Source organism: Pseudomonas sp. GNP012, from assembly GCF_054343835.1.
In genome coordinates this window covers 115,343-230,685 of the sequence record NZ_JBTGUU010000001.1, presented here as the reverse complement: position 1 = coordinate 230,685, position 115,343 = coordinate 115,343, and the positions used below count along the sequence as shown (strand labels likewise).

At 59.2% G+C, this 115,343-nt stretch carries 98 protein-coding genes and 3 tRNA genes (2 of these 101 running past the window's edge); 41 read left to right on the top strand and 60 right to left on the bottom strand.

Annotation, left to right across the window (positions count from 1 at the left end; all coding sequences use genetic code 11):
* On the bottom strand, nucleotides 1-415 hold the 5' portion of the coding sequence (locus ACXX83_RS00960; RefSeq protein WP_116580973.1) for a Nif3-like dinuclear metal center hexameric protein. 344 nt of this gene lie to the left of the window's left edge; the window shows 415 of its 759 coding nt (coding positions 1-415); the start codon lies at nucleotides 413-415; its stop codon lies beyond the left edge, outside the window.
* A gap of 103 nt (nucleotides 416-518) precedes the next feature.
* On the opposite strand from ACXX83_RS00960, the gene algW reads away from it, so the two are divergent.
* Nucleotides 519-1,679: a Do family serine endopeptidase AlgW gene (gene algW, locus ACXX83_RS00955; RefSeq protein ID WP_217837201.1), complete on the top strand. Its 1,161-nt coding sequence runs from the start codon at nucleotides 519-521 to the stop codon at nucleotides 1,677-1,679.
* A 121-nt stretch (nucleotides 1,680-1,800) separates the two neighbouring features.
* On the opposite strand, the gene hisC is transcribed toward algW, so the two are convergent.
* The 10 genes from hisC to ACXX83_RS00905 all read right to left on the bottom strand — a co-directional run bounded on the left by hisC (nucleotide 1,801) and on the right by ACXX83_RS00905 (nucleotide 9,749).
* A complete protein-coding gene (gene hisC / locus ACXX83_RS00950; RefSeq protein ID WP_015093507.1) occupies nucleotides 1,801-2,853 on the bottom strand; it encodes a histidinol-phosphate transaminase in 1,053 nt (350 codons plus the stop codon).
* 2 nt (nucleotides 2,854-2,855) lie between these two features.
* Nucleotides 2,856-4,181, bottom strand: a complete 1,326-nt coding sequence (gene hisD / locus ACXX83_RS00945; RefSeq protein WP_015093506.1) for a histidinol dehydrogenase — start codon at nucleotides 4,179-4,181, stop codon at nucleotides 2,856-2,858.
* A 125-nt stretch (nucleotides 4,182-4,306) separates the two neighbouring features.
* Complete coding sequence (gene hisG, locus ACXX83_RS00940; protein WP_007970278.1) at nucleotides 4,307-4,942, bottom strand: ATP phosphoribosyltransferase; 636 nt, start codon at nucleotides 4,940-4,942, stop codon at nucleotides 4,307-4,309.
* 124 nt (nucleotides 4,943-5,066) lie between these two features.
* Nucleotides 5,067-6,332 (bottom strand): UDP-N-acetylglucosamine 1-carboxyvinyltransferase, encoded by a 1,266-nt coding sequence (gene murA, locus ACXX83_RS00935; protein ID WP_015093505.1) that lies wholly within the window; start codon nucleotides 6,330-6,332, stop codon nucleotides 5,067-5,069.
* Between the two features lie 22 nt (nucleotides 6,333-6,354).
* Nucleotides 6,355-6,594 (bottom strand): BolA family protein, encoded by a 240-nt coding sequence (locus ACXX83_RS00930; RefSeq protein ID WP_015093504.1) that lies wholly within the window; start codon nucleotides 6,592-6,594, stop codon nucleotides 6,355-6,357.
* 114 nt (nucleotides 6,595-6,708) lie between these two features.
* On the bottom strand, nucleotides 6,709-7,014 hold the full coding sequence (locus ACXX83_RS00925) for an STAS domain-containing protein (protein WP_217837199.1): 306 nt from the start codon (nucleotides 7,012-7,014) through the stop codon (nucleotides 6,709-6,711).
* Entirely contained in the window at nucleotides 7,011-7,664 is a 654-nt protein-coding gene (locus tag ACXX83_RS00920; RefSeq protein WP_458547357.1) for an MlaC/ttg2D family ABC transporter substrate-binding protein, read from the bottom strand. The genes ACXX83_RS00925 and ACXX83_RS00920 overlap by 4 nt, the downstream gene beginning before the upstream one ends.
* A gap of 11 nt (nucleotides 7,665-7,675) precedes the next feature.
* Nucleotides 7,676-8,143 (bottom strand): outer membrane lipid asymmetry maintenance protein MlaD, encoded by a 468-nt coding sequence (mlaD, locus tag ACXX83_RS00915; RefSeq protein ID WP_007970271.1) that lies wholly within the window; start codon nucleotides 8,141-8,143, stop codon nucleotides 7,676-7,678.
* The gene (gene mlaE, locus ACXX83_RS00910) at nucleotides 8,143-8,940 is read right to left on the bottom strand and encodes a lipid asymmetry maintenance ABC transporter permease subunit MlaE (protein WP_015093502.1); all 798 of its coding nucleotides are present in this window, start codon (nucleotides 8,938-8,940) and stop codon (nucleotides 8,143-8,145) included. The genes mlaD and mlaE overlap by 1 nt, the downstream gene beginning before the upstream one ends.
* Entirely contained in the window at nucleotides 8,940-9,749 is an 810-nt protein-coding gene (locus ACXX83_RS00905) for an ATP-binding cassette domain-containing protein (protein WP_102702537.1), read from the bottom strand. The genes mlaE and ACXX83_RS00905 overlap by 1 nt, the downstream gene beginning before the upstream one ends.
* A gap of 276 nt (nucleotides 9,750-10,025) precedes the next feature.
* On the opposite strand from ACXX83_RS00905, the gene ACXX83_RS00900 reads away from it, so the two are divergent.
* The 10 genes from ACXX83_RS00900 to ACXX83_RS00855 all read left to right on the top strand — a co-directional run bounded on the left by ACXX83_RS00900 (nucleotide 10,026) and on the right by ACXX83_RS00855 (nucleotide 17,111).
* Entirely contained in the window at nucleotides 10,026-11,000 is a 975-nt protein-coding gene (locus ACXX83_RS00900) for a KpsF/GutQ family sugar-phosphate isomerase (RefSeq protein WP_429394040.1), read from the top strand.
* Nucleotides 11,000-11,524, top strand: coding sequence for a KdsC family phosphatase (locus ACXX83_RS00895; RefSeq protein WP_008018712.1), 525 nt, complete (start codon nucleotides 11,000-11,002; stop codon nucleotides 11,522-11,524). The genes ACXX83_RS00900 and ACXX83_RS00895 overlap by 1 nt, the downstream gene beginning before the upstream one ends.
* A gap of 7 nt (nucleotides 11,525-11,531) precedes the next feature.
* A complete protein-coding gene (lptC, locus tag ACXX83_RS00890; protein WP_217837197.1) occupies nucleotides 11,532-12,104 on the top strand; it encodes an LPS export ABC transporter periplasmic protein LptC in 573 nt (190 codons plus the stop codon).
* The gene (gene lptA, locus ACXX83_RS00885) at nucleotides 12,091-12,639 is read left to right on the top strand and encodes a lipopolysaccharide transport periplasmic protein LptA (RefSeq protein WP_104450946.1); all 549 of its coding nucleotides are present in this window, start codon (nucleotides 12,091-12,093) and stop codon (nucleotides 12,637-12,639) included. The genes lptC and lptA overlap by 14 nt, the downstream gene beginning before the upstream one ends.
* Nucleotides 12,639-13,364: an LPS export ABC transporter ATP-binding protein gene (gene lptB / locus ACXX83_RS00880; RefSeq protein ID WP_007970262.1), complete on the top strand. Its 726-nt coding sequence runs from the start codon at nucleotides 12,639-12,641 to the stop codon at nucleotides 13,362-13,364. Before lptA ends, lptB begins: the two co-directional genes overlap by 1 nt.
* 245 nt (nucleotides 13,365-13,609) lie before the next feature.
* Nucleotides 13,610-15,103, top strand: coding sequence for an RNA polymerase factor sigma-54 (locus ACXX83_RS00875; protein ID WP_015093497.1), 1,494 nt, complete (start codon nucleotides 13,610-13,612; stop codon nucleotides 15,101-15,103).
* A gap of 74 nt (nucleotides 15,104-15,177) precedes the next feature.
* Entirely contained in the window at nucleotides 15,178-15,486 is a 309-nt protein-coding gene (gene hpf / locus ACXX83_RS00870; protein ID WP_007941242.1) for a ribosome hibernation-promoting factor, HPF/YfiA family, read from the top strand.
* 12 nt (nucleotides 15,487-15,498) lie between these two features.
* Nucleotides 15,499-15,963, top strand: a complete 465-nt coding sequence (gene ptsN / locus ACXX83_RS00865) for a PTS IIA-like nitrogen regulatory protein PtsN (RefSeq protein WP_116580967.1) — start codon at nucleotides 15,499-15,501, stop codon at nucleotides 15,961-15,963.
* A 2-nt stretch (nucleotides 15,964-15,965) separates the two neighbouring features.
* Nucleotides 15,966-16,823 (top strand): RNase adapter RapZ, encoded by an 858-nt coding sequence (rapZ, locus tag ACXX83_RS00860; RefSeq protein ID WP_150718656.1) that lies wholly within the window; start codon nucleotides 15,966-15,968, stop codon nucleotides 16,821-16,823.
* Nucleotides 16,824-16,838: 15 nt separating this feature from the next.
* Entirely contained in the window at nucleotides 16,839-17,111 is a 273-nt protein-coding gene (locus ACXX83_RS00855) for an HPr family phosphocarrier protein (protein WP_015093494.1), read from the top strand.
* Between the two features lie 66 nt (nucleotides 17,112-17,177).
* Here the strand turns inward: ACXX83_RS00855 and pmbA are convergent, their stop codons facing one another.
* On the bottom strand, nucleotides 17,178-18,524 hold the full coding sequence (gene pmbA, locus ACXX83_RS00850; protein WP_217837196.1) for a metalloprotease PmbA: 1,347 nt from the start codon (nucleotides 18,522-18,524) through the stop codon (nucleotides 17,178-17,180).
* A gap of 108 nt (nucleotides 18,525-18,632) precedes the next feature.
* Between pmbA and yjgA the strand changes: the two genes are divergently transcribed.
* Nucleotides 18,633-19,157, top strand: a complete 525-nt coding sequence (yjgA, locus tag ACXX83_RS00845; RefSeq protein WP_007970253.1) for a ribosome biogenesis factor YjgA — start codon at nucleotides 18,633-18,635, stop codon at nucleotides 19,155-19,157.
* Between the two features lie 110 nt (nucleotides 19,158-19,267).
* On the opposite strand, the gene tldD is transcribed toward yjgA, so the two are convergent.
* From tldD to mreB, 8 genes are all read right to left on the bottom strand, one after another.
* On the bottom strand, nucleotides 19,268-20,710 hold the full coding sequence (tldD, locus tag ACXX83_RS00840; protein WP_458547356.1) for a metalloprotease TldD: 1,443 nt from the start codon (nucleotides 20,708-20,710) through the stop codon (nucleotides 19,268-19,270).
* A 12-nt stretch (nucleotides 20,711-20,722) separates the two neighbouring features.
* Entirely contained in the window at nucleotides 20,723-21,577 is an 855-nt protein-coding gene (locus ACXX83_RS00835; RefSeq protein ID WP_458547355.1) for a carbon-nitrogen hydrolase family protein, read from the bottom strand.
* A 198-nt stretch (nucleotides 21,578-21,775) separates the two neighbouring features.
* Complete coding sequence (locus ACXX83_RS00830) at nucleotides 21,776-25,579, bottom strand: YhdP family protein (protein ID WP_458547354.1); 3,804 nt, start codon at nucleotides 25,577-25,579, stop codon at nucleotides 21,776-21,778.
* 75 nt (nucleotides 25,580-25,654) lie between these two features.
* Entirely contained in the window at nucleotides 25,655-27,112 is a 1,458-nt protein-coding gene (gene rng / locus ACXX83_RS00825) for a ribonuclease G (RefSeq protein WP_007970246.1), read from the bottom strand.
* Between the two features lie 57 nt (nucleotides 27,113-27,169).
* Nucleotides 27,170-27,766 carry a Maf family protein gene (locus ACXX83_RS00820; protein WP_217837193.1) on the bottom strand — a complete coding sequence of 199 codons (597 nt, stop codon included), beginning with the start codon at nucleotides 27,764-27,766 and terminating at the stop codon, nucleotides 27,170-27,172.
* Between the two features lie 32 nt (nucleotides 27,767-27,798).
* The gene (gene mreD / locus ACXX83_RS00815) at nucleotides 27,799-28,290 is read right to left on the bottom strand and encodes a rod shape-determining protein MreD (RefSeq protein ID WP_007970244.1); all 492 of its coding nucleotides are present in this window, start codon (nucleotides 28,288-28,290) and stop codon (nucleotides 27,799-27,801) included.
* Nucleotides 28,290-29,426 (bottom strand): rod shape-determining protein MreC, encoded by a 1,137-nt coding sequence (mreC, locus tag ACXX83_RS00810; protein ID WP_126049266.1) that lies wholly within the window; start codon nucleotides 29,424-29,426, stop codon nucleotides 28,290-28,292. The genes mreD and mreC overlap by 1 nt, the downstream gene beginning before the upstream one ends.
* A 143-nt stretch (nucleotides 29,427-29,569) precedes the next feature.
* Nucleotides 29,570-30,607, bottom strand: a complete 1,038-nt coding sequence (mreB, locus tag ACXX83_RS00805; protein WP_015093487.1) for a rod shape-determining protein MreB — start codon at nucleotides 30,605-30,607, stop codon at nucleotides 29,570-29,572.
* 211 nt (nucleotides 30,608-30,818) lie between these two features.
* Here mreB and gatC point away from each other — a divergent pair, with 211 nt between their 5' ends.
* From gatC to ACXX83_RS00775, 6 genes are all read left to right on the top strand, one after another.
* Complete coding sequence (gene gatC, locus ACXX83_RS00800; RefSeq protein ID WP_007976465.1) at nucleotides 30,819-31,106, top strand: Asp-tRNA(Asn)/Glu-tRNA(Gln) amidotransferase subunit GatC; 288 nt, start codon at nucleotides 30,819-30,821, stop codon at nucleotides 31,104-31,106.
* Nucleotides 31,107-31,122: 16 nt separating this feature from the next.
* The gene (gene gatA, locus ACXX83_RS00795; protein ID WP_007976467.1) at nucleotides 31,123-32,574 is read left to right on the top strand and encodes an Asp-tRNA(Asn)/Glu-tRNA(Gln) amidotransferase subunit GatA; all 1,452 of its coding nucleotides are present in this window, start codon (nucleotides 31,123-31,125) and stop codon (nucleotides 32,572-32,574) included.
* 10 nt (nucleotides 32,575-32,584) lie between these two features.
* Nucleotides 32,585-34,030, top strand: a complete 1,446-nt coding sequence (gatB, locus tag ACXX83_RS00790) for an Asp-tRNA(Asn)/Glu-tRNA(Gln) amidotransferase subunit GatB (protein ID WP_015093486.1) — start codon at nucleotides 32,585-32,587, stop codon at nucleotides 34,028-34,030.
* Between the two features lie 148 nt (nucleotides 34,031-34,178).
* On the top strand, nucleotides 34,179-34,553 hold the full coding sequence (locus ACXX83_RS00785; RefSeq protein WP_008051680.1) for a septal ring lytic transglycosylase RlpA family protein: 375 nt from the start codon (nucleotides 34,179-34,181) through the stop codon (nucleotides 34,551-34,553).
* A 50-nt stretch (nucleotides 34,554-34,603) separates the two neighbouring features.
* Nucleotides 34,604-35,665, top strand: coding sequence for a calcium/sodium antiporter (locus ACXX83_RS00780; RefSeq protein ID WP_458547353.1), 1,062 nt, complete (start codon nucleotides 34,604-34,606; stop codon nucleotides 35,663-35,665).
* A complete protein-coding gene (locus ACXX83_RS00775; RefSeq protein ID WP_458547352.1) occupies nucleotides 35,662-36,042 on the top strand; it encodes a carboxymuconolactone decarboxylase family protein in 381 nt (126 codons plus the stop codon). The genes ACXX83_RS00780 and ACXX83_RS00775 overlap by 4 nt, the downstream gene beginning before the upstream one ends.
* 156 nt (nucleotides 36,043-36,198) lie before the next feature.
* Here the strand turns inward: ACXX83_RS00775 and ACXX83_RS00770 are convergent, their stop codons facing one another.
* The 9 genes from ACXX83_RS00770 to ACXX83_RS00730 all read right to left on the bottom strand — a co-directional run bounded on the left by ACXX83_RS00770 (nucleotide 36,199) and on the right by ACXX83_RS00730 (nucleotide 47,852).
* Nucleotides 36,199-37,140 carry an AEC family transporter gene (locus tag ACXX83_RS00770; RefSeq protein WP_217837190.1) on the bottom strand — a complete coding sequence of 314 codons (942 nt, stop codon included), beginning with the start codon at nucleotides 37,138-37,140 and terminating at the stop codon, nucleotides 36,199-36,201.
* 159 nt (nucleotides 37,141-37,299) lie between these two features.
* On the bottom strand, nucleotides 37,300-38,853 hold the full coding sequence (garD, locus tag ACXX83_RS00765; protein ID WP_458547351.1) for a galactarate dehydratase: 1,554 nt from the start codon (nucleotides 38,851-38,853) through the stop codon (nucleotides 37,300-37,302).
* A gap of 11 nt (nucleotides 38,854-38,864) precedes the next feature.
* A complete protein-coding gene (locus tag ACXX83_RS00760) occupies nucleotides 38,865-40,238 on the bottom strand; it encodes an MFS transporter (RefSeq protein WP_217837188.1) in 1,374 nt (457 codons plus the stop codon).
* 188 nt (nucleotides 40,239-40,426) lie between these two features.
* On the bottom strand, nucleotides 40,427-41,872 hold the full coding sequence (locus ACXX83_RS00755; RefSeq protein ID WP_458547350.1) for an aldehyde dehydrogenase family protein: 1,446 nt from the start codon (nucleotides 41,870-41,872) through the stop codon (nucleotides 40,427-40,429).
* 59 nt (nucleotides 41,873-41,931) lie between these two features.
* On the bottom strand, nucleotides 41,932-42,843 hold the full coding sequence (kdgD, locus tag ACXX83_RS00750; protein WP_007981458.1) for a 5-dehydro-4-deoxyglucarate dehydratase: 912 nt from the start codon (nucleotides 42,841-42,843) through the stop codon (nucleotides 41,932-41,934).
* A 424-nt stretch (nucleotides 42,844-43,267) separates the two neighbouring features.
* A complete protein-coding gene (locus ACXX83_RS00745; protein ID WP_015093478.1) occupies nucleotides 43,268-44,017 on the bottom strand; it encodes a FadR/GntR family transcriptional regulator in 750 nt (249 codons plus the stop codon).
* A 194-nt stretch (nucleotides 44,018-44,211) separates the two neighbouring features.
* Entirely contained in the window at nucleotides 44,212-45,939 is a 1,728-nt protein-coding gene (locus ACXX83_RS00740) for an ABC transporter ATP-binding protein/permease (protein ID WP_458547349.1), read from the bottom strand.
* A 97-nt stretch (nucleotides 45,940-46,036) separates the two neighbouring features.
* On the bottom strand, nucleotides 46,037-46,597 hold the full coding sequence (locus tag ACXX83_RS00735) for a response regulator transcription factor (RefSeq protein WP_007973041.1): 561 nt from the start codon (nucleotides 46,595-46,597) through the stop codon (nucleotides 46,037-46,039).
* Nucleotides 46,590-47,852, bottom strand: a complete 1,263-nt coding sequence (locus tag ACXX83_RS00730; protein WP_102698840.1) for an ATP-binding protein — start codon at nucleotides 47,850-47,852, stop codon at nucleotides 46,590-46,592. The genes ACXX83_RS00735 and ACXX83_RS00730 overlap by 8 nt, the downstream gene beginning before the upstream one ends.
* A gap of 387 nt (nucleotides 47,853-48,239) precedes the next feature.
* Between ACXX83_RS00730 and ACXX83_RS00725 the strand changes: the two genes are divergently transcribed.
* The 10 genes from ACXX83_RS00725 to ACXX83_RS00680 all read left to right on the top strand — a co-directional run bounded on the left by ACXX83_RS00725 (nucleotide 48,240) and on the right by ACXX83_RS00680 (nucleotide 61,605).
* Nucleotides 48,240-48,956 (top strand): SIMPL domain-containing protein, encoded by a 717-nt coding sequence (locus tag ACXX83_RS00725; protein ID WP_015093475.1) that lies wholly within the window; start codon nucleotides 48,240-48,242, stop codon nucleotides 48,954-48,956.
* A gap of 448 nt (nucleotides 48,957-49,404) precedes the next feature.
* A complete protein-coding gene (locus tag ACXX83_RS00720; RefSeq protein WP_007973045.1) occupies nucleotides 49,405-51,030 on the top strand; it encodes an ABC transporter substrate-binding protein in 1,626 nt (541 codons plus the stop codon).
* A gap of 303 nt (nucleotides 51,031-51,333) precedes the next feature.
* Nucleotides 51,334-52,935 carry an ABC transporter substrate-binding protein gene (locus ACXX83_RS00715; protein ID WP_217837186.1) on the top strand — a complete coding sequence of 534 codons (1,602 nt, stop codon included), beginning with the start codon at nucleotides 51,334-51,336 and terminating at the stop codon, nucleotides 52,933-52,935.
* A 174-nt stretch (nucleotides 52,936-53,109) separates the two neighbouring features.
* Nucleotides 53,110-54,543, top strand: a complete 1,434-nt coding sequence (locus ACXX83_RS00710; RefSeq protein WP_015093473.1) for an OprD family porin — start codon at nucleotides 53,110-53,112, stop codon at nucleotides 54,541-54,543.
* 78 nt (nucleotides 54,544-54,621) lie between these two features.
* Nucleotides 54,622-56,217, top strand: coding sequence for an ABC transporter substrate-binding protein (locus ACXX83_RS00705; protein ID WP_458547348.1), 1,596 nt, complete (start codon nucleotides 54,622-54,624; stop codon nucleotides 56,215-56,217).
* Between the two features lie 73 nt (nucleotides 56,218-56,290).
* Nucleotides 56,291-57,301, top strand: coding sequence for an ABC transporter permease subunit (locus ACXX83_RS00700; protein WP_015093471.1), 1,011 nt, complete (start codon nucleotides 56,291-56,293; stop codon nucleotides 57,299-57,301).
* 10 nt (nucleotides 57,302-57,311) lie between these two features.
* Entirely contained in the window at nucleotides 57,312-58,223 is a 912-nt protein-coding gene (locus ACXX83_RS00695) for an ABC transporter permease subunit (RefSeq protein ID WP_095965919.1), read from the top strand.
* A 10-nt stretch (nucleotides 58,224-58,233) separates the two neighbouring features.
* Nucleotides 58,234-59,202 (top strand): ABC transporter ATP-binding protein, encoded by a 969-nt coding sequence (locus ACXX83_RS00690; protein WP_007973051.1) that lies wholly within the window; start codon nucleotides 58,234-58,236, stop codon nucleotides 59,200-59,202.
* On the top strand, nucleotides 59,202-60,182 hold the full coding sequence (locus ACXX83_RS00685; protein ID WP_458547347.1) for a peptide ABC transporter ATP-binding protein: 981 nt from the start codon (nucleotides 59,202-59,204) through the stop codon (nucleotides 60,180-60,182). The genes ACXX83_RS00690 and ACXX83_RS00685 overlap by 1 nt, the downstream gene beginning before the upstream one ends.
* Before the next feature lie 226 nt (nucleotides 60,183-60,408).
* Nucleotides 60,409-61,605, top strand: a complete 1,197-nt coding sequence (locus ACXX83_RS00680; protein ID WP_458547346.1) for a hypothetical protein — start codon at nucleotides 60,409-60,411, stop codon at nucleotides 61,603-61,605.
* Between the two features lie 185 nt (nucleotides 61,606-61,790).
* On the opposite strand, the gene ACXX83_RS00675 is transcribed toward ACXX83_RS00680, so the two are convergent.
* The 3 genes from ACXX83_RS00675 to ACXX83_RS00665 all read right to left on the bottom strand — a co-directional run bounded on the left by ACXX83_RS00675 (nucleotide 61,791) and on the right by ACXX83_RS00665 (nucleotide 65,227).
* Nucleotides 61,791-62,042, bottom strand: coding sequence for a hypothetical protein (locus ACXX83_RS00675; protein WP_095965921.1), 252 nt, complete (start codon nucleotides 62,040-62,042; stop codon nucleotides 61,791-61,793).
* Between the two features lie 146 nt (nucleotides 62,043-62,188).
* Nucleotides 62,189-63,424 (bottom strand): MFS transporter, encoded by a 1,236-nt coding sequence (locus tag ACXX83_RS00670; protein ID WP_458547345.1) that lies wholly within the window; start codon nucleotides 63,422-63,424, stop codon nucleotides 62,189-62,191.
* A 219-nt stretch (nucleotides 63,425-63,643) separates the two neighbouring features.
* A complete protein-coding gene (locus tag ACXX83_RS00665; protein ID WP_007973058.1) occupies nucleotides 63,644-65,227 on the bottom strand; it encodes a peptide chain release factor 3 in 1,584 nt (527 codons plus the stop codon).
* Nucleotides 65,228-65,782: 555 nt separating this feature from the next.
* Between ACXX83_RS00665 and ACXX83_RS00660 the strand changes: the two genes are divergently transcribed.
* The 8 genes from ACXX83_RS00660 to ACXX83_RS00625 all read left to right on the top strand — a co-directional run bounded on the left by ACXX83_RS00660 (nucleotide 65,783) and on the right by ACXX83_RS00625 (nucleotide 74,369).
* The gene (locus tag ACXX83_RS00660) at nucleotides 65,783-66,472 is read left to right on the top strand and encodes an ABC transporter permease (RefSeq protein WP_458550151.1); all 690 of its coding nucleotides are present in this window, start codon (nucleotides 65,783-65,785) and stop codon (nucleotides 66,470-66,472) included.
* 20 nt (nucleotides 66,473-66,492) lie between these two features.
* Entirely contained in the window at nucleotides 66,493-67,386 is an 894-nt protein-coding gene (locus ACXX83_RS00655) for a glycine betaine ABC transporter substrate-binding protein (RefSeq protein ID WP_458547344.1), read from the top strand.
* A gap of 12 nt (nucleotides 67,387-67,398) precedes the next feature.
* On the top strand, nucleotides 67,399-68,052 hold the full coding sequence (locus ACXX83_RS00650; protein WP_217837181.1) for an ABC transporter permease: 654 nt from the start codon (nucleotides 67,399-67,401) through the stop codon (nucleotides 68,050-68,052).
* Nucleotides 68,049-69,206 carry an osmoprotectant ABC transporter ATP-binding protein OsmV gene (locus ACXX83_RS00645; RefSeq protein WP_458547343.1) on the top strand — a complete coding sequence of 386 codons (1,158 nt, stop codon included), beginning with the start codon at nucleotides 68,049-68,051 and terminating at the stop codon, nucleotides 69,204-69,206. The genes ACXX83_RS00650 and ACXX83_RS00645 overlap by 4 nt, the downstream gene beginning before the upstream one ends.
* A 225-nt stretch (nucleotides 69,207-69,431) precedes the next feature.
* Complete coding sequence (locus tag ACXX83_RS00640) at nucleotides 69,432-69,809, top strand: hypothetical protein (protein ID WP_458547342.1); 378 nt, start codon at nucleotides 69,432-69,434, stop codon at nucleotides 69,807-69,809.
* Nucleotides 69,810-70,559: 750 nt separating this feature from the next.
* Nucleotides 70,560-71,723, top strand: a complete 1,164-nt coding sequence (locus tag ACXX83_RS00635; RefSeq protein ID WP_217837179.1) for a type III PLP-dependent enzyme — start codon at nucleotides 70,560-70,562, stop codon at nucleotides 71,721-71,723.
* A 548-nt stretch (nucleotides 71,724-72,271) separates the two neighbouring features.
* Nucleotides 72,272-73,336, top strand: a complete 1,065-nt coding sequence (locus tag ACXX83_RS00630) for an alpha-xenorhabdolysin family binary toxin subunit A (protein ID WP_458547341.1) — start codon at nucleotides 72,272-72,274, stop codon at nucleotides 73,334-73,336.
* Nucleotides 73,337-73,367: 31 nt separating this feature from the next.
* Entirely contained in the window at nucleotides 73,368-74,369 is a 1,002-nt protein-coding gene (locus ACXX83_RS00625) for an alpha-xenorhabdolysin family binary toxin subunit B (RefSeq protein ID WP_458547340.1), read from the top strand.
* Between the two features lie 17 nt (nucleotides 74,370-74,386).
* Here the strand turns inward: ACXX83_RS00625 and ACXX83_RS00620 are convergent, their stop codons facing one another.
* Both ACXX83_RS00620 and ACXX83_RS00615 read right to left on the bottom strand, forming a co-directional pair.
* Nucleotides 74,387-75,163, bottom strand: coding sequence for a tetratricopeptide repeat protein (locus tag ACXX83_RS00620; protein ID WP_458547339.1), 777 nt, complete (start codon nucleotides 75,161-75,163; stop codon nucleotides 74,387-74,389).
* Entirely contained in the window at nucleotides 75,160-75,840 is a 681-nt protein-coding gene (locus ACXX83_RS00615) for a Fe2+-dependent dioxygenase (RefSeq protein ID WP_007973074.1), read from the bottom strand. The genes ACXX83_RS00620 and ACXX83_RS00615 overlap by 4 nt, the downstream gene beginning before the upstream one ends.
* A 207-nt stretch (nucleotides 75,841-76,047) precedes the next feature.
* Here ACXX83_RS00615 and ACXX83_RS00610 point away from each other — a divergent pair, with 207 nt between their 5' ends.
* Together ACXX83_RS00610 and ACXX83_RS00605 are read left to right on the top strand one after the other, a co-directional pair.
* A complete protein-coding gene (locus tag ACXX83_RS00610) occupies nucleotides 76,048-78,372 on the top strand; it encodes a TonB-dependent receptor (RefSeq protein ID WP_458547338.1) in 2,325 nt (774 codons plus the stop codon).
* 257 nt (nucleotides 78,373-78,629) lie between these two features.
* The gene (locus ACXX83_RS00605) at nucleotides 78,630-81,158 is read left to right on the top strand and encodes a PepSY domain-containing protein (RefSeq protein ID WP_458547337.1); all 2,529 of its coding nucleotides are present in this window, start codon (nucleotides 78,630-78,632) and stop codon (nucleotides 81,156-81,158) included.
* A 38-nt stretch (nucleotides 81,159-81,196) separates the two neighbouring features.
* On the opposite strand, the gene ACXX83_RS00600 is transcribed toward ACXX83_RS00605, so the two are convergent.
* The 6 genes from ACXX83_RS00600 to ptsP all read right to left on the bottom strand — a co-directional run bounded on the left by ACXX83_RS00600 (nucleotide 81,197) and on the right by ptsP (nucleotide 91,969).
* A complete protein-coding gene (locus tag ACXX83_RS00600) occupies nucleotides 81,197-82,096 on the bottom strand; it encodes a hypothetical protein (protein WP_458547336.1) in 900 nt (299 codons plus the stop codon).
* 105 nt (nucleotides 82,097-82,201) lie between these two features.
* Nucleotides 82,202-84,448 (bottom strand): alpha-xenorhabdolysin family binary toxin subunit A, encoded by a 2,247-nt coding sequence (locus ACXX83_RS00595; protein ID WP_458547335.1) that lies wholly within the window; start codon nucleotides 84,446-84,448, stop codon nucleotides 82,202-82,204.
* Between the two features lie 283 nt (nucleotides 84,449-84,731).
* The gene (locus ACXX83_RS00590; RefSeq protein ID WP_458547334.1) at nucleotides 84,732-86,321 is read right to left on the bottom strand and encodes an alkaline phosphatase D family protein; all 1,590 of its coding nucleotides are present in this window, start codon (nucleotides 86,319-86,321) and stop codon (nucleotides 84,732-84,734) included.
* Between the two features lie 94 nt (nucleotides 86,322-86,415).
* Nucleotides 86,416-88,155: a PTS fructose-like transporter subunit IIB gene (locus ACXX83_RS00585; RefSeq protein WP_217837170.1), complete on the bottom strand. Its 1,740-nt coding sequence runs from the start codon at nucleotides 88,153-88,155 to the stop codon at nucleotides 86,416-86,418.
* 11 nt (nucleotides 88,156-88,166) lie between these two features.
* A complete protein-coding gene (gene pfkB / locus ACXX83_RS00580; RefSeq protein WP_015093451.1) occupies nucleotides 88,167-89,108 on the bottom strand; it encodes a 1-phosphofructokinase in 942 nt (313 codons plus the stop codon).
* Nucleotides 89,108-91,969: a phosphoenolpyruvate--protein phosphotransferase gene (gene ptsP, locus ACXX83_RS00575; RefSeq protein WP_458547333.1), complete on the bottom strand. Its 2,862-nt coding sequence runs from the start codon at nucleotides 91,967-91,969 to the stop codon at nucleotides 89,108-89,110. Before ptsP ends, pfkB begins: the two co-directional genes overlap by 1 nt.
* A gap of 290 nt (nucleotides 91,970-92,259) precedes the next feature.
* Here ptsP and cra point away from each other — a divergent pair, with 290 nt between their 5' ends.
* Nucleotides 92,260-93,255 carry a catabolite repressor/activator gene (gene cra, locus ACXX83_RS00570; RefSeq protein WP_217837168.1) on the top strand — a complete coding sequence of 332 codons (996 nt, stop codon included), beginning with the start codon at nucleotides 92,260-92,262 and terminating at the stop codon, nucleotides 93,253-93,255.
* Nucleotides 93,256-93,258: 3 nt separating this feature from the next.
* Entirely contained in the window at nucleotides 93,259-94,038 is a 780-nt protein-coding gene (locus ACXX83_RS00565; protein WP_217837167.1) for a TatD family hydrolase, read from the top strand.
* A 125-nt stretch (nucleotides 94,039-94,163) separates the two neighbouring features.
* Here the strand turns inward: ACXX83_RS00565 and ACXX83_RS00560 are convergent, their stop codons facing one another.
* The 4 genes from ACXX83_RS00560 to ACXX83_RS00545 all read right to left on the bottom strand — a co-directional run bounded on the left by ACXX83_RS00560 (nucleotide 94,164) and on the right by ACXX83_RS00545 (nucleotide 100,033).
* The gene (locus ACXX83_RS00560; protein WP_458547332.1) at nucleotides 94,164-96,194 is read right to left on the bottom strand and encodes a methyl-accepting chemotaxis protein; all 2,031 of its coding nucleotides are present in this window, start codon (nucleotides 96,192-96,194) and stop codon (nucleotides 94,164-94,166) included.
* A 205-nt stretch (nucleotides 96,195-96,399) separates the two neighbouring features.
* Complete coding sequence (gene ampE / locus ACXX83_RS00555; RefSeq protein WP_217837165.1) at nucleotides 96,400-97,236, bottom strand: regulatory signaling modulator protein AmpE; 837 nt, start codon at nucleotides 97,234-97,236, stop codon at nucleotides 96,400-96,402.
* Nucleotides 97,233-97,793, bottom strand: a complete 561-nt coding sequence (gene ampD, locus ACXX83_RS00550; protein ID WP_217837164.1) for a 1,6-anhydro-N-acetylmuramyl-L-alanine amidase AmpD — start codon at nucleotides 97,791-97,793, stop codon at nucleotides 97,233-97,235. The genes ampE and ampD overlap by 4 nt, the downstream gene beginning before the upstream one ends.
* A gap of 62 nt (nucleotides 97,794-97,855) precedes the next feature.
* Nucleotides 97,856-100,033: a DUF1631 domain-containing protein gene (locus ACXX83_RS00545; RefSeq protein WP_458547331.1), complete on the bottom strand. Its 2,178-nt coding sequence runs from the start codon at nucleotides 100,031-100,033 to the stop codon at nucleotides 97,856-97,858.
* A 264-nt stretch (nucleotides 100,034-100,297) separates the two neighbouring features.
* Here ACXX83_RS00545 and nadC point away from each other — a divergent pair, with 264 nt between their 5' ends.
* The gene (nadC, locus tag ACXX83_RS00540) at nucleotides 100,298-101,146 is read left to right on the top strand and encodes a carboxylating nicotinate-nucleotide diphosphorylase (RefSeq protein WP_015093443.1); all 849 of its coding nucleotides are present in this window, start codon (nucleotides 100,298-100,300) and stop codon (nucleotides 101,144-101,146) included.
* 131 nt (nucleotides 101,147-101,277) lie between these two features.
* Here the strand turns inward: nadC and ACXX83_RS00535 are convergent, their stop codons facing one another.
* From ACXX83_RS00535 to ftsH, 16 genes are all read right to left on the bottom strand, one after another.
* Entirely contained in the window at nucleotides 101,278-101,583 is a 306-nt protein-coding gene (locus ACXX83_RS00535; protein ID WP_458547330.1) for a DUF6388 family protein, read from the bottom strand.
* A gap of 361 nt (nucleotides 101,584-101,944) precedes the next feature.
* Nucleotides 101,945-102,020 (bottom strand) — tRNA-Thr (locus tag ACXX83_RS00530).
* A 139-nt stretch (nucleotides 102,021-102,159) separates the two neighbouring features.
* Nucleotides 102,160-104,265, bottom strand: coding sequence for a polyribonucleotide nucleotidyltransferase (gene pnp / locus ACXX83_RS00525; RefSeq protein ID WP_056854971.1), 2,106 nt, complete (start codon nucleotides 104,263-104,265; stop codon nucleotides 102,160-102,162).
* 206 nt (nucleotides 104,266-104,471) lie between these two features.
* Nucleotides 104,472-104,741, bottom strand: a complete 270-nt coding sequence (gene rpsO, locus ACXX83_RS00520) for a 30S ribosomal protein S15 (protein ID WP_015093441.1) — start codon at nucleotides 104,739-104,741, stop codon at nucleotides 104,472-104,474.
* A 118-nt stretch (nucleotides 104,742-104,859) separates the two neighbouring features.
* Nucleotides 104,860-105,777 carry a tRNA pseudouridine(55) synthase TruB gene (gene truB, locus ACXX83_RS00515; RefSeq protein ID WP_015093440.1) on the bottom strand — a complete coding sequence of 306 codons (918 nt, stop codon included), beginning with the start codon at nucleotides 105,775-105,777 and terminating at the stop codon, nucleotides 104,860-104,862.
* A 3-nt stretch (nucleotides 105,778-105,780) separates the two neighbouring features.
* Entirely contained in the window at nucleotides 105,781-106,182 is a 402-nt protein-coding gene (gene rbfA, locus ACXX83_RS00510; RefSeq protein WP_008047443.1) for a 30S ribosome-binding factor RbfA, read from the bottom strand.
* A 159-nt stretch (nucleotides 106,183-106,341) separates the two neighbouring features.
* Nucleotides 106,342-108,867, bottom strand: a complete 2,526-nt coding sequence (gene infB, locus ACXX83_RS00505) for a translation initiation factor IF-2 (protein WP_007973110.1) — start codon at nucleotides 108,865-108,867, stop codon at nucleotides 106,342-106,344.
* 27 nt (nucleotides 108,868-108,894) lie between these two features.
* Nucleotides 108,895-110,376, bottom strand: coding sequence for a transcription termination factor NusA (nusA, locus tag ACXX83_RS00500; protein ID WP_007973112.1), 1,482 nt, complete (start codon nucleotides 110,374-110,376; stop codon nucleotides 108,895-108,897).
* A 59-nt stretch (nucleotides 110,377-110,435) separates the two neighbouring features.
* Nucleotides 110,436-110,894: a ribosome maturation factor RimP gene (gene rimP / locus ACXX83_RS00495; RefSeq protein ID WP_007973115.1), complete on the bottom strand. Its 459-nt coding sequence runs from the start codon at nucleotides 110,892-110,894 to the stop codon at nucleotides 110,436-110,438.
* A gap of 138 nt (nucleotides 110,895-111,032) precedes the next feature.
* A tRNA-Met gene (locus ACXX83_RS00490) sits at nucleotides 111,033-111,109 on the bottom strand.
* Nucleotides 111,110-111,206: 97 nt separating this feature from the next.
* A tRNA-Leu gene (locus tag ACXX83_RS00485) sits at nucleotides 111,207-111,292 on the bottom strand.
* Between the two features lie 22 nt (nucleotides 111,293-111,314).
* Nucleotides 111,315-111,698 carry a preprotein translocase subunit SecG gene (gene secG, locus ACXX83_RS00480; RefSeq protein WP_060541200.1) on the bottom strand — a complete coding sequence of 128 codons (384 nt, stop codon included), beginning with the start codon at nucleotides 111,696-111,698 and terminating at the stop codon, nucleotides 111,315-111,317.
* Nucleotides 111,699-111,702: 4 nt separating this feature from the next.
* Complete coding sequence (tpiA, locus tag ACXX83_RS00475) at nucleotides 111,703-112,458, bottom strand: triose-phosphate isomerase (protein ID WP_095965943.1); 756 nt, start codon at nucleotides 112,456-112,458, stop codon at nucleotides 111,703-111,705.
* 66 nt (nucleotides 112,459-112,524) lie between these two features.
* Nucleotides 112,525-113,862: a phosphoglucosamine mutase gene (gene glmM / locus ACXX83_RS00470; RefSeq protein WP_217837161.1), complete on the bottom strand. Its 1,338-nt coding sequence runs from the start codon at nucleotides 113,860-113,862 to the stop codon at nucleotides 112,525-112,527.
* A 16-nt stretch (nucleotides 113,863-113,878) separates the two neighbouring features.
* Nucleotides 113,879-114,730 carry a dihydropteroate synthase gene (folP, locus tag ACXX83_RS00465; protein ID WP_458547329.1) on the bottom strand — a complete coding sequence of 284 codons (852 nt, stop codon included), beginning with the start codon at nucleotides 114,728-114,730 and terminating at the stop codon, nucleotides 113,879-113,881.
* Between the two features lie 8 nt (nucleotides 114,731-114,738).
* A protein-coding gene (ftsH, locus tag ACXX83_RS00460; RefSeq protein ID WP_015093436.1) for an ATP-dependent zinc metalloprotease FtsH crosses the window boundary here: on the bottom strand, nucleotides 114,739-115,343 show its end. It continues 1,306 nt past the right edge of the window; the window shows 605 of its 1,911 coding nt (coding positions 1,307-1,911); its start codon lies off the right edge, out of view — the gene reads right to left on this strand; the stop codon is at nucleotides 114,739-114,741.

Here is a 115,343-nt window from a genome sequence, read left to right as displayed (position 1 = left end):
AGCCGACCAGACCGACTATCTTCAGATTATCCGGGTCCAGCGGACCTTCGACGGTGATGTCGAGCTGCCGTGCGAGCTGCACGTTATTGCCGACGTCCGGGTGCAGATCCAGCGGCAGGTGATAGGCCAGGAGGCTGATATCGTGCTTGAGCAGGGTCTTCAAGCGGCGCTGCTTCATGCCGGTGATGCACGGGTTTTCGCCCTTCCAGAAATAGCCGTGATGCACCAGTACCAGATCGGCATTGGCCTCTACCGCGGCATCCAGCAACGCCTGGCTGGCAGTGACGCCACTGACAATGCGCATCACTTGCGGACGGCCTTCGACTTGCAAGCCATTGGGGCAGTAATCGGCGATTTTGGCGCTGTTGAGGTAACGGTCGGCTTCTTCGACCAGGGTGCTCAGGGCGACGGCCATGAAAGACTCCTAAATATCCCGTTCAGAGGCGCGTGCGGCCTCGTATAATGCGCGTCATTATGAGCGGTCTCTTACCGCCTGCAACTCTCTCAGGAACTGTTTAATGCTCAAGGCGCTGCGTTTTTCCGGCTGGCCGCTGTTGGCCGGCGTGCTTGTCGCTCTTTTGATAATCCAGCGTTACCCGCAGTGGGTCGGGCTCCCGAGCCTCGACGTCAATCTGCAACAAGCGCCGCAAACCACCAGCATGCAACAGGGCCCGGTGTCTTATGCCGACGCGGTCACCACCGCGGCGCCGTCGGTGGTGAACCTGTACACCACCAAAGTCATCAACAAACCCAGCCATCCGTTGTTCGAAGATCCGCAGTTCCGCCGTTTCTTCGGCGATAACTCGCCCAAACAGAAACGCATGGAATCGAGCCTCGGTTCCGGCGTGATCATGAGCCCGGAAGGCTACATCCTGACCAACAACCACGTGACCAGCGGCGCCGACCAGATCGTCGTGGCGCTCAAGGACGGCCGCGAAACCCTGGCCCGGGTGATCGGCAGCGACCCGGAGACTGACCTCGCGGTGCTGAAAATCGACCTGAAAAACCTGCCGTCGATCACCGTGGGACGCTCCGACAACCTCCGCATCGGCGACGTGGCGCTGGCCATCGGCAACCCGTTCGGCGTCGGCCAGACCGTGACCATGGGCATCATCAGTGCCACCGGGCGCAATCAACTGGGCCTGAACAACTACGAAGACTTCATCCAGACCGATGCCGCGATCAACCCCGGCAACTCTGGCGGTGCACTGGTGGACGCCATTGGCAACCTGACCGGCATCAACACGGCGATCTTCTCCAAGTCCGGCGGCTCCCAGGGCATCGGTTTCGCGATCCCGGTAAAGCTGGCGATGGAAGTGATGAAGTCGATCATCGAGCACGGCCAGGTGATTCGTGGCTGGCTGGGTATCGAAGTCCAGCCGTTGACCCAGGAACTGGCCGAATCCTTCGGTTTGTCCGGGCGTCCGGGCATTGTCGTGGCGGGGATTTTCCGTGATGGCCCGGCACAGAAGGCCGGCCTGCAACTGGGTGACGTGATTCTTGCCATCGATGGCGAACCGGCCGGTGATGGCCGTCGCTCGATGAATCAGGTGGCGCGGATCAAGCCGACCGACAAGGTCACGATCCAGGTAATGCGCAACGGCAAGGAGCTTAAGCTGACCGCGGAAATCGGTTTGCGTCCGCCGCCGGCACCGGTCAAAGAGAAACAAGAAGAGTAAGGGGCATCCAAAACCAATGTGGGAGCGGGCTTGCTCGCGAAAGCGGTGTGTCAGTCGACGCAGAAGTTAACTGACACACCGCTTTCGCGAGCAAGCCCGCTCCCACAGGGTTGGCGGTGGTTTAGAGTTCGCCCAGGCCGTCGATCAGCGCCTGGTTCTGCTCTGGCGTGCCGATGGAGATCCGCAGGAACTGGGCAATCCGCTCCTGCTTGAAGTGCCGGACGATCACGCCTTGCTCACGCAACTTCGCCGCCAACCCCGCCGCATCGTGCCGTGGGTGACGGGCGAAAATGAAGTTCGCCGCTGACGGCAGCACTTCAAATCCCTTGGCCTGCAATTGCCCGACGACCTTCTCGCGATTCTCGATCACCAACCGGCAGGTCTTGTCGAAATACTCGCGATCCTCGAACGCGGCAGCGGCGCCGACATTCGCCATGCGATCCAGCGGGTAGGAGTTGAAGCTGTTCTTGATCCGCTCCAGCGCTTCGATCAGATCCGGATGCCCTACCGCCAGGCCAACCCGCAGACCGGCCAGGGAGCGGGACTTGGACAGGGTCTGGGTCACCAGCAGGTTGGGATAACGATCGACCAGAGTGATTGCCGTCTCGCCGCCGAAATCGATGTAAGCCTCGTCCACCACGACCACCGAATCCGGGCTGGCTTTGAGAATCTGCTCCACTGCTTCCAGCGCCAGCAGGCAGCCGGTCGGCGCGTTCGGGTTGGGGAAGATGATCCCGCCGTTCGGCCTGGCGTAGTCCGCCGGGTTGATCTGGAATTGCTCGTCCAGCGGCACCGCGTCGAAGTTGATGCCATACAGTCCGCAGTAGACCGGATAGAAGCTGTAACTGATGTCCGGAAACAGCAGCGGCTGATCGTGCTGTAGCAAACCGTGGAAGATGTGCGCCAGGACTTCGTCGGAACCGTTGCCGAGGAACACCTGATTGCCTTGCACGCCGTAGTACCTGGCGACAGCGTTTTTCAGCAGGTCGCTGTTCGGGTCCGGGTACAGGCGCAGGTTGTCGTTCAGTTCGGTCTGCATCGCGGCCAGGGCCTTGGGCGATGGACCATACGGGTTTTCATTGGTATTGAGCTTCACCAGCTTTGCCAGTTTCGGCTGCTCGCCCGGCACGTAAGGCACCAGGTTCTTGACGAACGGGCTCCAGAATTTACTCATCTTCATTTCACCTGCTTGTCGTCAACGATGCGGTATTCGGCGCTACGCGCGTGCGCGGTCAGCGACTCGCCACGGGCCAGCACGGATGCGGTCTTGCCCAGTTCCGATGCGCCCTGCTCGGAACAGAAGATGATCGACGAGCGTTTCTGGAAGTCATACACACCCAGCGGCGAAGAGAATCGCGCGGTGCCGGAGGTCGGCAACACGTGGTTCGGGCCTGCGCAGTAGTCGCCCAGGGCTTCGGAGGTGTGACGGCCCATGAAGATCGCGCCGGCGTGGCGGATCTGTGGCAGCCAGGCTTGCGGATCGGCAACGGACAACTCGAGGTGCTCCGGCGCGATGCGGTTGGCCACTTCGATGGCCTGTTCCATGTCGCGAACCTTGATCAGTGCACCACGGCCATTGATCGAGGTTTCGATGATTGCGGCACGCTCCATGGTCGGCATCAATTTGGCGATGCTGGCGGCGACCTTGTCGAGGAACCCGGCGTCGGGGCTGACCAGAATGGCCTGGGCGTCTTCGTCGTGCTCGGCCTGGGAGAACAGGTCCATGGCGATCCAGTCCGGATCGGTCTGGCCGTCGCACACCACGAGGATTTCCGAAGGGCCGGCGATCATGTCGATGCCGACCTGGCCAAACACGTGGCGCTTGGCGGTAGCCACATAGATGTTGCCCGGGCCGACGACCTTGTCGACCTTCGGCACGCTTTCGGTGCCGTAAGCCAGCGCCGCAACGGCCTGGGCGCCACCGATGGTGAACACGCGGTCGACACCGGCGATGCAGGCCGCAGCCAGCACAAGCTCGTTGATTTCACCGCGCGGGGTCGGTACGACCATGACCACTTCGGTAACGCCGGCCACCTTGGCCGGAATCGCGTTCATCAACACCGACGACGGGTACGACGCCTTGCCGCCCGGCACGTACAGACCGGCACGATCCAGCGGCGTGACTTTCTGGCCCAGTACGGTGCCGTCCGCCTCGGTGTAACTCCAGGAGTCCTGCTTCTGCTTCTCGTGGTAGCTGCGCACGCGGGCTGCGGCGACTTCCAGTGCTTCGCGCTGGGCCACGGAGATGCGGGTCAGTGCCAACTCCAGACGCTCGCGCGGCAGGATCAGATCGGCCATGGACTTCACTTCCAGGCCGTCGAACTGACGGGTGAAGTCCACCAGCGCCGCGTCACCGCGTTCGCGCACGGCCTTGATGATGTCCAGCACCCGCTGATTGACCGAGTCGTCAGACACACTTTCCCAGCTCAGCAGATGATCCAGATGATGCGCGAAATCCGGGTCAGCAGCGTTGAGTCGGCGAATTGCAGTCAGTGCGGTCATAGCGAGAGCCTCATAGGAATGGCAAAAAACTCAGGCGCCCGAAGCTAACATTCGATCCGCTTGGGCACCTGAGAATTCTGGCTATGAGGCGGATAGACGGCGCGCCTTGCGGTCGCGCAGGTGAATCAGCCGCGGTGTCGAGACTCCACTGCCTTGCGCAGGGTGTCGATCAACGCCTGGATACGGGCGTGCTGCATTTTCATCGAAGCCTTGTTGACGATCAGGCGGGAGCTGATGGCCGCGATGAAATCCTGTGGCTCCAGGCCGTTGGCCCGTAGCGTGTTACCAGTGTCGACCACGTCGATGATCTTGTCCGCCAGACCGATCAGCGGCGCCAGTTCCATCGAACCGTAGAGCTTGATGATATCGACCTGACGACCCTGTTCGGCGTAGTAGCGCTTGGCAACATTGACGAACTTGGTAGCGATGCGCAGACGACCCTTGGGCTCGACTGCACCGACTTTACCGGCGGTCATCAGCTTGCACTGGGCAATTTGCAGGTCCAGCGGCTCGTACAGGCCCTGGCCGCCGTATTCCATCAGCACATCTTTACCGGCGACGCCTAGGTCGGCAGCACCATGTTCGACATAGGTCGGCACATCGGTGGCACGCACGATCAGCAGACGGACATCGTCCTGGGTCGTGGGGATGATCAGCTTGCGGCTCTTGTCCGGATTCTCGGTCGGCACGATGCCCGCTTCAGCCAGAAGCGGCAAGGTATCGTCAAGGATGCGGCCCTTGGACAGTGCGATGGTCAACATGGGAAACGTCAGTCCTTATCAAGGTACTCATGCCCGGTCGCAAATGGCGCCGGACACACATCGAGCCGAAAACGGCTCGACTTCAACAAATCAACGGGCATGTCCTTATGCCCTTGCAGCAGTACTAGCCCGGAACGCGACGGATCTTGGCGCCCAGCATCTGCAGTTTTTCCTCGATGCACTCGTAGCCACGGTCTATGTGGTAGATGCGGTCGATCAGGGTGTCGCCCTCGGCGACCAGGGCCGAGATCACCAGGCTGGCCGAAGCACGCAGGTCAGTTGCCATCACTGGCGCGCCCTTGAGCTTCTCGGTACCGGTGACGATCGCGGTGTTGCCCTCGACCTGGATCTTGGCGCCCATGCGGTGCAGTTCGTAGACGTGCATGAAGCGGTTTTCGAAGATCGTCTCGATCACAGCACCCGTGCCTTCGGCAATGGCGTTGAGGGAGATGAACTGCGCTTGCATGTCGGTCGGGAACGCCGGGTACGGAGCGGTGCGCACGTTGACGGCTTTCGGCCGCTTGCCGTGCATGTTCAGCTCGATCCAGTCTTCGCCGCAGGTGATCTCTGCACCGGACTCCCGGAGTTTTTCCAGAACGGCTTCGAGGATGGTCGGATCCGTGTCCTTGACCTTCACGCGACCACCGGTCACAGCCGCCGCCACCAGATAGGTGCCGGTTTCGATACGGTCGGGCATCACTTTGTAAGTCGTGGTATGCAGACGCTCGACGCCATCGATGGTGATGGTATCGGTGCCGGCGCCGGAAACCTTGGCGCCCATGGCGTTCAGGAAGTTCGCCAGGTCGACCACTTCAGGTTCGCGTGCGGCGTTTTGCAGGACGCTGCGGCCCTTGGCCAGCGCGGCGGCCATCATGATGTTTTCGGTACCGGTCACGCTGACGGTGTCGAAGAAGAAGTGCGCACCGCGCAGGCCACCTTCAGGCGCCTTGGCCTTGATGTAGCCGCCCTCGACGTCGATGACCGCACCCATGGCTTCCAGGCCACGGATGTGCAGGTCAACCGGACGCGAACCGATGGCGCAACCGCCAGGCAGCGCGACTTCGGCTTCGCCGAAACGGGCAACCATCGGGCCAAGCACCAGGATCGACGCACGCATGGTTTTAACCAGTTCGTACGGTGCGACCAGGGTCTTGATGGTGCGCGGGTCGATTTCGACGGCGAGTTTTTCGTCGATCACCGGCTCGATCCCCATGCGACCGAACAGTTCGATCATGGTGGTGATGTCGTGCAGGTGCGGCAGGTTGGCAACGGTCACCGGACCATCGCACAGAAGCGTGGCAGCCAGGATCGGCAGGGCAGAGTTCTTTGCCCCGGAGATGCGGATTTCGCCGTCAAGACGAGCACCGCCAGTAATAATCAATTTATCCATAAGAATCTCGACGCCCTTGGGCTCAGGTGCGCTCGGCCCAGGCCGCGCTGCTGAAAAATTTCATTGTGACCGCATGGATGCTGCCATCGGTGATCCATGGGTTCAAATGGGCATAGATCTGCTGCTGACGCTTCACCGGGCTCATCGCCGCCAGTTCATCGCTAATCACATTCAGCTGGAAATTGCAGCCTTCGCCCTCGACTTCTACCAACGTTCCGGGCAGCTTTCCTTCAAGGAAGCTCTTCACTTCTACGGCCTGCATGCTCAACCTCAATCGGCGCCCTGTGCGCGCGGGTCGGACATCATACAAAAAAGCCCCGCGCCTGCGAACCCCGCGAAGCAGGACTCTGACGGGGGGCTTCTTTATAGATGCGGGTTAGGGATGCGCCAACAGCTCGGTCAGCTCGCTGACCTGAGCGATTTCACGCATGTCTTCCGGCATTCCTCGGATGCTCAACGCCTTGCCGGCCGCCTGAGCATCGCGGATGAAACACAGCAGCAATGACAAACCGACACTGCTGGACTTGGTCACCGCCGAACAATCGAGCACCAGCGCCGCAGCCTTGCTGGCCTTGATCAGCGCCTTGCCCTGTTCACGCAGGCCAGGGCCGGTGCGGTAATCCAGCACGCCACTGAGTCGCAGCTCACCCGCTTCGTCCATCTGGACTGCCGACTCACTCATTGGGCTGACTGCTCTGGCTTCTTGTCGGTGGCTTCCTTGGCCTTGGCGACTTCCCCGGCCCATCCATTGATGGTCTTGTCCAGGTCGTTGCCATTGCGCTGCATCGCATCGGCGAACTGATCGCGGAACAGCTTGCCGATATTGATGCCGTTGATGATGACGTTACGCAGTTTCCACTCGCCGTTGATCTTTTCCAGCGTGTAGGACACCGGATAGATCGCGCCGCTGCTGCCTTTGACCGTCATGCCAACGCTGGTACGGTCGCCCGATTCGTCCTTGGCCGGTTCAACGGTGATGCCCTGGTTGTTGTACTCCAGCAAGGCATTGCCATAGAACTGGAACAGGCCCCTCTTGAAGTTTTCTTCGAAGGTCTTCATCTGCGCAGGTGTAGCTTTACGCGAGTACTTGACCGTCATGATGCTCTTGGAAATACCCTCGGCATCCACGACCGGCCCGACGATGGTGTTCAGCGCCGCATAAAAGTCTTGCGGATCCTGCTTGTACTTCTCTTTGTTTGCCGCCAGGTCCGCGAGCATACGGTTGGTTGTGTCCTGCACCAGATCGTGCGCCGAAGGTGCCGCTACGGCGTGGGACACCAACGGAAACACCGCGAGCATTACCAACAGGCCACGTCGCAAGGTAGAGATCATTTAACAGTTCCTCATTTAGCTTCTTTGCTAACGGTATTGAGCAGGAATTTACCGATCAGGTCCTCAAGCACCAGCGATGACTGCGTGTCATGGATGGTTCCACCATCCTTGAGCAGGGTGTCTTCCCCGCCCACGCTGATACCGATGTACTTCTCGCCCAACAGTCCTGCGGTCAGGATAGATGCTGTGGAGTCCGCCGGCAGATTATCGATGCGTTTTTCCAGCTGCATGGTCACCCGACCGGTAAAGCTGTCGCGATCCAGATCGATGGCCGTGACCTTGCCGATGGTCACACCGGCCATGGTCACCTTTGCTCTGACAGTCAAACCGGCGATATTGTCGAAGTAGGCGTAAAGTTTATACGTGTCGGTGCTCGGAGTCGGGGACAGGCCACTAACCCGCAACGCCAACAAGAGCAAAGCCAGGATGCCAGCCAGCAAGAAAAGGCCGACACCGATTTCCAGGGTGCGGTTTTGCATCAGAAATCTCCAAACATCAAGGCGGTCAGAATAAAGTCCAGGCCGAGCACTGCCAACGAGGCATAGACAACGGTCTTGGTAGTGGCACGACTGATCCCCTCGGAAGTGGGTTCGCAGTCATAGCCTTGGAATACGGCGATCCAGGTCACGACAAAGGCAAAGACGATACTTTTGATGATCCCGTTTAGCACATCCTCAGTGAACGTCACGCTGTTCTGCATGTTCGACCAGTAGGAACCTTCATAGACCCCCAGCCAGTCGACAGCGACCCACGAGCCGCCCCAGATGCCCACCACGCTGAAAATCATCGCCAGCACCGGCAGGGAAATGAAGCCGGCCCACAAGCGTGGCGCGATGATGTACTTGAGCGGGTCAACCCCGATCATTTCCAGGCTGGACAACTGCTCGGTGGACTTCATGTTGCCGATTTCCGCGGTCAAGGCCGAACCGGCGCGCCCGGCGAACAGCAAGGCGGTCACCACCGGCCCCAGCTCTCGCAGCAGCGTCAGCGCAACCATCTGCCCGACAGCCTGCTCCGAACCGTAGCTGGAAAGGATGTTGAAGCCCTGCAGCGCCAGCACCATGCCGATGAACACCCCGGAGACCACGATGATCACCAGGGACATCACGCCCACCGAATGCAGCTGCTTGACCAGCAACCCGAAGCTGCCACCGATACCACCGCGGCCAAGCAAGGCATGAAACAGGAACAAGGCCGAACGCCCGAACACCGCCAGCACATCGATGCCGGCCTGGCCGAAGCGGCGAACGCGTTCAATCAATGAAATTCTGCGCATCAGCGCTTCCCCAGAATATCTGCGCGGTAATCCGTCGCTGGAAAGTGGTACGGAACCGGGCCATCGGGTTCGCCGGTCATGAACTGACGAATGCGCGGCTCATCCGAGTTCATCAACTCGTCCGGGGTCCCCTGCCCCAACACCTGGCCATCGCCCACCACATAAATGTAATCGGCAATGCTCGCGGTCTCGGCCAGGTCGTGGGAAACCACGATGCTGGTGATACCCAGCGCATCGTTGAGCAAGCGAATCAGACGCACCAGAACGCCCATGGCGATGGGGTCCTGGCCGACAAAGGGTTCGTCGTACATGAGGATCTGTGGATCGAGCGCAATCGCCCGGGCCAGCGCAACACGGCGCTTCATGCCGCCGGAAAGCTCGTCGGGCATCAATTCGATGGCACCGCGCAAACCCACGGCCTGCAATTTGAGCAGGACGATGTCGCGGATCATTTCTTCCGGCAGTTGCGTGTGAACCCGTAGCGGAAACGCGACATTCTCGAAGACATCGAGGTCGGTAAACAGCGCGCCGCTCTGAAACAGCACGCCCATATGCTTGCGCGCATCGAACAGGTCGCTTCGCGACAGTTTTGGCAGGTTCTGACCGTTGACCCAGACTTCGCCCTTGGTGGGGCGCAGTTGGGCCCCCATCAGACGCAAAAGCGTAGTCTTGCCGCACCCGGAAGGCCCCATGATGCCGGTGACCTTGCCACGCGGGATACGGATATCGACATTATTGAAAATGCTGCGCGCACCGCGCTTGAAGGACAGTCCCTTCAGCTCGACCGCGTAGGCGTTATCGGCACTCATCTAAACTCCTTGCGATGCAGCCTCTCACTCGGACGCCTGACTTTCTGACGAAAGCACATACCTCCCGGGCAGGCCGAACTGGCGGCGAACTATATCACTGCAAAGGCTGCGCGCCCAAGGCCAAAGCCGAGTCATGTACAACTGCAGGAGTGGTTCAAAGCCCCGCCTAGAGGGTTTCAGGTAACAAGGAATGACAATGCGCGACGAACTTGCGTGAGGGATTCGATCATAACCGCTATAATCGCCGCCTTTTCATCAGGCTATACGATTTCTGACATGAGCCAATCCAGCGACCTGATTCAATCAGCACAACGCACCATCCGCCTCGAAGTAGAAGCCGTGCAAGGCCTGCTACCCCATATCGACGCAGATTTCGTACGCGCTTGCGAGATGATTCTGGCCAGCAAAGGCCGCGTGGTCGTGGTCGGCATGGGCAAGTCGGGGCACGTCGGCAACAAGATCGCCGCAACCCTGGCCAGCACCGGCACCACGGCGTTTTTTGTGCACCCGGCGGAAGCCAGCCATGGTGACATGGGCATGATTACCCGCGACGACATCATTCTGGCGCTCTCGAATTCCGGCTCCACCAATGAAATCGTTACCCTGCTGCCACTGATCAAGCGCCTGGGCATTCAGTTGATCAGCATGACCGGCAACCCTGATTCGCCGCTGGCCAAGGCCGCGGAGGTCAACCTGAATGTTCACGTCGAACACGAAGCCTGCCCGTTGAACCTTGCACCCACCTCGTCGACCACCGCCGCCCTGGTCATGGGCGACGCCCTGGCGGTCGCACTGCTGGAAGCCCGTGGTTTTACCGCCGAAGACTTCGCCTTTTCCCATCCCGGCGGCGCCCTCGGCCGACGCCTGCTGCTGAAAGTGGAAAATGTCATGCACGCCGGCCAGGAGTTGCCGCAGGTCCAGCGTGGCACCCTGCTCAAGGACGCCTTGATGGAAATGACCCGCAAGGGCCTGGGCATGACCGTCATCCTTGAGGCCGACGGCAAGTTGGCCGGGATTTTCACCGATGGTGATTTGCGCCGCACACTGGACCGCAGCATCGACATCCACAGCGCTGTCATCGACCAGGTCATGACGGCCCATGGCAAGACCGCCCGCGCCGAAATGCTGGCCGCCGAAGCGCTGAAAATCATGGAAGACCATAAAATCAACGCGCTGGTCGTGGTCGACAGCGAAGATCGCCCGGTCGGCGCCTTGAACATGCACGACTTGCTGCGTGCAGGAGTAATGTAATGAGTGCGGACCTGCTGCAACGCGGCAAACAGATCAAACTGGCGGTGTTCGATGTCGACGGCGTGCTGACCGATGGACGCCTGTACTTCCTCGAAGACGGCAGCGAATTCAAGACGTTCAACACGCTCGACGGCCAAGGCATCAAGATGCTGATGGCCGCTGGAGTGCAAACTGCCATTATCAGTGGCCGCAAGACCCCGGTGGTCGAGCGGCGAGCCAAAAACCTCGGCATCCCGCACCTGTATCAGGGCCGCGAAGACAAACTGGTGGTACTCGACGAACTGCTGGCCCAACTGAATTTGAGCTACGAACAGGTGGCCTACCTCGGCGACGACCTGCCCGACCTGCCGGTGATTCGCCGCGTCGGCCTGGGCATGGCGGTGGCCAACGCCGCCAGTTTCGTGCGCGAACATGCTCACGGCATCACCCTCGCCCGTGGCGGCGAAGGTGCCGCTCGCGAGTTCTGCGAATTGATCCTGCGCGCCCAGGACCGCCTCGATGCGGCCAATGCGGCGTACCTGTGAGCCCGATATGCTGAGCAAAAAGTTTCGTAACACCCTGATGTTCAGTTGCATCGCGGCGATATTCGTCGCGGTTGGCTACTGGAACATCAGCCCGGAACGCTTCCTCGACAAGCCGGTAACGCCGGTCGATGAAAGCGCGATCGACTATTACGCCATCAACGCCCACAGCGTGCAGTACCTGCCGGACGGCAAGCTGCAATATGATCTGGTGTCCGACAAGGTCGAGCACCTGAAGGCGACCGAGGTGACACTGCTGACCAACCCCGACCTGAACGTGTTCCGCGGCACTGAGTTCCCGTGGCACGTCCAGAGCCTGCGCGGCGAGGTCAACCCTGACGGCACGCAGGTCGAGTTGATCGATGATGTGCGCATCACGCGCTTCGACGAGAAAAACCGCAAGACCCTGATCACCAGCACCCGCATGACCGTGTTCCCGCAGCAGCAATATGCGCAGACCGAGCAAGACGTTAGAATCGACGGCGCTGGCGGTGTATCGACTGGCAAGGGAATGAAAGCGTATTTGAAAGAAAGCAGGATACACCTGCTATCGAACGTAAGAGGACAGTATGAGGCTCGTTAAAACCCTCCCGATTTTGCTCAGTCTGGGCGCAGCACTGGGAAGCGTGAGCGCCTGGGCTCTGCCGGAAGACCAACAGCAGCCTATCCGCATTCAGGCCGACGATGCCCAACTGGACGACAAGCAAGGTATTGCTACCTATAAGGGTGACGTGATCATCACCCAAGGCTCGATGAAGGTGACAGGCAACACCGTTACCATCACCCGCACCCCGACTGGCGACATTGACGTAGTGACCTCGGTGGGCAACCTGGCGTACTTCGAGCAATTGCAGACGGCTGGCGATACCAAGCCTGTTCAGGGTTGGGGCGTGACGATCCAGTATCACGCCACGCAAAATCGCGTCGTGTTGATCGACAAGGCCAAGGTTGTCGACAAGGACAACAACGTCACCCAAGGCGAGAAAATCGTCTACGACACCGAGAAGAAGCTGGCCAGCGCCGGGCGCGCCACCGGCAGCAAGGTGACCGAGTCGCGTCCGCGCATCGACATGGTCATCCAGCCGAAGAAGAAAACCGACGAGAAAAAGGCCCAGTAATGGCAACTCTGAAAGCTCAGCATCTGGCCAAGAGCTACAAGAGCCGCCAGGTCGTGCGTGATGTCAGCCTGTCCATCGACAGCGGTCAGATCGTCGGCCTGCTTGGCCCGAACGGCGCCGGCAAGACCACCTGCTTCTACATGATCGTCGGCCTGGTGCAAGCCGACCAGGGCCGCGTCCTGATCGATGACCTGGACGTCAGCCACCAGCCGATGCACGGCCGTGCAAAAGCCGGTATCGGCTATTTGCCGCAAGAAGCATCGATCTTCCGCAAACTGTCGGTGGCCGACAACATCATGGCCATCCTCGAGACCCGCAAGGAGCTCGACAAGGCCGGTCGCCGCAAGGAGCTGGAAAGCCTGCTGCAGGAATTCCACATCAGCCACATCCGCGACAACCTCGGCATGAGCCTGTCCGGTGGTGAGCGCCGCCGCGTGGAAATCGCACGCGCCCTGGCCACCAACCCGAAGTTCATCCTCCTCGATGAACCGTTCGCCGGCGTGGACCCGATTTCGGTCGGCGACATCAAACAGATCATTTACCACCTCAAGGCCAAAGGCATTGGCGTGCTGATCACGGACCACAACGTTCGTGAAACCCTGGATATCTGTGAAACCGCCTATATCGTCAATGACGGCCAATTGATTGCCGAAGGTGACGCAGAGACCATCCTGGCCAACGACCTGGTGAAGGAAGTGTACCTGGGCCATGAGTTCCGCCTGTAAACGCTGAGCTGTGCCCAGGCAAGGCGCCCGGGCACCGGTCTCGCGATTCATCAGGCCTGATGCGAACCTGCGCGTTCAGCCCCCAACATGGGCAGCACCGCAACACAAATTTATAGTTTTTTATTGTTACAGCGCTCTAGGCAAATCCTTCAGTTTCAGGCATATAATTTGCTTATGTTTGGCGCCCCGGCGCCCTGTAGTGGATGGCGCATGTGCGCCGGCGAATAAGGTGTTAAGCCCCTGCCATGAAACCATCGCTAGTCTTGAGAATGGGCCAGCAGCTGACGATGACACCTCAGCTGCAACAGGCCATCCGCCTGCTCCAATTGTCGACCCTGGACCTGCAACAGGAAATCCAGGAGGCCCTGGAGTCCAATCCGATGCTCGAACGCCAGGAAGAAGGCGACGACTTCGACAATTCCGACCCCTTGGCCGACAACGCCGAACAAAAGCCCAACACCGATATCCAGGAACCCTCCTACCAGGAAAGCGCCCCGACGGTTGACAACCTCGATGAGGGTGACTGGAACGAGCGTATCCCCAATGAACTCCCCGTCGACACCGCATGGGAAGACGTTTACCAGACCAGCGCCAGCAGCCTGCCCAGCAATGACGATGACGAGTGGGACTTCACCACCCGCACCTCGGCCGGTGAAAGCCTGCAAAGCCACTTGCTGTGGCAACTGAACCTGGCTCCGATGTCCGACACCGATCGCCTGATCGCGGTGACCCTGATCGACTGCATCAACAATCAGGGCTACCTGGACGAAACCCTCGAGGAAATCCTCGAAGCCTTCGACCCGGAACTGGACATCGAACTGGACGAAATCGAAGCCGTCCTGCACCGCATCCAGCAATTCGAGCCGGCCGGCATCGGCGCACGCAATCTGGGCGAATGCCTGCTGCTGCAATTGCGCCAGTTGCCCGCCAAGACCCCTTGGCTGGCCGAAGCCAAGCGCCTTGTCACCGATTACATCGACCTGCTTGGCAGCCGCGACTACAGCCAGCTCATGCGTCGCATGAAGCTCAAGGAAGATGAGCTGCGCCAGGTCATAGAGCTGGTCCAGAGCCTCAACCCGCGCCCGGGCTCGCAAATCGAGTCCACCGAAGCCGAGTACGTCGTTCCTGACGTCATCGTACGCAAGGACAACGAGCGCTGGCTGGTAGAGCTGAATCAGGAGTCGGTGCCACGGCTGCGGGTCAACGCCCAGTACGCCGGTTTTGTGCGCCGCGCCGATACCAGCGCCGACAACACGTTCATGCGCAATCAGTTGCAGGAGGCCCGCTGGTTCATCAAGAGCCTGCAGAGCCGCAATGAAACCCTGATGAAGGTTGCCACCCAGATCGTGGAGCATCAGCGCGGTTTCCTCGAATATGGCGACGAAGCCATGAAGCCGCTGGTCCTGCATGACATCGCCGAAGCGGTCGGCATGCATGAGTCGACGATTTCACGGGTAACGACCCAGAAGTTCATGCACACCCCCCGGGGTATTTATGAACTGAAATACTTTTTTTCCAGTCACGTAAGCACCTCCGAAGGCGGCGAATGCTCGTCCACGGCGATCCGGGCGATCATCAAAAAACTGGTTGCCGCGGAAAATCAGAAAAAGCCGTTGAGTGACAGCAAGATCGCTGGTTTACTGGAGGCACAAGGCATTCAGGTGGCTCGCCGCACCGTCGCCAAGTACCGCGAATCCCTCGGGATCGCGCCTTCGAGCGAACGCAAGCGGTTGATGTAGAGCCACGCCACAGCGTTCCAGTGGTAGATCATCTGATCTACCGCTTTATGCACTGGCAACGAAGGAGAAGCTGTATGCAAGTCAACATCAGTGGACACCAACTGGAAGTGACCGAACCTCTTCGCACCTACATCGGCGAAAAACTCGAACGATTGGAGCGACATTTCGACAAGATCACTAACGTGCAGGTCACGATGACCGTCGAGAAGCTGAAGCAGAAAATCGAAGCCACGCTGCATATTCCCGGGAATGAAGTGGTCGCCAATGCGGAACATACCGATATGTACGCTGCGATCGATGCACTCACCGACAAGCTGGATAAACAACTCAAAAAGCATAAGGAAAAGACCCAGAGCCTCCTTCAGGGCGCAACCGGTCGTTAACACTCCCTACCCATGATCCGACTTGAAAGTATCCTGACCCCCGGCCGTTCCCTGGTGAACGTGCCGGGCGGCAGTAAAAAGAAAGCCCTCGAACAAATTGCCAATCTGATCGCCCGCGAAGTGCCGGCTCTGGAGATGCAAGATGTCTTCGAGGCGCTGATTGCCCGTGAAAAACTCGGCTCCACCGGTTTTGGCAACGGCATCGCTATTCCACACTGCCGTCTCAAGGGGTGTGTATCGCCCATCAGTGCATTGATGCACCTGGACGCCCCAATCGATTTCGACGCCATCGACGGCGCGCCGGTTGACCTGCTGTTCGTTCTGCTGGTCCCGCAAGCCGCTACCGATGCGCACCTTGAGCTGCTGCGACAGATCGCCAGCATGCTTGACCGCAAGGACGTTCGCGAAAAACTGCGTAATGCCGCAAGCAACGAAGCCCTGTATCAGGTTGTCCTGGACGAGCAAAACGGTCAGTAATCATGCGCTTGATCATCGTCAGTGGCCGTTCCGGCTCGGGTAAAAGCACCGCCCTCAATGTTCTTGAGGACAACGGCTACTACTGCATCGACAATCTGCCTGCCGGCCTGCTGCCGGAACTGGCCGAACGAGCGTTGATTCATACCGAACTGATGCAGCCGCTGGTGGCCGTTTCCATTGACGCCCGCAACCTGCCCAGCCACCTGTCACGCTTCCCTGACCTGCTCGAAGAAGTCCGCAGCCGCCACATCCAGTGCGATGTCCTGTACCTGGATGCCGACGAAGAAACCCTGCTCAAGCGCTTCTCGGAAACCCGCCGACGTCATCCCCTGAGCAACGCCAACCGCTCGCTGGCCGAAGCCATCAACGTCGAGAGCGTCCTGCTCGGGCCGATTGCCGACCTCGCCGATCTCAAGATCAACACCACCAGCCTGAATCTCTATCAACTGCGCGACACCATCAAGCTGCGCCTGTTGAACCAGCCAGAACCCGGGACTGCGTTCCTGGTGGAATCCTTCGGATTCAAGCGCGGCATGCCGGTGGACGCCGACCTGGTGTTCGATGTGCGTTGTCTGCCCAACCCCTACTGGAAACCGGAATTGCGCGAGCAGTCCGGACTCGATCAACCGGTTGCCGAATACCTGGCGGCACAGCCGGATGTCGAAGAGATGTTCCAGGACATTTCCACATACCTGCTAAAGTGGCTGCCTCGTTTTGCCGCCAGCAACCGCGCCTACGTCACCATTGCCATTGGCTGCACTGGCGGACATCACCGCTCCGTCTACCTGACCGAGCGTCTGGGGCAGGCGCTGCAAAAAACCCTGAAGAACGTCCAGGTTCGCCACCGCGACCTCAGCTAAAGGATTCACATCGCGATGCCTGCTCTGGAAATCGAAATCATCAATAAACTGGGCCTGCACGCCCGCGCTTCTGCAAAATTCGTTGGGGTCGCGGGTCAGTTCCCGTGCCAGATCCGGGCCGGTCGCACACCAGAGTCCATGGTCGATGGCAAAAGCATCATGGCGATGATGATGCTGGCTGCTGGCAAAGGCACCACGATCCACTTGAGCACAGAAGGTGAGCGGGAACAGGAAGCCCTGGATGCGCTGGTCGCGTTGATCAACAACTTCTTCGACGAAGGCGAATAAAGATCTTTTGACTTAAAAAAAGCGCGCCACCCGATGGGTGGCGCGCTTTTTGTGTAACGGGGAGGCTTAGCTGCCTGCCACCGTCATCCGCTCGATCAGCACCGAGCCCGTACGAATGTTGCTACGCAACTCAAGATCATTCCCCACGGCGACGATCTGTTTGAACATGTCGCGCATGTTGCCGGCGATGGTCACTTCCTGGACCGCGAACTGGATTTCGCCGTTCTCGACCCAGTAACCCGCCGCGCCTCGGGAATAGTCACCGGTCACCATGTTCAGGCCCTGCCCCATCAGTTCAGTCACCAACAGCCCGCGCCCCATGCGCCGCAGCAAGGCCGCCTGGTCTTCATCGCCGTGGGTGACGAACAGGTTGTGCACGCCGCCGGCATTGGCGGTGCTCGGCATGCCGAGCTTGCGGCCTGAGTAGGTGCCGAGGATGTACGACACCAACTCGCCTTTTTCGACAAACGGTTTGGCGTAGGTTGCCAGACCATCACCATCGAACGCCGCGCTGCCCATCGCACGCATCAAGTGTGGGCGCTCGTCGATGGTCAGCCACTCCGGAAACAGCTTCTGCCCCAGCGTGCCTTCAAGGAATGACGACTTGCGATACAGGCTGCCTCCGGAAATCGCCGACAGGAAACTGCCGAACAGGCCACCAGCCAATTCTGCGGAAAACAGCACCGGAACCTCACAGGTCGGCACCGGACGCGCGCCCAGGCGGCTCGCCGCCCGTTGCGCGGCACGCTGGCCGATGCTCACCGGATCGGCCAGCAAGTTGCCCTGACGGTTCACGTCGTACCAGTAATCACGCTGCATCTGGCCGTCCGCTTCGGCGATCATCACGCAGCTGAGGCTGTGGCGAGTCGACGCATAACCACCGATAAACCCGTGACTGTTGCCATAAACGCGGCAGCCCTGATGGGTGCTGAGGGTGGTACCGTCGGCGTTCTTGATCCGGCTGTCGGCGGCGAACGCTGCGGCTTCACAGGCCAGGGCCTGCTCGATGGCTTGCTCCGGCGTGATGTCCCATTGGTGAAACAGGTCGAAATCCGGAAGATCCCGCGCCATCAACGCGGCATCGGCCAGGCCCGAGGCTTCGTCTTCCGAGGTGTGCTTGGCGATAGCCAGAGCAGCGGCCACCGTTTCGCGAATCGCTTCCGGACCGCTGGCCGACGTGCTGGCCGAGCCCTTGCGCTGGCCTACGTACAGGGTGATGCCAAAACCCTGATCGCGGTTGAATTCGACCGTTTCGACTTCACGCTGGCGCACCGACGTCGAAAGGCCCTGCTCCAGGGAGACGGCCACTTCACAGGCGCTGGCCCCCTGGCGCCTGGCTTCAGCGATGATCTGCTCGACCTGTTCCTGCAGTGCCGGCAATGCTTGTGGGCCGACGCTTTCAACTGCACTCATGCTGTTCTCCACTCAAATTCTGCTTTCGGTAACGGTCATCGAGCGACCGGGCCGGACAAGCGGCCCCCGACTGGTTATCATGGCGGCGTTTCTTTGCGGACTGCCACCATGGTTGATTCTTACGACGACTCCCTCGATACGGGAGAAAAAAGCAAATCCCAGGTCAAACGCGAGCTGCATGCTCTGGTTGACCTCGGCGAGCGCCTTACAACGCTCAAGCCTGACTTGCTCAACAAACTGCCATTGACCGACGGATTGCGCCGGGCCCTGGCCGATGCGCCCAAGCACACCGCGAACATCGCGCGTAAACGGCACCTTCAGTTCATCGGCAAACTGATGCGCGATCAGGACACTGACGCGATTCTGGTTCTGCTCGATCAACTCGATGCCTCCACCCGTCAATACAACGAACGCTTCCATAACCTGGAACGCTGGCGCGATCGTCTGATTGCCGGTGACGACGCCGTGCTGGAAAAATTCGTCGTCGAATATCCCGACGCGGATCGCCAGCAACTGCGCTCCCTGATCCGTCAGGCCCAGCATGAGGTTGCGCAAAACAAGCCTCCTGCTTCCAGCCGTAAAATCTTCAAGTACATCCGTGAGCTGGACGAGACTCAACGCGGACTGCGTTAAGTCATCGAGCCCCCTGTAGGAGCTGCCGCAGGCTGCGATCTTTTGACTTTGTTTTTTCAAGATCAAAAGATCGCAGCCTGCGGCAGCTCCTACAGGGGGTGTCCCCATCCTTATGCGCCCGTGCCACCCACGGTGATCGCATCAATCTTCAGCGTTGGCTGGCCGACACCCACCGGCACCGACTGCCCATCCTTGCCACATGTGCCCACGCCGCTGTCCAGCGACAGATCATTACCGACCATCGACACCTTGCTCATGGCTTCCGGCCCGTTGCCGATCAGGGTCGCGCCCTTGACCGGAGCGGTAATCTTGCCGTCCTCGATCAGGTACGCCTCGCTGGTGGAGAACACGAACTTGCCGCTGGTGATGTCCACCTGACCGCCGCCGAGGTTGGCGCAATAGATGCCGCGTTTCACCGAGGCGATGATTTCTTGCGGATCGCTTTCACCGGCGAGCATGTAGGTGTTGGTCATGCGCGGCATCGGCAGGTGCGCGTAAGACTCGCGACGACCGTTGCCGGTGCGGGCCACACCCATCAAGCGGGCGTTGAGCTTGTCCTGCATGTAGCCCTTGAGTACGCCGTTTTCGATCAGCGTGGTGCACTCTGTCGGCGTACCCTCGTCATCGACGCTCAACGAACCGCGACGTCCGGCCAGGGTGCCGTCATCGACGATGGTACATAGCTTGGAGGCAACCATCTCGCCCATGCGCCCGCTATAAGCCGAACTGCCCTTGCGGTTGAAGTCGCCTTCCAGACCATGACCGACGGCTTCGTGCAGCAGCACGCCCGACCAGCCGGAGCCGAGTACCACCGGCAAGGTACCGGCAGGAGCCGGAATGGCTTCAAGGTTGACCAGCGCCTGGCGCAACGCTTCACGGGCATAGCCCATGGCGCGGTCTTCAGCGAGGAAATAACGGTAATCGGTGCGGCCGCCGCCGCCATGACCGCCGCGCTCGCGGCGACCGTTCTGCTCGACGATCACGCTGACGTTGAAACGCACCAGCGGACGTACATCCGCCGCCAGGCCACCGTCGGTGGACGCCACCAGAATTCGCTCCCAGACACCGGCCATGCTCACGGTGACCTGCTGGATACGTGGGTCAAGTGCCCGGGTCGCGGCGTCGACGCGCTTGAGCAAATCGACCTTTTCGGCACGGGTCAGCACTTCCAGGGGGTTGTCCGGCGCATACAGCTGCGCGACATCCTGGCTGGTGAATGCCTGCACCGTACCGTTTTGCCCGGCCCGGGAAATCGAACGGGCGGCACGCGCCGCCGCGCCCAGGGCTTCAAGGGTGATGGCGTTGCTGTAGGCAAAACCGGTTTTCTCACCCGATTGCGCACGCACGCCGACACCCTGGTCAAGGTTGAAGCTGCCTTCCTTGACGATGCCGTCTTCCAGCGCCCAAGACTCGGAGATCTGCCCCTGGAAATACAGGTCGGCGGCATCGATGCCCGGCCCGGCCAGATCGCCGAGCACGCCTTGCAGGCTCTCGATAGTGACGCCACCGGGCGCCAGCAGGTGTTCACTGACTGAGGACAACAACTCGCTCATATGCTTTACGCCTTAAATTCGTGTTTCTGATGCAGGTCGCTGGGCGCCCTGCGAGAAAAAGCGCCGGTGACTGGACACCGGCATCCGCGCCCGGATGGACGCCTGTTCGATGCTGTCGCGTTCGGCCAGCAGCACGGCCTCGCCTTGATCCTGTTGTGCCAGCACACGCCCCCACGGGTCGACGATGGCGGCATGCCCGAAGGTTTCCCGCGGCCCCGGATGCGTGCCGCCCTGGGCAGCCGCGAGCACATAACATTGGGTCTCGATGGCCCGCGCACGAATCAGCACATCCCAATGCGCCGCGCCGGTCACCGCCGTGAAGGCCGAGGGAGCGGTAATCAGTTCCGCGCCGGCAGCGCGCAGTTCGCTGTACAGTTCGGGAAAGCGCAGGTCATAGCAGACCGTCAGGCCGACCCGGCCAACCGGTGTGTCCGCCACGACCACACCGCTGCCATAAGCATAGTCATCGGACTCACGGTAACGACCACGATTGTCCGCCACGTCCACGTCAAACAGGTGCAGCTTGTCGTAGCGCGCCACCGTTTCGCCATGTTCATCGATCAGCAACGAACAGGCGTGCGCCTTCGCCGTCGGCTGATCCACCGGCGGTAACGGCAACGTGCCGGCCACTATCCATAACTTGAGGTCGCGTGCGGTCTGTTTCAACCAGGGCAGGATCGGGCCTTCGCCCAGTGCTTCGGCGCGCCCGATGTCGGCGATGTCGCGCCGGCCCATGGCGGCGAAATTTTCCGGCAATACCGCGAGTTTCGCGCCGCCGGCAGCCGCTTGCTCGAGCAGTCGACGGGCCTGGGCCAGATTGGCCAGCACATCGCTCTGGCTGACCATTTGAATCACCGCTACAGACATGGCCTTTTCCTTATTGAAATCAACACAGACCTTGTAGGAGCGAGCTTGCTCGCGATGGACGTGAACGATGACGCAGGTTGTCTGAAAAAACGCGTCGCATTCAAACTCATCGTCGGAACGCCGCCCGGAGCAAGCTCGCTCCTACAGGGGGGCGAGCCGCAATGGCCATGCTACTCCATAGGCCCGAAGGATGGTTTTTCAAAAAGCCTTGTCGAAGGTGATTTTCGGTTCTTTCCACGGCCCTTTGACGCTGTACTTCACACTGGCGAAACGGGAGACCCGGTCACCGATCAGCTTGTCGATCAGGAACAGTGCCCCGCCGACCGCCGGCGCACCGACGATCAGCGCGGCAATCGGCAGGTTATTGGTCACCGGCAAGGTCACCATCAGTTTCGCATCGATCTGATCGGCCACCATGTTCAGCGTGCCGTCGAGTTCGATGGTGCTCGATGGGCCAGTCAGCTGGATCGGTTGACGGGTGACATACACACCATTCGTCCCGACCAGCAGCCCTTTGACCCGGTCATAACTCAGGCCTTTGCCGAACAGGTCGGAAAAGTCCAGGCGCAGCCGCCGGCCGATGGAGTTGAAGTTGAGCAAACCAAACACCCGCAGGGCCTGGGCACTGCCTTCGACTTCGACGAACTGGCCCTGATTGAGTGTCGCATCGAGCGAGCCGGAGAAACGCTTGGTCGCCACCCAGGCCGGCGAGCCGGGCCAGCGGCCATCGACATCCATATAAAAGTCCCGGCTGGTGACGCTCGGCGCAAACCCCCAGCCCTTGAGAACATCGGCCAGGTTCTTGCCGCTGATGCGGCCCTTGTACCAGCTGTTGCTGGCGCCGGGCACCCCTTCCCAGCCACCACTGCCCACCAGCAGCATGCCCTTGAGTCCCAGATCCAGCGAGTTGAACACAATGCCCCTGGGCGTTGGGCGAACGTTCAGCGACCAGCCACCGACCAGATCCTGGCCCTGGAATAACCGATTGATCGTGATGTCCATCGCGGGGATTTTCGTCGGATCCACTGACGCCAGCGGATCCGGCGAGTTTTCATCGGCCAGTACGGTCGGGTCCGGTGCCGGCAGGCGCACGGTTTGCAGATTGATCGCGATTGGCATGGCCTTCGAGTCGGGCAGGTTGGCGCTGCCCTTGATCTGCTCGCTGTCGAGCTGCAGCGCCCAGGCGGAAGGTTTGCGCGCCAGCTGGATCGAAGCCTGATCAAGCGTGGTGCCGATACCGCTGAGCTTGCCCACCTTGAAATCCGCACCGCTGAGCAATTGCTTGGCGCTGCCGCCGGGGTCCTGCCCGGCGTATTTATCGACCAGATCCTTCCACGGGCCTACGTCCAGCTCGGACAACACGCCCCGTACCCGCAGGCCTTTGGTGCCCGGCAACACAGCCTCGCCGCCACCGAGGAACAAGTCCCCGCGCCCCTCGGCAAAATTGCTGGCCGGGGCCGCAAAGGTGAAACTCGCCAGATCCCCGTAGTTGACCCAATAGCGCCGCTCGTCGCCCTGCAACGTCATGCGAAACGTCGTGTCGCGCCCGGCATCGGCGGCCATGCCGAAGGGCGCAGGCAAATCGACCGCCACGCCCTTGAGGTTGGAGTTGACCAGCAATTGGCTGTCGAGGCCATCGAGGGTCAGTTGCAGGTGATAAGGGATCACGCCACTCACCGGCAAAGGCTGGGTCACCTTCAGCCAGTCGGTCAGTTTCTTGACCTCGACCTGGCCCGACGCGGTTACCCGGGTATTGAGCTTACCCGGGCTGCCATCGGCAAAAATCTGTGCAGTGACCGGCTTGTCGAATGCCCGGGCGCTGATGTTATGCCCGCTCAGGCCTTTGGCGCTGTCGAAACGGAAGTCACCTTTGAGCTGGGTCAACTCCAGCACCGGTTCGGCCAGTTTCAAGCGTGCCTTGGCGGTCTTGAAGTCGACAAGGACCTTCGGTTCCTCGCCTTTTGCCAGCGGAATATCCAGCTTCAGCTTGCCTGTCAGATCACCCTCGCCTTCCCAGCCGGCAAAAGTCGCCCCGGTGCCTATCGGCGCTTCCTGAAGGATTTTCAGGCCATCGCCCAAACCACCGGCAAATCCGCCATCGAGGAACAAATGAACGTTCTGCCCGGCAGGCGCATGGGGAATGTTGACGTAAATATCGCTGACCTGGGTGTCGAGCAACTGGCCTTTGCTGGCCAGGATCCGCACGCCGCTGTCTTCGACAAACACATCGCCGCTGACCTTGCTGACATGGGGCCAGCCCGGCTGGAAGGCCAGCTCGGCATCGTGAACCTTGAAGTACAGGCTGATGCTGCGATCGACGTCTGCGGCACCGTGGCTGAGCGACCCTTGATACTGGAAGAAGCCTTGATCCACCGCGCCCTTGAGAATCGCCGTGCGCAGCCATTCATCCAGCGCCGGGCTGAGGACTGTGGGCAGGTATTTGGCGGTGTAGCGACCGTCACCATCGACCAGACCAACCCGCAGGTCCATGTAGTCTTCCTGGGTGTCATCGAAATGCAGGCGAATGAGGAAGTCGCCGGCAATCTTGCCCTCCTCGCCCAGCACCTTCAGATACGGCGCAATCAGGGTGAAGCCTTCTTTGTCGAGTTTCCAGGTCAACTGCGCATTGGCCTGAATGTACTGCCATGGCTTGGCGAAAATCGGGTCCAGGTGCAGCATGAAATCCTTGCTGTCCATACGCAGTTCGCCGCGCCCCAGGTCACCGCTGATGCTGCCGCTGACATTTCGTGCCGCCGGTGCACCGTGATAGGCATCGAAGCCCACCTGGTCAAGGTTGGCGGCAAAGCTGAACTTGCTGTCGTCAGTGGCATTGGGCCGCACGTCGATCAATACATTGCGCAGTCCGCCCTTCACCTTGAGCCGCTCGACAACGGTGGCAAAGCCTTTCGGAAACGGCGCCAGGGCATTTAGCAGCGGCGTGAGCGGGGTCAGGTCGACCCGGTCGGCCTGTAGATGCCAAAGCTCTTCGGTCTTGTCGGTGGCGGCGCTTTGCTTGAGCTGCAAATGCGTTTCCCAGCGGACGTCGCCGAGGTTCATTGCCAGGGAATCCAGGGTCACCTGCATGCCTTCGGCACTACGCAGGAAGTAACCATTGAGCGCCAGGTTGTTAATCTGGATCGGCTTGCGCTCGGCGTAGGCGCCCTTGAGTTGTGGCGCGTTCAAGCGCACTGCCGCGCTTTGCAAGACGCCTTTGCCCCAGGTCAGCCACAGCTCGCCGCCGGCCTTGATCTCGGAGAAATTCCATTGCTGGCTGACGCGCTCGGGCAGCCACTTCGACCAGTCGCTTTGCGGCAGGCTCAGGTAGAACTCGGCTTCACCGTCCTGCCATTGGCTGGCTCGAATGCGGGTACGCAGGCTCATGGCCACAGGCTGGCCGTCGGGCAGGGTCAGGCGGGCGTCGAGCCGCTGCCGTGACGCACCGGTTTTCAGATTCAGGCCGACATAGGTCAGGCTCAGCGGCGACTGTGCAAACGGCTGCAAGGTCACCTGGCTGTCGAGTACCGACAGTTGCTGGATCATCTGCATGCGATTGAGCAACTGTTGCGGATCGATCGGTTGATCCTGTTGCACCGGTAAACCTTCGAGCGCCCATTGACCGTCGTCGCCCTCCTTGACGCTGATCTTCAGGCCGCTGAGTTCCAGATGAGCGATGCGTACTTCACGTGCCAGCAGACTGGCCCAAAGGTCCGGCACCGCGCGCACCTGATCCAGGTGCAGGGCATTGGCGCCTTCGCCGACGGTCACGTCGTGCGCCATCAATATGGGGGCGAATCCACGCCAGTTGCCTTCCAGTTCGCCGATTTGCAGCGGCATGCCCAGGGCATCGCTGGCTTTGGTTTCGATTTCGGCACGGTACTCGGCGACTAGCGGAGTCAGCTCCCGGCCAAGGCTGACGTAGAGCGCCATCAACACCAAAACCAACGCGCACAGGCCCAGACCCCAGCGGGTCAGTGCGGCCAAAATGCGTGTCAGACGGTCCATGTCAGATGGCCCCCATGGCAAAAGTTTTGCAAAAAGCTGAGGCCAGCCATTCTCGAAAAATCACAACGAAACGCTTCAGAGCAGCACCACGTCGTATTGTTCCTGGGAATACATGGTTTCGACCTGGAAACGGATGGTGCGCCCGATAAACCCTTCCAGCTCGGCGACGTTGCCCGACTCTTCGTCGAGCAGGCGGTCGACAACTTTCTGGTTTGCCAATACACGATAGCCCTCCGCCTGATAGGCGCGAGCCTCACGCAGGATTTCGCGAAAGATTTCGTAGCACACGGTTTCCGGCGTCTTGAGTTTGCCGCGCCCCTGACAGGCGTTGCACGGCTCGCACAATACCTGCTCAAGGCTTTCGCGGGTGCGCTTGCGGGTCATCTGCACCAGGCCCAACTCGGTGATACCGATGATGTTGGTCTTGGCGTGATCGCGCTCCAGCTGCTTCTCGAGCGTGCGCAGCACCTGGCGCTGATGCTCTTCATCTTCCATGTCGATGAAGTCGATGATGATGATCCCGCCGAGGTTGCGCAGGCGCAATTGACGAGCGATGGCCGTCGCGGCTTCGAGGTTGGTCTTGAAGATGGTTTCTTCGAGGTTGCGATGGCCGACGAACGCCCCGGTATTGACGTCGATGGTGCTCATGGCTTCCGCCGGATCGACCACCAGATATCCGCCGGACTTGAGCGGGACCTTGCGTTCAAGGGCCTTCTGGATTTCGTCTTCGACGCCATACAGGTCGAAAATCGGCCGCTCGCCCGGATAATGTTCCAGACGATCGGCAATCTCCGGCATCAATTCGGCGACGAATTGCGTGGTCTTCTGGAAAGTTTCCCGGGAGTCGATGCGGATCTTCTCGATTTTCGGGCTCACCAGGTCACGCAGGGTGCGCAGCGCCAGACCGAGGTCTTCGTAGATCACGCTGGGCGCGCTGATGGTTTTGATCTGGGCGCTGATCTGATCCCAGAGCCTTCGCAGGTAGCGGATGTCCATGAGGATTTCATCGGCGCCGGCGCCTTCGGCTGCCGTACGCAGGATGAAACCGCCGGCCTCCTTGATACCTTCCTTGGCCACGCAATCGGTGACCACTTGCTTGAGACGTTCGCGCTCGGCTTCGTCTTCGATCTTCAGGGAAATCCCGACATGGGCCGTGCGCGGCATGTATACCAGGTAGCGCGAAGGGATCGACAGCTGAGTGGTCAGGCGTGCGCCTTTGGAACCGATCGGGTCCTTGGTCACTTGCACCACCAGGCTCTGGCCTTCGTGCACCAGTGCGCTGATGCTCTCGACCGCCGGGCCTTCGCGCAGGGAAATTTCCGACGCATGAATGAACGCCGCACGGTCCAGGCCGATATCGACGAATGCCGCCTGCATCCCCGGCAATACCCGCACGACTTTGCCTTTATAGATGTTGCCGACGATTCCGCGCTTTTGCGTACGCTCGACGTGGACCTCTTGCAGGACACCGTTTTCGACCACCGCCACGCGCGACTCCATCGGCGTGATGTTGATCAGGATCTCTTCACTCATGGCAGGGTCTCGTTCAGGCATGTTCACGATAATGGCCGCATCTGTTCAGAACGTTGCTTAGTGTGCGTTCCGGGTTTGCCAACAGGGTATGCCGAAATGGCCGAGCAGTTCCGCGGTTTCGCAAAGCGGCAGTCCAACCACCGCTGAATAACTTCCATTGAGCCCGGCGACAAACACCGCACCCAGTCCTTGAATGCCATAACCGCCCGCCTTGTCCTGTGGTTCACCGCTGGCCCAGTAGGCCACGGCTTCATCGCGACTGATATCCCGAAAACGCACGCGACTGGTGACAACCCGGGATTCGCAACGCTCGCCGTCCAGCACCGCAATCGCAGTCAGGACTTCATGCTCACACCCTGACAACATCATCAGCATGGCGCAGGCATCCGCTTGATCAACCGGTTTGCCGAGAATTTTTCCATCGAGCACCACGGCGGTATCGGCGCCGAGTACGCAGAACGGTTCGTCAGGCACGACGCTGCCGCGCCCGGCCTCGGCCTTGCCGCGCGCCAGACGCTCGACATAGGCCGACGGGGATTCTTGATCTATAGGAGTTTCATCGATGTCCGCACTGACAGCGCAGAACGGAACGCCGATCTGCGTGAGCAATTCACGCCGGCGTGGCGAGCCAGAGGCGAGGTACAACCGTTTCATCAAGACCTCTCCCTGTCTAATGCCTGAGCGAATTAATTGATTTTGTAACGTCGACGCAATCCGCGCAAACCGAAACTGATCCAGGGCCAGAGCAATGCACTGACCAGTGCCGGCAGCACCAGCGCCAGCGTCGGCTGACGATTGCCGGTCAAGGCACTGAGCCAGAGTTGTACAAGCTGGGCGAGGCCGAAGATCACCAGGATCACCAGACTCTGCTGCCACATCGGGAACATCCGCAAGCGTTGTTGCAGCGCCAGCACCAGATAGGTGATGAGCGTCAGGATCAAGGCGTTCTGACCCAGCAAGGTACCGTAGAGCACGTCTTCAGCCAGCCCCAGGCAGAACGCCGTCACCATCCCGACGGTCTGCGGCAGGTTCAGCGCCCAGAATGCCAGCAACAAGGCCAGCCACAGCGGGCGCAGGATTTCCATGAATTGCGGCAGAGGTGAAACGCTCAGCAGCAGACCGACGGCGAACGTCAGCCAGACTATCCAGCCGTTTCGGGATGCTTTTACACCGCCCATTATTCTCTCCCCACTGGAGTGGCCGGCGCGGAGACTGGCGGTTTGGCGGCAGGCTTCGCGGCAGCGGGTTGCGCCGCCGGCGGTTTAGCCGCCGCAGGATGCGTGGCCGCAGGCTTGGCTGGCGTGGTGGTTGGCTTGGCGGGGGCCGTCGCTGCAGGCGCCGCCGTGGCAGGTATAGCCGGTGCGGCAGCCGGTGCGGCGGGGACCGCGGGGCTGACCACTTTCGGAACCGTCGTCGGAAGGGTCGGCCCACCGCCCTGTGCATCCAGGCTTTCCTGGGCCTGGGCGGCAGCGTTGACGCGCTCTTCGGCAGTCCGGTTGTCACTGAATACCAGCAGCAGGTAGCGGCTGCGGTTCAGGGCGGCGGTTGGAACGGCTCGGACAATGGCAAACGGCTGGCCGGAATCGTGAATCACTTCCTTGACCGTCGCCACCGGGTACCCGGCCGGAAAACGTTGGCCGAGACCGGAGCTGACCAGCAAGTCGCCTTCCTTGATGTCGGCGGTATCGGCCACATGCCGCAACTCGAGGCGCTCCGGGTTGCCGGTGCCACTGGCGATCGCCCGCAAACCGTTACGGTTCACCTGCACCGGAATGCTGTGGGTGGTGTCGGTCAGCAGCAGGACGCGGGAGGTGTAGGGCATCAACTCGACCACCTGGCCCATCAGGCCACGGGCATCGAGTACCGGTTGACCGAGGACCACGCCGTCGCGCTCACCTTTATTGATGATGATGCGATGGGTGAAGGGGTTGGGGTCCATGCCGATCAACTCGGCCACTTCGACCTTCTCGTTGACCAGTGCCGAAGAGTTGAGTAACTCACGCAGCCGAACGTTCTGCTCGGTCAGGGCGGCAAGCTTCTGCATGCGCCCCTGCAACAGCAGGTTCTCGGTCTTGAGTTTCTCGTTTTCGGCGACGAGTTCGGTCCGGCTGCCAAACTGACTGGCAACGCCTTCCCAGAGTCGTCCGGGCAGGTCGGTGATCCAGTAGGCGTCCATCAGCACCAGCGACATCTGGCTGCGTGCAGGCTTGAGCAGACTGAAACGGGCATCGACCACCATCAGCGCGACCGATAGCACGACCAGCACCAACAGGCGCACGCCCAGTGAAGGGCCCTTGGTGAAAAGCGGTTTAATAAGCCGCTCCTCCCAGGCAAATGTTCTGTTTATTCATACGACAGCAATCCGGCCTGGATGCAGACTGACAGAAGATAAACGCGAACAGGCAGCACTGCAAAGTGCCGCCTGCGCGCTCAACAGCATAGAAGCGATCCGGCGACTTATTCGCTGGAAAGCAGGTCCATGGTGTGTTTATCCATCATTTCCAATGCACGGCCACCGCCGCGAGCAACGCAGGTCAGCGGGTCTTCGGCAACGATCACCGGCAGACCGGTTTCCTGGGCCAGCAATTTGTCCAGGTCACGCAGCAAGGCGCCACCACCGGTCAGTACCAGACCTCGCTCGGCGATGTCGGAAGCCAGTTCCGGAGGCGATTGCTCCAGGGCGCTTTTCACGGCCTGAACGATGGTTGCCAGGGACTCTTGCAGAGCTTCCAGCACTTCGTTGGAGTTCAGGGTGAATGCGCGTGGAACGCCTTCGGCCAGGTTACGGCCACGAACGTCGACTTCGCGAATTTCGCCGCCCGGGTAGGCCGTGCCGATTTCCTGCTTGATGCGCTCGGCGGTGGATTCACCGATCAGGCTGCCGTAGTTGCGGCGCACGTAGGTGATGATCGCTTCGTCGAAGCGGTCGCCGCCAACGCGGACGGATTCGGCGTAAACCACACCGTTCAGGGAGATCAGCGCGATTTCGGTGGTACCGCCACCGATATCCACGACCATCGAACCGCGGGCTTCTTCAACCGGCAGGCCGGCACCGATCGCAGCGGCCATTGGCTCTTCGATCAGGAACACTTCACGGGCACCGGCGCCAAGGGCCGATTCGCGGATGGCGCGACGCTCAACCTGGGTGGATTTGCATGGAACGCAGATCAACACACGCGGGCTAGGTTGCAGAAAACTGTTTTCGTGAACCTTGTTGATAAAATACTGCAGCATTTTTTCGCACACGCTGAAGTCGGCGATCACGCCGTCCTTCATCGGACGAATGGCAGCAATGTTGCCCGGAGTACGGCCGAGCATGCGCTTGGCTTCGGTGCCGACAGCAACGACACTTTTCTGGTTACCGTGTGTCCGAATGGCCACAACGGAGGGCTCATTCAGGACGATACCGCGCTCGCGCACGTAAATAAGGGTGTTGGCAGTGCCCAGGTCAATGGAAAGATCGCTGGAAAACATGCCACGCAGTTTCTTGAACATGGGAAAGGGACCCTAGGCAACGCGTGGGTAAAAAAGTGCGGCAAACTCTAACAACGACAGGGATTTTGGGCAAGGCGCCAATATGTTAAATTGGACGCTTTTCTGTGCACCAAGCCCCACAATCGCGGCCTTATGACCGTAGAAGTGCGGTAGTGTTCCGACAATCTAACACACGGACGCGGTCCGTTTTGTTTTCCACTGGAGAATCCCAATGGCGCTAGAACGCTCCGACGTGGAAAAAATCGCTCATCTGGCCTGTCTGGGCCTCAATGATGCCGATCTTCCACACATCACTTCGGCCCTCAACAGCATTCTCGGGCTGGTCGACGAAATGCAGGCGGTCAATACCGACGGTATCGAACCGCTGGCCCACCCGCTGGAAGCAAGCCAGCGCCTGCGCGCGGACGTCGTGACCGAGACCAATAACCGCGAGGCCTACCAGTCCATCGCACCAGCGGTCGAAAACGGCCTGTACCTGGTTCCGAAAGTCATCGACTAAAGGGAAAGAGCCTTCAATGCATCAATTGACTCTGGCCGAGATCGCCCGCGGACTCGCCGATAAAAAGTTTTCCTCCGAAGAGCTGACCAAAGTCCTGCTGGCGCGCATCGCCCAGCTCGACCCACAGCTCAACAGTTTCATCAGCCTTACCGAAGACCTGGCGCTGACGCAGGCGAAAGCCGCTGACGCCCGTCGGGCCAATGGTGAGAGCGGCGCCCTGCTCGGCGCGCCGATCGCCCACAAAGACCTGTTCTGCACCCAGGGCATTCGCACCAGTTGCGGCTCGAAGATGCTCGACAACTTTAAAGCACCGTACGACGCCACTGTCGTCGCCAAGCTGGCTGCCGCCGGGGCCGTGACCCTGGGCAAGACCAACATGGACGAATTCGCCATGGGTTCGGCCAACGAGTCGAGTTACTACGGCGCGGTGAAAAACCCGTGGAACCTGGAACACGTGCCGGGCGGTTCGTCCGGTGGTTCGGCGGCGGCGGTGGCCGCTCGTCTGTTGCCGGCTGCCACCGGCACCGACACCGGCGGTTCGATCCGTCAGCCGGCAGCCCTGACCAACCTCACCGGTCTGAAACCGACGTACGGTCGTGTTTCGCGCTGGGGCATGATCGCCTACGCCTCCAGTCTCGATCAGGGCGGCCCGTTGGCGCGCACGGCCGAAGACTGCGCGATTTTGTTGCAAGGTATGGCCGGGTTCGATCCGAACGACTCCACCAGCATCGATGAACCCGTGCCGGACTACAGCGCCAGCCTCAACGGCTCGCTGCAAGGCCTGCGCATCGGTGTACCGAAGGAATACTTCAGCGCCGGTCTCGACCCGCGCATTGCCGAACTGATCCACAACAGCATCAAGGAGCTGGAAAAGCTCGGCGCCGTGATCAAGGAAATCAGCCTGCCGAACATGCAGCACGCGATTCCTGCGTACTACGTGATCGCCCCGGCGGAAGCCTCTTCCAACCTGTCGCGTTTCGACGGTGTGCGCTTCGGCTATCGCTGCGAAGACCCGAAAAACCTGGAAGACCTGTACAAGCGCTCCCGTGGTGAAGGCTTCGGCGCGGAAGTGCAGCGCCGGATCATGGTCGGTGCCTACGCGCTGTCCGCCGGTTACTACGATGCCTACTACCTCAAGGCGCAGAAGATCCGTCGCCTGATCAAGAACGACTTCATGGCGGCCTTTAATGAGGTCGACATCATCCTCGGCCCTACCACGCCGAACCCGGCCTGGAAGCTCGGCGCCAAGAACAGCGACCCGGTCGCTGCGTACCTGGAAGACGTCTACACCATTACCGCCAACCTCGCCGGTCTGCCGGGCTTGTCCATGCCTGCAGGCTTCGTCGATGGCCTGCCGGTCGGCGTGCAACTGCTCGCCCCGTATTTCCAGGAAGGCCGCTTGCTCAACGTTGCGCACCAGTACCAGCTGAACACTGACTGGCACACTCGCACCCCAACCGGCTTCTGAGGAGACACACATGCAATGGGAAGTCGTGATCGGGCTGGAGATTCACACCCAGCTCACCACCCGGTCGAAAATCTTTTCCGGTAGTTCCACCACGTTCGGTTCCGAGCCGAACACCCAGGCCAGCCTGATAGACCTGGGCATGCCCGGCGTGCTGCCGGTGCTGAACCAGGAAGCGGTGCGCATGGCGGTGATGTTCGGTCTGGCGATTGACGCCGAGATCGGCCAGCACAACGTGTTCGCCCGTAAAAACTACTTCTACCCGGACCTGCCCAAGGGCTACCAGATCAGCCAGATGGAATTGCCGATCGTCGGCAAGGGCCACCTGGACATCGCCCTGGAAGACGGCACGGTCAAACGTGTCGGCATCACCCGCGCGCACCTTGAAGAAGACGCCGGCAAAAGCCTGCACGAAGAATTCAGCGGCGCCAGCGGCATCGACCTGAACCGTGCAGGCACGCCGTTGCTGGAAATCGTTTCCGAACCGGACATGCGCAGCGCCAAGGAAGCCGTGGCTTACGTCAAGGCGATCCACGCGCTGGTGCGTTACCTGGGGATTTGCGACGGCAACATGGCCGAAGGCTCGCTGCGTTGTGACTGCAACGTATCGATCCGTCCGAAAGGCCAGGCCGAGTTCGGCACCCGCTGCGAGATCAAGAACGTCAACTCGTTCCGCTTCATCGAAAAAGCGATCAACAGCGAAATCCAGCGTCAGATCGAGCTGATCGAAGACGGCGGCAAGGTGATCCAGCAGACCCGCCTGTACGATCCGAACAAGGACGAAACCCGTCCGATGCGCAGCAAAGAGGAAGCCAACGACTACCGTTACTTCCCTGATCCGGACCTGCTGCCAGTCGTGATCGAAAACACCTTCCTCGACGACGTGCGCGCCACCCTGCCGGAATTGCCACCGCAGAAGCGCGAACGTTTCCAGGCGCAGTTCGGTCTGTCGGCGTACGACGCCAACGTGCTGGCCACCAGCCGCGAGCAGGCGGACTACTTCGAGAAGGTCGCAAGCATCAGCGGCGACGCCAAGCTGGCGGCGAACTGGGTGATGGTCGAGTTGGGCAGCCTGCTCAACAAGCAAGGCCTGGACATCGAACAGTCGCCGGTTTGCGCCGAGCTTCTGGGCGGCATGCTGCTGCGCATCAAGGACAACACCATCTCCGGCAAGATCGCCAAGGTGGTGTTTGAAGCGATGGCCAACGGCGAAGGCAGCGCGGACGAGATCATCGACAAACGCGGCCTCAAGCAAGTGACCGACACTGGCGCGATCTCGGCGGTGCTGGACGAAATGCTCGCGGCCAACGCCGAGCAAGTCGAACAATACCGCGCGGCAGACGAAGCCAAGCGCGGCAAGATGTTCGGCTTCTTCGTCGGCCAGGCCATGAAAGCCTCCAAAGGCAAGGCCAACCCGCAGCAAGTCAACGAACTGCTGAAAAGCAAGCTCGAAGGCTGATGAGGATGGAGCCAGCCCTAAAATCTGGCTCCTTTCCCTTGTGGGAGCGGGCTTGCTCGCGAATGCTGTTCGGCACTCAACACAAAGTTGACTGTCAGAATGCATTCGCGAGCAAGCCCGCTCCCACATTTGTTTTTGGAAGCATTAAATGAAGCGTCTACTTGGATTATGCGCCCTCCTCTCGCTCCTGGCCGGTTGCGCCAGCACCGACACCGTCGATCCGCATGGTTACGACAAAACCGGCGTGGCTTCGTACTACGGCGCCAAACACCAAGGCAAACGCACCGCCAACGGCGAGCGTTTCAACATGAATTCCATGACCGCCGCCCATCGCCAGCTACCCTTCGGTACACGGGTGAAGGTCACCAATCTGAATAACGACAAATCCTGCGTGGTGCGCATCAATGATCGCGGGCCGCACACCCGGGGCCGCCTGATCGACCTGTCCAAGGAAGCCGCCGAGCGCCTGGGCATGCTGCGCAGCGGCACCGCGCGGGTTCGCGTGCAAGCCCTCGACGACTGAGCGATGGAGCCCCGACCATTTTCGGACTAGCCGATTTACCCCTGATCAGCGTGATCGAATTGCTCAGCGGATTGCTCCTGCTGATTGTCGGCGCCGAATTGATGGTGCGCGCCGCCGTACGCATTGCCGCGCGGTTGCACATACGCCCGTTGATCATCGGCCTGACCATCGTCGCCCTCGGCAGCAGCGCACCGCAAATGGCGGTCAGTCTGCAGGCGACCCTGGCGCACAATGCCGACATCGCCGTCGGCAGCGTGATCGGCAGCAGCATTTTCAACATCCTCGTCACCCTCGGGCTGTCCGCCCTGATCATTCCTTTGCGGGTTTCCCGGCAACTGGTACGCCTGGATATTCCACTGATGATCGGTGCCAGCCTGCTGGTGTTCGTACTCGCCTGGAATGAAGAACTGACTCGTGTCGACGGAGTGATACTGCTGACGGCACTGGCGATTTACCTGGGGTTGCTGCTACGCCAGTCGCGACACTCGGCACGCCCGGTATCGAGCCATGACCATCATGCGCAAGCGCCATGGCTGAGCAGCCTGCTGATGATCGTCGCCGGGCTGGCGATGCTGGTGTACGCCGGGCACTTGCTGCTGGGTGCCGCGGTTGTGGTCGCCACCGATCTTGGGTTGTCGGAGCGGATCATCGGCCTGACCATCGTCGCCGTCAGCACCTCACTGCCTGAGCTCGCCACTTCGTTGATCGCGGCGATGCGCGGCGAACGTGACATTGCCGTGGGCAACGTGATTGGCAGCAACCTGTTCAACCTCCTGGGCGTGCTCGGCTTTACTGCACTGGTGGCGCCATCGCCGCTGTCGGTGTCGCCCAATGCCCTGGATTTCGACCTGCCGGTGATGCTCGGCGTCGCGGCGCTTTGCCTGCCGGTGTTCTACTCCGGCTACCGGGTGACCCGCGCCGAAGGCCTGTTGTTTCTGGGTTTGTACCTGGCGTATGGGCTGCACGTGGTGTCGTTCACCACCGGCATGCCACTGGCCGGCAAGCTGGAACACCTGATGCTGTTTTTCGTCCTGCCGGCGCTGGTGGCGTTTTTGCTGTTCACGTCGCTACGCGCCTGGCATCGCCAACACCATAAGAAGGAAGCCCCATGACCGAGAATAAAAAAGCCGGCGTTGAAGTTCGTCGCCAAGTAATGGGCGACGCCTTCGTCGACCGCGCACTGGGCAACGCCACCGAGTTCACCCAGCCGCTGCAGGACTTCGTCAATGAGCACGCTTGGGGCGGCGTGTGGAATCGCGAAGGCCTGCCGCTGAAAACCCGCAGCCTGATCACCCTCGCCGCCCTGACCGCGCTCAAGTGCCCGCAGGAATTGAAAGGTCACGTGCGCGGGGCCTTGAACAACGGCTGCACCGTGGAGGAAATTCGCGAGGCGTTGCTGCATTGCGCGGTGTATGCCGGCGTGCCGGCGGCGATCGATGCGTTTCGCGCGGCGCAGGAAGTGATCGACAGCTATCAGCAACCTGAGTGAGTCATTGAAATTCAGGTTGCCTGATCTGGCGCCATCGCGAGCAAGCTCGCTCCCACAGGGGGCTTCGGTGTGAACAGAGTTTGATTAACAACAACGAAACCTGTGGGAGCGAGCTTGCTCGCGATGAGGCCCTGAAGAACGCCACAAACTCCAGGGTCAGATCCACCCACCCCACTGCAACAAAAAGATCCCGACGTTGGTGGTGACCGCCGCCATCAGCGTGGTGATCACGATAATCGCCGCCGCCAGTTCATGATTGCCCTCGGCCGCCCGCGCCATCACAAAACTGGCAGCGGCGGTCGGGCTGCCGAAGTACAGAAACAGAATCCCCAACTCCGCGCCACGAAAACCCCACAGCCACGCACCCAGCGTCGCCAGTACCGGCAAGCCGATCATCTTCACCAGGCTTGAACTCAGCGCCATGTTGCCGCTTTTGCGCAGCGCCGCCATGGACAAGGTGCCGCCGATGCAGATCAGCGCCAGCGGCAAGGTGGTTTGCGCCAGGTACTGGCCGGAGGTCTCCAGCCAGCCTGGCAAGCCGATCTTGAAATAGGCGAAGGGCGCCGCCGCCATCACGCTGAGGATCAACGGATTGCTCAACACGCTTTTGCAGATGCTCCACGGATCGGACTTGATCACCGGGCTGTACACCGCCAGGACGATGGTCGACAGCGTGTTGTAAAACAGGATCACCAGCGCCGCGAGGATCGCCCCGAGGGAAATCCCGTAGTCGCCGTACATGCTGGCCGCCAGCGCCAGGCCGATCACCCCGTTGTTACCGCGAAAGGCGCCCTGGGTGTAGATCCCCCGATCTTCCCGCGGACACTTCCAGATCGCCCAGCCCCAGGCGATGGCAAAGCCCACCAGGGTCGCGAGGGAGAAATAGATCAGCAGCGCCGGCTGTAACGCCGCGTGCAGGTCGGCATGCAGGATGCCCAGAAACAGCAGCGCCGGCATGGTGACGTTGAACACCAGGGCCGACGCCGTGTGGATGAAGTTGTCGTTGATCCAGTCGATGCGCTTGAGCAGCGCCCCCAGAAACAGCATGGCGAATACCGGCGCGGTGATGTTCAGGGTTTCGAGGAATATTGCCAGCATGCCGGAGAGGACCTTGGGGTGGGCGTCGTTAGGGGGCTAATGATAAGCCACCAAGTCCTTCGGTGTCTGGTCGACCGCCTTCGCGAGCAAGCCCGCTCCCACAGGTTCAGCGCAATCCTTGTGGGAGCGGGCTTGCTCGCGAAGAACGATAACGCGGTCTTACGTGATCGGCGCCGGGTTGAACAGGGTGATGTCGTTATGCAGCTTGTGCTGCTCCGCCCACGTCTGCTTCTTGCCGCTGGCCACGTCCAGATAGTAGTGGAACAGCTCCCAGCCCAGCTCCTCGATCGATGCGCGGCCGGTGGCAATGCGCCCTGCGTCGATGTCGATCAAATCCGGCCAGCGCTGCGCCAATTCAGTCCGGGTCGACACCTTCACCACCGGTGCCATGGCCAGTCCGTAAGGCGTACCGCGACCAGTAGTGAACACGTGCAGGTTCATCCCCGCCGCCAGTTGCAGCGTCCCGCAGACAAAATCGCTGGCCGGCGTCGCGCAGAAGATCAGGCCTTTGCGCTTGAAACGCTCGCCAGGGCCAAGCACGCCGTTGATTGCGCTGCTGCCGGACTTGACGATCGAGCCCAGGGACTTCTCGACAATGTTCGACAGCCCGCCCTTCTTGTTGCCCGGCGTGGTGTTGGCGCTGCGGTCCGCTTCGCCCTTGGCCAGGTAACGGTCGTACCAGTCCATTTCCCGCACCAGCTCCTGAGCGACTTCCTTGGTCTGCGCGCGGGACGTCAGCAGGTAGATCGCGTCGCGCACTTCGGTGACTTCGGAGAACATCACCGTCGCACCCGCACGCAGCAACAGATCCGATGCGTAACCCAGCGCCGGGTTGGCGGTGATGCCGGAGAATGCATCACTGCCGCCACACTGCATGCCGAGAATCAGCTCGGACGCCGGCACGGTTTCCCGGCGACGTTGATCGAGCTTCTTCAAACGGGTTTCGGCCAGTTCCATGATCTGCTCGATCATCTCGGTGAAGCCGTGGCTGGAGTCCTGCAAGCGGTACAGCCATGGCTCGCTCAAATCCACCGAACTGTCGTTCTCGTGCATCACCTGCCCGGCCTGCAATTTCTCGCAGCCCAGGCTGATCACCAGCGCTTCGCCGCCCAGGTTCGGATTGCGCGCCAGATTGCGCACCGTGCGAATCGGGATGTACGCGTCGGTGGCGGTGATCGCCACGCCACAGCCGTAGCTGTGGGTCAGGGCCACCACGTCATCGACGTGCGGATACTTGGGCAGCAACTCGGCCTTGATGCGCTTGACCGCATGATCCAGCACCCCTGTCACACATTGCACGGTGGTGGTGATGCCGAGGATGTTGCGCGTGCCGACGGTGCCGTCAGCGTTGCGATATCCCTCGAAGGTGAAACCTTCCAGCGGTGCTTGCGCGACGGGCACATCGGTGGACAGCGGCAGGCTGTCCAGCGGTGGCGCGGTCGGCATGCGCAGTTGATCTTCCTTGACCCAGCTGCCGCGGGGAATCGACTGCAAGGCGTAGCCAATGACCTGGCCGTAGCGAATCACCCGGCCACCCTCGGGAATGTCTTCCAGGGTGACCTTGTGGCTCTGTGGCACGAAGTCCACGGTCACCAGGCCGTCCGCAAATTCGGTACCGGCCGGTACGCCCTGATCGTTGACCACGATCACTACGTTATCCCGCTCGTGCAGGCGGATGTAGCGCGGCGAGTCGGAATGTTCAATCAACTGCATGACGCCGCTCCTCAGGAATGCGCTTGAGACAATTTGCCAGGGGCTTCAGAACCATTTGCGGGAGGCTCTTTGAGCACCACACGCTTGATCGGACCTACGATCACCAGGTAACTGAACACCGCGACCAGCGCGTTGCAACCGACGAACACCAGCGCCCACTTGAACGAACCGGTGGAGCTGATGATGTAGCCGATGACGATCGGGGTGGTGATCGAAGCCAGGTTGCCGAAGGTGTTGAACAGGCCACCGCTCAGACCGGCGATCTGCTTGGGCGAAGTATCGGACACCACGGCCCAGCCCAGTGCGCCAACGCCTTTGCCGAAGAACGCCAGGGCCATGAAGCCGACGACCATCCATTCGACATCCACGTAGTTGCAGGCCACGATGCTGCTGGAAACCAGCAGGCCCGCAATGATCGGAGCCTTGCGGGCGAAAGTCAGGGAATGGCCTTTGCGCAACAGGTAATCGGAAATCACCCCGCCTAGCACACCACCGATGAAGCCGCAGATCGCCGGCAAGGACGCGATGAAACCGGCCTTGAGGATGGTCATGCCACGCTCCTGCACCAGGTACACCGGGAACCAGGTCAGGAAGAAGTAAGTGATGCCATTGATGCAGTACTGGCCCAGATACACGCCGAGCATCATGCGGTTGGTCAGCAGTTGGCGGATGTAGTCCCACTTCGGACCGTCGGTCTTGTTGCCTTTGCCTTTGCCTTTGTCCTGGTCCATGTCGACCATGCCGCCGTTGTCGGCGATGTGCTTGAACTCGGCATCGTTGATCATCGGATGCTGGCGCGGGCTGTAGATCACCTTCAGCCAGATCCCGGAGAAGATGATGCCGATCACGCCCATGACGATGAACACATGCTGCCAGCCAAAGGCGTAGACAATCCAGCCCATCAGTGGAGCGAACAACACGGTGGCAAAGTATTGCGCCGAGTTGAAGATCGCCGAAGCAGTGCCGCGTTCAGCGGTCGGAAACCAGGCTGCGACGATGCGCGCGTTGCCGGGGAAGGATGGCGCTTCGGCCAGGCCGACCAAAAAGCGCAGCATGAACAGCGCAACCACGGCTGTGGACATGCCGAACTCGCCGACATAACCCTGCAGGACGGTGAACAGCGACCAGGTGAAGATGCTCAACGCGTAGATTTTTTTCGAACCAAAGCGGTCCAGCAACCAGCCACCGGGGATTTGCCCGGCCACGTAGGCCCAACCGAATGCGGAGAAGATGTAGCCAAGGGTAACGGCGTCGATGCCCAGGTCTTTTTGCAGGCTGGAGCCGGCGATTGCGATGGTAGCCCGGTCGGCGTAGTTGATCGTGGTCACCAGAAACAGCATGAGCAGGATCAGATAGCGGACGTGAGTCGGCTTGGTCGATTGCATGTAGATGTACTCCCACTGATTATTTTTATGCGGGTAATAACGGTGCTTTGTGGGAGCGAGCTTGCTCGCGATGGTCGTCAACGATGACGCTGGGCGTCAGGCTGAACTTCGCAATCTCGAGACCATCGCGAGCAGAGCTCGCTCCTACAGGGGGCGCGGTATCGTTGCCAATACCGCGGTGTTTCTTGTTACGAACCGATGTAGCTGGTTTTCACGACCGTGTAGAACTCTTGCGCATAGCGACCTTGCTCACGTGATCCATAGGATGAACCTTTACGCCCACCGAACGGAACGTGGTAATCCACACCGGCGGTCGGCAGGTTGACCATCACCATCCCGGCCTGGGAGTGGCGCTTGAAGTGGTTGGCGTACTTCAGCGAGGTGGTGGCAATGCCCGCCGACAGCCCGAACTCGGTGTCGTTGGCCATGGCCAGCGCGGCTTCGTAATCGGCGACGCGGACGATGTTGGCAACCGGGCCGAAGATCTCTTCGCGGCTGATGCGCATCGACGCTTCGCTATCGGCAAACAGGGTCGGCGCGAGGAAGTAGCCCTCGGTGTCGCAGGTCACCAGACCACCGCCGCTGACCAGTCGTGCACCTTCGGACTGACCGATGTCGATGTACTTCATGTCCTGTTCAAGTTGCGCTTGCGAGACCACCGGTCCGATATCGGTGCCAGCCTTCAACGCATGGCCGACCTTGATCGACTTCATGCGCTCGGCCATGGCTTCGACGAACTTGTCGTGGATGCCGGCGGTGACGATAAAGCGACTCGAAGCTGTGCAACGCTGGCCGGTGGAGTAGAACGCGCTCTGTACCGAGAGCTCGACCGCTTGCTTGAGGTCGGCATCGTCGAGAATGATCTGCGGGTTCTTGCCGCCCATTTCCAGCTGGACCTTGGCCTGACGCGACACGCAATTCACAGCGATCTGACTACCCACGCCCACCGAACCGGTGAAGCTGATGCCATCGACTTTCGGGCTGTTGACCAGCGCTTCGCCGACTACGCGACCGCTGCCCATCACCAGGTTGAACACGCCGGCCGGGAAACCGGCGCGGGAGATGATTTCCGCCAGGGCCCAGGCGCAACCCGGTACCAAATCCGCGGGTTTGAGCACGACGCAGTTGCCGTAGGCCAGCGCCGGGGCGATTTTCCACGAAGGGATCGCGATCGGGAAGTTCCACGGGGTAATCAGACCGACCACGCCCAAGGCTTCGCGAGTGACTTCAACGTTGACGCCCGGACGCACCGACGGCAGATAGTCGCCGGACAGACGCAGGCATTCACCGGCGAAGAACTTGAAGATGTTGCCGGCGCGGGTCACTTCACCGATGGCTTCGGGCAGGGTCTTGCCCTCTTCCCGGGCCAGCAGGGTGCCGAGTTCTTCGCGACGGGCAAGGATTTCAGTGCCGACTTTATCCAGGGAATCGTGGCGCGCCTGGATGCCGGAAGTGGACCACGCCGGGAACGCCGCACGGGCAGCTTCGATGGCAGCGTTGACCTGGGCCAGATCAGCCTTGGCGTAGTCGCCGATGGCGTCGCTCAGCTCGGACGGGTTGATGTTGGTCGAGTAATCGCTGGCTGCGACCCATTCGCCATTGATGTAGTTATCGAAACGCTTTGCATCTGCCACGAGATGTTCTCCTCACGCAAAAAGCCGCTGATCGCTCAGCGGCCCTGGTTTATCGGGTGTTACTGCGCGCCCTGCTTGTCGATCAGCGCGGCGAGCATTTCGTACTCTTCGCCGGTCAGATCGGTCAGCGGTGCACGCACGGGACCGGCGTCGTAGCCGGCAATTTTTGCCCCGGCCTTGACGATGCTCACGGCATAACCGGCCTTGCGGTTACGGATGTCCAGGTACGGCAGGAAGAAGTCGTCGATGATCTTGCCGACGGTGGCGTGATCTTCGCGAGCGATCGCGTGGTAGAAGTCCATCGCGGTTTTCGGGATGAAGTTGAACACCGCCGAGGAGTAGACCGGTACGCCCAGTGCCTTGTAGGCCGCGGCGTAGACTTCGGCGGTCGGCAAACCGCCCAGGTAGCTGAAGCGATCACCGAGGCGACGACGGATCGACACCATCAACTCGATATCACCCAGGCCATCCTTGTAGCCGATCAGGTTCGGGCAGCGCTCAGCCAGGCGTTCCAGCAGCGGCGCGGTCAGGCGGCAGACGTTACGGTTGTAGACCACCACGCCGATGTTGACCGATTTGCACACGGCTTCAACGTGGGCGGCAACGCCGTCCTGGCTGGCTTCAGTCAGGTAGTGCGGCAGCAGCAACAGGCCCTTGGCACCCAGGCGCTCGGCTTCCTGTGCGTATTCAATGGCCTGGCGGGTCGAACCGCCCACGCCGGCCAGGATTGGCACGCTGGTGGCGCAAGTGTCGACCGCAGTCTTGATGATTTCCGAATATTCGCTGGCCGCCAGAGAGAAGAACTCACCGGTACCGCCCGCGGCGAACAGCGCCGAGGCGCCGTATGGGGCCAGCCATTCGAGACGCTTGATATAACCCGCGCGATTGAAGTCGCCCTGAGCATTGAAATCGGTGACCGGGAAAGACAGCAGACCGGCAGAGAGGATGGACTTCAGTTCTTGTGGATTCATTATTCGAACACCCTGGATAGCGACGTTGTGTGAGAAAACCGTTCAGCCTGCGCCGAAGTTGTATGTCATCGTACAACTTAAAATACAACCGTCAACTGCATTTCATCGCTGGGGGTGAAAATTGTTCGACACGAATACGTACAACCCTTGTTTTATTGGCTTACGCGGCAGAGGACAGGGATGTTCACACCTCGAAAAACAGGTGCTCAGGAGATACGTTGTCGGAGGATTGTGGCGAGGGATAAGTACAACAGAGGCTGACTGAAGGTTTTGTGAGATGGCTTACAGCCCCTTCGCGAGCAAGCCCGCTCCCACATTTGAGTTTCTGCGAACTCACAATTTGTGCACGACACAAATCAAGTGTGGGAGCGGGCTTGCTCGCGAAGGCAATCTGTCAGTCCAACTCAGGATTGGATCAGCACACTCAGCCCCGCTGCGCCTCAGCCTCTTCATGGGCATGGCGCAATCGTTCACGACTGTTGGTCAGGTGCAGACGCATGGCGGCCCGGGCCGCATCGGAATCCTGACGGGCAATGGCGTCGTAGATTTCCTCGTGCTCACGGCTCAGACGCCCCATGTAGTGCTGCTGGTCGTCATGGGCCAGGCGCGCGGAATTCAACCGTGTGCGCGGGATAATGCTGGTGCCCAGGTGGGTCATGATGTCGGTGAAATAACGGTTGCCTGTGGACAGCGCGATTTCGAGGTGGAAGGCGAAGTCCGAAGCCACGGCGTCACTGGCGTGGGCGGCGCTTTCATTCAACGCATCGAGGGCGGCGCGCATGTTGGCCAGTTGTTCCGGACTGCGACGTTGCGCCGCCAGCCCGGCAGACTCCACTTCCAGGCTGATGCGCAGTTCCAGGATCGCCAGCACATCACGCAAGGTCACCACGGTCGCCGGGTCGATACGAAAGCCACTCGGGCTCGGCGTGTCGAGCACGAAAGTGCCGATGCCATGGCGGGTTTCCACCTGGCCGGCCGCCTGCAGACGGGATATCGCTTCGCGCACCACCGTGCGGCTGACACCATGGGCATCCATGATGGCCGACTCGGTGGGCAACTTGTCGCCACGCTTGAGATGACCGTCGCGGATCTGCTCGGACAGCACCGTCACCAGTTCCTGAGCGAGGCTGCGGCGCTTGCGTGGGAGGCGTGGTGTGTCGATCGGGTTTTCCATGGTGTACATCGGTCTCGAAAAGTTCGGCGGCTGAAAGCGCATCATAGCGCAACGCGGTTGTACGATCACCACCGCCCCATGTAGGAGCGAGCTTGCTCGCGATGGAGGCTAACGATAACGCGTGCTTTCTGAATAAACGCGGCGCTTTCAAGTCCATCGCGAGCAAGCTCGCTCCTACAAGGAATCGGGGGTATTTACGCGGTCACGGCCTGGTCCACCAGATGGCCATTCTCGATACGAACGTGCCGCGGATGGAAGCGCTTGAGGCTGCTGCGATGGCCGACGCTGACAATGCTCAGCCCCGGCAATTCATCGATCAGCGCCTGGTACAGCGTGGCCTCGTCTTCTTCGTCCATCGCCGAGGTCGCTTCGTCCATGTACAGCCATTGCGGTGCATAAAGCAGCGCACGGGCAAAGGCCAGGCGCTGCTGCTCACCCGGAGATAACATGCGCTGCCAGTGGTTGGCTTCGTCGAGACGGGCAATCAGGTGCGGCAAACGACAGGTTTCCAACACCTGCACGTAGCGCTCGTTCGGATAGGTATCGCCGGGCTGTGGATAACTGAGGACATCACACAGGGTGCCAATCGGCAGATACGGTTTTTGCGGCAGGAACAGGTAACGCGCCGATGGCAGGCGAATACTGCCATGGCCGGCCGGCCACAGATGCCCCATTGCCCGCAGCAGTGTCGACTTGCCGCTGCCGGAGCGACCGCTGAGCATCACACGCTCGCCCTTCTCCACAGTCATGTCGGCGTTGGTCAGCAGGTGACGACCGTCCGCCAGGTCAAGGCCGAGGTTGTGCACCTTCAGGACGGAGCCCGAATTCTGCACGTCGATCGCTGGCGCACGCTCTTCGTTGTCACGCATGGCCTGGTGGAAGCTCAGCAGACGATCGCAGGTGGCGCGCCAGGAAGCGAGGCTCTGGTAGGCGCTGATGAACCAGCTGAAGCTTTCCTGCACGTTGCCGAACGCCGAGCTGATCTGCATCAGCTCGCCCAGTTCGATCTTGCCGGAGAGGTAACGCGGCGAGGCAACGATGAACGGGAAGATGATGGCTGCCTGGCTGTAACCGGCGGTGAAAAACGTCAGGCGCTTGGACACCTTCATGATGTCCCAGAAGTTATGCCAGACCATCCCGAAGCGACTGCTCAACCGACGATTTTCGTTCGGCTCGCCGTTGTACAACGCGATGCTTTCGGCATTCTCGCGAATCCGCACCATGGAGAAACGCAGGTCGGCTTCGAAGCGTTGTTGTTGGTTGTTCAGACCGATCAGGCGACGACCGATCAAATGCGTCAGCCAACTGCCCACCACGGCGTAAACCAGCACGCACCAGAACATGTAGCCGGGAATCGTGATGCCGAACACTTCGATACTGCCCGACACGCCCCACAGAATGATCGAGAACGACACCAGGCTGACGATATTGCGCAGCAGCCCAATACCCAGTTCGAGGGTGTTGGAGGTGAAGTTGTTGAGGTCTTCGGAAATCCGCTGGTCCGGGTTATCGGTGTAACCGCCCTGCTCCAGCTGGTAGTAGTTTTTGTCCGCCAACCAACGGCTGAAATGCTTTTCGGTGAGCCACGCCCGCCAGCGGATCGTCAGCATCTGCGTCAGGTAAAGCCGATACACCGCGCCGACGATCGCCACCGCCGCAATCGCACAGAAATACAGGATCAGTTGCCAGAACGCTGCCTCGTCCTTCTTCTGCAGGGCGTTGTAGAAGTCCTTGTACCAGGTGTTGAACCACACCGAGATCCCCACGCTGATCAGCGACAGCGCAATCACTGCGATCAGCAGCGTCCAGGCCTTGGCCTTCTCTTCACTGCGCCAGTAAGGCGTGATCATTGCCCACACTTTGCGAAAAAACTGCCCGCGCACGGCGTCGTTGACCGCGGAATACTCAGCGTTCTGATTCATGGAAAAGGCTCGATAAAGAAAAGAACACGCACGAACCGATCATAGATGATCGGTCCGGTTTGTCGCGAGATACGGCCCGCATTCGTTCAGCAAAGGTTCAGCGGCGAACGGGACGCTTCTGCAGTTTGCGCTGCAGGGTGCGGCGGTGCATGCCCAGGGCGCGGGCAGTGGCGGAAATGTTGCCTTCGTGCTCGGTCAGCACGCGCTGGATGTGCTCCCACTGCAGGCGGTCCACCGACATCGGGTTTTCCGGCACCAGGCTGTCGAGGTCGGCGTGTTCGGATAGCAGCGCTGCCAGCACGTCGTCGGCGTCCGCCGGTTTGCACAGGTAGTTGCAGGCACCGCGCTTGATCGCCTCGACAGCGGTGGCAATGCTCGAATAACCGGTGAGGATCACCACGCGCATTTCCGGGTCCATTTCCAGCAACTTGGGCAGCAGCACCAGGCCCGAATCGCCGTCCATTTTCAGGTCCAGGGCGGCGTAATCCGGCAGATCGGCCTTGGCCAGTTCCAGGCCTTCTTCGGCGGAACCGGCAGTACTGACGCGAAAACCGCGACGGGCCATGGCGCGGGCCATGACGCGGGTGAATGTGGCGTCGTCATCGACCAGCAATAAATGCGGCAGTTCTTCGCCTTCGACTTGGATCTCTTCACTCATGTTCGTCTCCTCGGGCGACACGGGGAAGGCGCAGCTCGGTGAGTGTGCCGCCTTCCTCATGACTGTAGAGTTTCACTGAGCCGCCGGCGCGTGTCACGCTGGCCTTGCTCAAAAACAGGCCCAGGCCGAAACCTTTGCCCTTGGTGGTAAAAAACGGTTTGCCGATTTGTTCAGCGATGGCCAGCGGCACACCGGCACCATGGTCACGGATGCTGATGGTGAGATTTTCCCAATCCCAGTCCAGCGTCACCTGCAGCCCTTCGGGGCAGGCATCGGCGGCATTGTTCAGCAGATTCAGCAACGCCTGGGTCAAGTCCGGCGGCGGCGCCATACGGGGTACAGGGCCCTGGCCGAGGCGCTGGAAGCGATAGCTGGCTTCCGGGCGCATCAGGTGCCAGCGATTGAGGGCTTCATCAAGCCAGTCGGTGACGTCCTGCATCTCCACCGCCAACCGGCGATTGGCCTCTGCGGCGCGCACCAGATGTTGCAAAGTCTCTTTACACAACTTGACCTGATCCTGCAGCACGCTCAGGTCATCCTGCAACATCGGGTCAGGGTGGTCCTGACGCATTTCCTTGAGTAGCACACTCATGGTCGCAAGCGGCGTGCCCAGTTCATGGGCGGCGCCAGCGGCCTGGGTGGCGACGGCCAACAGTTGCTGATCGCGCAGGCCTTCTTCGCGACGAATGGCGCGCAGTTCTTCCTGACGACGCAGTTCTTCGGCCATGCGCGCGGCGAAAAACGTGATGACCGCAGCCGCGAGGGCAAAACTCAACCACATCCCGTACACCTGCAGGTTTTCCCGGGCGATGGGGAAGGTTTGCAACGGATAGAACTGCGCCAGCAGCAGTGTGTACATCGTCAACGCGATACCCGAGAGGATCACCGAATAACGCCATGGCAACGTCACGGCGGCAATGGTCAGCGGCACCAGGTAATAGGAGACGAAGGGGTTGGTCGAGCCACCGGAGAAATACAGCAATGCGCTGTGGATAAACAGGTCGCAAGCCAGTTGCACGGCGTATTCGAGCTCGGTCACCGGCCACGAGGTACGCAGGCGAATCGCTGTGAACACGCACAACAGCATCGAGCAAGCGAGGGTCGCAGCCAGTTGAAACCAGGGCAGAGGCAACAATTCGAGCCAGTAGGCCAGGCCCACGGAACCGGCCTGGGCGGCCAGCACCAATGTGCGGATGAATGTCAGCCGCCAGAGGTTCTGGCGAGTGGCGGAAGTGATTTGAACGGGGGCGAGCATGAGCTCTCCTGATGAGCGCTCCAGGCGGATCGCAGGGAGTATAACCAAGCGCGGGGGCTGACAGGCAAAAGTGCGGCAAACGGCCACAGTCATTGGCGTGGAACTGCGTGCAATGAACTCTGTGGCGAGGGGGCTTGCCCCCGTTGGACTGCGAAGCAGTCCTAAAACCTGCCGCCGCATTTTATCGGTTGAACCAAGTGAGGCAATCTGCGACTGCTTCGCAGCCGAACGGGGGCAAGCCCCCTCGCCACAGCAAGCTCGCACCTACAAAAGGCCGCATGCATCTGTATAGAAGTTGTAACTGTGCGAACCAGAGCATAAAAGCTAGAGTCTGATGGTTTCACGCAGGCCCGGACCATACCCCTGCGCACCTTTCAAGGAGCCTTCATGCACACATTCCGCCGCAGCGCCGCCCTCCTCGCCCTGAGTCTCGGCACCGTCGCCAGCCTCCCGGCCCTGGCCGCCGACGAACTGCATTACAACCAGATTTCCCTGCGCGCCGAAGTCAGTCAGGAAGTGGCTCGCGACCTGATGATCGTGACGCTCTACACCGAAGAACAGAACAGCGACCCGGCCAAACTCGCCGCCGACGTCAGCACCACCATGAACAAGGCGCTGGCCCAGGCCAAGCAGGTCAAGGACATCACCCTGCGCCAGGGCAGTCGCAACAGCTACCCGATCTACGACACCAAGGGCCAGAAAATCACCGGCTGGCGCGAGCGCGCCGAATTGCGCCTGGAAAGCTCGGACTTCGCCGCGCTGTCGAAGCTGACTGGCGAGCTGCTCACCGACCTGAAAATGGGCGGCATGGACTTCGCCATTGCCACCCCGACCCGCAAGACCAGTGAAGACGCCCTGCTCAAGGACGCCGTGACCGCCTTCAAGGCCCGCGCCCAACTGGCCACCGATGCCCTCGGCGGCAAAGGCTACAAAATCGTCAACCTGAACCTCAACAGCAGCGGTTATCCACAGCCTTACCTGCGCGCGCCGATGATGATGAAAGCGGCCGCCATGGACGCCGCCCCCGTGACGCCGGATGTCGAAGCCGGCACCAGTCAGGTCAGCATGACCGCCGATGGCTCGATTGAAGTGCTGATGCCTTGAATCGATAGCCCGTAGACAAAAACGGCGATCATTAAAACGATCGCCGTTTTTTTTTGGCAGTTTTCAGGCATGAGCTATAACTGGATAGGTCCACCCGAGAAATGCCGTCGATTGGCCACTATCGGTGCAACAATAACCACTCTTATTCACGCCATGCCCACCCCGCAATCCGGGGTATGAATAAGTAACACCCCCGCCCCACGCGGGAGCAACCCGAGCCGGGCGCGCACCATAAAAGTGCATCACTTGCACCGTAAAAACGCCGCGCAAACGGTCAAATGCGTCAGGAATTATACAAATGCGACATTAAGGTACGTTCGTGCCACCGTTTAAGGCTTGTAGTCACTCTGGATCTTGCATTGGGTATGGCCCCTGCATAAGTATCCGCAGGCACGACTCACGAGGTCGTCCTCTAATTCCAAAAATGACAACAAATCATGAGGCCACCATGCTTAAACAAGCGGTCATTCCGTTTTTAGTCGGCGCCAGCCTGTTGGCTAGTGCACCGTTCGCTCAAGCTGCGACTAACCTGGTGTTCTGCTCCGAAGGGAGCCCGGCCGGTTTCGATCCAGGTCAATACACCACCGGAACCGACTTCGACGCCTCTGCAGAAACCATGTTCAACCGCCTCACCCAGTTCGAGCGCGGCGGCACCGCTGTCATTCCAGGTCTGGCGACCAGCTGGGACGTCTCCGATGACGGCCTGACCTACACTTTCCACCTGCGTGAAGGTGTGAAGTTCCACACTACCCCGTACTTCAAGCCGACTCGTGAGTTCAACGCCGACGACGTGCTGTTCACCTTTAATCGCATGATTAACAAGGATGACCCGTTCCGCAAAGCATACCCGACCGAATTCCCGTACTTCACCGACATGGGGATGGACACCAACATCACCAAGATCGATAAAGTCGACGACAAAACTGTCAAGTTCACCCTCAAGGACGTTGATGCCGCGTTCATCCAGAACATGGCCATGAGCTTCGCCTCGATCCAGTCCGCCGAGTACGCTGCCCAACTGCTCAAGGAAGGCAAGGCCGCCGACATCAACCAGAAACCGGTGGGCACCGGCCCGTTCGTGTTCAAGAGCTACCAGAAAGACTCCAACATCCGCTACACCGGGAACAAGGACTACTGGAAGCCTGACGACGTGAAGATCGACAACCTGATCTTCGCCATCACCACCGACCCGTCGGTACGTATCCAGAAGCTGAAGAAGAACGAGTGCCAGGTCACCCTGTTCCCTCGTCCGGCCGACCTGAAGGCGCTGAAAGAAGACAAGGACCTGAAACTGCCTGACCAGGCCGGTTTCAACCTGGGTTACATCGCCTACAACGTGATGCCCAAGGTCAAGGGTCAAACCGATGCCAACCCGCTGGCCGAGCTGAAAGTTCGCCAGGCACTGGACATGGCGGTCAACAAGCAACAGATCATCGACTCCGTGTACCAGGGCGCCGGCCAACTGGCCGTCAACGCCATGCCACCGACCCAGTGGTCCTACGACACCACCATCAAGGATGCGCCGTACAACCCTGAGAAAGCCAAAGAGCTGCTCAAGGAAGCTGGCGTGAAAGATGGCACCGAAATCGTTCTCTGGGCGATGCCGGTACAGCGTCCATACAACCCGAACGCCAAACTGATGGCAGAAATGCTGCAGTCCGACTGGTCCAAGATCGGCCTCAAGGTCAAGATCCAGAGCTACGAGTGGGGCGAGTACATCAAGCGCTCCAAAGGTGGCGAGAACCAGGCGATGCTGATTGGCTGGAGCGGTGACAATGGTGATCCGGACAACTGGCTGAACGTGCTGTTCGGCTGCGACTCGCTGGAAGGCAACAACTTCTCCAAGTGGTGCGACAAGAAGTTCGACGACATCGTCAAGCAGGCCAAGCGCACGTCCGACCAGGCCAAGCGCACCGAGTTGTACAAGCAGGCGCAACACGTCCTCAAAGATGCAGTCCCGATGACACCTATCGCTCACTCGACGGTGTTCCAACCCATGCGCGCCAACGTGCAGGACTTCAAGATCAGCCCATTTGGCTTGAACTCCTTCTACGGCGTCAGCGTCAGCAAATAAGGTTTTGCAACGGCGACGTTTCTGACGTCGCCGTTGCTTTATCTACCGAGCAAGCAGGAATTTGCCTACATCCAAATCCGCAGCTGACTACAGCATCGGGTGAGGACGCGTCGCCATTTCCTACGAGTCTTTAGGACTCTACGCATTTACTGCCGGACCCGTGGCTCATACCGTCGGGATCCGACCAGTGCATGCGTGGGTCATCGGTTATTGCTGCGTGCATGGCTTGAAATCAGTGATGCCTCTACGTCTGCGGACGGGACGACGGCTCATTGACAACACTTTGAGAGAGAAGGGAGCGTTATGCGCCATACCTTGGTTTTATCCGCATTGCTGGGCACCGGCCTGTTGGCCGCCACTTCCGTCAGCCAGGCCGCCAACAACAGCCTGGTATTCTGCTCCGAAGGCAGCCCCGCCGGTTTCGACACGGCGCAGTACACCACCGCGACCGACAACGACGCCGCCGAACCGCTATACAACCGGCTGGCAGAGTTTGAAAAAGGTGCGACCAACGTCGTACCAGGCCTGGCCACGAGCTGGGACATCTCCGAGGACGGCCTGAAATATACCTTTCACCTGCGCGAAGGGGTGAAGTTTCATACCACCAAATACTTCACGCCAACCCGCGACTTCAACGCCGACGACGTGCTGTTCACCTTCAATCGCATGCTCGATCCGCAACAACCATTCCGTAAGGCTTATCCGACAGAGTTTCCGTACTTCAACGGCATGAGCCTGAACAAGAACATCGCCAAGGTCGAAAAGACCGGGCCACTGACCGTGGTCTTTACACTCAACAGCGTGGACGCCGCGTTCATCCAGAACATCGCCATGAGCTTCGCCGCCATCCTGTCGGCCGAATACGCCGACAAGCTGTTGGCCGAAGGCAAGCCGAGCGACATCAACCAGAAGCCGGTCGGCACCGGCCCGTTCGTGTTCAAGAGCTATCAGAAAGACTCGAACATCCGTTACACCGGCAACAAGCATTACTGGGACCCGAGCCGGGTCAAGCTCGACAACCTGATTTTCGCCATCAACACCGACGCTTCGGTGCGCGTGCAGAAACTCAAGGCTGGTGAGTGCCAGATCACCCTGCACCCGCGCCCTGCCGATGTGCCCGCACTGAAGAACGACCCGGCCCTGCAACTGATCGAGAAGCCTGGCTTCAACCTCGGCTACATCGCCTACAACGTGCGCCACAAACCGTTCGACCAACTTGAAGTGCGCCAGGCGCTGGACATGGCGGTAAACAAGCAGGGCATTCTCAATGCCGTTTACCAGGGTGCGGGGCAACTGGCGGTCAACGCCATGCCGCCGACCCAATGGTCCTACGACGACACGATCAAGGACGCCGCCTACAACCCGGAGAAAGCCAGGGAATTGCTCAAGGCTGCCGGCGTCAAGGAAGGCACTGAAATCACCCTCTGGGCCATGCCGGTCCAGCGTCCGTACAACCCCAACGCCAAGTTGATGGCCGAAATGCTCCAGGCTGACTGGGCGAAGATTGGTCTCAAGGTCAAGATCGTCAGCTATGAGTGGGGCGAGTACATCAAGCGCACCAAAAATGGCGAGCACGACATCAGCCTGATCGGCTGGACCGGTGACAACGGGGATCCGGACAACTGGCTGGGCACGCTCTACAGCTGCGACGCCATTGGCGGCAACAACTACTCGATGTGGTGTGATCCTGCCTACGACAAGCTGATCAAGCAGGCCAAGGTCGTCACCGACCGTGACCAGCGCACCCTGCTCTACAAACAGGCGCAGCAGTACCTCAAGCAGCAGGTGCCGATCACGCCAGTCGCCCACTCAACGGTCAACCAGCCGCTGAGCGCCAAAATCGAAGGGTTCAAAGTGAGCCCGTTCGGCCGCAATGTGTTCTCGGGTGTCAGCATAGAAAAATAACCGATTAGCCAGAAATGCCGGGGGGCGGATTTTCCGCCCTCACGCAGACGCTTTGCCGTCTTTTGCCAATTTGGCCAACAGCAAACGTTTGCGGTGCCGTGAATGAGTTCTAAACCAATAGCCGGATCACAAAAAAAGACCGGCATAAAAAAAAGAAAGTAAGGAGCTTTACCCATGAAACTGAGCAGCACCGCGTTATTGGCCTTGGCCATAAGCAGCGTAACCGCCACGGCTTACGCAGAAACCCAAAGCCAGGCTTTCACCCCGGTTACCGTGAACGAGAAGAATGCCCAAAGCGAAGCTACCGGCTTTGTCGAAGGCCAGTCGATCACCGGCACCACGCGTAACTGGTACGCCAATGAACAACTGAAACGTGGTGCAAAATTCAAATACAACGATCACGGCACGCTGACCGATACCGATCGTCGTATCAACTGGGTCCAGGGCACCATCGTCAAATACAACTCGGGCTTCACCGAAGGGACTGTCGGTTTCAGCACCGAAGTGGCGGCTTACAACGCCATCGCACTTGACCAGGATCGTAAAGACCTGGCATCCGGCAACGGTGGCGCACCAGGCACTCGTCCAAATGCAGGCAACAACCGGACCCTGACCAAAGAAGGCGGCGACGCTCAAGGCCAGTGGAGCAAACTGGGCCTGGCCAACGTCAAGGCCCGTGTCTCCAACACCACCCTGACCGCCGGCCGCATGAACTTCAGCAGCCCGATGGTCGACGTGATCGGTAACCGCGCACTGCCTTCGAGTTTCGAAGGTGTGGCCATCCACAGCGAAGAGCTGAACAACCTGGCCTTCGACCTGGCCACCTTCGACCGCAACTCACCGCGTACCGAAGAAAGCCAGCGCAAATTCCGCACCGAATACGCCAACGGCATCGTCGAGACCGATCACGTCTACACCGGCGGCCTGACCTACACCCCATTTGCCAGCCTGACCACCAGCCTCTGGGCGACCCAGGCGGAAGACATCTGGAACCAGTACTACTTCGGCGCTTCCCACGTTCTGGGCGACAGCCAGGTACTGAGCCTGACCACCGGCCTGAACTACTACAAAACCCAGGACACCGGTAAGGCCCTGATCGGCACTATCGACAACGACACCTATTCCCTGTCGTTCGGCCTGACCCACCAGGCCCACACCCTGACCCTCTCGTACCAGGAAGTGAACGGCAACGAGTATTTCGACTACCTGCACGAAACCAACGGTATCTACCTGGCCAACTCCCTGCTGTCGGACTTCAACGGCCCGAACGAAAAATCGTTCCAGGTTGCCTACGGTCTGAACATGGCCGAATACGGCGTGCCAGGCCTGAAGTTCAACATCTACCAGGCGCGCGGATGGGGTATCGACGGCACTCACTACACCGGCAACGGCGGCGTGCCTGGCAAGGGTTACGACGGCATCCAGTCCCAGGATGGCGAACACCACTATGAATACGGCATCGGCGCGACCTACGCCGTGCAGAGCGGCCCACTCAAGGCCACCACGATCCGCGGTACCTACACCGCTCACCGTGCCAGCGAAAACCAGGCTGACGGCAGCATCAACGAGTTCCGTCTCGTGACCACGGTTCCGTTCAATATCCTGTAATGCGCGCGCCTGACGGCTGATTCAATGACGAATCGGCCGTTGGGTTTTAGTCCTTTAACTGATTGCAGAGGGTTCTTGATGAAAATGCTTCCCCTACGTGCGGCCATCGCGGCTGCTTTGCTCAGTGTCGCTGTCGGCGTTTCGGCCAAGCCCCTGGTGGTTTGCACCGAGGCCAGCCCTGAAGGCTTCGACATGGTCCAGTACACCACTGCAGTCACCGCCGATGCCGTGGCCGAAACCATCTTCAATCGCCTGGCGGACTTCAAGCCCGGTACCACAGACGTGATTCCGGCACTGGCCGACTCCTGGGGCATCAGTGAAGACGGCCTGAGCTATACGTTTCATCTGCGCAAAGGCGTCAAGTTCCACACCACCGAATACTTCAAGCCGACCCGCGACATGAATGCCGACGACGTGGTCTGGAGCTTCCAGCGTCAGCTGGACCCGAATCATCCATGGCACAAACTGTCGAGCGTGGGCTTCCCGTACTTTGAAAGCATGGGCTTCAAAGAGCTGCTCAAAAGCGTCGAGAAAGTCGACGACAACACGGTCAAGTTCACCCTGACCCGACGCGAAGCGCCGTTCCTGGCCGACATCGCCATGGCCTTCTCGTCGATCTACTCCGCCGAGTACGCCGATCAATTGCTCAAGGCCAACAAGGCCGGCGACCTGAACAACAAACCAGTCGGCACCGGCCCGTTCGTCTTCCAGCGCTACAACAAGGACGCTCAGGTTCGCTTCAAGGCCAACCCGGATTACTTCCGTGGCAAGCCACCGGCCGATGCGCTGATCCTGGCCATCGCCACCGACAACAACGTACGCCTGCAGAAGCTCAAGGCCAACGAGTGCCAGGTTGCGCTGTATCCGAAACCGGATGACATCCCGAGCATCAAGAAAGACTCGAACCTGAAGGTCGACGAACTGAACGCGATGACCGTTTCCTACATCGCCATGAACACCACGCACAAGTACATGAGTGATGTGCGGGTGCGCAAAGCCATCGACATCGCCTTCGACAAAGAGGCGTACGTCAATGCGTTGTTCGGCAAGGGCAATGCAACGGCCGGGGTCAACCCGTACCCGGACACCCTGCTGGGCTACAACCACGACCTGAAGAACCCGGCCCGAGACCTGGACAAGGCGCGCGCCTTGCTCAAGGAAGCCGGCGTACCGGAAGGCACCACCTTCACCCTGTTCACCCGCAACGGTGGCGGTCCGACCAACCCGAACCCGATGCTCGGCGCGCAGATGATGCAAGCCGACCTGGCCAAGGTCGGGATCAAGATCGACATCCGCGTGATGGAGTGGGGTGAGATGCTCAAACGCGCCAAAAACGGCGAGCACGACATGGTTTCCGCCGGATGGGCGGGCGATAACGGCGACCCGGATAACTTCCTGACGCCTATGCTCAGTTGTGAAGCGGCCAAGAACGGAGAAAACTACGCGCGCTGGTGCAATGACAAGTTCCAGGCGCTGATTGACCAGGCCCGGGAAAAAACCGATCCGGCCGAACGTGCAGCGCTCTACGAGCAGGCCCAGGTTATTTTTAACCAGGACCAGCCATGGATCAGCATGGCGCACACTAGAATGTTTACCGCAATGCGCAACAACGTAGAGGGCTATCACATTAGCCCCCTCACCACGAACAACTTCGCCACCACCCAGGTGAAGTAGATAAGAAAACTCCCGGCATTCCTGACGCAGGGATGCCGGGCACGCCTAACCGGCTGATGAGGTACACCTTACGATGTTTAGTTTTATTGCCCGCCGACTGGGGTTACTGATCCCCACGTTTTTCGGCATCACCTTGCTGACATTCGCGTTGATTCGCATGATCCCTGGCGACCCCGTGGAAGTCATGATGGGCGAACGCAGAGTCGACCCGGAAATGCACGCTCAGGCAATGGAACGCCTAGGTCTGAACAAACCCCTGTATGCCCAGTACCTGGATTACATCGGCAAACTGGCCCACGGCGACCTCGGAGAATCCCTGCGTACCCGTGAAAGCGTCTGGAACGAATTCACTTCCCTGTTCCCCGCGACCCTGGAGCTATCCATGGCCGCCCTGTTGTTCGCCGGCATCCTGGGCCTTCTGGCCGGGGTGATCGCGGCACTCAAGCGAGGATCCCTGTTCGACCATGGGGTGATGGGTATCTCCCTGGCGGGATACTCGATGCCGATCTTCTGGTGGGGCCTGATCCTGATCATGTTCTTCTCGGTGAGCCTGGGCTGGACCCCGGTGTCCGGACGGATCGACCTGCTCTACGACATCGAGCCACGCACCGGCTTCATGCTGATCGATACGCTGCTGGCCAACGAGCCGGACGCCTTCTTCGACGCCCTGCACCACCTGATCCTGCCGGCCATCGTGCTGGGTACCATCCCGCTGGCGGTGATCGCGCGGATGACCCGCTCCTCGATGCTCGAAGTACTGCGTGAAGACTACATCCGTACCGCCAAGGCCAAGGGCCTGTCGCCGTCGCGCGTGGTGTTCGTGCACGGTCTGCGTAACGCGCTGATTCCGGTACTGACCGTGGTCGGCCTGCAAGTCGGCACCCTGCTGGCCGGTGCGGTCCTGACCGAAACCATCTTCTCGTGGCCCGGCATCGGCAAATGGCTGATCGAAGCCATTGGCGCCCGGGACTATCCCGTCGTACAGAACGGCATCCTGTTAATCGCCTGCCTGGTGATTCTGGTCAACTTCGTAGTGGACATCCTCTACGGCTTTGCCAACCCACGCATCCGTCATCAGCGCTGAGATCATGACCATGACCACTCCAATTCCATCGGTAGCAGTCGATCAAAGCCTGCTGTACCCGTCTCCGTACAAAGAATTCTGGCAAGCGTTCTCCAAGAACAAAGGCGCCGTCGCCGGCCTGATGTTCATGCTGCTGGTGATTTTCTGCGCCATCTTCGCCCCGTGGGTCGCCCCACACGATCCGAGCGAGCAGTACCGCGACTTCCTGCTGACTCCGCCTGCCTGGCTGGAAGGTGGGCAACTGCAGTTCCTGCTCGGCACCGATGAACTGGGCCGCGACCTGCTGTCGCGCCTGATCACTGGCTCGCGCCTGTCGCTGCTGATCGGTTTGTCTTCGGTGGTGATGTCGCTGATTCCAGGGATCCTGCTGGGTCTGTTCGCCGGGTTCTTCCCGCGCGTGCTCGGCCCGACCATCATGCGCCTGATGGACATCATGCTGGCCCTGCCGTCCCTGCTGCTGGCCGTGGCGATCGTCGCCATCCTCGGCCCTGGCCTGATCAACACCGTGATCGCTATCGCCGTGGTATCCCTGCCGTCCTACGTTCGCCTGACCCGCGCTGCGGTGATGGGCGAGCTGAACCGCGACTACGTGACCGCTGCGCGCCTGGCCGGTGCCGGCCTGCCACGCCTGATGTTCGTTACCGTGCTGCCCAACTGCATGGCGCCGCTGATCGTTCAGGCAACCCTGAGCTTCTCTTCGGCGATTCTCGATGCCGCCGCACTGGGCTTCCTCGGCCTTGGCGTACAACCGCCAACCCCTGAGTGGGGCACCATGCTGGCTTCGGCCCGCGACTACATCGAACGCGCCTGGTGGGTGGTGAGCCTGCCTGGTTTGACCATTTTGCTCAGCGTGCTGGCAATCAACTTGATGGGTGACGGCCTGCGCGACGCGCTGGACCCGAAACTCAAGAACGCCGCCTGAGGAGATTCCCATGTCACTGTTAGAAATCAAGAATCTCAACGTTCGCTTCGGCGACAAGAACGCCACGCCAGTGGTCGACGGCCTCGACCTGAAAGTGGACAAGGGCGAAGTGCTGGCCATCGTTGGCGAGTCCGGTTCCGGCAAGTCCGTGACCATGATGGCGCTGATGGGCCTGATCGAGCACCCCGGCATCGTTACCGCCGACTCGCTCAGCTTTGACGGCAAGGACATGCTCAAGCTGAACAATCGCCAGCGTCGACAGATTGTCGGCAAAGACCTGTCCATGGTCTTCCAGGATCCGATGACCGCGCTGAACCCGAGCTACACCGTCGGTTTCCAGATCGAAGAAGTGCTGCGCCTGCACCTGAAAATGTCCGGCAAGGCGGCCCGCAAGCGTGCCATCGAACTGCTGGAAAAAGTTGAAATCCCGGGTGCAGCCAGTCGTATGGACGCCTACCCGCATCAACTGTCCGGCGGTATGAGCCAGCGTGTCGCGATTGCCATGGCGATTGCCGGCGAACCGAAACTGCTAATCGCCGACGAACCGACCACGGCACTCGACGTGACGATTCAGGCGCAAATCATGGACCTGCTGCTGGCGCTGCAGAAAGAGCAGAACATGGGCCTGGTGCTGATCACCCACGACCTCGCGGTCGTGGCCGAAACCGCCCAGCGCGTTTGCGTGATGTACGCCGGCCAAGCGGTCGAAGTCGGTCAGGTGCCGCAACTGTTCGACATTCCGGCACACCCTTACAGCGAAGCGCTGCTCAAGGCGATTCCGGAACACAGCCTGGGTGCCTCGCGCCTGTCGACCCTGCCGGGCATCGTTCCCGGTCGCTACGACCGTCCGCAGGGTTGCCTGCTGTCGCCACGCTGCCCGTACGTGAAAGACAACTGCCGTCAACAACGTCCGGCCCTTGACCAGAAAAGCAACAGCCTCGCTCGCTGCTTCTACCCGCTGAACCAGGAGGTGGCGTAATGGCCGTCGTTCTTACCGCCCGCGACCTGACCCGTCACTACGAGGTGTCCCGAGGCCTGTTCAAGGGTCACGCCACCGTGCGCGCCCTCAACGGCGTGTCGTTCGAACTGGAAGCCGGCAAGACCCTCGCTGTCGTCGGTGAATCCGGTTGCGGCAAATCCACCCTGGCCCGTGCCCTGACCCTGATCGAAGAGCCGTCCTCGGGCTCCTTGAAAATCGCCGGCCAGGAAGTCGCCGGTGCCGACAAGGCCCAGCGCAAGCAACTGCGCAAAGACGTGCAGATGGTGTTCCAGAGCCCGTACGCCTCGTTGAACCCACGGCAGAAGGTCGGTGATCAGTTGGCCGAGCCACTGTTGATCAACACCAACCTGAGCGCAGCGGAACGTCGTGAGAAAGTCCAGGCGATGATGAAGCAGGTGGGCTTGCGTCCCGAGCACTACCAGCGTTATCCGCACATGTTTTCCGGTGGTCAGCGCCAGCGGATCGCCCTGGCTCGCGCGATGATGCTGCAACCCAAAGTGCTGGTGGCAGACGAACCGACCTCGGCGCTGGACGTGTCGATTCAGGCACAGGTGCTCAACCTGTTCATGGATCTGCAGCAAGAGTTCAACACCGCCTACGTGTTCATCTCTCACAACCTGGCGGTGGTTCGCCACGTGGCCGACCATGTGATGGTGATGTACCTGGGCCGCCCGGTGGAAATGGGCACGAAGGAGGACATCTACTCCCGTCCCCTGCACCCCTACACCCAGGCACTGTTGTCGGCGACGCCAGCCATCCACCCGGATCCGGACAAGCCGAAAATCAAGATCGTCGGCGAGTTGCCCAACCCGCTGAACCCACCACCGGGCTGCGCCTTCCACAAGCGCTGCCCGTATGCGACCGAGCGCTGCAGCACTGAAGAGCCAGCCCTGCGCCGGCTCGACAACCGCCAGGTGGCTTGCCACTACGCCGAGCAATTCCTCGACGGCGCGGCGTAAAAAAACGCCTCGGTCTTTGGGGCGCGCTTGAGTCAACCAAACCCCTTCTCATTCGATTGCGCATCAATCGATACAGGAGGGGTTTTCTTTTGCCTGTCGAGTGGTGATTGAGCGTCGCTGTTTTGCAGAAGCACACCTGTCAGTCCTGAGAGCTTCGAACGCTCAGCCGTTTTGTTTGAATCCTGTCGGTGAGTCATTCAAAAACTATTAGGACAGGTGAAGCCTCATGGGCACTCAAGCAATAGACGTAATCCTGCTGGACGCGGGTCAACTGGACCCGGAATTTGGTGTGTCTGGACAGATCAGGCCTGACTTTCTGGCGGGCTCGGTCAGGGCCGTTGTGTTATCGGCTGAAGGTGAACTGACCTACGCCACTCGGCAGGGGGAAAGTGTCACTGTGTATCGCACCGATTCTGACGGCATCAAGGACAAGGCGTTTGGCAATGACGGGAACACAGGTGAGTGGCAGTTTGTCAGCGGTAAAAAGGCAAGTCCGTCACGTTTGCTACTGCAAGAGGATCGCAAGATCCTGGTGATCGGTGATACCCGAGAACCCGACGGTATTGGGCGGGCAGCACTGAGGCGCTTTCATGCCAACGGTAGCCCTGACCTGAACTTCGGCAGTGTCGTGATTCCTGTAGCACAGCATGATTATTCCCAAGTGGCATTGATCGACGGTTGCCTGCAGGGGGATGGAAAAATACTTGTGGCGTTCAGCTATTTCATCAGTGAGTCCGAAGGGTCACTGCTGGTTCGCCTGCACAGTAACGGCGAACTCGATACTGGTTTCGGCAATAACGGTTTTGTCGAGATCGAAACCGGGGGCGACTTCATCCGGCTTTGCAGCGTTGTGATTCAAGAGGGAAAAATCGTTGTTGGCGGAACCACCACATCCGGCCAGCTCGTTCTTGCACGTTATGACCTGCAGGGGCAGGTCGATAAACAATTTGGTGTCGATGGTTTTGCGTTCCTGGCAACGACCGATGGCTCACTCAAAATGAGTCAACTCATCGCACAGGCTGATGGCAAGCTGGCATGTGCCGGCGGTATCCAGGAGAGCATGGGCATGGCGATGAGGTTTACCGCGGACGGTCACCCCGATAAGGAGTGGAATGGCGGACTTCCTGTATTCACCAACACCGGTCCTGAAACCTTCTGGCGATCCCTGGCCCAGCAGCCGGACGGCAAGATTGTCGTGGTTGGTTACAACCGGGCACTCCATATCATCGCTGGCAGGTTGTTGCCCACTGGAGACTATGACACCCACTTCGGCGGGACTGGGTCCGGGTGGGTTTCTTTTGGTCCTTCAGGAGGATTGCCGTGGGATGTGAAGATCCAGAGCGGTGCTCGCATTATCGTTGGCGGCGAGGCTTTCATCGAAATGGGGAATCGCGGCCCGGTAGTCTACGGGCTCCAGGCCTGACCCCGTTCTCGACGGCGCGGCATAAAAACAGTGGGAGCGGGCTTGCTCGCGAAAGCGGTCTGTCAGTCGACATTGATACTGACTGGCATGACACCTTCGCGAGCAAGCCCGCTCCCACAGGGTTGGAGTTGTAATCCAACCCCTTCTACCTCGATTGCCTATCAGTCATGCTCGCCATCGAGCGATTACGTCTGGCTGTCGCCTTCTTCATCGGAGTCCGGCTCGTCGGTGGTCGAGTCATCGTCGTTGTCAGCACCACCCTGCCCCAGATCTCCCGGTTCCGATTCGGATTTGGCGAGCATCAACCCCGCGTATCCCGCTTGCCCGCTCGAAGCCTGCTCCCCGTGATCGATGCACTCGGCCCACGCCGTCGACGTCCCGAGCGATAGCATCACCAACACCTTCAACAACAATAAAACGCGAAACAACCTGTTCATAGCCGATTCCTTCCTTTCGTGGAGTGCCTGTCTGGCGCTGAGTGAAATCTAGTTCCGATCAGTCGGGTTCTCCAGATTGGACGCTGACGAGCGAGCAGAAATACACTCGGCAGAAAGACTGGTTTCAAATAAACCCAATAGCCGGATCAACTAAGCGAAACAGTCCCGCGAGGTTGACCCTCAAGTTTGTCCGGAGCGCGAGGGCGGGTAGCCTGATAAATCATAGGTATGGAAAGCAGCGCCAGTGCCGCACTGACCAGCCACACACTGTGCCCGCCAAAGTGACCGTACAACTGACCGCTGAGCATCGGCGACAACAGTGCACTCGCACTCCAGCTCATGAAAAACACGCCAAAGTACTGCCCGCTTTTTCCACGTTGCGCATGCTGCATGACCAGTGCATTCAGCGGCGGCATGAACAGCGCCTCTCCCAATGTCCAGACCACCGTCGACAGGCAGGCATAGAACAGCCCGGAACCCAACGGCAACATACCGAGCCCACAGGCCAGCAACAGACTGCCCGCCACCAGTTGGCGACGCGTGCCCCAGCGTTCGCCCCAATGGGTCAACGGAATCTGTAACGACACCACCAATACGGCATTCAATGCGAACTGCCAGCCGATAGCTTCGGTGCTCAGGCGATAGTAATCACGCAGGTAGTTACCCAGCGTGCTGTAGACCGTGTCGAATGCCATCCCGAGCAAGACCGTCGTCGCCAATAACCAGAGAAAGGGTTTGTCGCGATACGGCACCCATGAGCCTGAGCCGGTATCAGGTTTCTCGTCAGGCACCAGCACCGGTCGGCGCCATGTCGTGCGGACAAACCAGAGCAAGGCCAACAGGGTCATGGCTGCGCTGGAGAAAAACACCCAGCGAAAATCGGTCTGCGCCAAAACGCCGCCCGCCACCCCGGCAGCGGCCATTCCGAGGTTCCGGGCTACCCGACTCAAGGCCTGCGCCCGGGAACGCTGCGCAACCTCGCAATACTCCATGATCAGCCGCTGATGCAGCGTACGGATCGCCCCGTCGACGGCCCCACTGAGCAACAGCAACCCGGCCAGCAGCGGCACCTGCGTGACCAGCCCGAGCAGGATCAGAACCCACATCGACACAAAGAACAGCGCCGCGGTGAGCCGTGCCGTGCGCACATGATCACTGAGCAAACCACCGAGCATCGAGCCGATCAGCAATCCAGCGCCATATGCCGATAACAGCCAGCCAACGGTTTCAATAGCCAGCCCCAGTTCCTGACGCAGGTACAGCGCCATGAACAACTTGACCATGCTGCTCAGTCGATTGATGAACAGCAGCGCCGCGAGCACCCAGGCCATAACGCCGAAATAGCCGTCCAGCCTCAGCAGATGAGTCAGCCGATGCGTCATTCCCTTGATCATCAATATGGCCGCTGTTTGCGAAATGTGTCTTGAACACTAAACGCCAATGACTGACTCGTCGCAGGCAAATCTCCCACATAGGGCAAAAGCAGAGGCGGACTACAAATGCGAAGGAAAAGACCTACGCAATCGCCTCCAGCGCAAAATCAATCCACAAAAAAAGCCCGCTGTTTTCACAGCGGGCTTTCGGGTGTCGCCATTCAGCGCTTAGTGATGCTCGCGGGTCGCGCGGAATTTCACGTCCGGCCAGCGCTCTTCCATCAGTGCCAGGTTGACCCGCGTAGGCGCGAGGTAGGTCAGGTGACCGCCGCCGTCCAGTGCCAGGTTTTCCACAGCCTTGTTGGAGAACTCCTCAAGCTTCTTCTTGTCGCTGCATTCGATCCAGCGCGCGGAATAAACAGTGATCGGCTCGTAGGAGCACTCGACCTTGTATTCCTCTTTCAAACGGCTGGCGACCACATCGAACTGCAGTACACCGACGGCGCCGAGGATGATGTCGTTACTGCGTTCCGGGAAGAACACCTGGGTCGCACCTTCTTCGGCCAGCTGCTGCAAGCCCTGGCGCAGTTGCTTGGATTTGAGCGGATCCTTCAGGCGCACGCGGCGGAACAGTTCCGGGGCGAAGTGCGGGATGCCGGTGAAGCCCAGGACTTCGCCTTCGCTGAAGGTGTCGCCGATCTGGATGGTGCCGTGGTTGTGCAGGCCGATGATGTCGCCGGCAAACGCCTCTTCCAGTTGCTCACGCTCGGAGGAGAAGAAGGTCAGCGCGTCGCCGATCCGCACGTCCTTGCCGGTGCGCACATGGCGCATCTTCATGCCTTTTTCGTACTTGCCGGAGCAGATACGCATGAAGGCGATGCGGTCGCGGTGTTTCGGGTCCATGTTCGCCTGGATCTTGAAGATGAAGCCCGAGAACTTCTCTTCCACCGGCTCCACGGTGCGCTCATTGGCCACCCGGGCCAGCGGGCGCGGAGCCCAATCAACGACGGCGTCGAGGACGTGGTCGACACCGAAGTTGCCCAGCGCCGTACCGAAGAACACCGGGGTCAACTGACCGTCGAGGAATTCCTGCTGGTTGAACTCGTGGCAGGCGCCCTGCACCAGTTCAAGCTGTTCTAGGAAACGTTCGTACTCGTCACCCAGGTGCGCACGGGCTTCATCGGAATCGAGCTTCTCGATGATCTTGGTTTCGGTGCGCTCATGGCCGTGACCGGCGGTGTACACGATGATGTAGTCGTCGGCGAGGTGATACACGCCTTTGAAGTCACGGTAGCAACCGATCGGCCAGGTGATCGGCGCAGCCTTGATCTTGAGGACGGCTTCGATTTCGTCGAGCAGTTCGATCGGGTCGCGGATGTCACGGTCGAGTTTGTTGATGAAGCTGACGATCGGCGTGTCACGCAGACGGCAGACGTCCATCAGGGCGATGGTCCGTGGCTCTACACCTTTACCGCCGTCGAGAACCATCAACGCCGAGTCCACCGCCGTCAGGGTGCGGTAGGTATCTTCGGAGAAGTCTTCGTGGCCCGGGGTGTCGAGCAGGTTGATCATGTGCTCGCGATACGGGAATTGCATGACCGACGTGGTAATGGAAATACCACGCTGCTTTTCCATTTCCATCCAGTCGGAGGTGGCATGGCGGTCGGATTTACGAGATTTCACCGTACCGGCTACCGCGATCGCCTTGCCCATCAGCAAGAGCTTCTCGGTGATGGTGGTCTTACCGGCATCGGGGTGGGAAATAATGGCGAAAGTGCGGCGTTTCGCGACTTCGGCGGCCTGTTTGGTCATGGGAAATCGCCTGGCAGGTGATTCAAAAAAGGGCGGCGAGTATAGCTTAAAAAGTGATCTACGGACCACCGTCCATACACCCCGATCCCCCTGTAGGAGCTGCCGAAGGCTGCGATCCTTTGATCTTCGGCGTCATTGAAAACGCCAAAAGATCGCAGCCTTCGGCAGCTCCTACAGGTGGCCACATGGCATTTAATGTGGGAACCTTTTAAAGCACGGAGACGTCCACTCCCCCGTAACGACCACTCGTCGGGGGCCTGAAACACCTGCAATTCGGCCTGACGAGGCTGTGCTCATGGCTCGATTGCCCTGCGCCACCCCCTGTAGGAGCGAGCCCGCTCGCGATGGACTTCAACGATAACGCTGGGTAGCGAATGTATGCGTTGCCTGGACGTTTTTCGCGAGCAAGCTCGCTCCTACAGTGGAACGCGCTCGGCATGAGCTGCTTCTCGCGATCATTTTTTCGGCAGCCAGGAATGGCGTTGCCACGCGAAAAAGTGTTCGCCGACTGAAAAAAGGAGTCCGCCTGTGGCTATCCGCTATGGCAAAGGGCTGATGGGAGGCGCGTTGGTAATCGCCCTTCTGGCCCAGCTGGTCCAATGGATCGGCATCAACACGATCGAACACTACCGCGACGATTTGTTGTTTTACCTGCAAGCTCATCTGATTCTCGTCCTCGCGTCCATGCTGGCCGCCCTTGTCATGGGCATCCCCGCCGGTATCTTGCTCAGCCGCCCGTCCATGGTCGGTCGCGCTGAACGTTTCATGCAGCTCTTCAACATCGGCAACACCGTTCCGCCTCTGGCCGTCCTGGCCCTTGCCCTGGGCATCCTCGGCATCGGCAGCGGCCCGGCCATCTTCGCCCTGTTCCTCGCCTCCTTGCTGCCCATCGTGCGCAACACTTATGAGGGCCTGAAAAACGTTCAGGGCTCGCTCAAGGAAGCCGCCGTCGGCATCGGCATGACGCCGCACCAAGTGCTGTGGAAAGTCGAGCTGCCGAACGCCGTGCCGATCATCATTGGTGGCGTGCGCGTGGCGTTGGCGATCAATGTCGGGACGGCACCGCTGGCGTTCCTGATCGGCGCCAACAGTCTTGGCAGCCTGATATTCCCCGGCATTGCCCTGAACAATCAGTCGCAGTTGCTGCTCGGTGCCGCATGCACCGCGTTGCTGGCCCTGTTGCTGGACGGCATGGTCACCCTTGGCAGTCGCCTCTGGCTCGAACGCGGCCTGCGCCCGAATTAAGCCTCGGCAAAGGAAATCTCATGAAAACAACAAGCTTTTTACTAGGCTGCGTTCTGCTGTGCGCAGGATTTGCCCAGGCCGCGGAAAAACCGTTGATCCGCATCGGCGCCCGGGTGTTCACCGAACAGACCCTGCTGGCGGAAATCACCGCGCAATACCTGCGCACCAAGGGTTACGACGTGCAAGTGACCGGCGGCCTGGGCAGCAATCTGGCCCGCAGCGCCCACGAAAGCGGTCAACTGGACATGCTCTGGGAATACACCGGTGTGTCGCTGGTGGCCTACAACCATGTAACCGAAAAACTCGACAGCGAACAGTCCTACGCGCGGGTAAGAGAACTCGACGCACAAAAAGGCCTGGTCTGGCTCACTCCGTCGAAATTCAGCAACACCTACGCCCTCGCCCTGCCGAAAAACATCGCTGACCAATACCCGCAGATCAACACCATCAGTGAGCTGAACAGGGTGCTGCACAACGAGGCCGAGACCAACAATCTGGTGGCGCTGGATACCGAGTTCGCCAACCGTTCGGACGGACTCGCAGGCATGGTGCAGCTGTACGACATGAACCTGACCCGCAAAAACATCCGGCAGATGGACGCCGGGCTGGTCTATACCGCGCTGCGCAATGGCCAGGTGTTTGCCGGCCTGGTCTACACCACTGATGGTCGCCTCAACGCCTTCAAGCTGAAATTGCTGGAAGACGACAAGCACTACTTCCCCGACTACACCGCCGCGCCCGTGGTGCGTCAGGCCTTCCTCGATGCGCATCCGCAACTGGCTGCACAGCTCAAGCCACTGGCGGGACTGTTCGACGACAACACCATGCGCGAGCTCAACGCGCGGGTGGATGTCGATCACCAGAGTCCTTCAGCCGTGGCCGCCGATTTCCTGCGCCAGCATCCATTGAACTGAGAAGGAGAAGTAATGGAATTCTTGAACGCCTTTTCCCATCTCGACTGGCAACAGGCGATGCATCTGACCGGGCAACACATCACGCTGGTCGGCATTGCCGTGACCCTGGCGATTCTGGTCGGCGTGCCTTTGGGCATCCTGATGACGCGTTTCCCGAGCCTCGCCGGGCCTTTGCAGGCCAGTGCAACAGTGCTGCTGACGGTGCCGTCGATTGCCCTGTTCGGCCTGTTGCTGCCGTTCTACTCCAGATTCGGCCAGGGCCTCGGCCCGATGCCAGCGATCACCGCAGTGTTTCTCTATTCACTGCTGCCGATCATGCGTAACACCTACCTGGCCCTGACCAGCGTCGAACCGGGAATCCGCGAAGCGGCGCGCGGCATCGGCATGACGTTCGGCCAACGCCTGCGCATGGTTGAGCTGCCCATCGCCGTGCCGGTGATCCTTGCCGGCGTACGCACCGCCGTGGTCATGAACATCGGCGTCATGACCATCGCCGCCACCATCGGTGCCGGTGGCCTCGGTGTACTCATCCTCGCTTCCATCAGCCGCAGCGACATGTCGATGCTGATCGTCGGCGCCGTGCTGGTCAGTGTGCTGGCGATCATCGCCGACCTGATCCTGCAAGTGCTGCAACGCTCGCTGACTCCAAAAGGACTGCTCAAATGATCGAACTTCAAAACCTCAGCAAGACCTTCCAAAGCAACGGCAAGGATGTGAAAGCCGTGGACTCGGTGAGTCTGACCGTCAATGAAGGCGAAATCTGCGTGTTCCTCGGGCCATCGGGTTGCGGCAAAAGCACCACGCTGAAAATGATCAACCGCCTGATCACTCCGACCTCGGGCAAGATCCTGATCAACGGCGAAGACACCACCGGCCTCGACGAAGTGACGCTGCGCCGCAACATCGGTTACGTGATCCAGCAGATCGGCCTGTTCCCGAACATGACCATCGAAGAGAACATCGTGGTCGTACCGAAACTGCTCGGTTGGGACAAACAAAAATGCCACGACCGCGCCCGCGAATTGATGAGCATGATCAAGCTCGAACCCAAGCAGTACTTGCATCGCTATCCACGGGAGTTGTCCGGTGGTCAGCAACAACGGATCGGCGTGATTCGCGCCTTGGCGGCAGATGCGCCATTGCTGTTGATGGACGAACCGTTCGGCGCGGTCGACCCGATCAACCGCGAGATGATCCAGAACGAATTCTTCGAGATGCAGCGGGCGCTGAACAAGACCGTGATCATGGTCAGCCATGACATCGACGAGGCGATCAAGCTCGGCGACAAGATCGCGATCTTCCGCGCCGGCAAGCTATTGCAGATCGATCACCCGGACACCTTGCTCGCGCACCCGGCGGATGAGTTTGTCAGCAACTTCGTCGGCCAGGACAGCACGCTCAAGCGCCTGCTGCTGGTGAAAGCCGAAGACGCGGCGGACAACGCGCCCTCCGTCAGCCCGCAAACCCCGGTGGCTGAAGCGCTGGAGTTGATGGACGAACATGACCGTCGCTACGTGGTGGTCACTTGTGCCGAGAATAAAGCCCTGGGTTATGTACGACGCCGCGACCTGCACCGTCAGACCGGTACCTGCGCGCAGTACCAGCGCGAGTTCAACGCCACGGCCGCGTACGACGAGCATTTACGCATCCTGCTATCGCGCATGTACGAGTTCAACCGGTCGTGGTTGCCGGTGATGGATGCCGAGCGGGTGTTCCTTGGCGAGGTCACTCAGGAGTCGATTGCGGCTTATCTGAGCTCGGGTCGCTCCCGCGGTGCCAAGACCAGTATTGTTTCACCAGCAGAAGTAGCACTCACTTGATTGATTATCTTCCATAGTCCATTTCGCTTGGCCCATCACCACCTCAAGAGGAAAAACGGAGATTGGGTCAAGTGCTGGCGCCATGTAAATTTGCAATCGTTAACAAACGAACATCAAAGACTGTCAAAAGTGATAGCTCCGCTATTGCCTGGAAAAAGCTCTACTCAATCGGGAGCACAGCGACACGCTCTCACAAATAAACTTACCAGGTTATAGAGGTCACCCATGAAAACCAACAATTCGACATCACCCGCCACACTGACACCAGAAGCCAGCTCCGTGGAGACAAAGGTCATGGCTGGTCCACCCACACAAATCATCATAGGAGGTCTAGCAGACCCGCAGCTTGTCAAAAAAGGGGGAAACTTCAAATTGGTGATCGCGGCAAAACTCGTCGACAAAGACGGCAGGGAGGTTACAGGCGTTACTTCCGCATGGACGACAACTACAGCCGGCGCCACTATCAATCGAGGTCCTGGAAACATGAACGGGACATTCACGTTAAACAATGTGCAACAAAACACCATTATTCAATTTACCGTTACCACGCAGCAGTACCCAGCCATTCGCAAGAGCGTAAGCCTTAGGCTTAATGTCTATTGATCGGCGACCGCTCCCATATTTCGTCGGTCAAACAGTGTCGCCCTGATCGATTTTGCTCCTGTTCGGGAGCGCAGCAGCCGTAGTTGCCTGACAGCCCATATGACTCAGTAAAAATGCAAAACCTGTGGGAGCGAGCTTGCTCGCGATGGCATTTTCACAGCCAACAACGTCGTTGACTGACATTACGCTATCGCGAGCAAGCTCGCCCCCACAGATCTCTGCGATTTTTTAGTGATTCGCAGGCCGGAAAAAAATATCAACAGCACCGCCCGAAAAAGCCATCCATAAATACCTTCTGAAATAGCCAGCCCCCCTTTAAGCTCACCTTCTGGCAGCCAACTTCGCCGATATTGACGCCATCGTAGTTATCAGGGATTTTGTGTACAAAAGCATCGAACGTGCAGGTATTTTTAACACTTCGTAATTCTTCGGGAACATCCGCCTGTCATCTGAGTCGGTTACAAAGAGTGATGCCCGCAACGCGCGTCAGAAGAGTGCAAAAACGCGACATTTTTTGTTGATCTCAAGCCCCTCACGCCCTAAAGTTCGCGCCGAACGTCCATGCTGGAAACGATCCATCCGGCTCAAGTACTGACGACGAGACAGCAAGGCCAAGGGAAAGCTGCACATCCCATGGCCTTTTTGCTTTCGGCGACATGCCTTGGGAAGTAGGCGAACCAAAGTGGGGATACGGAGGACGTTCATTTGCACCCATTGATTACTAACGTTTGCCAGTAGGAGCTCCCAGGTATGTCGATCCAGGTCGAAGACTATTTCGCGCGTGAAACCTTTCAGAAAATGAAGGCGTTCGCCGACAAACAGGAAACCCCGTTCGTGGTGATCGACACCGCGATGATCGCCCAGGCCTACGACGACCTGCGCGCCGGTTTCGAATTCGCCAAGGTCTACTACGCGGTCAAGGCCAACCCGGCCGTCGAAATCATTGACCTGCTCAAAGAGAAAGGCTCGAGCTTCGATATCGCCTCGATCTATGAGCTGGACAAAGTGCTGGGCCGCGGCGTCAGCGCCGACAACATCAGCTACGGCAACACCATCAAGAAATCCAAGGACATCCGCTACTTCTACGACAAGGGCGTGCGCCTGTTCGCCACCGACTCCGAAGCCGACCTGCGCAACATTGCCAAGGCCGCACCGGGTTCGAAAGTCTACGTGCGTATCCTGACCGAAGGCTCGACCACCGCCGACTGGCCGTTGTCGCGCAAATTCGGCTGCCAGACCGACATGGCCATGGACCTGTTGATCCTCGCTCGCGACCTGGGCCTGGTGCCTTACGGCATCTCGTTCCACGTCGGCTCGCAGCAGCGTGACATCAGCGTCTGGGACGCGGCGATCGCCAAGGTCAAAGTGATCTTCGAGCGCCTGAAAGAAGAAGACGGCATCCACCTGAAGCTGATCAACATGGGCGGCGGCTTCCCGGCCAACTACATCACCCGCACCAACAGCCTGGAGACCTACGCGGAAGAAATCATCCGCTTCCTCAAGGAAGACTTCGGTGATGACCTGCCGGAAATAATCCTGGAACCGGGCCGCTCGCTGATCGCCAACGCCGGCATCCTGGTCAGCGAAGTGGTGCTGGTCGCGCGTAAATCCCGTACCGCGGTAGAGCGTTGGGTGTACACGGACGTGGGCAAGTTCTCCGGCCTGATCGAAACCATGGACGAAGCCATCAAGTTCCCGATCTGGACCGAGAAAAAGGGCGAGATGGAAGAAGTGGTCATCGCCGGCCCTACCTGCGACAGCGCCGACATCATGTACGAAAACTACAAATACGGCCTGCCGCTGAACCTGGCCATCGGTGATCGCCTGTACTGGCTGTCGACCGGTGCGTACACCACCAGTTACAGCGCTGTCGAGTTCAATGGTTTCCCGCCGCTGAAATCGTTCTACGTGTAACCCCACGCCGCTTGAAAAAGGCCCATGTATTCATGGGCCTTTTTTATTTGCGTGTGTCCAGACCTCAAGATGGCCAAGCATCGAAACAACTTCCAGGCTGGCGATCTGGAAAGGCTGAACAACCTGAAATCCACCTGACTGACGGGTTGAACGTTGGTGCTGCCAAATTGTTTTCCTGTAAATACATCATTGCCCCACTCCGAATGGCCAGACGATTGTTCTCATACTCCTGATCCGACGCCTTATCTTCTCCGAACTTTTAATATTGACTATTCTTTTGCAGCGCCAATCCGATCATACAGAACGGAAATCAATCAGCGCCGCAAATCAACTTTTCTCGAAACACCACCACACACAAACAATCAAATATAAAAATCAAACACAACCCACTCATGCAGTGCAAAAAATCGCCATCACCGCGCCCTCAATTCAAAACTTTCAAAGAAACAACAAAAAACAACCAACAACTCGTCACACTCAATACATATACTCAAAATCAACAACAACCTTAAGCTAAGGATTCAAATCACACTTCAAGGAAGTTAAAAGTGCAACCGATTCAAAGTCCATACATCACCAAAAATGACATCAAAAAAATAAAAAATTACATTTCTGCCGCCAAAGAACTACCTCAAAGTACCGAAGACGTTGAAAAACAATTAAAAACAGACCACACCGACATTGTCGGGCTGGAGCTAATCGATATTGTCGAGCTGTATATCTCGATCACAAAAAACGCCAGCCTCTGGGCAGACATCGAGTATTCGATGAAACGTGTGGCCAGTAGCCTGGCAACCTTCTCGGAGGATCTGGAAAGTTTCGGCCAGAACATTATCGACGCCGCCGAGACCATGCCCGGCTACATAGACTACCTGGGCACCATCGACTCGCTGACCGAGGAAGAAATCAATAGCCTTCCACCCCTGGAAATCGGCAAGACAGAGAGGAACCGATTTGGCTCCATACAGGAGTCGCTGGCGTTCATTGCAAGTTCGATCGAAGAGAAAAAACTCAGCAGCCAGGACGTCAACGGGCGCCTGAAATATTTCAAGTCTGATCTTAACGATAAGGTTGCGATCAACATTGGCGAAAAACTGAAGCTGGCCAGCGACGAGCAAATCAACCGACAACTCACCGAACTGAATGCCGACATCGATCTGGCCCAGCAACGAATAGATGAAAAAACCAAAGAGACTGAACCCAACTTTTTCGAGCATATCCTCGGATTTGCCGCTGGCATCAATGGCAGCTCATCGATGTATTACCGTCTGCTCGAGGTGCAGCAGGCAGCCCACTTGCGCCCGCTGATCACTCAACGAGACTTATTGACGGAACAGGTCAAGCAAAAAAACATTCTCGCCGGCACCCTCATGGAGTTTCAGACTGGATTGAGCAGTATGTCGATTTATGTAGAGGGCGCTATCCAGAGTACCTCGCAATTGGAGACGCTGTGGATCTCCATTACCGATTACATCAACGCCTCGCAAAACAAAGTTATGGGCATGAAAGACTTCCTGACCCTCAGAGGCTTTGTATCGAGCTTCAAGGTTGTTCTTAAAAACTGGAAAACAGTTCAATCCAATTCGAACCAACTGATCAGTGCTTTCGACTAATCCCATCTAATCAATAAAGAAGAGTATTTTCATGACAAACGTTTCCTATGACCAACCCGACCTCGCCCGTATTCAAGAAAGTCGCGAGGCTATTCGTTATCAGGCGATCATTGGCTCCGCTAATCTGTACCTCAAAGCCCTGAGCGATGAGTTGCTCGGCTTGAATGCTGCCGTCAGTGAACTGGACCTGACGGTTGCCAACACCATCACTTCGGCAATTTCGGCGCTGGACACGGACGAACTGAATGAAAACCTGCAAGCACTGGTCAATCTCAAAGGTGATGATTCAAACGCTGAAGCTGAAAAAGCACGCAAGGTGTATTCGCAAAACGTCACGCAACTGATCAAGTTGTGCACCGAGCAAATGACCAAGCTGCACTCGTCACTGCACAACGGTGTGTTTGGCGTGCAGAGCATCACCATCAGCAACAACCGTTTCAGGCTCGAAGAACTCGCCGCCGCCAAAATCAATCTGGACGGCGAATACAGCGCCGAGAATATACCTCTGGCTGAATTGAAAGAGGATGAGAATGTTCTGAACCTGGCGATTACAGAGTTTGAAAAGCTGACATTCATTGATCGAATCAAGCCTTTGCTCGAACAACTGAAGGCAATGATCGGCAACAAGCCCAAACCACCTGAAGCTGCAGCGCTGGAAGCCGGACTGATTGTCGCCAACAAGTTTCTCGACGAAGCCAACGAGCTGATCAAATACAACGACCTGATCAATGCGCGACAAATCATCCACACGCGCCTTGCTCAACGTGAGGAGCGCGTGGCGTCACTGGCCAAACAATTGCGGGACAACGACGACATGACTCGCCAGTTGAACGATACACAGAAAGTCGTGCCACACCTGCAAACCTACGTCAGCGAAACCGGTAAGTTGGTGGACGCATTGTCAGCGTTTCTCGGCGCGGTCATGGCTGCGCCCGACGAAGACACCCTGCTCCGCGGCGAGCGAGTGCTTGAACACAGCCAGGCCTTGCGCAATTACCTGATCCCCCTTCAGGGACGCTGGTTGCGCGGCTGATTGATGGCGCCTGCCCTTCAACGGCGATGTAGGGCAGGAACCTCGGCGCCATGGGCCGACAGACGCTGACGGAACTCGGCACCCATGGCGCGTATCTGCGGATGCGGGGACATAAGCAGCGATTCGCTGCTGACCCGCAAGAACTTCAAGCTGCCGATCACTAGCGCCTTGCGAAGCCATTGCAGTGCCTCTTCGATTCGCCCGGTTTCGGCCAGGATCGCGGCGTGACTAAACTGCCCGCGAAAGTCCCCACCCTCGGCGGAACGTCGATACCAGTTGTGCGCCGCTGTCAGATCCATCGGGCACACCCGCCCTTCTTCCAGATAACGTCCCAGCAGGTTCATCGATTTGACGTGGCCGGCTTCAGCGGCGCGTTGATACAGAGCCAGGGCTTGAAGTTGATCCTCAGGCACTCCGCGCCCGGTGGCGAGCAGATTGGCCAGGTTGTACATCGCCCAGTCCAGCCCGGCATCGGCGGCACTTCGATAGTGCCGTGCGGCAATCGACTCATCAGCGACACAACCCCACCCGTGCTCATGGCAACGCCCGAGCATGTTGCGCGCCATCAGGTAACCTTGCCCGGCAGCGATGCCGAACCAGCGCAGGGCCAGAGGCTGATCCTGGGCGATGCCACGGCCGTCGAGCAGGATCTGCCCCAGCAGCGCCTGCGCTTCAACAATGCCCTGGCCCGCAGCGAGAAGAATCGCCTGCGCGGCACGGGCCGGACTTTCTTCAAGCATGGCGCTGAGCTGCGCACCGTCGAGCACTTCCTCACGCCGCAGTTGAAAACTCATACCTCGACCCAGCGACGCAACAGATTGTGATAGGTGCCGGTCAGGCGGATCAGCGATGGATGATCAGGGACATCGCGGGTCAGTTGCTGGATGGCCCCGTCCATCTCGAACAACAAGGCGCGCTGACTGTCTTCGCGCACCAGGCTTTGCGTCCAGAAAAACGAGGCGAGTCGCGTTCCGCGTGTCACCGCGTTGACCTTGTGCAGGCTGGTGCCCGGGTACAGCACCATGTCGCCGGCGGGCAGTTTCACTCGCTGGGTGCCGAAGGTGTCCTGAATCTCCAGCTCGCCGCCGTCGTAATCCTCAGGCTCGCTGAAGAACAGCGTGGCGGACAAATCCGTGCGCACCCGCTCGATGCTGCCTTTGGGCTGACGCACCGCGTTGTCGATATGGAAATCGAAACTGCCACCGGCGGTGTAACAGTTCACCAACGGAGGAAAGACTTTGTGCGGTAGAGCAGCCGACATGAACAGCGGATTTTTCCACAGCCGCTCCAGCATCGCCGCGCCGATCTCCTTGGCCAACGGGTGGCCTTCCGGCAGTTGCAAATTGTGCTTGGCCTTGGCCGACTGGAAGCCGGCGGTGATCTTGCCATCGGCCCAATCGGCCTGTTCCAGAGCCTCGCGAATGCGCTGCACTTCGTCTTTCTCGAACAGGCCTGGAATGTGCAGCAGCATGACAAGACACCTGAATACGAAAGGGGCGCTAATGGTATTGATTCTTATTGCCAATGTAAAACACATCCGACGAATGAGTCAGCAGAAACCGTAAGGTTAAATTGTAAAGATTGTAAATTCAGTGCGAATAGTAATGTTTCGCAATTGTTACGAATACCTATTTACCCTATATTTCGCGGCCTCAAATCCTTGGGGAGGGGAATTCAAATGTCGCGTCAACAACCACAAGTACCGGTCAGTTCACCACGTCTGCTCGCATCGGCCATCGGCATGGCGATTACTGCCGGCTCTGCGGGCCACATGGTTTTCGCGGCGGAGAAAACCGACGGAAAAGCACCGGACAATGTGATTTCGCTGGGCGCCACCGCCATCACCGGCGAAGCCCAGGACGAGACAAGCTACAACGTAGAGAAAGCCTCCTCGCCCAAGTACACCGCGCCGCTGATCGACACGCCGCGCTCGGTGACCGTTGTTCCGCAGCAAGTCTTGAAAGACACCGGTTCGCTCAACCTGCAGGACGCGTTGCGCACTGTTCCAGGCATCACCTTCGGTGCCGGTGAAGGCGGTAATCCGCAAGGCGACCGTCCGTTCATCCGCGGCTTCGACGCCCAGGGCGACACCTATCTGGACGGCGTGCGCGATACCGGCTCCCAGAGCCGCGAGATCTTCGCCGTTGAATCGATTGAAGTCAGCAAAGGCCCGAACTCCGCGATCGGCGGCCGTGGCGCAGCGGGCGGCAGCATCAACCTGGTCAGCAAGAAAGCGCACCTGGGCGATTCGCTCGACGGTGGTTTCACCTGGGGTTCCGACCAGACCCAACGCTACACCTTCGACGGCAACTACCAGTTCACCGACACCGCCGCTGGCCGTCTGAACCTGCTGAGCCACGAGAGCAACGTCGCCGGGCGTGACAGCGTCAACTACGACCGCTGGGGTGTTGCACCGTCCCTGGCCTTCGGCCTGGGTACGGACACTCGCGTCAACCTCGACTATTACCACCTCGAAAGCAACGACACGCCGGATTCGGGCATTCCGTATTCGATCCCGGCCGGTGGCGCGGCTGCGCGTACCAAAGCCAATCCGGACAAGCCGAATGACGGCGGCGACAGCAGCAACTTCTATGGCCTGAACGACCGCGACTTCCGCAAGACCCGCGTCGATACGGCGACCTTCGCCATCGAGCACGACCTGAGCGACGCGCTGACCATCAAGAACACCCTGCGTCACGGCACCAGCATGCAGGACTACATCCTGACCCAGCCGGACGACAGTAAAGGCAACGTCAACAATGGTACCGTCTGGCGCCGCGCGAACACCCGCGTGAGCAACACCGAGACCACCACCAACCAGACCGACCTGTTTGGTGATGTCTACATCGCCGGTTTCAAGAACAGCTTCTCCACCGGTGTCGAGTACACCCATGAGGAAAACCAAAAGTCCTCGTACAACGTCAACACGGACACCACCCCGGGAACAACCCCGGTAACCACCAACTGTTCGCCGGCCCTGATCGGCGCGCCAAGTGGCTACAACTGCACCTCGCTGTCCAATCCGAACCCGAATGATCCGTGGAACGGCGCCATCTCGCGTAACTACGCCGGCACCGACACCAAGGCCGACACTTACGCACTGTATGTGTTCGACACCCTGACGTTGTCCGAGCAGTGGCTGGTGAACATGGGCCTGCGCTACGACCATTTCGACACCAGCTACAAAACCTTCAACGGTTCCAGCGTGACCACGTCCAAGGGCGATGACACCAGCGAATTCGTCACCGGTCAGTTCGGCGTGGTGTACAAACCTGCGGAAAACGGCAGCATCTATGCGTCCTACGCGACGTCCGCCACGCCACCGGGCAACACCCTGGGCGAAGGTTCGGAGGGCAACCCGTTGGGTGGCACACCGGATCGCAACGGCAACCTGCTGAAAAGCGACATGGAGCCGGAAACCACCAAGAACTACGAAATTGGTACCAAGTGGGACCTGTTGAACGATCGTCTGTCCGTGACCGCCGATATCTTCCGCACCGAGAAAGACAACGCTCGGGTGCAAACCAACACCACCACTTATGAGAACGCCGGTAAAACCCGCGTTCAAGGTGTCGAACTGTCGGCCAGCGGCAAGCTCACCGACAAATGGCAGGTCTTCGCCGGTTACGCCTACATGGACAGTGAACAAATCGATGGCGGTGATATGCCGGCAAACAAAGCCAACGACGGTAACGAACTGCCGAACACGCCGAAAAACAGCGCCAGCCTGTGGACGACCTATCAGGTCACGCCGAAGCTGACCATCGGCGGCGGTGCGTTCTATGTCGATGACGTGTTCGGCAACGTGGCCAACACCACCATGGTTGACTCCTACGTTCGTTACGACGCGATGGCAGCCTACAAGCTGAGCAAAAACGTCGACCTGCAACTGAACGTGCAGAACCTGACGGACGAAACCTACTACGACAAGGCGTTCTCGACTCACTTCGCCAACCAGGCGGCCGGTCGCACCGCGTTGCTGAGCACCAACTTCCACTTCTGATGGACATTTGAATACGCAACCTCTTCTGTAGGAGCGAGCTCGCTCGCGATGGTCGTCAACGATGACGCGGTTAGCCTGAAACCCCACGTCGTTCTTGAGTTCATCGCGAGCAAGCTCGCTCCTGCAGAGGTCGGTGTTGGCGCAGGCCCCGTTCATCCAGATGAACGGGGCTTTTGCGCGTAAAAAAATGCTTCTCGACAACCCCACGGCATAATGCGCGCCGTGATGAATCAACTTGAACGAACAAGGCGAGTGACGTGTTGAAGAAAACCCTGTTCCAGTTGCACTGGTTTTTCGGCATCAGCGCCGGGCTGGTCCTGGCCCTGATGGGCATTACCGGGGCGGCGGTGTCGTTTCAGGATGAAATCCTGAGCACACTCAACCCTTCTGTATTGCAGGTCGAAAAACAGCTCGCCGGTGTGCTGCCGCCTGCCGAACTGGTGGAGCACATCGAAGACGCTTCGGGCAAAAAAGTCTCGATGCTCACCGTGGAAACCGACAGCGGCAACGCCGCCAAAGTGTGGTTCACCCCGCCGCCGGGTGAACGCCGTGGCGAGATGCGCTACTTCGACCCGTACACCGCCGAATTCCTCGGCGACGCCAGCGGCAAGGATTTCTTCGGCCTGATGCTGCAACTGCACCGCTTCCTCGCCATGGGCGACACGGGTCGGCAGATCACCGGTGCGTGCACGTTGATCCTGGTGTTCTTCTGCCTGTCCGGCCTGTACCTGCGCTGGCCTCGCCAGTGGAGAAGCTGGCGCGCCTGGCTGACCCTGGACTGGAAGAAAAAGGGTCGCAGCTTCAACTGGGACCTGCACTCGGTGGCCGGCACCTGGTGCCTGGTGTTTTACCTCCTGGCAGCGCTGACCGGGTTGTCCTGGTCCTACGAGTGGTACAACAAGGGCCTGACCCGGTTGCTCTCCGACTCACCGCAGAACGAACGCGTTCGCGGCGGACGTGGCCCTGCGCCGCAAGGTCCGGCACCAACAGCCGATTATGCGGCAATGTGGAGCAGTATCTACAGCGCTGCCGGCCCGCAACTCAGTTCCTATAACGTGCGCATGCCGCCAGTGGCCGGCCAGCCAGCGACCGTTTACTTCCTGCTGAAAACCTCGCCCCACGACCGGGCGCTGAACCAGATCACCCTCGACCCGGCCACGGGCGTGGTCAAACGGGTTGACCGCTATAGCGACAAGAGCCTCAAGGCGCAACTGCTGACCAGCATCTATGCACTGCACGTCGGCAGTTACTTCGGCATCGTCGGGCGCATCATCCTGACCCTTACGGCGCTGAGCATGCCGCTGTTCTTCGTCACCGGCTGGATGCTGTACCTGGATCGTCGCCGCAAAAAAAGACAGATCAAGGATGCGCGCAAAGACCTCGTGCAAACCGCCAGCGATGTGCCAGCGTGGCTGATCGGCTTCGCCAGCCAAAGTGGTTTTGCCGAGCAGCTGGCGTGGCAGACTGCCGGCCAATTGCAGGCCGCCGGATTAGCGGTGAAGGTGCAGCCACTGGCAAATGTCAGCGAACAGGATTTGCGTGATTCCAGTAATGCGCTGTTCGTGGTCAGCACCTTTGGTGACGGCGATGCACCGGACAGTGCTCGCGGTTTCGAGCGCAAGGTACTGGGTAGGACTTCGACGCTCGACAGCCTGAACTACGCCGTGCTCGGTCTCGGTGATCGTCAATATCAACACTTTTGCGGGTTCGCCAAACGCCTGCATCAGTGGCTGGGCGAACACGGCGGCAAGACGTTGTTCGCGCCAGTGGAAGTCGACAGTGGTGACCCCTACGCCCTGCGTCACTGGCAAACCCAGCTCGGTCTGCTCACCGGGCAGGCACCGGTCGATACCTGGCAGGCACCGAGCTACGACAACTGGACACTGGTGCGTCGCGAACTGATGAACCCTGACAGCAGCGGTTCGCCGGTTTATCTGTTGGGCCTGATTGCTCCGAACACCAGCAGTTGGCTTGCCGGCGATCTCGTCGAAGTGCTGCCACGCAACTGCCCGTGGGCCATCGAACACTTCCTCGACGGCCTCGGTATTCGTGGCGAGACCACAGTGAAAATCAACGGCCTCGAAGAGCCGCTTGAAGTAGCGCTGGCGTCGCGTCAACTGCCGGAACACCGCGCGCATCTGGTGGGCCTGCATGCTCAATCATTGGTCGATGCGATGGTCCCTTTGGCTGTGCGTGAATACTCGATCGCCTCAATTGCAGCAGACGGCGTGCTGGAGCTGATCGTGCGCCAGGAACGGCATGCCGACGGCAGCCTCGGCATTGGTTCCGGCTGGTTGACCGAACATACGCCGGTGGGTGGCAGCATCAGCCTGAGGGTACGGCGTAACAGCGGATTCCATTTGCCGAACCAGCCGGTGCCGATGATTCTGCTGGGTAACGGCACGGGTCTGGCCGGGTTACGCAGTTTGCTCAAGGCACGGATTGCTGACGGCCAACAGCGTCAGTGGCTGCTGTTTGGCGAGCGAAATCGTGAGCACGATTTCCTCTGCCGCGCGGAACTGGAAGAATGGTTGATCAACGGTGATCTGGCGCGTCTCGACCTGGCCTTCTCGCGGGATCAGGCCGAGAAGATCTACGTGCAGGATCGCTTGAAGGAGTCGGCCGAGGAACTGAAAAAATGGCTGGCAGAGGGTGCGGTGATTTACATCTGCGGCAGTATGCATGGGATGGCCAGCGGGGTTGATCAAGTGTTGCAGGAAGTCCTGGGAGCAGCGCAGGTAGAAACGCTTATCGAACAAAACCGTTATCGCCGCGACGTCTATTGAGTGCAGCCGGATCTCATCCGGCTACAACTCCACGTTGCTCATTGTTCTTCAACAGCATATTTACCTTTATGGCGCATGAAGTCTGACCACTCCTGCAACCTGTCTATCCGCAGTTGCAGTGGGTTCAGCAAGCTGGCAACCAGGTTCAGCACCAAGAGCACTGTCGAATACGTCGAGGAAGCTGTTATTGATGAAAGCCTGTCAATCATCACCGTCAATAACAGCTGAATCCTGTTCAGAAAATTGCCGAAGTTGAATAGCGCGGAAGCGGAGGACGCGTATATGCCTGTCAAACGATACAGCTCCAGCGTTTGCGGTTCAGGATCTCCTCTGTACGGCCTCCTGAAATCGAAGGGGGAGGTCCCGGAACCCGAAGGAGGCTTTTGCGGTGAGTAGCCATACGCCTCTATTTTTTGTTTTCTTGCTGCAACGATGCGGTAGAACATTGGATGAATTCCTCGCTCCATCGAGGAGACATTCAATCTGTACCGTTCAACTGTTTTCAGGTTGGTGCGGCACTGCTCAATGAAATAGCTGACGACTCCGGAAACGTTGTAAAAGCTGCAAATGCCAAGGTGAGGTTGGTGGAAGTCGAAAGGAGCGCACCCCAAAGTATCAACAGCCACCCGTCGATAACGCGTCACGCCTGGCTTGGCCTCAATGAAAACCTGCCGAAGATCTCGGGCTTGATCGACGCAGGCAAGCACTCCCGCCCTTACCGACTCCACATCATCCACCAAGGACTGAAATCTGGAGAGATCGGCGTCAGCCTCTTCACTCAACTTCTGCGCATAGGCACTTAGCACCTTTGATGTCTCAGGGGTGGAGTGAGTGATGAAATCCCTGTGGAGCACCTCGTTCAAGAACAATTTGTATGCGCGCAACGAAATAAAATCATCTTCCTGAAAAAACAGGACATCCCTGCTCTCGTCGCTCATAGGCGCCTCCTGTGAATATTCAATCCCGAGTAATAGAATCATTAAATAACCGTGCATCGAGCGGCTCGACGCACGGCCATTCAAGGGCGGTATGAAACGTAATACTTACAGATAAGAAAGCTGATTCAGGTAACCGACAAAACCATTGGCGGTAGAGAAAAATTCTGAAATCTGCTTACTCAAGGGCATAGCCTGATGAGCCTTCATCGAGTTCAAGAAACTCGACACTGTTTTGTCGATCTTTTCGAACTCTGTCACGTAGAGCTTGCGCTGTTCATTCATCTCGCCAAAAACTTCGATCAGCTTGATCTTGTCGGCAGTGATTCGTGCGCTACGCTTTTCGGCAGCGATTTGCGCCTGTACCTCCAAAGTCTTATCACGAAGTACCTGATTCTGTTTTACCATCAAGACAAAGGAAACACTCTTGACTGCGCCCTCCAGGTCCTGTTTCACTTTTTCGATCGCTGCCAGCACAAGATCAACCTGAGATGGCTTTGCACCAAGTTTCTTGACCGTTTCAACACTCAGTTCGATATTTTTGGTAATACCGGAAATTCCGAGTTTATTGAGTTCATCCACAGCTTCGTTGATGACTGCACGTTTTTTTTCAAGATCAGTCAGGCTGGAATCCAAACGTTCCAATACGACTTCACGCTCTGAAACGTCATTAATCAACGAGGCTTTGAATCCCTGCACGGTCGTCTCGTCGTAGTCTGCGTTGATATTCTTGAGGCTCTCACTCAACGAGTTGGAGACTTCACTGACGGATGCCTGTGCTTCATTTAACAACACAGCCTGCTCGCCATTAATTTCATCGACCTCTTCGGAACCTTCTTGCAGTTCTTCATCGAGCGACATCAACTGTCCAAGCGTGGATTTAAGTAAAAATTCGGTTTTCAGAGCCCTTTCCCTGACCACATTGGAGCAGCTCGAAATGTCGACCGAAAGTGTTTTAAATTTTTCGCTCAAGTCCGGAAGATAATCAGTCTTCATAAACAACAACTTTGCTTCCACTGCAATGTTACGCAGCTTCGAACTGCTGCCCTGCAAGACATCGGTTTGCACGCCAGGGTACATATCACTTTGCATTAAAGACCTCCTTGATCTTTTTCCTTGAAAACCGTACTCCCTCATGTATTCCATTTCCGCCTCGCGGAATAATTCAACAAGTTCATCCGCGCTGTCGTGGATTGCGCGCCATGGCGCAGCGACCAAACGAAATTGAGTAATGAAGGCTAGCAAGCGAACGCCGCCTTCGATCTTCGAGATCGCTTTTCCGGAGCTTTCGATGTAGGTATGGAGCACATTCCAGGTATGAACCACGTTATTTGTCGCCACTTCAGCTTCCAGAGCGACCGTCTGCATATCCTGCATGTCACCTCTGATCCGTGCGATCGAGCCCAGGGTCTTGGACTTGCTCTCAAGGCTATTGATGGCCGCTGCCTGGAGGCGGCTCAGATCATTGCGCCGGGATCGAACACTTTCAGCTTCGACTCCGATATAGATGGCAACCCCCAACCCTATGAGCGAAAAATTGCTCGCCGACTCAAGCGATTTCATTACCAGCGCCTTGTACTCTTTATTCAACTCATCAATCTGATTAGCGCGTTCCTTGATCTCGTTATTCAAACTCTCGATATCCGCCGCGTACGTATTGCTCTCGAGAGCCAGCGCCAGCAACTTGATCGTGGGAATGACATCGTTAGTCAGTTGTCGACTAAACGTATTTAGATCGATTTTGATTTCAACGGCCGTCTGCAGATGCTCCTTGACCTGTTCGAAGATCAGATCCAGAACATCTCCCAGATTCGGGATGGTGTCCTCTTCCAACGCAAGATCCGGGAACGGTTTGCCTTCTTTCACTTCCCAGTCACGCAACTCCTTGTAGTTGGTGATTTTGTGCGTGCCCAGCGACTTTGCCAGCTTGATTTCAGCGAAAACTTCCTCGACCGAAGTAAGGTATACCTCCATGCTCAAAGCAAACACTTTCAAGTGGGTTCCCGTCAGCATGATGCGAGAGCGCAGGGGGGACCACAAACTGGCATGCGAGTTTATCTTCGTAAAAGATGCGAGAAAGTCTTCGGTTGTGAAGCCCTTGCCACCGTCTTCGTCGCCAAAGTTCAGATAGGTCGCAAGGGATCGCTCGTTGGTCGGAAGTGCCAGCCCTACGGCTTCGTACTTTCGCAGGGAAATGATTTGGGCTTTGGTCAGTATCAAACCGTTTGGGCGGGTAATGTCATTCGTACCCCCGGTCGACAAAGACATTAGTGATTGGGGGACAACGGCTGCAAGATCTGCAATTTCTTCGTGATTTTTGCCTTCCAGGCTCTTTTCCCACAATATAGCGGACATAGCGACTCCTTTCTAAAATTTGACTCTTAACCAGACCATTTAACTTTCATAGCCTGCTTATCGCCATAAAATTGAGAAAAGAAAGTAAGCAACCCGCCAATGTCGATCAAGCGATTAAATATATGAAAATATGATAGCTAGAAAACCGGGATAAAACCCCAGCAAAAAACATCAAACTCAGCGACTAACGAGAGCCACTGAAACTTCAACCAACATCTACATACCAATACCCAGAGCCATGCATTTGACAGTAATGACAAATAAAACCACGCAACTTCCAGTATCAGCTTTTTGTGCAAAAAACATTTCCCACATAGCGAGCAACTGCCGAGTCACACGGTGACAGTGTTTGCTCGAATACCGACACACCATTCAGATCGCGCAACACCACGTTCAACGCCCCCGTCTGTCCATTGATATTCACCTCGCCGAAAAACTGAAATCCGGCAAACGGCGAGGCGTTATGCACAGGGGAGGCCTTCTCGAATACCACTTCAGGACCAAAGGTCATATCCAGCGAGTCAGGCCCGAAACTGCCCGCATTCAACGGCCCGGCAATAAACTCCCAGAACGGTTCAAAGTCCTGGAACGCTGCCCGATCCGGGTGGTAATGATGGGCCGCGCAGTAATGCACATCCGCCGTCAGAAACAGGAAATTGCGCACCTGCTGCGCCCGCAGGAAACCGAGCAATTCGGCGATTTCCAGTTCGCGACCCCGGGCAGGTCCAGGGTCGCCGTTGGCCACCGCTTCCCACCGCGTGACACCGGGGCTGACTTCACCGTCAGGCGCGCCAAGGCCGATGGACATGTCAGTAGCGATCACTTTCCATTGCGCGTTCGAGGCCTGCATTTCGCGCTTGAGCCAGTCCAGTTGCTCACGCCCGAGAAACGGCCTGGCTTCGCCAAGGTTGTCGTCGTTGGCCCCGCGATAACTGCGCATGTCCAGCACGAACACATCCAGCAGCGGCCCGTAACCAAGCTTGCGATAGATCCGCCCGCCACTCTCGGCACTCTGCAAGCGCATCGGCGCGTATTCGAGCCAGGCTTGACGCGCGCGGTCCACCAGGCTGTGGATATCTTTGCTCTGGTACCGTGCATCCGGCTTTTTGCCCGGCGACCAGTTGTTCATCACTTCGTGGTCGTCCCACTGCCAGATCTGCGGGACCTCGGCATTGAAGCGGCGAATGTTTTCGTCCATCAGGTTGTAGCGGTAATTGCCGCGATACTCATCGAGGGTCTCGGCGACTTTGCTCTTGGCCTCGGTGGTGATGTTGCGCCACACCCGGCCGCCTTCCGCGCTGAGCTGCGCCGGGATCGGGTTGTCGGCGTAAATGGTATCGCCGCTGTGGATAAAGAAGTCGGGCAGGCGCCGGCGCATCGACTCGTAGATGCGCATGCCGCCAATGTCCGGGTTGATACCGAAGCCCTGGCCGGCCGTGTCGCCACTCCAGACAAACCGGATGTCGCGCCGGGTCTGCGGCACGCTGCGCAAGTGACCGAACCAGGGTTCACTGACAACACCGCTGTGGGCGTCTTCAAATTGCACTCGATAGAAAATCGCCTGGTCGGCGGGCAGCCCGGTGAGTTCGACCCGGGCAGTGAAATCGGTGCGCGCATCAGCCAGGGGCGAGACAAATCGCCGAGGGTCGGGAAACAGGCTGCGGGTGTCCCACTCCACCACCATCCGTGCGGGGCGGTCGCAGCGACTCCAGATGATCGCCCGGTCACCCAGCAGATCGCCGGACTGCACGCCGTCGGTGAGTTGTGGCCGATCCTTGACCGAAGCGATCACCGCCGGCGCCAGCCCCGGCAACAACAACCCGGCGCCGACCGCTTGCATGACACGACGGCGCCCGAGATTGAAATCGCTCATGGGGTTCTCCCTGAAATGGAAAACCAATGCATGGCCCTATGACCCAGACATGACACAAATCCTTCCCACACCCTACCACCCACAGTTATTGGTGTCAGGCCTTGGCCGGCTCCAGTGCCAGCTCCACCGTCTCCGGCCGCTTCACCAACGCATACACCACCGCCGTCAACAGGCTCCCCGCGACAATCGCCAGCAGATACAACAGCGCATGGTTGATCGCATTCGGGATCGCCAGCACGAACAAACCGCCGTGGGGCGCCATCAGTTTGCAGCCGAAATACATCGACAGCGCACCGGTCAGTGCACCGCCGGCGATACTCGCCGGAATCACCCGCAACGGATCTTTTGCGGCAAACGGAATCGCCCCTTCGGAGATGAAGCATAGCCCCAGCACCAGCGCCGCTTTGCCGGCTTCGCGTTCAGTCTGCGCAAACTTGCGTCGGGCAATGAACGTGGCGATGCCCAGGCCAATCGGCGGCACCATGCCGGCGGCCATGGTCGCTGCCATCGGCGCGTAGCTCTGCGATGCCAGCAAGCCGACCGAGAAGGCATAGGCCGCTTTATTGATCGGCCCGCCGAGGTCGACACACATCATTCCACCCAGCAGCACACCGAGCAGGATCGCGTTGGTGGTGCCCATGCTGTCGAGGAAATGCGTGAGTCCGGCGAGCATCCCGGCCACCGGTTTGCCAACCACGTAGATCATCACCAGACCAGTGAACAGACTCGCCAGCAACGGAATGATCAGGATCGGTTTCAATGCCTCAAGGCTCTGGGGTAAACGCGCGTATTTATTGATCGCCCTGGCCGCATAACCGGCGAGGAAACCGGCAATGATCCCGCCAATGAAACCGGCACCCAGGGTGCTCGCCAGCAGCCCGCCGATCATCCCCGGTGCGAGGCCCGGACGGTCGGCGATGGAATAGGCGATGTAGCCTGCCAGCAACGGCACCATCAGCTTGAACGCAGTGTCGCCACCGATCTGCATCAACGCCGCCGCCAGCGTGCCCTCTTCCTTGAACGCGGTGATGCCGAACACGAACGACAAGGCGATCAGCAAGCCGCCGGCGACCACCATCGGCAACATGAACGACACGCCGGTCAGCAGGTGTTTGTAAATGCCGGTTTTTTCCTGTTTGACCGTTGTATTGGCAGCGCTTGATGCGCTTTCCTGCTGGCCTTCGGCCAAGGCTTTTTTCAAGGTTGCTTCGGCTTGCTTGAGGGCAATGCCGGTGCCACAGCGATAGATCTTCTTGCCGGCGAAACGCTCGGTGGCGACTTCGATATCGGCCGCCAGCAGCACCACATCGGCCTCGGCAATCGCCGCTGCGCTCAATGGATTGCGCGCACCGACCGAGCCCTGGGTTTCCACCTGCAGGTCATAGCCCAGGCGCTTGGCCGCTTGCTGCAAGGCTTCGGCAGCCATGAACGTGTGAGCGACGCCCGTCGGGCATGCGGTGACGGCCACCAGGCGCGGCGCGTGTTGGGCAACAGCCACTGGCTCGATGACCGCTTCAGAAGCGGCGTAAACCTGCGCTTCCCGGGCACCACGTTGCAGCACGGCTTCCACGTCTTGCAGGGCCTGGGCCGGGGTGCTCTGGAACACTCGCTTGCCGACAAACCGCGCCATGTCCACGGGCGCGCTGGTCACCAGCAGCACCCACTCGGCCGCGTCGAGGGTGGCCGCCGACAATTGCTTTTCCGGATGTGCGACATCGGTGATTTCGACACTGGTGCTCCAGCCCTGACGCTGGGCCGCGGCATCAAGCAACCGGGCACACAGCACACTGGTGACCATGCCGTTCGGGCAGGCCGTAATGATGGCTAACTTCATGACAAACCCTCTTATTGTTCTGTCAGGGGACGCACGCGCACACCCTGTTCGAGCTGCGCCAGTTGCGCTGCATCGCCAATGCCGAATCCGATCTGGGTCACTGCCATCGCGGCAATCGCCGTGGCAGTGCGCAAGGTTTGCTCCGGCGTATCGGCACTGAGCAAACCGTGAAGCATCCCCGCCAGCAACGAATCACCCGCGCCCACCGTGCTGGCGACGCTGACCCTGGGTGGCGTAGCATGCAGAGCCGAGCCGACGCTGAACCAGTTCACGCCTTCGGCGCCGTGGGAAATCACCACATGCTCGATGCCTTGGGCGTGCAAACGCTCCGCTGCCAAGGCCTGGGCACTGACCGACACGACCTCGCAGTCCAGCACCTCGGCCAGCTCTTCGGCGTTGGGTTTGATCAGCCAGGGTCCCGCTTTGAGCGCTGCACGCAACGCATCGCCGCTGGTATCGAGGGCAACGTTCAGGCCCAGCGTCTTCAAGCGCAAAATCAGTGCCTGCAACCACTGCGCACTGACGCCCAAGGGCAAGCTTCCGGCGACCACCACCGCATCGTGACCCGGGGCAATCTGCTCCAGTCGATCGATCAAGGCCTGCTGCGCCGCTTCGCTGACCTGCGGCCCCGGTCCGTTGATGTCGGTGATGCGGCCGTCGCTTTCCGCCAGTTTGATGTTGCTGCGGGTTTCACCGGGAACGCGGATGAAGGCGTCGACAAAACCGCGTTTGGCGAACAGCGTTTCAAACGCTTGCAGGTTGTCTTCGCCAAGAAAACCACTGACGGTCAACTGATGCCCGAGGTCGGCCAGCACTTGCGCCACGTTCACACCTTTACCGGCGGCGTGGGTGTGCATGACATCGCTGCGATTGACCTGGCCGGCTTCAAGGCGCGGCAACTGGACGGTCAGGTCCAGCGCCGGGTTGAGGGTCAGGGTGAGAATCCGTGCCATTACAGGGCCTCCACGAGTGCGCGCACTTCATTGGCGCTGCCCACGGCCAAGGCCTGTCGGGCAAGGGTTTGAGTCTGAGTGAAGCCCAGTTCGCGAATCCGCGCCTTGACCTCGGCAATACTGCGCGCGCCGACACTGAGCTCATCCACCCCGAGGCCGACCAGTACCGGCACCGCCAGCGGGTCGGCTGCCAGCTCGCCGCACACGCCGACCCATTTGCCGTGGGCATGGGCCGCGCGCACGGTGATGTCGATCAGTTGCAGCACCGCCGGATGCAAGCCATCGGCCTGGGCCGACAGCGTCGGATGGCCACGGTCGATGGCAAGCGTGTATTGGGTCAGGTCGTTGGTACCAACGCTGAAAAAGTCGACCTCTTTGGCCAGCACCGGCGCCAGCAAGGCCGCCGACGGCACTTCGATCATGATCCCCAGTTGCAGGTCGGCAACCGGGATTTCCAGGCGCAGACGTTCGGTCATGTCACGGGCCTGGCGCCACTCGTCAACGCTGCCTACCATCGGGAACATGATCCGCAGTGGACGGTTGTCGGCAGCCCGCAGCAAGGCACGCAGTTGTGCTTCCATGATCTGCGGGCGCTGCAAGGTCAGGCGAATGCCACGCACGCCGAGAAAGGGGTTTTCTTCCTTCGCAATCGGCCAGTACGGCAGCGGTTTGTCGCCACCGACATCGAGAGTACGCACCACCAATGGTCGCCCGGCCAGACCGTCGAGGACGCGGCGGTACTCGGCTTCCTGGGTCGCCTCGTCGGGCGCTTGCGGGTGGGCCATGAAAATCAGTTCGGTGCGCAACAAGCCGATACCTTCGGCGCCCTGCTCCACCGCACTGGTGACGCCGGCACTTTCGCCGATATTGGCGAACACTTCGACGGCATGGCCGTCGGTGGTCAGTGCCGGCTGGTGGCGTTGCTCGGCGGCTGCCTTCAAGCGCTGCTCGCGGGTATCGCGTTCGGTCGTGGCGCGCTGCAAGGTCATCGCGTCAGCGTCCACATGCAGACGCCCACGCTGGCCATCGAGCAGCAATGGCGTACCCGACGCCAGCAGCAACACGCCAGGGCCGGCGCCGACCAATGCCGGAATTCCCAGGGCCCGGGCAACAATCGCACTGTGCGCCGTAGCGCCGCCCCGTGCGGTGAGAATCCCGGCCACGCGAGCCGGGTCCAGACGCGCGACGTCGGACGGGCCGACCTCGTCCATCACCAGAATGTACGGTTGATCCGGTTCGCTCGGGGTTTCGATACCACTGAGTTGCAGCAATACGCGACGCCCGATGTCGCGCAAGTCGGCAGCGCGCTCGGCGAGCAAGGCATCCTGCAACGCTTCCTGCTGCAGGGCCGCCGCTTCAATCACGACCATCCACGCAGCCTCCGCGCTTTCGCCCTGCTTGAGGCGCGTATCGACCTCATCGGTCAGTTCCGGGTCGTCGAGCATCTCCTGGTGGGTGATGAAGATTTCGCGAATGGCTTTGCTTTTGCTGCGTTCGATCAATCCCTGGATGTCCCGGCGCACCTGCGCCAGAGCATGCTGGAGACGTTCACGCTCGATGGCGGCGGATTCACCACGCAACGGGTAATCGATGGTTTGCAGGACTTGAATATGCGCCGGACCGATGGCGATGCCCGGTGCGGCGGCAATGGCCTGGACCACGCTGCCGGATGTCGGGGCGAGAATCACTTCGGCCATATCGGCAACGACTTCCCGTGCCTGGCTGACTGGCGGCAGCGGCTCGACTTCCTCACCGAGGCCTTCTTCGATGGCGGCCAACAAGGCCGGCAACGCATCCGCCGCGATGCCCGGTTCGGCGATGAATTCCAGGACCTGCCCGCGACGGGCGCCGAGGCTGAGCAGTTTGCTCAGGCTCTTCACCGACACCGCGCTGTCGTGGCCGTCGACGATCCGCACGCGGATTTCACCCTCAAAACTTTTCGCCAGTTGCGCGAGGATTTTCGCCGGCCGCGCATGCAAACCATGAGCATTGGCCAAGGCAATGCGCGCACTGGGCCAGTCGGCGGGCACTTCGCCACCGAGCACTTCGAGAACTTTGCGACTGCTGGTGGCGCGCCCCAATTCATGGCCACGCCCTTCGATCAACAACGCGCACAGGCGCTCGAGCAGGGCTTGATGGGCTTCACCGAGGCTGGCCAGGCAGAACAGTCCATTGAGCGGCTGGCCGAGATAGCGCAGTGGTTTGTCCGGGGTGACGAAGGCCAGACCGGGGCGTTTCACCGTTTGCTCGCTGTGCAGCCACCACAGGCCATCGCCCAACGGCAACGCTTCAACCTGTTGCAGCACGGCGGAAAAACCATTGCTCACGCAGTCGGCCTGGCGCAACAAACGTGCGCCGCGCCACACCAGCTCCTCGAAATCTTCGGCCGCCACACCGAGGCCGATCATCTGCGCATCCAGCGCCAGCTCCTGCGGCGCGCCTTGCAGCAATTTCAGCAGCGCTTCAGCGGAACCGGCGCGACGCAGGGCCTGGCCCAGGTCAGTCTCGCCGAGGGCGCGGGTCAGCAATTGCAACAGGCGCAGATGCTCATCGGATTTGGCTGCGATACCGATCGCCAGGTAAACGATATGACCGTCGCCCCAGTCCACACCTTCAGGGAACTGCATCAGGCGCACACCGGTGGTGAAAACCAGATCGCGGGTTTCGGGAGTACCGTGGGGAATGGCAATACCTTGACCGAGAAAGGTCGAGCCCTGGGCCTCCCGCGCCTGTAAACCGGCCAGATAACCCTCGGCAACCAGGCCGTCGGCGACCAGATGCCGGGCCAGCAATTGCAGCGCTGCGGATTTATCCACAGCCGACTGGCCCATGGAAATCTGCTCTACAGTGAGCTCGAGCATGCTTTCTCCTTTTTGGCGCCTTGGGGCACCAGGTATTGTTTTGAATGAGTCAGCTTAGGCGCTTGGTCATCGCTTTTGGCGGTTTCACGGCAGAACCGGCCAAAGGCACCTAAAACGTAGAAAATACGCCTGCTGAAACGTTTAATCTAGATCGATTGGCACGTTACTCGATATTGGCCCATCCTTGAAGTCCAACTTGTCGGATGCGTTGCGACAATGGTCGCCTGCCTTAATCGGTTAGGATTGACGAAAATGTCGAGGCAATCTCGAAAAAACAAGGAAACAGCGGGTTGAAACTCAGTGATATTGCCCAGTTGGCCGGTGTGTCCGTCACCACCGCCAGCTATGTCATCAATGGCAAGGCCGAACAACAGCGCATCAGTAGCGCCACCGTCGAACGCGTGCGCGCGGTCGTCGAACAACATGGCTTCACGCCTAACCCACAGGCCGCCGGCTTGCGCAGCCGACACACGCGCACGTTGGGGTTCATTCTGCCGGATCTGGAAAACCCCAGTTACGCGCGAATCGCCAAATTGCTCGAACAAGGCGCACGCGCCCGCGGTTATCAGCTGCTGATCGCCAGTTCCGACGATGCCCCGGACAGCGAGCGGCAATTGCTGCAACTGTTCCGCGCCCGGCGTTGCGACGCGCTGATCGTTGCCAGCTGCCTGCCGGCCGGCGACGACAGCTATCACCAGTTGCAAGCCAAGGGCATACCGATCATTGCCATCGACCGGGTCATGGAACCCGAGCACTTCTGCTCCGTGATCAGCGACGACCGCGAGGCCAGCCTGCAACTGACCCGCAGCCTGCTGGAGCCGCAGCCCAAACAGATCGCCCTGATCGGTGCCCGCCCGGAACTGAGCATCAGCCGGGAACGCGCCGCGGGCTTCAATGAGGCCCTCACCGGGTTCAGCGGCGAAGTACTGATCGAAGAAGGCGAATCTTTCAGCCGCGAGTGCGGCAAACAATTGATGGAAGAGTTGCTGCTGCGCCTGGGCCATTTGCCCGATGCGTTGGTGACCACCTCCTACGTTTTGCTTCAGGGCGTGTTCGATGCGCTGCACGACTTCCCGCTGAAAAACCGCCCGCTGCGCCTCGGCACATTTGGCGACACCCAGTTGCTCGACTTCCTGCCATTGCCGGTCAATGCCATGGCCCAGCAACACCAGTTGATCGCCGACAAGGCCCTCGCGCTGGCCCTGGCAGCCATTGAGCAGTCGGATTACCGGCCCGGCGTACAAGCCATTGCGCGCACGTTCAAGCAGCGTATTCGCCAGGACTGAACCGTGGAGCTGATCGATACCCACACCCATCTGGATTTTCCGGACTTCGACGCTGACCGCCAGGCATTGCTGGCCGAAAGCCGCGCCCTCGGGGTGCGGCGGATCGTGGTGCTGGGGGTTTACCAGGCTAATTGGCAACGGGTCTGGGAGTTGGTGCAGAGTGACCCCGACCTGCACGCCGCGTTCGGGCTGCATCCGGTGTATCTGGACGATCATCGCCCGCAACACCTGAGCGAACTCGGTGACTGGCTGACCCGCCTGGCCGGCCATCGGCAACTGTGTGCAGTGGGCGAGATCGGCCTGGACTACTTCATCGAATCCCTCGACCGCGACCGCCAACAGGCGTTGTTCGAGGCGCAATTGCAACTGGCGGCGGACTTCAATCTTCCGGCATTGATCCATGTGCGGCGTAGCCATGCGGCGGTGATTGCCACACTCAAACGGTTTCGCCTGAAACGTGCCGGGATCATCCACGCCTTCGCCGGCAGCAAGGAGGAGGCGCGGGAATACATCAAGCTCGGTTTCAAGCTCGGCCTTGGCGGTGCCCCGACCTGGCCACAGGCGCTGCGCATGCACCGCGTGCTCGCTGAGCTGCCTCTGGATTCGGTGGTGCTGGAAACCGACTCGCCGGACATGGCGCCCGCCATGTTCCCGGGCCAGCGCAACAGCCCGGCACACTTGCCGGCGATCTGCGCGGCGTTGGCCGGCATCATGGCGATCAGCCCCGAGCAATTGGCCGCGGCCAGTACAGCCAATGCCTGCGAGTTGTTCAACTGGTCATAACGGCCAGCACCAGCCAACTGTGGGAGCGGGCTTGCTCGCGAAAGCGATCTTTCAGTCACATTGATGTTGAATGTGCCGCCGTCTTCGCGGGCAAGCCCGCTCCCACAGGTTTCCCGAGGAACCTTTCAAACCCGGAATGCGCTGATCAACTGTTTCAACTCCACGACCTGAGCCGACAACGCCCGACTGGCGTCTTCGGTCTGGTGCGCACCTTCAGCGGTACGCTCACCGGCGCGATTGATCTCGACGATGTTCTGGTCGATGTCGTGGGCCACGGCGGTTTGTTGCTCCACGGCGGCGGCAATCTGCTGGTTCTGGTCGACGATCATGCCGACCGCACCCAAAATGTTTTCCAGCGCCCGCTGGACCTTCTCCGACTGCCCCACCGTGCCGTTGGCCATTTCATGGCTGGTGCCCATGGCCTTGACCGCTGCGCCGACTCCGCCATGGAGCTTGGCGATCATCTGCTCGATTTCTTCGGTCGATTGCTGGGTACGCTTGGCCAGGGTCCGGACTTCATCGGCGACCACGGCGAAACCGCGCCCCTGCTCACCGGCCCGTGCGGCCTCGATAGCGGCATTGAGTGCCAGCAGGTTGGTCTGCTCGGCGATGCTCTTGATCACTTCCAGAACGCGGCTGATGGACTGGCTGTCGCTGGCCAGTTGATTGATCACCAGCACCGACTGATCAATTTCGTTGGCCAGGGCGGCAATGCTGCCTTGCTGCGACTCCACCAGACCGCGACCGCTGATGGTTTCGTCGTTGACACTGTGGGCGCTGCTCACCGCCGCTGCAGCACTGCGCGCGACCTCCTGGGAAGTGGCCGACATCTGGTTCATCGCCGTGGCCACTTGTTCAATCTGTGTACGCTGTCCGGCGACGGCCTGGTTGCTTTGCGCGGAAACGCTTTGCACCTGACCGGCCTGGCGCTCGACTTCGCTGACGGTCTGCCCCACCCGTTCGATCAGGTCATGGATTTTCTTCACGGTGCCGTTGAACACCTCGCCCAATTCGCCCAGCTCGTCACGGCTGTGGGCGCTAAAGGTCACGGTCATGTCGCCGGCCGCCACTTTGTCCATCACCGCTCCCAGACGCTTGAGCGTGGTGCGGGTCGAGGCATAGAAAGCACCGTAGAGATAAAAGATCAACACGAATACGACTGATAACGCCACGGCCTGCAAGACCATGTGCGTGCGGTTCTGGTCCAGGCGTTGCTGCAACTGCGGGCCCAGATACTTGAGGGTTGCTTCGTTGAGTTGGTAAGTCTGGTCCATCAGGGCGCTGACCTGATCGTAAAAGCCCTGCCACGGCGCATCGAGGGTATCGGCCATGACCACTTGCTCTTCGAACAGCTCGCTGGCTTTCTTCAAGGATGCCCAGCTGCTATCGGACTGAGCGGCCAGGGTGTCGCGGGCGGCTTTGCTGGAACCCAAGGCGTCCTGCAACTTCAGGCCATATTCGGCCTGGAGCTTTTCAATCTGCGCCAGCAATTCATCGAAACGGGTACTCGAAGCCGAGTTGATGAAACCCTGCCCCAACGAGTAAGACCCCATTGCCCGACCTTCGCCCAGAATCTGGGTGACACGTGGTGTGACGAGGGTGACGAGTTCGCTCAACTGGCGCATGTCGCTCTGGTTGTCGCGGCTGAGGCCGGACTGGCTGGTGATGAGCTGGCTGAAAATCTGCGCGCTGCCCACCAGTTTGCTGATCAGGGCACTTTTGCTCTGCAGGGAGTTTTCCGTTTGCTGGGCCTTGAACGCGGCGATCATTTCATCGCGCTTGCCATCAAACACCGCGACCTGCTCCGGGTCGCTGGTCATCGCCGTCAGCCCTTGCAGGCGAGTCAGAATATTCTGTTCGAGGGTGCTGATTTTCGATTCGACATTGCCGGCCTTGCCGGATTGGCCGAGGCTGACATTGATCTGCACCAGGTTGTTCAGGGTTTCCAGATCGCGCCGTAACGTCAGGCTGCTGCCCAACAGATCGAGACTTTGCAGTTCGATGCGCGTGCCCTGGAATTCGCGGTAGGAGTCACGCACCAGATAGAAGTTGGTCACCAGCATCGGCACCAGGAACAGTACGCTGATCAGGCTGAACTTCATGCCGAAGCTCAGGCGATTCATCAGTGCGACAGCGGGATAGAGCAAGCTCTTCACTGGATGTCTCCCTTCAATTTCTTATTTTTTTTATTGGCAGGCGCAGACAGACAGCAGATAGCCACTATACGGCGCTATCTCTGTATAACTTAAATCGGCAGGATGTTTTGTAACTTAAGGTTAACGACAGGTTTCATCCGCACTGGCGGATGAACCATTGTGGCGAGGGGGCTTGCCCCTCACCACAAGGGAATTAACTGCAGGACTAATGCAAGACCGTCCACAACGCAAACCCCGCATACCAGAGCACCGCCGCACGCAGCAGCAGCGCCCAGATGCGGTCCAGGTTGTTGATACCTTCCACGCCGGCCACCGGTGCCGGAATTTCACCGGCCACCAGCCCGACTTTCACGATCAATTGCGCGGCGCTGATGTTCCAGTTCAGCAGTTCATGCAGCATCACCCGACTGACCGCGACAAAATTGCCGACCAACGCCAGGCTGGCCGCCAGCAGACGCACCGGCAACCAGTCGAAGGCGTGGCGCAGTTGCCCGGCGCGCTCGACCAGCGCCGGGTTTTTCCCGTGCTCTTCGGCCAGTGCCAGCAGCCGATAACTCAGCGCCGCGACCGGCCCTAAGAGGAAGTACCAGAAAATCACCGCGAAAAAGCTCTGGTAGGCCTCCCACAGCAAATGCCCTTCGACCTGCTCCAGCAACTGCTCGCCACTGTCTGCGCAGATATCCAGATCGCGCTGGGCGACATGGGCCGCTGCTTGCAGGTCCTCCCGACGCCAGGCATCGCGGAACGGCCCGAGATCGCCCAACAGATCACCGCGCCCCAGGCTGTAGATCACGACCAGCAAATGGATCGGCAACGCGAGCAACCCGTAGGCCACCGGCTCGATGACGATCAGCAGCAAACCCAGCAACGCCACCGGCAACAAGACCACTACCGACAACACCAGCCATGGCCGGCCCGAAAGCCGCGGGCTGGCCTCAAGCTTGTTCAGCTCGTGTATCCAGCCACTGTCACGCTGAACCCGATGGCGCAGGGCCGAGAACTTCTCGATCCACACCGCCAACAGCAACACCAGAAAACTCATCGTCCTTCCTCTTGTGCCAGGGCGGCACGATAGCGTGCCCAGTCGAACGCCGGCCCTGGATCGGTTTTGCGCCCCGGTGCAATGTCGCTGTGCCCGCAGATGCGCTCTGTGGTGATTGCCGTGAACGCCTGTTGCAACTGGCGGGTCAGGGCTGTCAACGCGTTGTATTGCGCGTCGGTGAACGGCAGATCATCCGTGCCTTCGAGCTCGATGCCCACGGAAAAATCGTTACAGGTCTCCCGCCCCTTGAAGCTCGATACCCCTGCATGCCACGCACGCTCAAGACATGAAACAAACTGGGTGACCGTTCCGTCACGCTCGATCAGAAAGTGCGCGGACACCCGCAAATCCGCAATCCCTTCAAAATAGGGATGTTCGGTGACATCCAGGCGATTCTGGAAAAACTCCTGCACCTTGCCCGTGGCGAACTGCGCTGGTGGCAGGCTGATGTTGTGGATCACCAGCAGGGAAATCTCGTCTGTGGGGCGCGCATTGAAGTTGGGTGAGGGGCAGACATGCACACCCTGAATCCAACCGCTCGCGGGGTCCAACTGCATACCGATTCCTTCAACGTCGACTGTGTTGGCACAGTATGCCGCGATATTCCCCCAAGGCGCGATCACTTGCCGCGCTTGAGGTTGCCGATCACCCGCTCGAGAGCTCGCTCGAACAGCAAGGTGTCGTCAAGCACTCGCGCCACGCCATTGCGCAGCTCCAGGGCCAGGTCAGGGCGACTGCGCTCGAGCACTTTCATGCCGGTGCGGTTGACGAAGATGTATTGGCCGGTGGTTGCAATGATGGCCACCAGTTTGCAGCGAAGGCTGTTTTCCGGGTCTTCCTGAAATTCGACCCAGCAGCCCGGAAGCATTTTATCGACCTGACGCAACCCCGCATCGTCCGCCAGCAAACGTATCGGCTCACTGTGCACCTGACTTTCGTCAGCCATGTGCAGGACGACAGGCATCAGCACTTCGATCATCAGCGACGCACTGGCGGATGCGCCCCCCGCTGCCTGAACGTGCAAGCTTTCCAGCTCGCTGAAAAATTCACTGGCGGCAAATGGATCGAACGCCGATGAGTTCAGTCCGTCGCGCAACGACTTGAGCAAATCCGGTATCAGGGCCAACATCCTGGTCGCATCGGACTCGTGGTGGCGCTGAACGCTCCAGACCAATTGCTCCAGGGTACGCACATCGGCATGCCACTCTGCCGACTGATCGCCATGCTTGAGGTACGTCAACAGCAGTACTTTGCTCCAGGCCTCCTGGACAAACCCCAACACGCCTTGCGGCAGGAACTTGCCAAACAACGCCTGATTCAGCACCTGCTCGACACGCTGGCGGGCCAGCCCGGTCTTGGCCCGTCCTTCCTCGGCATCACGAATGCGTTGTTCGAGCAACTCGCTGCGACGGCGCTCGTCCTGGGTAAACGCGAGAAAATCGGCCAGCAGTTCGGAAAATATCGCGGGGTCATCGACAAAGTCATTCAACAAACGTTGTACGACCTGATCGATGCGCACGTACAGGCTGTCACGCTGATGATCGTCACAGGCATCCCACCCCATTGCCGCGCTGGCGATTTCGTTGAGCAGGCGTCGTGCCGGGTGACTGCTGCGACTGAAGAAACTCTTGTCGAGCACGGCCACCTTGACCAGTGGAATCTGCAATCGGCCGATCAGCGCCTTGAGGGGATCCGGCAGATTGCGATCATCGAGCATGCATTCGAACAGCATGGCGACCAGGTTGATCACATCTTCATCGGCCTCCCCGAGAACCCGCGACCTGCCACTTTTGACGCTGACCCGGGTGAGTAACTGTTCGAGCTGGTTGCGCAGGTCAAAATCGTCCACGACTTCCGGAGCCGGCACGTATTGCTGCAAATGCGACAGCAGGCGCAACAGATCGCGCGTGGATATCGGCAGCGCAGTGGCACTGACTTCCAGCGTTGGTGACAGGCTGCCGCGAACGTTGAACAGCAGGGCCTGCAACGCAGCGAAAACCTCCTGGACATTTTCATCGATGGGCAAGCAGGCCGCAGTAGCGCCCTCATCAGTCGATTCGACGGGGGCGCTGTCAGGCCGGTCCATGGTACGGCGCACCGGGGCCGGTTTAAGGCCGGGCAACACACCGGTAGCAAGCAGCAGTTGATTGGCTTCGGCGTAAAGTTGATCGGTCTCGCTGAGCACATAACGCTCGAACAACCCGAGGATGATCAGCTTGACCTTGATCTCCAGCCCCAGCTGGCGTGCAGCCTGCAAGAAGTATTCGCAGAGCATCGCCGGGCTCAGGGGGTTGTGCAGATCGCCCAACGCCTTGCCCGACAAGGCGCAGAGTCGGGCCGTCAGTTGATCCAGGGCCAACCCGTCGCGGTCCAGCACCCGGCTGACCATCGCGTCCACCGCGACTGAGCGCTCCCGCTCGTCATCAGTTTGTGCCAAGGATGCATCGGCCGCCAAGGCCTGGGGCATGGCTGCAATGGCAGGGTCGTACTGGGCAAGCCGGATGAACGCGCCGAAAAACTGCTCGAGAAACACCCGCTCGATGCTTTTGTGCTTGAGACGCAAATCGCGCATTGTTTGAAAGAAGATGTTCTGCTCGACGTCACAGCGAGCTCGGTCGGCCATTTCGAAGAGGGTGTCGTCGGCGTTATCGAACAACGCCTGCAATCCGTGTCGCAGCTGTTGTGCGGCCTTGTCGCGGACCTGGAGAAGAATCGCCGGCAGTCGGGCGAGTGGCGATTGAGCCACCTGGTCGGTAGTTGCCTTGTGCAAAGGCACTACATTCCCGTCGTTGTGCATTCGGCCTCCCTGGAACGGTGATGCTTCGACTCGTCAAACCGATGACGTCAAATACAAGGCGAATTATCTTGTAAAAGCTCACCTTTGCGCCAGAAGACTCTGCATCTCATCTCAAACAGGCGTTTGCTCGGTATCGATGGCCCACACCGACACCCTCAGGGATTCGACCAAATGCAGGCGCCATTGCCAACGTAATGCTCTGATGCCTTGGGTTGGTCCGCGCCATGGCCCTATAATCGAGCCACTTTGTTTGTGGAGTCCGTTATGCCGAATCTACGTCTCGCCGATCTGACCGCCGAAATCGAAGCCAACGTGCGCCGTGCGTTGCTTGAAGACATCGGCAGCGGCGATATCACCGCGCAGTTGATCCCGGCCGAACGCCTGGCCACAGCCACCATCATCACCCGCGATGCGGCCGTCATCAGCGGCACCGCCTGGGTGGATAACGTGTTTCGGCAACTGGACCCACGGGTGGCGGTGCACTGGCAGGTTGCAGACGGTGAACGAGTGACGCCCAATCAGGTGCTGTTCCACCTCGAAGGCCCGGCGCGGTCACTGTTGACCGGCGAACGCAGCGCCCTGAACTTCCTGCAACTGCTCTCGGGTGTCGCCACCCGCGCGCAATACCTGGCGGACTTTGTGGCCGAGACTCAGGTCAAGCTGCTCGACACCCGCAAAACGCTGCCGGGGCTGCGCCTGGCGCAAAAGTACGCCGTAACCTGCGGCGGTTGCCACAACCACCGCATCGGCCTGTATGACGCCTTCCTGATCAAGGAAAACCACATCGCCGCCAGCGGCGGCATCGCGCAGGCCATCGCGGCCGCGCACAAGATCGCCCCGGGCAAGCCGGTCGAGATTGAAGTGGAAAGCCTGGATGAACTGAAAGAAGCGCTGGCGGCCGGTGCCGACATCATCATGCTCGACGAACTGAGCCTGGACGACATGCGCGAAGCCGTGCGCCTGAATGCTGGCAAGGCCAAGCTGGAGGCCAGCGGCGGGATCAACGAGAGCACGTTGCTGCCGATTGCCCGGACCGGTGTGGATTACATTTCGATCGGTGCAATGACCAAGGATGTGAAGGCGGTCGATCTGTCGATGCGTCTGAGTATCTGATCACACGTATGTGAGTTGCAAAAACTGTAGGAGCGAGCTTGCACGCGATGTACCTGAGAGCGCCATGTTTAACCAGTAAACACGCGTTATCGTTAACGACCATCGCGAGCAAGCTCGCTCCTACATGAGTGTCAAACCACCAGATTGTTCATCTCGCAGTACTCTTCCCACTCGACGCCCAACACCTCGGCCGCTTCTTTGTGCAACTTCAAGCGTTCTGTCTCGTACTCCTCCGGGGTCGAGGTGTACTTGAGCGTCAGTTCCCATGGCTGCAAGCCCTGGGCTTCGGCTTCATCCTCGAAGGCCCATTGAATCTGGTCTTTCTGATCGTCCGGACTCAAGTCCTTGATCTCCTCCATCAATTCGGGCGCGTCCAGCATGTACTTCTTGAGGGCTTCTTCGTGTCTTTCTTCTTGGCTCAATTCTTTTACGGTCATGTCGTTCTCGCTGATCTGGGGAATGGAAGATGGATCTGGATCATCAAGGATCTCTCTGACGCAGAAGAACCGCTTGTAGTCCGGTCTGTCTGGCCTTCAGAACCATTCGGGATCATCTGAAAACTGCTGGGCGAAGCTCATGCAGGCTCCGAATATAGGATGTTTGTCGGACGATTTGCACGTCTCTTTACATCTCCCCACAAAAAGTTGTGCACAGGATGCGCTGATGGCGGCGAGAAGTTCAGACAGCAGCGGGATTTCCAGCCTGAAACGGGAAATCAGCGATCAGGACCGCGAACCCGACAACCTCAAGCGGACCGTCGAGGACTTGAGCAGAAAGGTGAAATAACCATAGGGGAGATGGTGCCCGAGACAGGAATCGAACCTGCGACCTTCGCGTTACGAGTGCGCTGCTCTACCGGCTGAGCTACACGGGCGGTGGGCTAAACCTAGCATTGCTATCGAGGTCCGGCAACTTCGCGCAATGTCTCGATGTTTCGCAGACAAAAAAATGCCCCGCCGTTTTCACGGCGGGGCATTTTTTACAACGCTGAAGCGGTCAGGCGTGAGGCGCGATTAAACGCCCGAAGCCTTGGCTGCTGCCACGTCTTTGATGGACAGCTTGATACGGCCGCGGTTGTCCACGTCCAGTACCAGCACTTCCACTTCCTGGCCTTCTTTCAGGATGTCGGTCACTTTCTCTACGCGAGCGTCGCTCAGCATGGAGATGTGAACCAGACCATCCTTGCCTGGCAGGATGTTGACGAATGCGCCGAAGTCGACGATGCGCTCAACCTTGCCCACGTAGATCTTGCCGATCTCGGCTTCAGCGGTGATACCCAGAACGCGCTGACGTGCAGCTTCAGCAGCTTCCTTGGTTTCGCCGAAGATCTTGATCGAACCGTCGTCTTCGATGTCGATCGAAGCCTTGGTTTCTTCGCAGATCGCACGGATGGTCGCGCCGCCTTTACCGATAACGTCACGGATCTTGTCGGTGTCGATTTTCATCGCGATCATGGTCGGAGCGTTGGCCGACAGTTCGGTACGCGACTGGCCAATGATCTGGTTCATCTGGCCGAGGATGTTCAGGCGCGCTTCCAGGGCTTGGCCCAGAGCGATCTCCATGATTTCTTCGGTGATGCCCTTGATCTTGATGTCCATCTGCAGCGCGGTGACGCCTTTGGCAGTACCGGCTACCTTGAAGTCCATGTCACCCAGGTGGTCTTCGTCACCCAGGATGTCGGTCAGGACGGCGAATTTCTCGCCTTCTTTAACCAGACCCATGGCGATACCGGCAACCGGAGCCTTCATTGGAACGCCAGCGTCCATCAGGGCCAGGGAAGCGCCGCAAACGGATGCCATCGAGCTCGAACCGTTGGATTCGGTGATTTCCGACACTACACGGATGGTGTACGGGAACACGTCAGCGGCAGGCAGCATGGCCGAAACCGAGCGACGGGCCAGACGGCCGTGACCGATTTCACGACGACCAGCGCCACCCATGCGACCACACTCGCCCACCGAGAACGGAGGGAAGTTGTAGTGCAGCATGAACGGGTCTTTTTTCTCGCCTTCCAGGGTATCGAGCAGCTGTGCATCACGGGCAGTACCCAGAGTTGCAACGACCAGAGCCTGGGTTTCGCCACGGGTGAACAGGGCCGAACCGTGGGTTTTTGGCAGAACACCGACTTCGATGTTCAACGGACGTACGGTCTTGGTGTCGCGACCGTCGATACGTGGCTTGCCGTTTACGATGTTTTCGCGAACAGTGCGGTATTCGATTTCACCGAAAGCCGCTTTGACGTCGGAAGCGGAAGGCTGGCCTTCTTCACCGGACAGCTTGGCAACGACCTGGTCCTTCAACTCGCCCAGGCGAGCGTAACGGTCGGCCTTGACAGTGATGGTGTAGGCTTGGGAGATCGCTTCGCCGAACTCGGCACGGATAGCGCCCAGCAGTTCGGTGGCTTCTGGCGCAGGAGCCCAGGTCCAGGTTGGCTTGGCAGCTTCGGCAGCCAGTTCTTTGACCGCGTTGATCACAACCTGGAATTCGTCGTGAGCAAACAGTACCGCGCCCAGCATCTGGTCTTCGGTCAGCTCTTTGGCTTCCGATTCAACCATCAGCACGGCGTCCGAAGTACCGGCAACGACCATGTCCAGGCTCGAAGCAGCTTGTTGCTCGTAAGTCGGGTTCAGCAGGTAGCCGGTGCTTTCGTGGAAAGCAACGCGGGCAGCGCCGATCGGGCCATCGAAAGGAATGCCGGAGATCGCCAGGGCAGCCGAGGTACCGATCATCGCAGCGATGTCCGGATCGGTCTTCTTGCTGGTGGAAACGACGGTGCAGACAACCTGCACTTCGTTCATGAAGCCTTCAGGGAACAGCGGACGGATCGGACGGTCGATCAGTCGGGAAGTCAGGGTTTCTTTCTCGGAAGGACGGCCTTCGCGCTTGAAGAAACCGCCAGGGATCTTACCGGCAGCGTAAGTCTTTTCCTGGTAGTGAACAGACAGAGGGAAGAAGCCCTTGCCTGGATCGGCTTGCTTGGCACCGACTACGGTCACCAATACGCTGACGTCGTCGTCAACGGTGACCAATACTGCGCCGGAGGCCTGACGGGCGATGCGGCCAGTCTCGAGGGTAACGGTCGACTGACCGAACTGGAATTTTTTGATTACCGGGTTCACGGTGTCCTACCTTCTTTGTGGCTCTTGGGGGAACTGGTTTCTTGCGAAATTCTTGGGCAATGTCGGGAATCGGCCCGACCGGTTTGTCCAGGTGTTACTCAGGCAAAGCAGGTATCCAGATAAAACTTGAGGCTGGGAGCCTGCCATGCGCCGGCGGGAAACCCGCTGGTGCACGACAGACAACCAACCTCTAGCGCAATCGCTTATTAGCGACGCAGACCCAGGCGACCGATCAGAGTCTGATAGCGACCCAGATCCTTGCCTTTCAGGTAGTCCAGCAGCTTACGACGCTGGTTAACCATGCGGATCAGACCACGACGGGAGTGGTGGTCTTTACCGTTGGCCTTGAAGTGACCTTGCAGCTTGTTGATGTTGGCGGTCAGCAGTGCAACTTGCACTTCTGGCGAACCAGTGTCACCAACAGCTTGCTGGTAGTCAGCAACGATTTGAGCTTTTTCTTGAACGTCGAGAGCCATGAGGCAATCCTTTTATCAGGAAACTGTTTGTCGAAAAACAGTTTCAACAGGCCAGGGACAAATCCCTGTATCTAAAAATGAGTAGTGACCGTGCCTGTTAACAGCCACCCTCGTTCGGTCATTCTGACCGAATCAGTCGACGCGGCGCGATGCGCCCGTCTTCGCTCACTTCACCGATACCGATGAAGCGACCATTGTGATCCTGTACCCGCACCATGCCGAACTTCGGTGCATCCGGGGCACGTACCGGCTGGCCGTTGAGCCAGTAGAACGCACTCGCTTCCGAGAACTGCAACAGTGGCCAATCCAGCAGGCCGCTGTCCGATGGCATCAGGAAGCGATCGACCGCTTCGTTGCCGCCTTCGGCATGTACCGCTTCCAGCTCTTCGAGAGTAACCGTCTGCGCCAGGGTGAATGGCCCGGCCTGGGTACGTCGCAGTTCTGCAACGTAAGCGCCACAACCGAGTTGCTCACCGATATCCTCCACCAGGGTACGGATATAGGTGCCTTTGCTGCAATCCACCGCCAGCCGCGCAGTATCTCCTTCGAAGGCCAGCAATTCCAAGCGCGTAATAGTAACAGAACGCGGTTCGCGCTCCACTACTTCGCCTGCACGAGCCAGCTTGTACAGCGGTTGGCCATCACGCTTGAGCGCCGAGTACATCGGCGGTATCTGACTGATTTGCCCACGAAATTTCGGCAGCACAGCCTCGATATCGGTGCGACCAACGGTCACCGGGCGTTCCTGCAAAACTTCACCTTCGGCATCCGCCGTGGTGGTGGTTTTGCCCAGTTGCGCCAGGGTTTCGTAACCCTTGTCGGAATCGAGCAGGTATTGCGAGAACTTGGTGGCCTCGCCGAAGCACAGCGGCAACACGCCGGAGGCCAAGGGATCGAGACTGCCGGTATGACCTGCCTTTTCGGCGTTCAGCAACCAGCGAACCTTCTGCAAGGCCGCGTTGGAGGTGAACCCCAGCGGCTTATCGAGAAGGATAATGCCGCTGACGTTGCGACGGATACGTTTGACCTGAGCCACCGATTACTCCTTGGTGTCTTCGGCTTCTGCCGTAACCGGATGCTGATTGTCTTCAGCCACTGCGCGCTCGATCAATGCCGACAGATGCGCACCACGCACGACGCTTTCGTCGTAGTGGAAGTGCAGCTGTGGAACGCTGCGCAGCTTCATCTCGCGAGCCAGCTGCATGCGCAGGAAACCGGCGGCGGAGTTCAGCACCTTGATGCTTTGTGCGATTTCTTCGGCGCTGTCCTGCCCCATCACGGTGATGAAGATCTTGGCGTGACCGACGTCACGGCTGACTTCCACTGCGGTAATGGTGACCAGGCCGACGCGCGGATCTTTGACTTCACGACGGATCAGTTGTGCCAGCTCACGCTGCATCTGATCGCCGATACGTTGGGTACGGCTGTATTCTTTTGCCATGTCTTGTTACCTGTTACTGCCACACGGTGAAACCCGTGGGGTCTGAAAGCGGCAAACGCCCGGCCTGACAAAAGCCAGACCGGGCGTTGCGTTTAGAGTCCTGGTGACGAATTGCGCATTTGCATGCGGCTCCCCGTCACGGCTCCTGAAGTGCGCGAGTTAGAGGCTGCGAGCAACCTGCACCTTCTCGAAGACTTCGATCTTGTCACCGACCTTGACGTCGTTGTAGCTCTTCACGCCGATACCGCATTCCATGCCGGCACGTACTTCGGAAGCGTCATCCTTGAAGCGGCGCAGGGATTCCAGCTCGCCTTCGAAGATAACGATGTCTTCACGCAGTACACGGATTGGACGGTTACGGTGCACAACACCTTCGATAACCATGCAACCGGCGATCGCGCCAAACTTCGGCGAACGGAACACGTCACGCACTTCGGCGATGCCCAGGATGTTCTCGCGAACATCGCTGCCGAGCATACCGGTCAGGGCTTTCTTGACGTCTTCGATGATGTCGTAGATCACGTTGTAGTAACGCATATCCAGACCTTCCTGCTCGACGATCTTGCGCGCGCCGGCATCGGCACGCACGTTGAAGCCGAACAGTACAGCGTTGGAGGCCAGTGCCAGGTTGGCATCGGATTCGGTGATACCACCGACGCCGCCACCGACCACACGCACTTGCACTTCGTCGTTACCCAGGCCGTTCAAGGCACCGTTCAACGCTTCCAGCGAACCACGGACGTCAGATTTGAGGACGATGTTGAGCGTCTTCTTCTCTTCCTGACCCATGCTTTCGAAGATGTTTTCCAGCTTGCCGGCGTGAGCGCGAGCCAGTTTGACTTCGCGGAACTTGCCTTGACGGAACAGAGCCACTTCACGGGCTTTCTTCTCGTCGGCAACCACGCTCATCTCGTCGCCAGCGTCCGGGGTACCGTCCAGGCCGAGAATCTCGACAGGGATGGCCGGACCGGCTTCCTTGATTGGCTTGCCGTTCTCGTCGAGCATGGCGCGAACGCGACCATAGTTCGAACCGACCAGGACCATGTCGCCCTGACGCAGGGTACCGTCTTGAACCAACACGGTAGCCACCGGGCCACGGCCCTTGTCCAGGCGGGATTCAACCACGACACCACGACCAGGAGCCGATGGGGTTGCAGTCAGTTCCAGGACTTCGGCTTGCAGCAGAACGGCTTCGAGCAGTTCGTCTACACCGGTACCCATCTTCGCCGAAACCGGTACGAATGGAGTGTCGCCACCCCACTCTTCCGAGGTCACGCCGTGTACCGACAGTTCGCTACGGATGCGATCGAGGTCAGCGCCTGGCTTGTCGATCTTGTTCACAGCGACAACCAGCGGAACGCCAGCAGCCTGAGCATGCTGAACAGCTTCGATGGTTTGCGGCATTACGCCGTCGTCCGCTGCAACCACCAGGATCACGATGTCGGTCGCCTTGGCACCACGGGCACGCATCGCGGTAAACGCGGCGTGACCAGGGGTGTCGAGGAACGTCACCATGCCACGGTCGGTTTCAACGTGGTACGCACCGATGTGCTGGGTGATGCCACCGGCTTCGCCAGCAGCAACCTTGGCACGACGGATGTAGTCGAGCAGGGAAGTCTTACCGTGGTCAACGTGGCCCATTACGGTCACGACTGGTGCACGGGAAACAGCCTCGCCTTCAAACTTCAGGGACTCGGCCAGGGAATCTTCCAGGGCGGTGTCGCTGACCAGGGTCACTTTGTGGCCCAGCTCTTCGGCAACCAGCTGGGCAGTTTCCTGATCCAGTACCTGGTTGATGGTCGCTGGAGTACCCAGTTTGAACATGAACTTGATGATTTCAGCAGCCTTGACCGACATCTGCTGGGCCAGATCGCCCACAGTGATGGTCTCGCCGATCTTCACTTCGCGCACGACAGGGCCGGTCGGGCTCTGGAAACCGTGGGCGTTGCGCTTCTTCAGCTTGGCCTTGCCGCGACCACCACGACGGAAGCCATCGCTTTCTTCGTCGGTAGTACGTGGGGCAACGCGTGGCGCTGGCGCCTTTTCCTTGACCGAAGCACGATGCGGAGCGTTTTTGCGCTCGCCATCGCCACCACCGCGACGATTGTTGTCGTCGGCACGTGGTTTGTCCGGACGGCGTTGCTCGTCGCGCTTGCGAGTGTCTGCCGCAGGTGCCGGAGCGGCAGCTACAACCGGTGCGCTTTCACGCACTGGCTCGGCTACCACAGCAGGCGCTGCAACAGGTTCGGCTGGAGCGGTCGGCGCAGCAGCAGGCTGGCGACGCGCTTCTTCTTCGGCGCGACGCTTGGCTTCTTCTTCAGCCTTCTGACGTGCAGCATTTTCTACTGCGCGACGTTCATCCAGTTCACGCTTGCGCTCGGCTTCGATTTCTTCCGGGCTGCGCTGTACGAAGACTTTCTTCTTGCGTACTTCAACGCTGATGCTTTTGCTGCCGGCAACCCGCAGGGTGCTGGTGGTTTTACGCTGCAGCGTAATCTTGCGTGGTTCTTCCACTTTCGCCTTGTGGCTGCTTTTCAAGTGAGTCAGCAACGATTGCTTCTCACTGTCAGTCACACTTTCTTCGGCGGCGGTGTGCGGCAGACCTGCCTCACGCATCTGCTGCAACAGGCGCTCTACCGGTGTTTTGACCTCATCGGCCAGTTGTTTCACCGTGACTTGCGTCATGCACTTCTCTCCTCAGGCCGCGCCTAATTACTCGAACCAGTGGGCTCGGGCGGCCATGATCAACTTGCCGGCACGATCATCGTCAATGCCGTCGATGTCGAGCAGGTCGTCAATAGACTGCTCGGCCAGGTCTTCGCGGGTAACTACGCCGCGCACCGCCAGTTCCATCGCCAAATCCTTGTCCATACCCTCAAGCGAGAGCAGGTCTTCGGCCGGATGGGCGTCTGCCAGCTTTTCCTCAGTAGCGATGGCTTTGGTCAACAAGCGATCCTTGGCACGAGCGCGAAGCTCGTTGACGATTTCCTCGTCAAAGCCGTCGATGTTGAGCATTTCTTCCAGCGGTACGTAGGCAATCTCTTCCAGGCTGGTGAAGCCTTCATCTACCAGCACCTGAGCCAGCTCTTCGTCGACTTCCAGCTCGTCGATGAAGTTGCGCAGGATGTCGCCGGTTTCTGCTTGCTGCTTAGCCTGGATGTCCGATTCGGTCATCACGTTCAGGGTCCAGCCAGTCAACTGGCTGGCCAGACGCACGTTCTGACCACCGCGACCGATGGCCTGAGCCAGATTGTCTGCGCCAACGGCGATGTCCATTGCATGGGCATCTTCGTCAACGATAATTGCCGCAACCTCGGCCGGGGACATGGCGTTGATCACGAACTGAGCCGGGTTGTCGTCCCACAGAACGATGTCAACACGCTCACCGCCCAACTCACCCGACACTGCCTGGACGCGCGAACCGCGCATACCGATGCAAGCGCCTTGCGGGTCGATGCGTTTGTCCTTGGAGCGGACGGCGATCTTGGCGCGGGATCCCGGATCACGGGACGCAGCCATCACTTCGATCAGGCCTTCGGCAATTTCCGGCACTTCGATGCGGAACAACTCGATCAGCATTTCCGGCGCGGTACGCGACAGGATCAACTGCGGGCCGCGGTTCTCGGTGCGGATTTCCTTGAGCAGCGCACGCAGACGCACGCCAACCCGGAAAGTTTCGCGAGAAATGATGTCTTCACGGGCCAGCAACGCTTCGGCGTTGTTGCCCAGATCAACGATCACGTTGTCGCGGGTGACTTTTTTCACGGTGCCGGAGATGATTTCGCCCAGGCGCTCGCGATAAGCATCAACAACCTGAGCTCGCTCGGCTTCGCGAACTTTCTGCACGATGACTTGCTTGGCAGTCTGTGCAGCAATGCGGCCGAATTCGATGGACTCGATTTTCTCTTCGACAACGTCACCGACCTTGGCGCCAGGGTGCGTTTCAGCAACCTTGCTCGGCCAGGTTTCGATGGCCGGATCGTCCAGGTCTGCCTCTTCGACGACCGTCCAGCGACGGAAAGTCTCGTAGGCACCCGTGTGGCGATTGATTTCCACACGCAGATCAACTTCGTCTTCGAAACGCTTTTTGGTCGCAGTGGCCAGGGCCAGCTCCAGCGCTTCAAAAATCACGTTTGCCGGTACACCCTTTTCGTTGGATACCGACTCAACAACCAGCAGTACTTCTTTGCTCATCGTACGCCTCGCCTTTCGCAAGCCATTGGATCCGCGGGATCCGCAGTATCTGGCACGCCTCAGTCAAAACTGGGAATAATGTTGGCCTTGTCGATCATATCGATCGGCAACAGGAACTCATGGTCTTCTACCTGCACCACGACATCCTGCTCTTCTACGCCGCGCAGAAGGCCCTGAAAGTTGCGTCGTCCTTCAAAAGGCGAGCGCAGCTTGATCTTCACTTGTTCACCGGCAAATTTTGCAAACTGCTCAAGAGTGAACAGAGGGCGTTCCATGCCAGGCGAGGAAACTTCAAGGGTGTATTCAACGGAAATTGGATCTTCAACATCCAGCACACCGCTGATCTGACGGCTGACGATGGCACAATCGTCCACCAGCACGCCGCCCTCTTTATCGATATAAACGCGCAACATCGAGTGACGACCCTGAGCCGAAAACTCGATACCCCAGCATTCATAGCCTAGGGCCACGACCACCGGGGCCAGCAAGGCCTGCAACTCTTCTAGCTTGCTCGACACCTGAACCCCCTAGTGCATGTATGTGCATGCTATGCAAAATAAAAAAATGGGCGAAACGCCCATCCTTGAAACGCCGTCGAACAGCGGCGTAGAAAGTGTCCAGCTAACAAAAAGCCCCTTAAAAGGGGCTCCTTAAACTGGTTGCGGGGGCCGGATTTGAACCGACGACCTTCGGGTTATGAGCCCGACGAGCTACCAGACTGCTCCACCCCGCGACAAAGCTGGGGCGGAAGTATACGACCGATCCCCTACAGGGTCAATGTAACCTTCCACCTGCAAGAAAGCCCGCAACAGCGGGCTCTCCTGACTAATTGGTACCGAGAAGGGGACTCGAACCCCTACACCCTATGGGCACAACCACCTCAAGGTTGCGTGTCTACCAATTCCACCACCTCGGCAATACTACGTTTGAAACCCTTCTTACTTCTGCTCTTGAGCTGGAGGCACGTCAGTCGCTGGAGTAGCCGACTTTTGCTCTTGAAGCACCGGGACATCATCAGAAGCCGGTTGTTGCTTTGGAACTTCCAGTACCGCTGGATTTGGGAGACCTACTTGAGTCAGCTCTTGAGCCTTCTCTTTAGCAAAGTAACCTAACCCCAAGCTGGTTATGAAAAAACCTGCGGCAAGTATAGCAGTAAACTTACTAAGAAAGGTAGAGGAACCTTGGCTTCCGAACACAGTATTTGAAGCACCTGCTCCGAAAGACGCACCAGCGTCCGCACCTTTACCCTGCTGCAGCAAAACCAGAGCTACTACGCCCAATGCACCCAGCAGATGAAAAACGACTACGACTGTTTCCAGCATTTTTTCAGTTTCCCGCGGCGCGACAAATCGCACCGAACTCATCTGCATTCAGGGAAGCCCCACCAATGAGGCCCCCATCGATATCCGGCATGCCGAACAGTTCGACCGCATTGGCCGCCTTCACGCTGCCGCCGTATAGAAGCCGCACACCTTGTGCGACTTCAGAATTCTCTGCCGCCAACTGGGCGCGAATGGCTGCATGCACATCCTGCGCCTGTTGTGGCGTTGCAGTCAGCCCGGTACCAATGGCCCAGACCGGCTCGTAAGCGATCACTGCCTTGGCAAAGGCACCGACACCCAGCTCCTCAATGATACTGCCTAGCTGACGCGAGACAACCTCAAGAGTCTTTCCGGCTTCACGCTGCTCAAGGGTCTCCCCTATACACAACACCGGAATCAAGCCACATGCCTGTGCCGCTGCGAACTTGCGGATCAGCATTCCGTCTTGCTCGCCCATGATCTGGCGGCGTTCGGAGTGCCCGACAAGCACCAGGGAACAACCTGCATCCACCAACTGACTCGGTGCAACCTCACCAGTCAACGCACCTTGCCCGGACTCCACCGCAGAATTCTGCGCGCCGACCGAAATCGACTTTCCCTTCAAGCCATCAATCACTTGATTGATATGCAGAAAAGGCGGGAATACCGCGACATCAACACCGCTCGGCAAGGCCAAGTCACGAAGGCCGTTGATCAGCTCAGCGACGCTGGCGCGGGTACCGTGCATCTTCCAGTTACCAGCTACCATAGGGCGACGCATGCTGTACCTCGTCGGTCAAAGTGGGCGCAGATGTTACCCAACACAATCAAGGCTGGCAAGCCGAATTCAGGCAGAAACTTCAGTAACCAGTTTTGCCAACTCTTCGGCATAGCCGCGAACCAGGGTTTCGTCTTCGCCTTCAACCATCACACGCACCAGCGGCTCGGTTCCGGACTTGCGCAACAGCACACGCCCACGCCCTGCCATCGCCTGGGTCACACGCTCGCTGGCCTCCTTGACCGATGGATGCTCGAGGGGATTTGCACCACCGCCGAAACGCACATTGATCAGCACCTGGGGGCACTTGCGCAGCGCCTGACGAGCCTGCGCCAGACTTTCATCCCGCGTGCGCAGCGCCATCAGCACCTGCAGCGCGGCAATGATTGCATCACCCGTGGTGGTGTGACTGAAGCACACAACGTGTCCGGAGTTTTCACCACCCACGATCCAGTTGCGCTCCAGCAATTCGGCAATCACATAGCGGTCACCGACATTGGCACGCACGAACGGAACACCGAGGTCAGCCAGGGCCAGTTCCAGCCCCAGGTTACTCATCAGGGTTCCGACCACGCCGCCCTGCAGCTTGTCGCGCTCATGCAGGTCACGGGCAATGATGAACAGCAACTCGTCGCCATCGACCACCGCACCCGTGTGGTCGACCATCTGAACGCGATCGCCATCACCATCGAAGGCGATGCCCAGATCGGCATGTTCAGCCACGACGGCAGCCTGCAGCGGCCCCATGTGGGTCGAACCGCAATTGTCGTTGATGTTCAACCCGTTCGGCTGCGCCGACAGCACGACGACTTCCGCGCCCAACTCACGGAACACACTCGGCGCCACTTTATAAGTCGCACCGTGAGCGCAATCGATCACGATCTTCATTCCGGTGAAGCTGGTGCCGGTGGGCACGCTGCTCTTGCAGAATTCGATATAGCGTCCCGATGCGTCGTTGATTCGCGACACTTTGCCGATCTTGCTCGACTCCACCACGGTCATTGGCGTATCGAGCAATTCTTCAATCATCAGCTCAACCTCATCCGGAAGCTTGGTGCCTTTGCCGGAGAAGAACTTGATGCCGTTGTCATCATGCGGATTGTGCGACGCACTGATCACGATGCCGGCCTCGGCATGAAAGGTGCGCGTCAGGTAGGCGATCGCCGGGGTCGGCATTGGTCCAAGGAGCATCACATCGGCACCTGCGGAGGTAAGCCCCGCCTCAAGTGCGGACTCGAACATGTAGCCGGAGATCCGGGTGTCCTTGCCTACCAATACCTTGCAGGCGCCCATCTTGCGGAACGCCATGCCGGCAGCCCAGCCGAGCTTGAGCATGAAATCAGGAGTAATCGGGTATTCACCGACACGCCCACGAATACCATCGGTGCCAAAATATTTTTTGCTCATAAGTGCTCCATCATTCTTATTCGGCTGATTCCACTGCGGCGATCATCCGCACCACATCCACTGTTTCGGCTACATCATGGACGCGCAATATACGCGCACCTTTCGCCGAAGCCAGCGCCGCGAGCGCCAAACCGCCATACAGCCGGTCTCCCACCGGACGATTCAATGCCTGGCCAATCATGCTCTTTCGCGAAACCCCGACCAACAGGGGCCGCCCCAGCGCATGCAGGGCTTCCATATGTTTGAACAAGCTCAGATTGTGCTGCAAGGTCTTGGCGAAACCAAAGCCGGGGTCAAGAATGATCCGCTCCGCTGGAATACCCACCAACGAACACTGAACCATGCGCTCGACGAGAAACTCACTGACTTCCCTTGTAACGTTCTGATACTGCGGATTGTCCTGCATATCGCCTGGCTCGCCCAGCATATGCATCAGGCAAACCGGCAGACCGGTGGCCGCCGCGGCATCCAGCGCACCATCGCGGCGCAACGAACGTACGTCATTGATCAACCCGGCACCCAAACGCGCAGTTTCACGCATGACGGCCGGCGTTGAGGTGTCGACCGAGATGATGACGTCCAGCTCGCGAGCAATGCGCTCGACAATTGGCGCTACGCGCTCCAGTTCCTCAAGCGGCGACACCGCCCTGGCACCAGGACGGGTGGATTCGCCACCGACATCGATCAGCGTCGCACCGGCCGCCACCATGGCTTCAGCGTGGCGCATGGCCGCGTCGAGCTGGCTGTATTGGCCACCATCGGAGAACGAATCAGGAGTGACATTGAGGATACCCATGACATGCGTCTGGGCCAAATCAAGAACCCGGTTGCCGCAAGGCAACCGGGTCGAGGACTGAACAGAAGTCATTTCAAACCTTATACGTCAGCAGCAGGACCGCCGATCGGTGTTTCCGGACGCTCATCCTGCACCACCGGCGGGGTGCCGGAAGTACCCGTGCCACCCGACCAGTCGCGTGGCTCGCGAGGCGTACGCCCCGCCATGATGTCGTCGATCTGCTCGGCATCGATGGTTTCGTACTTCATCAAGGCATCAGCCATGGCGTCGAGCTTGTCACGGTTGTCGGTGAGGATCTGCTTCGCCGTGCCATAGCACTGATCGATGATGCTGCGCACTTCGGAGTCGATCAGCTTGGCTGTCTCACCGGAGAAGCTTGCACTTTGACCGCCACCGCCGCGACCGAGGAACACTTCACCCTCTTCTTCGGCATACATCAACGGCCCGAGTTTTTCCGAAAGCCCCCACTTGGTCACCATGTTCCGCGCAATCTGGCTGGCACGCATGATGTCGTTGGAGGCACCGGTGGTCACGCCATCGAAGCCCAGGGTCATTTCTTCTGCGATACGACCGCCATACAACGAGCAGATCTGACTGATCAATGCACGCTTGGACAGACTGTAACGATCCTCTTCCGGCAGGAACATGGTCACACCCAACGCACGACCGCGCGGGATGATCGACA

Coding starts and splice junctions, on each gene's coding strand:
- ACXX83_RS00695 (WP_095965919.1), top strand. CDS start 57,312: ATGACCACTCCAATTCCATCGGTAGCAGTCGATCAAAGCCTGCTGTAC.
- ACXX83_RS00545 (WP_458547331.1), bottom strand. CDS start 100,033: ATGCACAACGACGGGAATGTAGTGCCTTTGCACAAGGCAACTACCGAC.
- ACXX83_RS00590 (WP_458547334.1), bottom strand. CDS start 86,321: ATGAGCGATTTCAATCTCGGGCGCCGTCGTGTCATGCAAGCGGTCGGC.
- ACXX83_RS00875 (WP_015093497.1), top strand. CDS start 13,610: ATGAAACCATCGCTAGTCTTGAGAATGGGCCAGCAGCTGACGATGACA.
- ptsN (WP_116580967.1), top strand. CDS start 15,499: ATGATCCGACTTGAAAGTATCCTGACCCCCGGCCGTTCCCTGGTGAAC.
- rbfA (WP_008047443.1), bottom strand. CDS start 106,182: ATGGCAAAAGAATACAGCCGTACCCAACGTATCGGCGATCAGATGCAG.
- ACXX83_RS00900 (WP_429394040.1), top strand. CDS start 10,026: ATGAGCCAATCCAGCGACCTGATTCAATCAGCACAACGCACCATCCGC.
- ACXX83_RS00625 (WP_458547340.1), top strand. CDS start 73,368: ATGACAAACGTTTCCTATGACCAACCCGACCTCGCCCGTATTCAAGAA.
- ACXX83_RS00775 (WP_458547352.1), top strand. CDS start 35,662: ATGACCGAGAATAAAAAAGCCGGCGTTGAAGTTCGTCGCCAAGTAATG.
- ACXX83_RS00640 (WP_458547342.1), top strand. CDS start 69,432: ATGAAAACCAACAATTCGACATCACCCGCCACACTGACACCAGAAGCC.
- glmM (WP_217837161.1), bottom strand. CDS start 113,862: ATGAGCAAAAAATATTTTGGCACCGATGGTATTCGTGGGCGTGTCGGT.
- ACXX83_RS00650 (WP_217837181.1), top strand. CDS start 67,399: ATGGAATTCTTGAACGCCTTTTCCCATCTCGACTGGCAACAGGCGATG.
- rpsO (WP_015093441.1), bottom strand. CDS start 104,741: ATGGCTCTCGACGTTCAAGAAAAAGCTCAAATCGTTGCTGACTACCAG.
- ACXX83_RS00585 (WP_217837170.1), bottom strand. CDS start 88,155: ATGAAGTTAGCCATCATTACGGCCTGCCCGAACGGCATGGTCACCAGT.
- gatA (WP_007976467.1), top strand. CDS start 31,123: ATGCATCAATTGACTCTGGCCGAGATCGCCCGCGGACTCGCCGATAAA.
- ACXX83_RS00725 (WP_015093475.1), top strand. CDS start 48,240: ATGCACACATTCCGCCGCAGCGCCGCCCTCCTCGCCCTGAGTCTCGGC.
- ACXX83_RS00600 (WP_458547336.1), bottom strand. CDS start 82,096: ATGAGCGACGAGAGCAGGGATGTCCTGTTTTTTCAGGAAGATGATTTT.
- ACXX83_RS00930 (WP_015093504.1), bottom strand. CDS start 6,594: ATGCAGGCCGTAGAAGTGAAGAGCTTCCTTGAAGGAAAGCTGCCCGGA.
- ACXX83_RS00675 (WP_095965921.1), bottom strand. CDS start 62,042: ATGAACAGGTTGTTTCGCGTTTTATTGTTGTTGAAGGTGTTGGTGATG.
- ACXX83_RS00535 (WP_458547330.1), bottom strand. CDS start 101,583: ATGACCGTAAAAGAATTGAGCCAAGAAGAAAGACACGAAGAAGCCCTC.
- ACXX83_RS00730 (WP_102698840.1), bottom strand. CDS start 47,852: ATGCTCGCCCCCGTTCAAATCACTTCCGCCACTCGCCAGAACCTCTGG.
- ACXX83_RS00705 (WP_458547348.1), top strand. CDS start 54,622: ATGAAAATGCTTCCCCTACGTGCGGCCATCGCGGCTGCTTTGCTCAGT.
- lptA (WP_104450946.1), top strand. CDS start 12,091: ATGAGGCTCGTTAAAACCCTCCCGATTTTGCTCAGTCTGGGCGCAGCA.
- mlaD (WP_007970271.1), bottom strand. CDS start 8,143: ATGCAAAACCGCACCCTGGAAATCGGTGTCGGCCTTTTCTTGCTGGCT.
- ACXX83_RS00680 (WP_458547346.1), top strand. CDS start 60,409: ATGGGCACTCAAGCAATAGACGTAATCCTGCTGGACGCGGGTCAACTG.
- gatB (WP_015093486.1), top strand. CDS start 32,585: ATGCAATGGGAAGTCGTGATCGGGCTGGAGATTCACACCCAGCTCACC.
- hpf (WP_007941242.1), top strand. CDS start 15,178: ATGCAAGTCAACATCAGTGGACACCAACTGGAAGTGACCGAACCTCTT.
- ACXX83_RS00745 (WP_015093478.1), bottom strand. CDS start 44,017: ATGGAAAACCCGATCGACACACCACGCCTCCCACGCAAGCGCCGCAGC.
- garD (WP_458547351.1), bottom strand. CDS start 38,853: ATGCAGTTGATTGAACATTCCGACTCGCCGCGCTACATCCGCCTGCAC.
- infB (WP_007973110.1), bottom strand. CDS start 108,867: ATGACGCAAGTCACGGTGAAACAACTGGCCGATGAGGTCAAAACACCG.
- ACXX83_RS00835 (WP_458547355.1), bottom strand. CDS start 21,577: ATGTCTGTAGCGGTGATTCAAATGGTCAGCCAGAGCGATGTGCTGGCC.
- ACXX83_RS00665 (WP_007973058.1), bottom strand. CDS start 65,227: ATGACCAAACAGGCCGCCGAAGTCGCGAAACGCCGCACTTTCGCCATT.
- mreD (WP_007970244.1), bottom strand. CDS start 28,290: ATGGGCGGTGTAAAAGCATCCCGAAACGGCTGGATAGTCTGGCTGACG.
- ACXX83_RS00855 (WP_015093494.1), top strand. CDS start 16,839: ATGCCTGCTCTGGAAATCGAAATCATCAATAAACTGGGCCTGCACGCC.
- gatC (WP_007976465.1), top strand. CDS start 30,819: ATGGCGCTAGAACGCTCCGACGTGGAAAAAATCGCTCATCTGGCCTGT.
- secG (WP_060541200.1), bottom strand. CDS start 111,698: ATGCTGGAAACAGTCGTAGTCGTTTTTCATCTGCTGGGTGCATTGGGC.
- ACXX83_RS00820 (WP_217837193.1), bottom strand. CDS start 27,766: ATGAAACGGTTGTACCTCGCCTCTGGCTCGCCACGCCGGCGTGAATTG.
- rng (WP_007970246.1), bottom strand. CDS start 27,112: ATGAGTGAAGAGATCCTGATCAACATCACGCCGATGGAGTCGCGCGTG.
- ACXX83_RS00895 (WP_008018712.1), top strand. CDS start 11,000: ATGAGTGCGGACCTGCTGCAACGCGGCAAACAGATCAAACTGGCGGTG.
- ACXX83_RS00905 (WP_102702537.1), bottom strand. CDS start 9,749: ATGAGTGCCGATAACGCCTACGCGGTCGAGCTGAAGGGACTGTCCTTC.
- ACXX83_RS00925 (WP_217837199.1), bottom strand. CDS start 7,014: ATGAGTGAGTCGGCAGTCCAGATGGACGAAGCGGGTGAGCTGCGACTC.
- ACXX83_RS00710 (WP_015093473.1), top strand. CDS start 53,110: ATGAAACTGAGCAGCACCGCGTTATTGGCCTTGGCCATAAGCAGCGTA.
- lptB (WP_007970262.1), top strand. CDS start 12,639: ATGGCAACTCTGAAAGCTCAGCATCTGGCCAAGAGCTACAAGAGCCGC.
- pmbA (WP_217837196.1), bottom strand. CDS start 18,524: ATGAGTGCAGTTGAAAGCGTCGGCCCACAAGCATTGCCGGCACTGCAG.
- ampD (WP_217837164.1), bottom strand. CDS start 97,793: ATGCAGTTGGACCCCGCGAGCGGTTGGATTCAGGGTGTGCATGTCTGC.
- tpiA (WP_095965943.1), bottom strand. CDS start 112,458: ATGCGTCGCCCTATGGTAGCTGGTAACTGGAAGATGCACGGTACCCGC.
- mlaE (WP_015093502.1), bottom strand. CDS start 8,940: ATGCGCAGAATTTCATTGATTGAACGCGTTCGCCGCTTCGGCCAGGCC.
- hisC (WP_015093507.1), bottom strand. CDS start 2,853: ATGAGTAAATTCTGGAGCCCGTTCGTCAAGAACCTGGTGCCTTACGTG.
- ACXX83_RS00595 (WP_458547335.1), bottom strand. CDS start 84,448: ATGTCCGCTATATTGTGGGAAAAGAGCCTGGAAGGCAAAAATCACGAA.
- ACXX83_RS00660 (WP_458550151.1), top strand. CDS start 65,783: ATGGGAGGCGCGTTGGTAATCGCCCTTCTGGCCCAGCTGGTCCAATGG.
- ACXX83_RS00770 (WP_217837190.1), bottom strand. CDS start 37,140: ATGCTGGCAATATTCCTCGAAACCCTGAACATCACCGCGCCGGTATTC.
- mreB (WP_015093487.1), bottom strand. CDS start 30,607: ATGTTCAAGAAACTGCGTGGCATGTTTTCCAGCGATCTTTCCATTGAC.
- algW (WP_217837201.1), top strand. CDS start 519: ATGCTCAAGGCGCTGCGTTTTTCCGGCTGGCCGCTGTTGGCCGGCGTG.
- hisG (WP_007970278.1), bottom strand. CDS start 4,942: ATGTTGACCATCGCACTGTCCAAGGGCCGCATCCTTGACGATACCTTG.
- ACXX83_RS00720 (WP_007973045.1), top strand. CDS start 49,405: ATGCTTAAACAAGCGGTCATTCCGTTTTTAGTCGGCGCCAGCCTGTTG.
- ACXX83_RS00785 (WP_008051680.1), top strand. CDS start 34,179: ATGAAGCGTCTACTTGGATTATGCGCCCTCCTCTCGCTCCTGGCCGGT.
- ACXX83_RS00645 (WP_458547343.1), top strand. CDS start 68,049: ATGATCGAACTTCAAAACCTCAGCAAGACCTTCCAAAGCAACGGCAAG.
- ACXX83_RS00700 (WP_015093471.1), top strand. CDS start 56,291: ATGTTTAGTTTTATTGCCCGCCGACTGGGGTTACTGATCCCCACGTTT.
- ampE (WP_217837165.1), bottom strand. CDS start 97,236: ATGAGTTTTCTGGTGTTGCTGTTGGCGGTGTGGATCGAGAAGTTCTCG.
- ACXX83_RS00635 (WP_217837179.1), top strand. CDS start 70,560: ATGTCGATCCAGGTCGAAGACTATTTCGCGCGTGAAACCTTTCAGAAA.
- ACXX83_RS00690 (WP_007973051.1), top strand. CDS start 58,234: ATGTCACTGTTAGAAATCAAGAATCTCAACGTTCGCTTCGGCGACAAG.
- tldD (WP_458547356.1), bottom strand. CDS start 20,710: ATGAGCGAGTTGTTGTCCTCAGTCAGTGAACACCTGCTGGCGCCCGGT.
- ACXX83_RS00685 (WP_458547347.1), top strand. CDS start 59,202: ATGGCCGTCGTTCTTACCGCCCGCGACCTGACCCGTCACTACGAGGTG.
- ACXX83_RS00610 (WP_458547338.1), top strand. CDS start 76,048: ATGTCGCGTCAACAACCACAAGTACCGGTCAGTTCACCACGTCTGCTC.
- lptC (WP_217837197.1), top strand. CDS start 11,532: ATGCTGAGCAAAAAGTTTCGTAACACCCTGATGTTCAGTTGCATCGCG.
- ACXX83_RS00740 (WP_458547349.1), bottom strand. CDS start 45,939: ATGAATCAGAACGCTGAGTATTCCGCGGTCAACGACGCCGTGCGCGGG.
- ACXX83_RS00830 (WP_458547354.1), bottom strand. CDS start 25,579: ATGGACCGTCTGACACGCATTTTGGCCGCACTGACCCGCTGGGGTCTG.
- nadC (WP_015093443.1), top strand. CDS start 100,298: ATGCCGAATCTACGTCTCGCCGATCTGACCGCCGAAATCGAAGCCAAC.
- yjgA (WP_007970253.1), top strand. CDS start 18,633: ATGGTTGATTCTTACGACGACTCCCTCGATACGGGAGAAAAAAGCAAA.
- ACXX83_RS00615 (WP_007973074.1), bottom strand. CDS start 75,840: ATGCTGCTGCACATTCCAGGCCTGTTCGAGAAAGACGAAGTGCAGCGC.
- ACXX83_RS00760 (WP_217837188.1), bottom strand. CDS start 40,238: ATGCAATCGACCAAGCCGACTCACGTCCGCTATCTGATCCTGCTCATG.
- ACXX83_RS00670 (WP_458547345.1), bottom strand. CDS start 63,424: ATGACGCATCGGCTGACTCATCTGCTGAGGCTGGACGGCTATTTCGGC.
- ACXX83_RS00920 (WP_458547357.1), bottom strand. CDS start 7,664: ATGATCTCTACCTTGCGACGTGGCCTGTTGGTAATGCTCGCGGTGTTT.
- ACXX83_RS00620 (WP_458547339.1), bottom strand. CDS start 75,163: ATGAGTTTTCAACTGCGGCGTGAGGAAGTGCTCGACGGTGCGCAGCTC.
- hisD (WP_015093506.1), bottom strand. CDS start 4,181: ATGACCGCACTGACTGCAATTCGCCGACTCAACGCTGCTGACCCGGAT.
- nusA (WP_007973112.1), bottom strand. CDS start 110,376: ATGAGCAAAGAAGTACTGCTGGTTGTTGAGTCGGTATCCAACGAAAAG.
- ACXX83_RS00655 (WP_458547344.1), top strand. CDS start 66,493: ATGAAAACAACAAGCTTTTTACTAGGCTGCGTTCTGCTGTGCGCAGGA.
- ACXX83_RS00715 (WP_217837186.1), top strand. CDS start 51,334: ATGCGCCATACCTTGGTTTTATCCGCATTGCTGGGCACCGGCCTGTTG.
- ptsP (WP_458547333.1), bottom strand. CDS start 91,969: ATGCTCGAGCTCACTGTAGAGCAGATTTCCATGGGCCAGTCGGCTGTG.
- kdgD (WP_007981458.1), bottom strand. CDS start 42,843: ATGAATCCACAAGAACTGAAGTCCATCCTCTCTGCCGGTCTGCTGTCT.
- pfkB (WP_015093451.1), bottom strand. CDS start 89,108: ATGGCACGGATTCTCACCCTGACCCTCAACCCGGCGCTGGACCTGACC.
- folP (WP_458547329.1), bottom strand. CDS start 114,730: ATGACTTCTGTTCAGTCCTCGACCCGGTTGCCTTGCGGCAACCGGGTT.
- ACXX83_RS00735 (WP_007973041.1), bottom strand. CDS start 46,597: ATGAGTGAAGAGATCCAAGTCGAAGGCGAAGAACTGCCGCATTTATTG.
- murA (WP_015093505.1), bottom strand. CDS start 6,332: ATGGATAAATTGATTATTACTGGCGGTGCTCGTCTTGACGGCGAAATC.
- rapZ (WP_150718656.1), top strand. CDS start 15,966: ATGCGCTTGATCATCGTCAGTGGCCGTTCCGGCTCGGGTAAAAGCACC.